The organism is Streptomyces sp. NPDC028314, from assembly GCF_055565795.1.
In genome coordinates, this window is sequence record NZ_JBVHTP010000021.1 from 1 (window position 1) to 112274 (window position 112274).

Sequence of the window (112274 nt, forward strand, 5' to 3'; positions counted from 1 at the left end):
GACACCCTCCACCACACCCCCATCGGCGTCTTCCGCAACGTGCAGCGCCCCGTCTACGACACCCTCATGGCCGACCAGCTCGACACCGCCGTCGACCGGAACGGCAAGGGCGATCTGACCACCCTGCTCGCGGGGAACGACACCTGGACCGTCATCGGCTGAGCCCGCGGGACGACCCGGCCGTACGCCGCCGCCCGGATCCCCCTACGGGGTCCGGGCTTCGTCGTACGCGGCGCGGGCGGCCTGCACGTCGCCCGTCCGCCGCTCGGTCCAGCGCGCGAGCGCCCACACCTGCTCGGCGGCCTCCCGGCCCAGCCCGGTGAGCGAGTAGTCCACGCGAGGCGGGATCACCGCATGGGCCTCGCGGAGCAGGAACCCGTCGCGCTCCAGCGTCTGGAGGGTCTGGGCCAGCATCTTCTCGCTGACGCCGCCCACCTCCCGGCGGAGCTCGCTGAACCGGTACGAGCGCTCGACCAGGGCGGCGAGGACCAGCACTCCCCACCGGCTGGTGACGTGTTCCAGGATCCCCCGGGAGGGGCACATCGGGGCCTTCACACTTACGTCCATGCCAGTAGCTTACTTATAAGTGGGTACTTCCGAATAGTTAGCGCTCTCCGTACGGTAGTGACATCACCCCGAAACGCCGAACCAACCCCGAGGAGCGCACCATGAGCAGCATCGTCGTCACCGGAGCCACCGGAGCCCTGGGCCGCCTCGTCGTCGAGGACCTGCTGGACCGGGTCCCCGCCGGCCGCGTCGCCGTCGTCGTCCGCAACGAGGAGAAGGCCGCCGACCTGGCCGCGCGCGGCGTCGAGGTACGGGTCGCGGACTACGACGACCCGGCGAGCCTGGCCGGTGCCTTCGGGGCCGGCGACCGGGTCCTGCTGATCTCCGGCAGCGAGGTCGGACGCCGCGTCCCGCAGCACACCGCCGTGATCAAGGCGGCGGAGGCGGCGGGCGTGGCCCAGCTCGCCTACACCGGGATCCTCGGCGGCCCCGAGGCCGACTTCGACCTGGCGGCCGAGCACAAGGTCACCGAGCAGGCGATCCTCGACTCCGGGCTGCCGTACACCTTCCTGCGCAACGGCTGGTACCACGAGAACTACACCGCCCAGCTCCCCGTCGTCCTGGAGCACGGGGCGGTCGTGGGCAGCGCCGGCGAGGGCCGGATCGCCTCCGCCTCGCGGGCCGACTACGCCGCCGCCGCGGCCGCCGTCCTGACCGGGGAGGGCCACCTGAACCGGGTCTACGAGCTCTCCGGCGACACCGCCTGGAGCCTGGCGGAGTACGCCGCCGAGGTGGCGGGCCAGTCCGGCCGCGAGGTCGCGTACGCCGAGGTGGCGGCCGACGCGCACCTGGGGATCCTGACCGGCGCCGGGGTGCCCGAGGGGTTCGCGGCGATCCTCGTCGACGTGGACGCGGCGATCTCGCGCGGCCGGCTGGCGGGCACGAGCGGGGACCTGTCCCGGCTGATCGGGCGGCCGACGACCCCGGTCGCCTCGGCCATCTCGGCAGCCCTGACCTGAGCCCTGGCCTAGCCGTGGCCTAGCCCTGGCCTGAGCCCTGGCCTAGCCGTGGCCTAGCCCTGGCCTGAGCCCTCGCCGGGCCCCGCAAGGGGCCGGGCGCCCCGGGCCGGCGCTGGAGGACCGACCCGGGGCCGCTCGACTTCCACCGCACCCGCTCCGCGATGTCATGAGTATTTCGCAAGAACGGGCATGACATCCCGGCCGTACGGCGATACCGTCGTGAGGTTGTGAAATTGGCCGGAAGTCGCACTGGAGGACCCGTGAGGGCAGAGAACGAGCAGCGCGCGGGTTTGCTCTACGGGTTCGGCGCGTACGGAATGTGGGGGCTGGTCCCCCTCTTCTGGCCCCTCCTCATGCCTTCGGGGGCGATCGAGATCCTCGCCCACCGCATGGTGTGGTCGCTGGCCGTGGTCGGGATCGCCCTCCTCGCGCTGCGCCGCTGGGCCTGGATAGCCGAGCTGGTGCGCCAGCCCCGCAAGCTCGGCCTGACGGCCCTGGCCGCCTCGGTGATCAGCGTGAACTGGGGCCTGTACATCTGGGCCGTCAACAACGGCCAGGTGGTCGAGGCCAGCCTCGGCTACTTCATCAACCCCCTGGTCACCATCGCGATCGGCGTCCTGGTGCTCGGCGAGCGGCTGCGCCGCGCCCAGTGGGTGGCGGTCGGCATCGGCTTCGCCGCCGTACTGGTACTGGCCATCGGGTACGGCCGGCCGCCGTGGATCTCGCTGACGCTGGCCTTCTCCTTCGCCACGTACGGGCTGATCAAGAAAAAGCTCAACATGGGCGGCCTGGAGTCGCTGACCGCCGAGACCGCGCTGCTGTTCCTGCCCGCCCTCGGCTACCTGCTGTGGCTGGCCGCGCAGGGCCGGTCCACGTTCGCCTCGGAGGGCCTCGGGCACTCGGCCCTGCTCGCCGCGACCGGGCTGGTCACCGCGATTCCGCTGGTGTGCTTCGGAGCGGCCGCGATCCGGGTGCCGCTGTCCACGCTCGGTCTGCTCCAGTACCTGGCCCCGGTGTTCCAGTTCGGGCTCGGGGTGCTGTACTTCCACGAGTCCATGCCGCCCGAGCGCTGGGCCGGCTTCTCCCTGGTGTGGGCCGCGCTGGCCCTCCTGACCTGGGACGCGCTGCGGACCTCGCGCCGCTCGCGGGCCCGCCTCGCGGCGGCCGCAAACCTCCCGGCCGCGGAGTCGGCCCCGGCCCCGGCCCCGGCAGATCCGTCCCCGGCAGATCCCTCCCCGGCCCGCGAGCCCGCGTAAACGGCGCACCCTTTACACCCACGATCCCCGGTACGGCACCCCCGTACCGGGGATCGTCCGTTTTCCGAACCACCCTGACCGAATTGTGGTCTTGACGCACAGTCATACCGTCGCTGAACATCAGGCTCGCACTGACGCACTAACGCTCACCTGCTCTATCCCCGCACGTTCCGTCTCATCCCCATACGGAATCCCGGAGCCCCCACATGAGCCTGTCCGTCTCCCGGCGTCTTGCCGCCGTGACCGCGATCGCGGTCGCCGGCCTGTTCGCCGCCACCTCCCCCGCCGCGCTCGCCGCGCCGACGGCGGCCGCCGCGGCGCCCACCCCACCGGACATCCCGCTGGCCAACGTCAAGGCGCACCTGACGCAGCTTCAGACCATCGCGGGCAACAACGGCGGCAACCGCGCCCACGGCAAGGCCGGCTACAAGGCCTCGATCGACTACGTGAAGGCGAAGCTGGACGCTGCCGGGTTCACCACGACCCTGCAGACCTTCACCTCCAGCGGTGCCACCGGCTACAACCTGATCGCCGACTGGCCGGGCGGTGACCCGAATTCGGTCCTGATGTCCGGTTCGCACCTGGACTCGGTGAACGCGGGTCCCGGGATCAACGACAACGGCTCCGGTTCGGCGGCCGTCCTGGAGACCGCGCTGGCCGTCTCCCGCGCCCAGCTCCAACCCACGAAGCACCTGCGCTTCGGCTGGTGGGGCGCCGAGGAGCTGGGCCTGGTCGGCTCGAAGTACTACGTCAACAGCCTGTCGAGCACCGAGAAGGCGAAGTTCTCCGGCTACCTGAACTTCGACATGATCGGCTCCCCGAACCCGGGCTACTTCGTCTACGACGACGACCCGACGATCGAGCAGACCTTCAAGAACTACTACGCGGGCCTCGGCATACCCACCGAGATCGAGACCGAGGGCGACGGACGCTCCGACCACGCCCCCTTCAAGAACGCCGGCATCCCGGTCGGCGGCCTGTTCTCGGGCGCCGACTACACCAAGACGGCGGCCCAGGCGCAGAAGTGGGGCGGCACCTCCGGTCAGGCGTTCGACCGCTGCTACCACTCCTCCTGCGACACCACGGCGAACATCAACGACACCGCCCTGGACCGCAACGCGGACGCCATCGCCTACGCGATCTGGAACCTGGGCGCCGGCACTCCGGTGCCGCCCGGCCAGTCCTTCGAGAACACCGCGGACGTGAACATCCCGGACTCCCCCGGCGCCGCGGCGAGCTCGCCGGTCACCGTCTCGGGTGTCGCGGGCAACGCCCCGGCGACCACGAAGGTCGACGTGAACATCGTCCACACCTACCGCGGTGACCTCCAGATCGACCTGGTCGCCCCGGACGGCACGGCGTACCGGCTGAAGAACTCCTCCGGTTCGGACTCGGCCGACAACGTCGTCGCCTCGTACACGGTCAACGCGTCGAGCGAGGTGGCCAACGGGGTCTGGAAGCTCCAGGTCAAGGACGTGGCGGCGCAGGACGTCGGCTACATCAACAGCTGGAAGATCACCTTCTAGGGCGAAGGCGGCGGCTTCGCTACGCGTCCTCGGTGCGGGCGCGCAGCGAAGCCGGCAGGGGCTCCTGTATGAGGGCGCGCAGTTCCTCGGCGACCGCGGCGATGTCCGCGCGGCCCAGCTTCGCCGCCTCGACCAGGTCGCCCAGATCCTCCGGCGAGGGAAGTTGCTTCGCCCCCGCCACCCGCAGGTACGAGCGGGTGGCGGCCGCCGCGTAGAACTCGTTCATCGGGGATTCCAGCGCCGGGCACACCGCGAGGGTGTGCAGAAACGCGGCGGCCCGCCACGCGGTGTCCGGGGCGGGCTGTTCGGGCACCAGGACGAGGTCGTTCTGGTGCCGGGCGACCGCGGCGGCCACCCCGGAGGGATCCCACACGGCGGGATCCGACGGCAGGTGGTGGGCCAGGGCAGTCCAGGCCCACTCCATGGTGATCTTCAATTGCCGAACCGCTCCTGGAAGTAGCTCCAGTGGTCGGCGAACTCCTCGATGCCGGACAGGAACGACTTCCGGTCCTCGTCGAGCTCGCGTTCCGTGACCTCGGTGATCAACGCGGTGACCGTCGTGCCCAATGCCGCCGCGCGCGCTTTGAGGCGCTCGTGGAACTCTTCGTCCAGGCGGATGGTGACGTGTCTCGACATGGTTTTCACGGTACAGCGGCCGCGCTGTACGCAGGAGTGGAACGACGCAAGGGTGGCCGGGGACACAGCTCCCCGGCCACCCTCCGCGTGGCGGTGCCTACTTGGCGGTGCCCGCTCGGCTGAGCCGTCCGGCCTACTTCGCCGAGTCGGCCGTCTTCACCAGGGCGTCCTTGGTGACCGCGCCGACGTAGACCTTGCCGTCGTCGGTGATCAGGGCGTTGACCAGCCGGGTCGAGAAGACGCGACCGGAGCCGAACGTGCCCGTGACCTTGTCACCGAGGGAGTCGAGGAACTGCTTGGCCTCCTTCGGGGCGCCCTTGCCGTTCGCCGCGGCCTCGGCGTCCTTGAGCCCCTTGCCGCCCGGTACGGAGATCTGTGCGACGGTGGCCCAGCCCTCGCCGAGCACCTTGACGTCGCCCTTGTCCGCGCCGCCGGTCAGGCCGTCCAGGCCCGGGAAGGCGTCCAGGGCCTTCCACTCCTTGCCGCGGTCGCCGCCCTTGCCGGCCTCGGCCGCGCCCTCGGTCACCTTGGCGCCCTTGGGCGGGGTGAAGTCGAAGGTGTTGGCGGCGGGCTTGGCGAAGTCCACCTTGGTGAAGCCCGCGTCCACGATCGGCTTGCCGCCCTGGCTGGACAGCAGCTGCACGCGCAGCGGCACGCCGTTCTTGGCGTCGACCGCGATCTGGACCGAGCCGACCGTGGAGCCGGCCTGCTTGGGCTTGAGCACCAGCTGGTAGGCGTCCCGGCCGGCCACCTGCGCGGTGTCGCCCACGCTGACGTCGGTGGTCGGGCCGGCGGCCTTCAGGACCTCCTGGGCCAGCTCCTGGGGCGAGGCCCCGAGCCGGTCGGCCGTCTTGCGGCCGTCCTTCCCCGCGGCGTCCTCGTGCTTCTCGTGCCAGGCCTCGTTGGACTTGCTGTCGTAGCCCCAGACGTCCTTGCCGTTGTGGACGAGGCTGTACTCGTCCTTGCCGTCGACGAACGTGAGCTTCTGCCGGTCCGGGCCGTCGGCCGCGACGCGGAAGGTGTGCGTGCCGTTCGCCAGCTGCGCGACCTTGTCCTCGGGGTTGGCCGAGCCGCCGGCGACGCCTGCGCCACCGCCGAGCAGGCCGCTCGCCAGGGACGGCAGGCCCAGGTCGGTGCTGATCTTCGCGCTGCCGGACAGCTGCTCGACGTCCGAGGCGGCGATCTTCTCGATCAGCTGCTGGGCCGTCACCTTCGGCAGGTCCGGACCGCCCGCGTTCGCGAAGGCCGGGACCATCGCGATCGTCGCCGCGGCCACGCCGAACACCGCGACCGGTACGGCGTACCGAGCGGCCTTGCGGGTCTTCGTGTTCGTTGCCATCTGTCTGCCCTACCTCTGTGTGTACGGCGGCGACCTACCCGTCATTCATGTACACGTCCACCCCGCGCCGCCACTCTCACCCGATCTGGTGGGGATGTGCCTCTATCTGACCAAAGGAGAGGGGGGCAGGGCGTCACCCCCCGGACTCAACTCCACGTACCTCCCAGGGATGACACGAGAGGGGCCCGGTATCCCCTACCCGTAGGGGACACCGGGCCCGGGCCTCGGTCAAGCGGGGGACCCGCGCGGGATTCAGCCCGCGCGGTGGACCACCGCGTCGCACAGTTCTTCCAGCGCCGACTTCGCGAAGCACTCGGGCAGCGGTGCGAGCGTGGCCCGCGCCTCCTGCGCGTACCGGATGGTGTCGCGGCGGGCCTGCTCCAGGGCCGGGTGGACCCGCAGCCGGGACAGCACCTCGGCGTGGCGGGCGTCGTCCGTCAGATCGCCGTCCAGGAGCTCCACGAGCTCCCGGTCGGCCGGGTCCCCGCCCCGCTCCGCCATCTCGCGCAGCCGCAGCACGGGCAGCGTGGGAATGCCCTCGCGCAGGTCGGTGCCGGGGGTCTTGCCGGACTCGTGCGAGTCGGAGGCGATGTCGAGGACGTCGTCCGCGAGCTGGAAGGCGGTGCCGAGGCGCTCGCCGTACTGGGTCAGGATGTCGACCACCGACTCGTCGGCGCCGGACATCAGCGCGCCGAACCGGCCGGAGACGGCGATCAGCGAGCCGGTCTTGCCGGCGATGACGTCGAGGTAGTGCGCGACCGGGTCGCGGCCGTCGCGGGGACCGGCCGTCTCCAGGATCTGACCCGTCACCAGCCGCTCGAAGGCCTCGGCCTGGATGCGTACGGCCTCCGGCCCGAGGTCGGCCAGGATGTGCGAGGCGCGGGCGAACAGGAAGTCACCCGTCAGAACGGCCACGGAGTTGCCCCAGCGGGTGTTGGCGCTGTCCACCCCACGGCGTACGTCCGCCTCGTCCATGACGTCGTCGTGGTAGAGCGTGGCCAGGTGGGTGAGCTCCACCACCACGGCGGACGGCACGATTCCGGGGGCGTACGGATCCCCGAAACGGGAGGCCAGCATCACCAGCAGCGGCCGGAACCGCTTGCCTCCGGCGCGCACCAGATGCTGCGCGGCCTCGGTGATGAAGGGGACTTCGCTCTTGGTGGCTTCCAGCAGACCCGCCTCGACGGCGGCCAGTCCGGCCTGGACATCGGTCTCAAGAGCCTGGTCCCGCACGCTCAGTCCGAACGGCCCGACGACGGTCACGAGGGGTACTCCTGTCTGCTGACGATCACGCTGACGATCACATGGATTGTCGATGTGTCGCTGCCATCACTCAAGCCAGCGTATCCGGTCTGTTTTCGATCACCCAGAGCGCCTGCCCGGTCGCCACGCGCGCAGCGCCCGATGCGCACCGGTATGTTCTTGAGGAGCCGAAAAAACCGGAGAATGCGTTTTGTCCAGATCTACGACCGATATAGACGAGCCGAGGGACCCGGAGGCGGACCAGCCGCCTCCCGGCGACGACCACGCCTTCCTGGGTCACCCCAGGGGTCTTGCCACGCTGTCCGGACTGGAGGTCTGGGAGCGCTTCTCGTTCCTCGGCATGCAGGCCATCCTCGTCCTCTACTTCGCGGACGCGGTGGCCCACGGCGGCCTGGGGATGAACCCGGGCACCGCGGCCTCCGTCTCGGCGGCCTACGGGACCATGGTCTACCTCGTCTCCGTCGCCGGGGGATGGCTCGCCGACCGGATCCTCGGTTCCTACCGCGCCGTGCTCTTCGGCGGCATCCTGATCGCCTGCGGCCACTACGCCATGGCCGTGCCGACCGCCGCCATGACCTGGGTGGGCCTCGGCCTGATCAGCGCGGGCACCGGCCTGCTCAAGCCGAACGTGGCCAGCATGGTCGGCAAGCTCTACCGGACGGACGACCAGCGGCGCGACGCCGGCTTCGCCCTCTACTACATGGCCATCAACATCGGCGCGTTCGCCGGCCCCCTGATCACCGGCTGGCTCGGCGAGCACCAGGGCTGGCACTGGGGCTTTTCGGCCGCCGCCGTCGGGATGACCGCGGGTCTCGTCCAGTACGTCCTCGGACGCCGCCATCTGGCCGGACGAAAGCACTCCGCCGAGTTCGCGCTCGCCCCCGCCGCGATGCGCACCGCGGTGCTCCGGATCGTCGGCGGACTCCTCGCCTTGGCCGCCGCGGCCACCCTGCTCGCGCTCCTGGGCTGGCTCACCATGGGCCGGTTCGTGGACCTGCTCACCCTGATCTCCGTGGCCGCACCGGTCGTCTACTTCGCGGTCATGTTCCGCAGCCCCCGGGTGACGGCCGAGGAGCGCGGGCGACTGCGCCCGTACGTGGTCCTCTTCCTGGCCTCGGTCGCCTTCAACTTCATCCTCTTCCAGGCGTACTCGACGATGATGCTGCTCGCGTCGACGAACGCCCGGACCGAGATCCTCGGCTTCCACTTCCCCGCCGGCTGGTACGCCTCGGCCCTCGGCGCCTTCGAGGTGGCGCTGGCCCCGGTCGTGGCCGCGCTGTGGGCCAGGATGGGCCCGCGCCAGCCGCACGCCTCCAACAAGATCGCCTTCGGGGTGATCCTGGGCGGCCTGTCGTTCCTGCTGATGGTGATCCCGACCTCCGGGCACGGTGGTGACGACACCTACAAGATGGCCGCCTGGTGGATCGTCGGCTCGTACCTGCTGCTGGGGCTCGGCGACGTCCTCCTGGAGACCTCCGGCATGTCGGCCACCACCAAACTCGCCCCGAAGGCGTACGCCAGCCAGACGATGGCCCTGTGGTTCCTCTCGCTGGCGCTGGCCAACGGCATCCAGGCCCAGGTGGTCAAGCTCTACGGCGAGGTGTCCAACCCCGTGTACTTCGGCGTGAACGGCGCCGTCGCGGTGGCGGCCGGCCTGGCCGTGATCGCGCTGGCTCCCTGGCTCAAGCGCACCATGCACCCCGTCCACTGAGGCCGACCGGCGACTGGCGATTGGTTTCCGCATGATCATCCGTACCGATTTCCCGTACGAGACCACCCGCGAGGATGTCCGGATCCCGCTGCCCGGGTCCGGGGGCGGCGTGGAGCTGTACGCCCGGATCTGGCGCCCGGTCACGGACGAGCCCGTCCCCGCCCTGCTGGAGTACCTCCCCTACCGGCTGACCGACTGGACCGCGCCCCGCGACTGGCAGCGCCACCCCTGGTACGCGGGCCACGGCTACGCCTCGGTACGGGTGGACGTCCGCGGCCACGGCTGCAGCGGGGGCGTGCCCGGCGACGAGTACGACGCGCGCGAGCTCGCCGACGGGGTCGCGGTGGTGCGGTGGCTGGCGGCCCAGCCCTGGTGCTCGGGCGCGGTGGGCATGTTCGGGATCTCCTGGGGCGGCTTCAACAGCCTCCAGATCGCCGCGCTCGCCCCCGAGGCCCTCAAGGCGGTCGTCACCGTCTGTTCCACCGACGACCGGTACGACAACGACGTGCACTACATGGGCGGCTCGGTACTGGCCGTGGACATGCACGCCTGGGCCGCGACGATGCTGGCCTTCGCCGCCCGCCCGCCGGACCCGCTGTACGCGGGCGACGGCTGGCGGCAGCAGTGGCTGACCCGGCTGGACGCCCTGGAACCGCTGATCCACACCTGGCTCGCGCACCAGACCCGGGACGACTACTGGAAGCACGGCAGCGTCTGCGAGGACTACGGGGCGATCGGCGCGGCCGTGCTGGCCGTCGGCGGCTGGCACGACCCGTACCGGGACACCGTCCTGCGGCTCGTCGAGCACCTCCCTGCGGACCGGGTCCGGGGGCTGATCGGCCCCTGGTCGCACCAGTACCCGGACCGGGGCCTGCCGCCGGGGCCGGCCATCGGCTTCCTCCAGGAGACCCTGCGCTGGTGGGACCACTGGCTCAAGGGCGAGGACAACGGCGTCATGGACGAACCGCTGCTGCGCTCCTGGATCAGCGAGTCGCACCCGCCGGCCACCGTGTACGAGCGGATGGAGGGCCGCTGGGTCGGGGACGCCGCCTGGCCCTCGCCCTCGGTCGTACCCGTCTCGTACGGGCTCCAGGGGGCGCCCGTGGCCGTCGCCTCGCCGCAGCACACCGGGCTGGACGCCGGGCGGTTCTTCCCCTTCGGCAACGACGCCGACCTGCCGCCGGACCAGCGGGAGGAGGACGCGAAGTCGGCGTGCTTCGAGTTCCCCGTGGCGCCGGGCGAGCCGGTGGTGGTCCTGGGCCGGCCCTCGGTCACCCTGCGGCTGCGGATGGACGTGCCGTACGGGCAGGTCGTGGCCCGGCTGTGCGACGTCGCTCCGGACGGCTCCTCGACGCTGGTCACACGCGGCGCGCTGAACCTGTCCGCGCGGCGGGGGCGGGACCGGGCGGTGCCGTGGCCGGCGGGCGCGTCCGAGGACGTCACCTTCGAGCTGAACGGCATCGGCCACTCCTTCCCGCCGGGCCACCGCATCCGGCTGGCGCTGTCCTCCGCGTACTGGCCGTGGATCTGGCCGCGGGCCGGCTCCGAGGCGGGCTGGACCCTCGACCCGGCGGGCAGCACGCTCGAACTCCCCCTGCGCACCCCCGGCCCGGCCGACCACGGGATCGTCTTCGAGGCGCCGGAGCAGGCGGAGCCGCTGGGGGTGGTCCACCCCGAGACGCTGGACGCTCCGCGGCCCGAGCGGCTCGTCGTACGGGACGTCGCGGCCGGGACCTGGCGGCTGGAGGTGGACCCCCGGTACGGGGGGACGCGGGTGTACCCGGACGGGCTGGAGTTCAGCGAGGACGCGCGGGAGGTGTACGAGATCCGCTCGTCCGACGCCCTGTCCGCGCGGACGTGGTCGCGGTGGCGGATCCGGCTGCACCGGCCGGAACTGGGCTGGGACGCCCGGGTGGAGACCCGGTCGGAGATCTCCTGCGACGAGGGCGGGTTCCTGACGTCGAACGAGGTGGTGTGCCGGGAGGGGGACGAGGTGGTCTTCCACCGCACGTGGGAGCGCCGACTCCCCCGGGCGGCGGGCTAGCCCGTCCCCCCTCGGCTGCCCCCGGCCGCTACAGGTGGGGCAGGACGAAGTCGTAGCCCTGCATGGAGTGCGCGTTCCCGGCCGGGCAGCGGCCGTTGGTCGGGTAGCCGTAGTAGTAGAGGCCGTAGCACTTCGGGCAGAACCGCCAGTTGCGCTGCGTGCCGGCCGTCTCCGGGATGTTGTGCGGCAGGACGAAGTCGTACCCCTGGGCGGCGTGCGCGTTCCCGGCGGGGCAGCGGCCGTTGTCCGGGTAGCCCCAGAAGAACATGCCGTAGCACTTCGTACAGAACCGCCAGTTGTGCTGCGCCGTCGGGGTCTCGGGCACGTTGTAGGGAAGGTTGAAGTCGTAGCCCGCCGCGTCGTGACCACCGCCCGCCGGGCAGGCGCCGTCGGTGGGGTAGCCGCGGAAGAACATGCCGTAGCACTTCGTGCAGAACCGCCAGTTCGTCTGGTTCGCCCGCACCGCCGCGCCCGCCGGGGCGGCCGCCGCGCCCGCCGCCACCGCGGCGCCCACCAGTCCGGCCGTCGCCACGCCCAGCGCGCGGGTCAGGACCGCCCTGCGGTCCGGCTCGTGCCCGGCCTCGCCCTTCGCCAGGAAGCCCATGCGTCCACCTCTCCACCGGTGAAACCGTTTGCGAAGCCCGGCCGGGCGTTCGCCACGCTGAGTATCCGGTCCTGCGGTTTGCGTGGTCAACGGTGACTGGGTGTGAGGGAGAGCGGGTCCGGAGGCCGCCCGCGCGCCGACGGCGCGGACCGCCCGCCCGCGCCCCCGCCGCACTCCGGCACGCCCCTACCGACCGGCCTTGACCCCGTCCACGAACGCGGCGAACGCGGCGGCGGAGAACCCGAGCTCGGTGCCGTCGGCCTGCTTGGAGTCGCGGACGGGCACGACACCGCGCGAGGCGACGAGGTTGGTGGCGACCTCGACGCACGCGCCACCGTTGTCGCTGTACGAGGACTTGAACCAGCGAGGGGATTCGGTCGTCACGAGGTGCCCTTTCGTAGCTGATCGATCATGGCCACGGATGCCGCCTGGGTGCATGCCTCGGCCTGGAGCTGATGGTAGGCCGTCAGCATGGGCACCACGGAGTTGTTGTCCCGCTCCAGATGGCCCCGTTGGGCGGATTCCGCGTAGGACATGATCGAGCGGTCTGCCAGCGTCAGGACGTAAAGCGGCAGGTTGAACGGGCGTCGCTCCCCCATGTCGAACGGGGCTACCTGGAGCACGGTGTTCGGCAGTTCGGCGAATTCGAGCAGTCGCGTGAACTGGTCCCGCATGAGGGCGGGTCCGCCGAGCGGGCGACGGATGCAGCTCTCGTCGAGCACTGCGAGGATCAGCGGCGGCGGGGTGCGCAGCAGCACGGCCTGCCGCTCCGCGACGACGGCGATCCGCTCGGCCGCATGATCGGCGGTGATGGCGCCCCGCTTGACGGCGCTCTCGGCGAGCACGGTCGCGTATTCCGGGGTCTGGAGCAGTCCGGGTATGACGCCGACCTCGTACAGCCGGATCTCCACCGCGCGGCTCTCGTACCCGAGGAACTCCGGGAAGCCCTCCAGCAGGACGCCGTGCCGGATCTCGCGCCATTCGCGCTCGAACGACTTCTCGCTCTGGCCGGTGCCGAAGACCTCGTCGGCACTGCGCGAAAAACGTAGAGTCGGCACCTTGCGTCCGGTTTCGACCGCCGAGACGTGCGTGCTGGAGTACCCCAGCCGTCCGCCGAGGGCTTCCTGCGTCCAGCCCTGCTCTTCCCGCGAGCTGCGCAGACGCGCCCCGTAAGCCTCTTGGGGGCCGCGCTCGGGGTTCAACTCCTTGCGGTTCAAAGGCTCCTGACCAATCTTCCGTTCCGTTCCGACAGGTTGAAGCATCCCCAGCCGGGGGCCACCCTGAACCCGATCGGTAGTCGAGCAGCTACGGAGAGGCACGGCCATGTGCAAAGCCAACCACCCGCAGGCACCGCCACCCCCCGGCACGGTCGTGGTGGATACGGGACGGGACGGTCGGGTCGGGGAGTTCCGGGGGGTGGCCGGGCCGTACTGGGCCCTGCGGCCCCTGCGCGGCGGGCCGGAGTGGGAGGCGGAGCCGTGTGACGTGCGGCCCGCGGACCCCATGGAGCGGCTGCGTGCGGAGATCGCCCGGCGTAACGCCCGCAGCGCGGAGGGGTTGCTGTGAAGGACTGCCCGCTCGCCGAGCTGCGACGGATCGAGTCGGACCCCGCCTACCGGGCGCGGTTCCGCGCACTGCTGGACGCGGCGCTCGTCCGGCGGGCGGCGGCGCTCCGGCTGCGCGGGCTCCTCGAACGCCGCGTGGCGGACGACGCCCGGCGCGGGGCCGTGACGGTGACCCTCGGGGCGGTCGCCTGGACCTGCTGCGTGGCGCTCGCCGTCGCCCGGGGCGGCGGGGGCACGTGACCGGCCCCGCGTGCGGGGCGGCCGGCGCCCTGTCGCCCGCGCACCTGGACGCGCTGGCCAGGCTGCTGTCCGGGCGGCCCGGCGCGCTCCGGGAGGTGCTCGGGGCCGGCCCGGAGCTGCGGTGTCACCTCGACCGGCACGCCGGGCCCCACCTGGACGTGGTCCACGACGACGGGGCCGGGACCGCCCTGTGGGCCCGCTGGGCCGACGGGCCCGACGCGGTCCTCGCGCTCCCCGACTGCCCGGCGGGCGGGGGCTGCGGCCTGTACCTGGACCACCCCGGCGGCCATACCGGCTAGGGGTAGAGGCGTTCCAGGACCGCCGCCACGCCGTCCGCCTCGTTCGACAGGGCCAGTTCGTCGGCGACGGCCAGGAGTTCGGGGTGGGAGTTGGCCATGGCCACGCCGTGGGCGGCCCAGCCGAACATCGGGATGTCGTTCGGCATGTCGCCGAAGGCGATCGTCGATCCCGCCGCCACCCCCAGCACGGCCGCCGCGAGCGCCAGGCCCGACGCCTTGTCGATGCCCTGCGGCTGGAGTTCCACCGTGTGCTCCCCCGCCATGGTGACGTTCACCAGGTCCCCGACCACCGCCCGCGCCACCCGCGTCAGCTCGTCGTCGCCCAGCCGCGGGTGCTGGAGGAGCACCTTGTTGATGGGGGCCGACCACAGGTCCCCCCGCCGCGGGACGCGGACCGTCGGCAGGTGCGGGTGCCACATCCGGTAGCCGGGCCCTATCAGCATCTCCGCGTCCAGGCCCTCCTGGTTCACGGCCGCGTAGACCTCGCCGATCTCGGCCTCGATCTTGCCGAGGGCCACCTCGGCCAGCCCCCGGTCCATGGAGACGGAGTGCAGCAGGAGCCCGCGCGCCGCGTCGTACACCTGCGCGCCCTGCCCGCACACCGCGAGCCCCGTGTAGCCGAGGCAGTCGAGTACGTGGCGGACCTGCGGGACCGGCCTGCCGGTCACGATGATGTGGTGGGCGCCGGCGGCGCGCGCCGTCGCGAGCGCCGTGCGCGAGCGGGCGGAGACGGTGTCCCCGGCGCGCAGCAGAGTCCCGTCCAGGTCGGTGGCGATCAAGGCATAGGGGAGGGCGGAAGTCACGGCGCCAAGGATACGGACCCCTTTGGACAAGTCCTACAAATAGCGCAGGAATCCGGCCTCCCACAGACCCCACCTGGCACGTAACGTGTCAACCAGCTCCCGGGACACCCCCGGACCGCGTCGAAAGCGAGGCAGCATCCCATGCCCCAGCAGAGCCCCCTCGATCTCCCCGAGGGCGACCCGTTCGGGCCGCACAACCTCCCCTACGGCGTCTTCTCCACTCCCCAGGAGCCGGAGCGGCGCCGCGTCGGCGTGCGGATCGGCGGGTACGTGCTCGACGCGGGCGCGGTGGCCGTCGCGCTCGGGTCCCCGTACGCCGGGCTGCTCGCCCAGGGCTCGCTGAACCCGCTGCTCGCCGCCGGCCGCACCGCCTGGCGCGACGTCCGCCGCGCGCTGACCGCCTGGGTCACCGACCCCGGCCACCGGCCCGCCGTGGAGCCGCACCTGCTGCCGCTGGACGAGGTCGCGCTGCACCTGCCGTACGAGGTGGCCGACTACGTCGACTTCTACGCGAGCGAGCACCACGCCACCAACGTCGGGCAGATGTTCCGGCCGGACGGCGACGCCCTCACGCCCAACTGGAAGCACCTGCCCATCGGCTACCACGGCCGCGCCGGCACCCTGGTGGTCTCCGGCACCGACGTCGTACGCCCGTCCGGCCAGCGCAAGACGCCCGCCGACCCGGCGCCCGTCTTCGGGCCGAGCGTCAAGCTCGACATCGAGGCCGAGGTCGGCTTCGTCGTCGGCACCCCCTCCGAGCTGGGCCGGCCCGTGCCGCTGGCCGACTTCGAGGACCACGTCTTCGGACTGTTCCTGCTCAACGACTGGTCCGCGCGCGACATCCAGGCCTGGGAGTACGTGCCGCTGGGCCCCTTCCTCGGCAAGTCCTTCGCCACCTCCGTCTCCGCCTGGGTCACCCCGCTGGAGGCCCTGGACGCGGCCCGGGTCGCCCCGCCCGCCCGGGACTTCCCGCTGCTGCCCTACCTGGACGACGCCGACGGCGACCGGCCCGGCGGCTTCGACCTGCACATCTCCGTCGCGATCAACGGGCAGGAGGTGGCCCGGCCGCCGTTCTCCTCGATGTACTGGACCGCCGCCCAGCAGCTGGCCCACATGACCGTCAACGGCGCGTCCCTGCGCACGGGCGACGTGTACGGCTCCGGCACCGTCAGCGGCCCCGAGGTGGACCAGCGCGGCTCGCTGCTGGAGCTCACCTGGAACGGCCGCGACGCCATCGAGCTCGCCGACGGCAAGCGCACCTTCCTGGAGGACGGGGACACCGTCACCCTGACCGCGTGGGCCCCCGGAGCCGACGGCACCCGCGTCGGCCTCGGCGAGGTCACCGGCCGCATCGTGGGATCCCGCTAGTCCGCCCCTTGGGACACGCGGGGCCGCCGGGGTGGCGGATCTTTCCCTCACCCCGGTGAACCCGCAGGTCCAAGCGGTGTCCGCGGCCCGCGCGGTGGCGCAACACTGCGGCAACACCACTGCCCGCCGACCGTCGGTATGTTCCGTGCCATGCCAGCCGAACGCACCGCCACGCACACCGTCCCGGTCGCCGCCGCGCGCCGGCGCCGGGCACGCGCGGACCAGGCGCGGCAGCTGGCGGACCTGCTGCGCCACCAGATCCTGACGGGCGGCTACCCCGACGGGGTCCTCCCCCTGGAGGACACCCTGGCCGCCGACTACGGAGCCGGCCGCAACACCGTCCGCCAGGCCCTCGACCTGCTGCGCGGCGAACGGCTCGTCGAGCGCCGGCCGGGCGTGGGCACGGTCGTCGTCTGCGAGAAGTACCCGCACGGCCTGGACCGCCTCCAGGGCCTGGCCGAGACCCTGCACGAGCACGGCCGGGTGACCAACGAGGTCCGCACCGTCGGCCCCGTCCGCGCCCCCGCCCCCGTCGCCGGCCGCCTCGGCCTGCCCGAGCACGCCGACGTGCTCTACATCGAGCGGCTGCGGCGGCTGAACGGGCTCCCGCTCTCGCTCGACCTCACGTACGTCCCCCTGGACATCGGCGCCGGACTGCTCGGCTGCGACCTGGAGAACACCGACGTCTTCCGGCTGCTGGAGGACCTGACCGGGCAGCCGCTCGGCCACGCCGAGATCACCCTGGAAGCCGTCAACGCCGACGCGCACTCCGCCGCCGTCCTCCAGGCCCCGCGCGGGGCCGCCGTCCTGATGCTGGAGCGGCTCACCCACCTGGGCGACGGACGCCCCGTCGACCTGGAGTTCATCCGCTTCCGCGGCGACCGGATCACCATGAGCGGCCTGCTGCGCCGCGCCCTGTAACTCCCCCTCCCACGCCTTTTTCTGGAGACAGCCATGCCCGTGGTCCCCCAGCGCGCCGACGTGCCCGTGACCATCGACGAGTCCCTGTGCATCGACGGCTGCACCCTCTGCGTCGACATGTGTCCGCTCGACTCGCTCGCGATCCGCGAGGACAACGGCAAGGCGTACATGCACGTCGACGAGTGCTGGTACTGCGGCCCGTGCGCCGCCCGCTGCCCCACCGGCGCGGTGACCGTCAACATGCCCTACCTGCTCCGGTGAAAGGCACCCCATGCGTACGAGAGCGCTCGCACCCGCCTGCCTCCTGCTGCTCGCCCCGCTGGCCACCGCGTGCGGCGGCGCCGCCGGGGCCGAAGGCGGCCCGAAAACCGTCACCGTGACCGTCGGCTACCAGTCCAAGACCATCAACACCGTCACCGCCGGCACCCTGCTGCGCTCCCTCGGCTACTTCGAACAGGAGCTGGCGGCGCGCGGCAAGCAGGACGGCGTCACGTACAAGGTCGACTGGCAGGACTACGCCACCGGCGCGCCCATCACCGCCCAGATGACCGCCGGGAAGATCGACATCGGCTCGATGGGCGACTTCCCGCTCCTCATCAACGCCGCGCGCGGCAAGGAGCTCAAGCAGCCCACCCACCTCGTCTCCGTGACCGGCTACAACCTGCGAGGCGGCCTCAACACCGTGGTCACCGCCCCCGACTCGAAGCTGGAGTCCCTGGCCGACCTGCGCGGCAAGAAGGTGTCGACCAGCGTCGGGTCCGCCGCCGACGGGACCCTCGTACGGGCCCTGCAGCGCGCCGGGATCGACCCCGAGAAGGGCGTCCAGAAGCTCAACCAGCAGCCCAGCGTGGGCGCTTCGGCCCTCCAGGCGGGCAGCGCCGACGCACTGTCGCAGTTCGTGGCCTGGCCGGGGCAGCTGGCCTTCGAGGGGAAGGCGAAGGCCCTGTACGACGGCGCCGATCTGAACCTCCCGACCTTCCACGGCGTCACCGTCCGGGAGAAGTTCGCCGCCGGGCAGCCGGGCGTGCTCGACGACTTCCTGCGGGCGCAGCGCCGGGCCACCGCGTACCTGCGCACGGAACCGGTCGCCGCCGCCGAGTCGGTGGCGAAGGAGACCGGGCTGCCGCCGGAGGTGGTGTACCTGTACAACGGTGCCAACGGCATCGCCACCTTCGACCCGGCCCTGCGCCCGGAGCTGATCGAGGCGCTGAAGCAGGACGTGCCGGTGCTGAAGGACGCGAAGCTGGTGGGCGACGTGGACGTGGACTCCTTCGTCGACCCGGCCCCCCTGCGGCGCGTCGCGGCGGCGGCGCCGGGCCAGGACTACCCGGTGGCCGCCCCGGCCCGGCCCGAGCTGTGGCTGAAGGGACAGCCGCGCGCCCAGTCGTACGACTCACCGCGCGAGCTCCTCAAGGCCGCGCGCGGGGCGGACGTCCGGGCGGCGTACGTACCGGACGCGGTGACGGGCACGCTCTGGTTCGCGGACAAGGCCGTCTGGGTGGCCGAGGGCTCCGAACTGCGGGCGTTCGTCACCCCGTCGGGCGCCAGGTCGTACGTCGACCGGCACAAGGAGTCCGGTGCGCGGATCGTGAGCTTCGCCGAGGCCGGAGGTCTCGCGTCGTGACCGCGGGCCGCCGGCTGCTGCGGATGGCTTCGCTCGGGGCGGCTCTGCTCCTGTGGCAGCTGCTGACCTCGCTGGACGTGGAACTGTGGCTGCGGTTCGAGCAGTTCCCGACGGTCGGGGAGGTGGCGTCGAAGTTCGCGGAGCGGGCGCAGGCCGGCCCGTACTGGCAGGACCTCGCGGACAGCCTCCGGCGGATCGTGAGCGGGTTCGCGCTCGCGGCGGTCCTGGGGGTGGCGGCGGGCACGGCCATCGCCCGGTCGCGGCTGGTCTCGGACCTGCTGGGGCCGCTGGTCGAGGTGTTGCGGCCGATCCCGGCGATCGCCCTGGTGCCCGTGGCGATCCTGCTCTTCCCCTCCAACGAGCAGGGGATCGTCTTCATCACCTGCGCGGCGGCGTTCTTCCCCGTGCTGGTCTCCACCCGGCACGCGGTGGCGGCGCTGTCCCCGGTGTGGGAGGAGGCGGTCCTCACGATGGGCGGCGGGCGGGGCCGGGTCCTGTTCTCGGTGGTCCTGCCGGGGGCCCTGCCGGGCATCTTCGGGGGGCTGTCGGTCGGGATCGGGGTGTCCTGGATCTGCGTGATCTCGGCCGAGATGATCTCCGGGGAGTACGGGGTGGGGTACCGGACCTGGCAGGACTACACGGTGGTGGACTACCCCGGGGTCTTCGTCGGCATGGCCACCATCGGGGCGCTGGGGTGGCTCACGTCGACGGCGGTCGAGCGGGCGGGCCGCCGCCTGACGCGCTGGCTCCCGGCGCGGGCCGACGCGGCCGCGCGCCGCCCGCGGCCCGCCGCCCGGCCCCAACCGGCCGGCTCCGCCCCGGTGCCCGCCCCGGTGCCCGCCCCGACCCGGCCCGCCGACTCCGTCCCGGGCGAGGCCCCGACCCTGCCCGCCGGTTCCGGCCGGGGGGACGCTCGAACCCAGCCCGCCGCTTCCGGCCCGGGCGATACCCGAGGCCCGTCCGGCGGGTCCGGGCCCCAGGGCGTGCCCGGGGCCGCGCCCGCGCGCAGCGACCCGGAGGACGCGGCCCCGGCCCAGGGCCCGTCTGCCGATGCCGACCCGGGCCGGGGCGCCCGCACCGGAGTCCGCTCGCCGTGACCCTGCGGCGGCGGGAGGGGCCGCTGCGCGGGGCTGGTCCCCTACCCGCCCTTCCACCGTTCCCCGGGCTCCGCCCGGACCCGGTCCTCAAGCGCCGGACGGGCTGAAAGGACACCCGGGCCCGCCCGGACCCCGTCCTGGAACGCCGGACGGCTGAAAGGCACCCCGGACAGCCAAACGGCGCCCCGGACACGCCCCAACCCGGACCTCACACCCCGGGCGAGCCCAAAGGCCCCCTGGCCCGGGCCGGGCCGGGCCGAGAAGGGGTCCGGGGGCCGGGCATCGGTATCGACCCAGAGGAAGTGACCATGTCCGCATCCGCATCCACCGGCGCCGCCCTGCTCCTCGACGGTGTCCGGCTCGGCCGGGCCGGTGGGGCCGCCGTGCTCGACCGGCTCGACCTCGACATCCGGCCCGGCGAGGTGCTCGCCGTCGTCGGGCCCTCCGGCTGCGGCAAGTCCACGCTGCTGCGCACCCTCGCCGGGCTGCTGCCCCCGCTCGGCGGGACCGTCGCGCAGGACGGGCGGGCCGTCGCCGGGCCGGACGCCGACCGGGCGCTGGTGTTCCAGGACGACGCCCTGCTGCCCTGGCGGACCGTGCGCGCCAACGTGGAACTGCCGCTCGGGATCCGCCGCGTCCCCCGGGCGGAGCGCCGCGCCACCGCGGAGGCCTGGCTGGACCGGGTCGGGCTCGCCGCGCACGCCCACAAGCTCCCGTACCAGCTCTCCGGCGGCCAGCGCCAGCGCGTCCAGCTGGCCCGCGCCCTCGCCGCGCGCCCCCGCGCCGTCCTGATGGACGAGCCCTTCGGCGCCCTCGACGCCCAGACCCGCGCCGAGATGCAGGACCTCCTGGTCGGCGTCCTGGCCGGTACCGGCGCCACCGTCGTCTTCGTCACCCACGACGTGGACGAGGCCCTGTTCCTGGGCGACCGGGTCGCCCTCCTCGGCACCGGCGCGGTGATCGACGTACCGCACCCGCGCTCGCGCACCGCCGACCACTCCGCGCTCCGCCAGCGCATCGTCAACTCCCTCTGAAACCCGTACCGAAGGGCCGCACCATGGACATCCCCGCGATCGGCGACGCCGAGGAACTCTCCTGCGACGTGCTCGTCATCGGCGGCGGCACCGCCGGCACGATGGCCGCCCTGACGGCCGCCGAGCGCGGCGCGCGGGTGCTGCTCCTGGAGAAGGCCCACGTACGCCACTCCGGCGCGCTCGCCATGGGCATGGACGGGGTCAACAACGCCGTCATCCCCGGCCGCGCCGAACCGGACGACTACGTCGCGGAGATCACCCGCGCCAACGACGGCGTCGTCGACCAGTCCACGGTCCGCCAGACCGCGACCCGCGGCTTCGGGATGGTGCAGCGGCTGGAGTCGTACGGGGTGAAGTTCGAGAAGGACGAGCACGGCGAGTACGCGGTGCGCCAGGTCCACCGCTCGGGCTCGTACGTCCTGCCCATGCCCGAGGGCAAGGACGTCAAGAAGGTCCTCTACCGGCAGCTGCGGCGGCGCGAGATGCGCGAGCGCATCCGGATCGAGAACCGGGTGATGCCGGTCCGCGTGCTGACCTCGCCGGAGGACGGGCGGGCGATCGGCGCGGCCGCGTTCAACACCCGTACGGGTGCCTTCGTGACGGTCCGGGCGGGGGCGGTCATCCTGGCGACCGGCCCCTGCGGGCGGCTCGGCCTGCCGGCCTCCGGCTACCTCTACGGCACGTACGAGAACCCCACCAACGCGGGCGACGGCTACGCCATGGCCTACCACGCGGGCGCCGCGCTGACCGGGATCGAGTGCTTCCAGATCAACCCGCTGATCAAGGACTACAACGGCCCGGCGTGCGCGTACGTCGCCAACCCCTTCGGCGGCTACCAGGTCAACCGGCACGGCGAGCGGTTCGTGGACTCCGACTACTGGTCGGGCCAGATGATGTCCGAGTTCGCGGCCGAACTCGCCTCCGACCGGGGCCCGGTGTACCTCAAGCTCAGCCACCTCCCGGAGGAGTCGGTCGCGGCCCTCGAATCGATCCTGCACACCACCGAGCGGCCGACGCGCGGCACCTTCCACGCGGGCCGCGGCCACGACTACCGCACCCACGACATCGAGATGCACATCTCGGAGATCGGCCTGTGCGGCGGCCACTCCGCCTCCGGGGTACGGGTCGACGCGCACGCCCGCACCACCGTGCCCCGGCTGTACGCGGCCGGGGACCTGGCCTCCGTACCGCACAACTACATGATCGGGGCGTTCGTCTTCGGCGACCTGGCGGGCGAGGACGCCTCCCGCTACACCGCGTACGAGGGCGAGCTGCCGGCCGACCAGCTGGCGGCCGCGCACGAGCTGGTCTACCGGCCGCTGCGCAACCCGCAGGGCCCGCCGCAGCCCCAGGTCGAGTACAAGCTGCGGCGGTTCGTGAACGACTACGTGGCCCCGCCCAAGACCGGCGCGAAGCTGTCCCTCGCGGTGGAGGCCTTCACCCGGATGACCGGTGAGATCGCGGAGATGGGCGCGAGCACCGCCCACGAGCTGATGCGCTGCGCCGAGGTCTCCTTCATCCGGGACTGCGCCGAGATGGCGGCCCGCTCCTCACTGGCCCGTACCGAGTCCCGCTGGGGGCTCTACCACGAGCGGCTCGACCATCCGAAGCGCGACGACGCGGGCTGGCTGCACCACCTGGACCTGCGCAAATCGGCTTCGGGGGCGATGGAGTTCACCGCCCGGCCCGTGGAGCCGTACGTGGTCCCGGTCGACGAGTTCACCCCGACGGGCGGTCCGTCGCGCCACCTGGGGGAGGTCGAACTGGTCGGCGTGGCCCTGGCGGGGCCCGCCGCCGCCCCGCCGGCGTTCGGGGAGCCGAGCCCGGGGAACGACGCCTCCGCGACCGGGAACGACGGCTCCGCGGCGGGAAACCCCGCGAGCGGGACCTCGCCCCGGATCCTGGAACTCCTCGCCCTGGCCGAGGAGTCCCCCGACCTGGCGGCCCTGCGGCCCTACCTGACCGACCCCGATCCGGCCGTCCGGGCCGCCGCGGTCGCCGCCCTGAGCGAGACCGTGCCGCCCGGCGCAGGGCCCGCGCTGGCCGCCCGGCTCACCGACGGGGCCCCCGCCGTACGGGCGGTCGCCGCCGCCTCGCTGCGGGAGCTGCTGGAGGTGCTGCCGGGCGGCCCGGACCTGGGGGCCGGGCTGCGGGCCGCCCTGGCGGTGACGGACCCGGCGGTGGCCGATCCGGCCGTGCGCTCCGCCGCGCTGGAGGCGCTGCGCGCCCTGCGGCTCGGGGACGCCGGGCTGTACGCGGCCGCGCTCGCCGACCCCGACGTCGAGGTCCGCATCCACGCCGTGCGCGCCCTGGTCTCCGTCGACGCGGTGCCGGAGCTGTGCGCGGCCGCCGCCGACGCGGCCCGTGAGGTGCGGGTCGCGGTGGCCAAGGGGCTCGCCGCGGTGCGCGCGCCGGCCCCGGAGCCGCTGGATCCGCTGCTCGCGGACGCCGACCCGCTGGTCCGGGGCGCCGCGCTGGCCGCCCTCGCCGCGACCGGCTGCCCCGCCGGGTACGCGGAGCGGGCCGCGGCCGCGCTGGCCGATCCGGCCTGGCAGGTCCGGGCCGGGGCGGCGGCCGCCCTCGGCGCGGCCCCGGCCGGTTCCGCGGTCCCGGCACTCGCGAGGGTGCTCGGCACCCACCCCGGCGGCACCCTGCCCAACGCCGCCGACCCCAACGCCGACGTCCGCAAGGCCGCGGTGCTGGCCCTGCTCCGCCACCGGGACGCGGAGGAGGCCCGAACGGCGCTGGCCGGGGCGACCGGTGACTCCGACGCGGACGTCCGCGCGTACGCCGGACGGGCGACGGCCCGGCCGGCCTGACCCCGCGGGCCGCTCCCCCATTGGGCGCGGCCCGCGTGCGGCGCGCGGCGCGGCCGGACAGGGTGGACGGACGGGACCGGGAGGCCCGTAGCACCGCACCACCCCCACCGCGAGGAGTCCCCATGACCGCCCGTCACCTGAAGGCCGCCCTGACCTGCGCGGCCGCCGTGTCCCTCGCCCTGGCGGCCGTGCCCGTGTCCCAGGCGGTGGAAGGGCCGGCGCCCGACCCCCGCAACAAGCAGGCGATGCGCGACATGGCCACGGCGATCGCGGTGACCGCCAAGTACGCGGACGAGCGGCAGGCGATCAAGGACGGGTACGTCCCGCACGGCGAGGAGTGCATGACCAACCCCTTCGGGGTGGGCTCCATGGGCTACCACTACGTCAAGGAGGCCTACTGGGGTTCGAAGGACCCCAGTAGGCCGACCGCGCTCCTCTACAGCACCGAGAAGGACCGCCACGGCCGTCGCAGGCTCGAAACCGTGGAGTGGATGTCGACCGACCGGGACCAGGACCTGAAGACCACCGACGACCGGCCGAGCATGTTCGGGCTGCCCTTCGACGGCCCCATGCCCGGCCACTGGGCGGGCATGCCCAAGCACTACGACCTCCACATGTGGGCGTACCGGGATAACCCGGCAGGCCGCTTCCACAACTGGAACCCGGCCCTGACCTGCCCCAAGAAGACCCCCTCCGCAGCGGACGCCTCCCACACGCACGGCCACTAGCCCCCGCCCCGCAGGGCCGTCAAGTGCTTCCCGCATATGACTCACCCGTAAGGAGGGCATCCCCGCGAATCCCCGGCGATACGCTGGGCGCACTCGCGAGACTCCGGCTCATGGGAGCACTGATGAACCCGGAACACAGCTGGCCGATCCCCCCGCCGGGCGGCTGGACCGCGGACGACCTGGACACGCTTCCGAATCTGCCTCCGCACACGGAGCTGATCGACGGGAGCCTGGTCTTCGTGAGTCCGCAGACTCATTTCCACATGCGCGCGGTCAACTTCTTCACCTGGCAGCTCATGGATCAGCTTCCGCCGGGATTGGAGGTCTTCCGCGAGTTCACGATCGACATCGACCGTCACAACCGCCCCGAACCCGATGTCATCGTCGTGGACGAGAGTGCCGTGGGCGATGTGGACCAGACCCGGCTCCCAGCGGAGTCCGTCCGGCTCGCGATCGAAGTGGTGTCACCGGAATCGGTCACGCGCGACCGTGAGACCAAACCCATGAAGTACGCCCGCGCCAAAATCCCGCACTTCTGGCGTGTTGAGAACCAGGACGGCCGCGCGGTGGTCTACGTCTTCGAGCGCGAACCGGTCACCGGCGCCTATACGAGCACCGGTATCTTCCACGACCGCCTGAAGGTCTCTGTCCCCTTCCCCATCGACCTGGACCTCACCGAGATCATGCCGAGGCGGCGGCCGGAGTGACCCGCACACGCCACTGGGCCCGGCCCCATCGGGGAGCCGGGCCCAGTCGTGTCGCAGGCGTCAGCGGACGAACGTGCTCGCCTGCCCCGCCAGGTCCAGGAAGTACTGCGGGGCCACGCCCAGGACCACGGTGACCGCGACGCCGATGGCGATCGTGGTCATCGTCAGCGGCGAGGGCACCGCCACCGTCGGGCCGTCGGCCTTCGGCTCGCTGAAGAACATCAGCACGATCACCCGGATGTAGAAGAACGCGGCGATCGCGGACGAGATCACACCGACCACGACCAGCATCCCGGCGCCGCCCTCGGCCGCCGCCTTGAAGACGGCGAACTTGCCCGCGAACCCGGAGGTCAGCGGGATGCCGGCGAAGGCCAGCAGGAACACCGCGAAGACGGCCGCGGTGAGCGGCGAACGGCGGCCCAGGCCCGCCCACTTCGACAGGTGCGTCGCCTCGCCGCCCGCGTCGCGGACCAGCGTGACCACGGCGAAGGCGCCGATCGTCACGAAGGAGTACGCGCCCAGGTAGAACAGGACGGACTTGACGCCCTCCGCCGAGGTGGCGATCACACCGGCCAGGATGAAGCCCGCGTGCGCGATGGACGAGTACGCCAGCAGGCGCTTGACGTCGGTCTGGGTCACGGCGATGACCGCACCGGCGAGCATCGTGACGATCGCGACGCCCCACATCACCGGCCGCCAGTCCCAGCGCAGGCCCGGCAGCACCACGTAGAGCAGGCGCAGGAGGGCGCCGAAGGCGGCCACCTTCGTCGCGGCCGCCATGAACCCGGTGACCGGGGTCGGGGCGCCCTGGTAGACGTCCGGGGTCCACATGTGGAAGGGGACCGCGCCGACCTTGAACAGCAGGCCCATCAGGATCAGCGCGCCGCCGATCAGCAGCAGCGCGTCGTTGCCCATGGTGGAGGCCAGCGCCGGGTCGATCTTCTGGACGGTGCCGTCGACCACGTCCGCGATGACGGCGTACGACACGGAGCCGGCGTATCCGTAGAGCAGCGCGATGCCGAAGAGCAGGAACGCCGAGGAGAACGCGCCGAGCAGGAAGTACTTGACCGCGGCCTCCTGCGACATCAGCCGCTGGCGGCGGGCGAGGGCGCAGAGCAGGTACAGCGGGAGGGAGAAGACCTCCAGGGCGACGAAGAGCGTCAGCAGGTCGTCGGCCGCCGGGAAGATCAGCATCCCGGAGACCGCGAACATCGCCAGCGGGAAGACCTCGGTGGTGGTGAAGCCCGCCTTGACGGCGGCCTTCTCGCTCTCGCTGCCCGGTACGGACGCCGCCTGCGCGGCGAAGGAGTCCACCCGGTTGCCGTGGGCGGCCGGGTCCAGCCGGCGCTCCGCGAAGGTGAACATGGCCACGATCGAGGCCAGCAGGATCGTGCCCTGGAGGAACAGCGCCGGGCCGTCGACGGCGATGGCGCCCATGGCCGCGATGTGCGCCTTGGTGCCGGCGAACCCGCCGGCCGCGAGGCCGACGACCGCCGCGAAGGCCGAGGCGAGCGCGGCCACGGCGAGGAACACCTGGACGTAGTAGCGGGACTTGCGCGGTACGAAGGCCTCGACGAGGACTCCGAGGATCGCCGCGCCCACCACGATCAGCGTGGGCGCGAGCTGCGCGTACTCGATCTGCGGGGCCGGGATCCTGGTGGCCGGGTCACCGGCCGCCAGCGTCAGCAGCCCCTGGGCAGCAGTCACGGTGCTCACTTCGCCGCCTCCCCGTTCTTGGCCTCGACGGCCACCTCTGGCTTCGGGTCCTTCTCCTGCACGTCCGACATGGTGTGCTTCACCGCCGGGTTGACGATCTCGGTCAGCGGCTTCGGGTACACGCCCAGGCCGATCAGCAGCACGATCAGCGGCGCGACCACCAGCGCCTCCCGCAGGCGCAGGTCCGGCATCGCGCGGACCTCCTCCTTCACGGGGCCGGTCATCGTGCGCTGGTAGAGCACCAGCGTGTACAGCGCGGCGAGCACGATGCCGATGGTGGCGACGATGCCGGCGACCGGGTACCGGGCGAACGTGCCGACCAGCACCAGGAACTCACTGACGAACGGGGCCAGTCCCGGCAGCGAGAGGGTGGCGAGGCCGCCGATCAGGAAGGTCCCGGCGAGGACCGGGGCCACCTTCTGCACGCCGCCGTAGTCGGCGATGAGCCTCGAACCCCGCCGCGAGATCAGGAAGCCGGCCACCAGCATCAGCGCCGCCGTCGAGATGCCGTGGTTGACCATGTACAGGGTCGCCCCGGACTGCCCCTGGGAGGTCATCGCGAAGATGCCCAGGATGATGAACCCGAAGTGGGAGATCGAGGCGTACGCGACCAGCCGCTTGATGTCCCGCTGTCCGACGGCGAGCAGCGCGCCGTAGACGATGCTGATCAGGGCCAGTACGAGGATCACCGGCGTGGCCCACTTGCTGGCCTCGGGGAACAGCCCGAGGCAGAAGCGCAGCATCGCGAAGGTGCCGACCTTGTCGACGACCGCGGTGATGAGCACCGCCACCGGCGCGGTGGCCTCGCCCATCGCGTTCGGCAGCCAGGTGTGCAGCGGCCACAGCGGGGCCTTCACCGCGAAGGCGAAGAAGAAGCCGAGGAACAGCAGCCGCTCGGTGTTGGTCGCCATGTCGAGCGTGCCCGCGGCGCGGGCGGCGGCGATCTCCTGGAGGGAGAAGTTCCCGGCGACCACGTACAGGCCGATGACGGCGGCGAGCATGATCAGGCCGCCGACCAGGTTGTAGAGGAGGAACTTGACCGCCGCGTAGGAGCGCTGCGCGGACGCGTTCTCCTCGGAGCCGCTGTGGGCCCGGTCCCCGAAGCCGCCGATGAGGAAGTACATCGGGATGAGCATGGCTTCGAAGAAGATGTAGAAGAGGAAGACGTCGGTGGCCTCGAAGGAGATGATCACCATCGCCTCGACCAGCAGGATCAGGGCGAAGAAGCCCTGCGTCGGCCGCCAGCGCGTCGAGCTGGTCTCCAGGGGGTCGGCGTCGTTCCAGCCGGCCCCGATGACGAAGGGGATCAGCAGTGCGGTGAGCGCGATCAGCGCCACCCCGATGCCGTCGACGCCCAGCTCGTAGCGGACCCCGAAGTCGGCGATCCACGCGTGGGACTCGGTGAGCTGGTAGCGGTCGCCACCGGGCTCGAAGCGGACCGCGACGAGCACGGCCAGGGCCAGCGTCGCGAGCGAGAACAGCAGCGCGAGCCACTTGGCGGCGGTCCTGCGGGCGGCCGGGACGGCCGCCGTCAGGATCGCGCCGACCGCGGGCAGGGCCGCCGTCACGGTCAGAAGCGGGAAACTCATCTCACACCGCCCTCATCAGCAGGGTCGCGGCGATCAGGATCGCCGTGCCCCCGAACATCGAGACCGCGTAGCTGCGGGCGTAGCCGTTCTGCAGCTTGCGCAGCCGGCCCGACAGGCCGCCGACCGAGGCGGCCGTACCGTTGACCACCCCGTCGACCAGGCTGTGGTCCACGTACACGAGGGAGCGGGTCAGGTGCTCCCCGCCGCGCACCAGCACGACGTGGTTGAAGTCGTCCTGGAGCAGGTCCCGTCGGGCCGCCCGGGTGAGGAGCGAGCCGCGCGGGGCGACCACCGGGACGGGCCTGCGGCCGTACATCGACCAGGCGATGCCGACGCCGACGACCAGGACAACCATGGTGGAGGCGGTCACCGCCATGGCGCTGACCGGCGGGTGGCCGTGCTCGTAACCGGTGACGGGCTCCAGCCACTTCAGGAAGCGCTCGCCGATCTCGAAGAAGCCGCCGGCGAAGACCGACCCGAAGGCCAGGATGATCATCGGGATGGTCATGGACTTCGGGGACTCGTGCGGGTGCGGCATCTGGCCCTCGCCCGCGGCGGAGCCGCCATCGGACACCGTGGGCTGCCAGCGCTTCTCGCCGAAGAAGGTGAGGAGCATGACGCGGGTCATGTAGAAGGCGGTGATGCCGGCGCCCAGCAGGGCGACCCCGCCGAGGATCCAGCCCTGGGTGCCGCCCTTGGCGAAGGCCGCCTCGATGATCATGTCCTTGGAGAAGAAGCCGGACAGGCCGGGGAAGCCGATGATCGCGAGGTAGCCGAGGCCGAAGGTCACGAAGGTGACCGGCATGTACTTCCTCAAGGCCCCGTACTTGCGCATGTCGACCTCGTCGTTCATGCCGTGCATGACCGAACCGGCCCCGAGGAAGAGGCCCGCCTTGAAGAAGCCGTGCGTGACCAGGTGCATGATCGCGAAGACGTAGCCGATCGGGCCGAGGCCGGCGGCGAGGATCATGTAGCCGATCTGCGACATCGTCGACCCGGCGAGGGCCTTCTTGATGTCGTCCTTCGCGCAACCGACGATCGCACCGAAGAGGAGCGTGACCGCGCCCACGATGGTGACCACCAGCTGGGCGTCCGGCGCCCCGTTGAAGATGGCGCCCGAGCGGACGATCAGGTACACGCCGGCCGTCACCATCGTCGCCGCGTGGATCAGGGCCGAGACCGGGGTCGGGCCCTCCATCGCGTCGCCGAGCCAGGACTGGAGCGGTACCTGGGCGGACTTGCCGCAGGCGGCCAGCAGCAGCATCAGGCCGATGGCCGTCAGCGTGCCCTCGGAGGTCTCACCGACGGCGCCGAGCACCGGCCCGAAGGCGAAGGTGCCGAACGTGGTGAACATCAGCATGATCGCGATCGAGAGGCCGATGTCGCCGACGCGGTTGACCAGGAAGGCCTTCTTCGCGGCGGTGGCCGCGCTGGGCTTGTGCTGCCAGAAGCCGATCAGGAGGTAGGAGGCGAGGCCCACGCCCTCCCAGCCGAAGTACAGCAGCAGGTAGTTGTCGGCGATGACGAGCAGCAGCATCGCCGCGACGAACAGGTTGAGGTAGCCGAAGAAGCGGCGGCGGCGCTCGTCGTGCTCCATGTACCCGATCGAGTACACGTGGATGAGCGTGCCCACCCCGGAGATCAGCAGGACGAACGTCATCGACAGCTGGTCCAGCTGGAAGGCCATGTCCGCCTGGAAGCCCTCGACGGGGATCCAGGTGAACAGGCGCTGGTGCAGGGCGCGGTCCTCGGCGCCGCGGCCCAGCATGTCGACGAAGAGGGCTACGCCGATGCCGAAGGAGGCGGCGGCGAGCAGGGTGCCGAGCCAGTGGCCGGCCTTGTCGAGGCGCCGGCCGCCGCACAGCAGCACCACCGCTCCGAGCAGGGGCGCCGCTACCAGCAGCGCAATCAGATTCTCCACTGTGAACGCCCCTTACAGCTTCATCAGGCTGGCGTCGTCGACCGAGGCCGAGTGGCGGGTACGGAACAGCGACACGATGATCGCGAGGCCCACCACGACCTCCGCGGCGGCGACGACCATCGTGAAGAAGGCGATGATCTGGCCGTCGAGGTTGCCGTGCATCCGGGAAAAGGCGACGAAGGCGAGGTTGCAGGCGTTGAGCATCAGCTCCACGCACATGAACAGCACGATCGCGTTCTTGCGGATCAGTACGCCGGCCGCGCCGATGGTGAACAGCAGGGCGGCCAGGTACAGGTAGTTGACCGGATTCACTTGGAGGCCTCCTCACGGCCGAGGCGCTCCGAGGACGCCTGCTCCAGTGCCTTGAGGTCGTCGAGCGCCTCGCTGGAGACGTCCCGGATCTGGCCGCGGGCGCGCAGGGTCTTGTTGACGGTCAGCTCGGACGGGGTGCCGTCCGGCAGCAGGCCGGCGACGTCCACCGCGTTGTGGCGGGCGTAGACACCGGGGGCCGGCAGCGGCGGGAGCTGGACGCCCTCGCGTACGCGCCGCTCGGCGAGCTCGCGCTGGGTCGCGGCCCGCTCGGTGCGCTCGCGGTGCGTGAGCACCATCGCGCCGACGGCCGCGGTGATCAGCAGGGCGCCGGTGATCTCGAAGGCGAAGATGTACCGGGTGAAGATCAGCTCGGCCAGGCCTTCGACGTGCCCGGCGGAGTTGACCCGGCCGAGCCCGTTGAAGTGGGTGAGCCCCGCGTTGGCGATGCCGGCGATCAGCAGGATGCCGAAGCCGAGCCCGCACAGGGCGGCGAGCCAGCGCTGGCCCTTGATGGTCTCGGTGAGCGAGTCCGCGGCGGTGACGCCGACGAGCATGACCACGAAGAGGAACAGCATCATGATGGCGCCGGTGTAGACGACGACCTGGACGATGCCCAGGAAGTACGCCCCGTTGGCGAGGTAGAAGACCGCCAGGATGATCATCGTCCCGGCCAGGCACAGCGCACTGTGCACGGCCTTCTTCATCAGGATCGTGCACAGCGCGCCGATCACGGCGACGGTGCCCAGGACCCAGAACTGCACGGCCTCACCGGTCGAGGTGACCGAACCGGCCGCGGCGGCGATGGCGTTCACGCCTCCACCCCCTCGTGCGCGTCGCTCTCCTCGGCCACTTCGCCCTTGGAGACCGCGACCTGCCGGACCGTGCCGGGAGCCGCCCCGGTCACCAGGCCCCGGTAGTAGTCCTGCTCGTCCGTGCCGGGGAAGATCGAGTGCGGGGACTCGACCATGCCCTCGGTCAGGCCCGCCAGCAGCTGCTCCTTGGTGTAGATCAGCGATTCGCGGCTGGAGTCGGCCAGTTCGAACTCGTTCGTCATCGTCAGCGCGCGGGTGGGGCACGCCTCGATGCAGAGCCCGCACAGGATGCAGCGGGCGTAGTTGATCTGGTAGACGCGGCCGTACCGCTCGCCCGGGGAGTAGCGCTCCTCCTCGGTGTTGTCCGCACCCTCCACGTAGATCGCGTCGGCGGGACAGGCCCAGGCGCACAGCTCGCACCCGATGCACTTCTCCAGACCGTCGGGGTGGCGGTTGAGCTGGTGCCGGCCGTGGAAGCGCGGAGCGGTGGTCTTCTGCTGCTCCGGGTACTGCTCGGTGAGGCGCTTCTTGAACATGGCCTTGAAGGTCACGCCGAAGCCGGCCACCGGGTTCTGCCACTTCTCGTTCTGATCGGCGTCAGACATCTCTCAAGCCTCCTCTCGGTCACTGTCAGTATTCGTCCCGCCACTGACAATCAGCTCCCGCTCGCCGCGGGGGCGCCTGCGCGGTACGGGTGCCAGGTGCTGGCCGGGCTTGGGCGGTACGGGGAAACCGCCCGCGAGCGGATCGAAGGGCTCGGCCGCGGCCGCCTTGCCGGCCGCCTCCGCCGCCGACTTCTCCTTCTTGTCGCGGAACAGGTCCGCCACGAAGGACAGGAGCAGGACCGCGATGACCCCGCCGCCGACGTACAGCACGATCTGCTGGAAGTCGTAGTTCTCGTTCCGCAGTGCCCGGACGGTGGCGACCAGCATCAGCCAGACCACCGAGACCGGGATGAGGACCTTCCAGCCGAGCTTCATCAGCTGGTCGTAGCGCACGCGCGGCAGCGTGCCGCGCAGCCAGATAAAGAAGAACAGCAGCAGCTGGACCTTGATGACGAACCAGAGCATCGGCCACCAGCCGTGGTTCGCGCCCTCCCAGTACGTGGAGATCGGCGCCGGCGCCCGCCAGCCGCCCAGGAAGAGGGTGACCGAGACCGCCGAGACGGTGACCATGTTGACGTACTCGGCCAGCATGAACAGCGCGAACTTGATGGACGAGTACTCGGTGTTGAAGCCGCCGACCAGGTCGCCCTCGGACTCCGGCATGTCGAAGGGGGCGCGGTTCGTCTCGCCGACCATCGTGATGACGTAGATGATGAAGGAGACCGGGAGCAGGATGATGTACCAGCGGTCCGCCTGCGCCTCCACGATCGCCGAGGTCGACATGGACCCGGAGTAGAGGAAGACCGAGGCGAAGGCCGCGCCCATCGCGATCTCGTACGAGATCATCTGCGCACAGGAGCGCAGGCCGCCGAGCAGCGGGTACGTGGAGCCCGAGGACCAGCCCGCGAGGACGATGCCGTAGATGCCGACCGAGGCCACCGCGAGGATGTACAGCATCGCGATGGGCAGGTCGGTCAGCTGCATCGTGGTGCGCTGGCCGAAGATCGAGACCTCGTTGCCCGAGGGGCCGAAGGGGATCACCGCGATGGCCATGAAGGCCGGGATCGCCGCGATGATCGGGGCCAGGACGTAGACGACCTTGTCGGCCCGCTTGACGATGATGTCTTCCTTGAGCATCAGCTTCACGCCGTCGGCGAGCGACTGGAGCATGCCCCAGGGGCCGTGCCGGTTGGGGCCGATGCGCAGCTGCATCCAGGCGACGACCTTGCGCTCCCACACGATGGAGAAGAGCACCGTCACCATCAGGAAGGCGAAGCAGAAGACCGCCTTGATCAGGACGAGCCACCAGACGTCCCTGCCGAAGAGGGACAGGTCCTCGGCCGCGATGTGCAGGGTGCTCACGCTCCCACCTCCGCAGTGGTGTCGCCTGCGCCGGCCGGGGTCGCCGGGCCGATGCGCACGAGGGTGCCCGGGCGGGCGCCGGTGTCGGCGAGGACGCCGGAGCCGGTGGAGTTCATCGGGAGCCAGACCACCCGGTCGGGCATCTCGGTGATCCGCAGCGGCAGTTCCACGGAGCCGGCCGGGCCGGTCACCGCGAGGACGTCGCCGTCCTTGATGCCGGTCTCGGCGGCCGTGGCGGCCGACAGGCGGGCACTGGCCTCGTGCCGGGTGCCGGCCAGGGCCTCGTCGCCGTCCTGCAGGCGGCCCTGGTCGAGCAGGAGCCGGTGGCCCGCGAGGACCGCCTCGCCCGCGCCGGGGCGGGGCAGCGGTGCCGGGTCGGTGGACTGCTCGGTCGCGAGCGCGCCCTCCCACGGTCCGAGCCGCTCCAGCTCCCGTCGTACGGCGTGTACGTCGGGCAGTGCGATCGGCCGGTCGGCCGCGTCGGCCAGCATGTGCAGCACGCGGGCGTCGGCGGGGGCGAGCCGGCGGGTCATCTGGTCGGGCTTCAGCGCGGCCTCGAACGGGCGCACCCTGCCCTCCCAGTTGATGAACGCACCCGCCTTCTCGGCCACCGCGGCGACCGGGAAGACCACGTCCGCGTGGTCGGTGACCTCGCCGGGCCGCAGTTCCAGCGAGACCACGAAGGCCTCCTGGAGGGCGATCCGGGCGCGGACCGGGTCCGGCAGGTCGGTGACCTCCACGCCCGCGACCAGCAGCGCGGACAGCTCGCGCCCGGCGGCGGCCTCGACGATCTGGCCGGTGTCGCGGCCGTAGCGGTGCGGGAGTTCGTCCAGCCCCCAGGCGGTGGCGACCTCGTCGCGGGCCCGCGGGTCGGTGGCCGGGCGGCCGCCCGGCAGCAGGGACGGCAGCGCGCCCGCCTCGACGGCGGCCCGCTCCCCGGCCCGGCGCGGGATCCACACCAGCTTCGCCCCGGTCGCGGCGGCCGCCCGTACGGCGGCGGTCAGCGCGCCGGGAACCGCCGCGAGGCGCTCGCCGACGACGATGACCGCGCCCTTCTCGCGCAGCGCGTCCGCGGCCGCGTGGCCGCCCTGTTCCAGACCGGCGCGGGAGGCCAGGGCGTCCAGCCAGTCGGGCTCGGTGCCGGGGGCGGCGGCCAGCAGCGTGCCGCCCGCCTTCTCCAGTCCGCGGGTGGCGAACGGGGCCAGGGCGAAGGTCCGCTGCTTGTGCTTGCGGTGGGCCTTGCGCAGCCGCAGGAAGACCCCGGGGGCCTCCTCCTCGGACTCGATGCCGGCCAGCAGCACGGCGGGCGCCGCCTCCAGGGAGGCGTTCGTGACGCCCGTGCCGTCGAGGTCCTTCCCGGTGCCGGCCACCGAGGCGGCCAGGAACTCGGCCTCCTCCGCGCTGTGCACCCGGGCCCGGAAGTCGATGTCGTTGGTGTCCAGCACGACCCGGGCGAACTTGGCGTACGCGTAGGCGTCCTCGACGGTGAGCCGCCCGCCCGTGAGCACCCCGGTCCGGCCGCGCGCGGCGGCCAGCCCGTTCGCCGCCGCCTCCAGCGCCTCGGGCCAGCTGGCCGGGGCGAGCACCCCGTCCGTGCCCCGCACCAGCGGGGTGGTGAGCCGGTCGGGGCGCTGCGCGTAGCGGAAGCCGAAACGGCCCTTGTCGCAGATCCACTCCTCGTTGACCTCGGGGTCCTCGGCGGCCATCCGGCGCAGCACCTTGCCGCGGCGGTGGTCGGTCCGGGTCGCGCAGCCGCCCGCGCAGTGCTCGCACACGCTCGGGGAGGAGACGAGGTCGAAGGGGCGGGAGCGGAACCGGTAGGCGGCCGAGGTGAGCGCGCCGACCGGGCAGATCTGGATGGTGTTGCCGGAGAAGTACGACTCGAACGGGTCGCCCTCGCCGATGCCGACCTGCTGGAGGGCGCCGCGCTCCAGCAGCTCGATCATCGGGTCGCCGGCCACCTGGTTGGAGAAGCGGGTGCAGCGCGCGCACAGCACGCACCGCTCGCGGTCCAGCAGCACCTGCGTAGAGATCGGGACCGGCTTCTCGTACGTGCGCTTCCTGCCCTCGAAACGCGAGTCGCTCTGCCCGTGGGACATCGCCTGGTTCTGCAGCGGGCACTCGCCGCCCTTGTCGCAGACCGGGCAGTCCAGCGGGTGGTTGATGAGCAGCAGCTCCATCACCCCGCGCTGGGACTTCTCGGCGACCGGCGACGTCAGCTGCGTCTTGACGACCATGCCGTCGGTGCAGGTGATGGTGCAGGAGGCCATCGGCTTGCGCTGGCCCTCGACCTCGACGATGCACTGGCGGCAGGCACCGACCGGGTCGAGGAGGGGGTGGTCGCAGAACCGGGGGATCTCGATGCCGATCTGCTCGGCGGCCCGGATGACCAGGGTGCCCTTGGGCACCGACAGTTCGATGCCGTCGATGGTCAGGGAGACGAGGTCCTCGGGCGGTACGGCGGCCTCTCCGCCACCGGTCGGAGCATTAGTGGTGACGGTCATGCGTTCACCTCCGTGTCAGCCCAGAGGGTCGACTTCTTGGGGTCGAAGGGGCAGCCCTTGCCCGTGATGTGCTGCTCGTACTCCTCGCGGAAGTACTTGAGCGAGGAGAAGATCGGGCTGGCGGCGCCGTCGCCGAGGGCGCAGAACGACTTGCCGTTGATGTTGTCGGCGATGTCGTTGAGCTTGTCGAGGTCGGACATCACGCCCTTGCCCGCCTCGATGTCGCGCAGCAGCTGGACCAGCCAGTACGTGCCCTCGCGGCAGGGGGTGCACTTGCCGCAGGACTCGTGGGCGTAGAACTCGGTCCAGCGGGTGACGGCCCGCACCACGCAGGTCGTCTCGTCGAAGCACTGGAGGGCTTTGGTGCCGAGCATGGAGCCGGCCGCGCCGACGCCCTCGTAGTCGAGCGGTACGTCCAGGTGCTCGTCCGTGAACATCGGGGTGGAGGAGCCGCCCGGGGTCCAGAACTTCAGCCGGTGCCCGGGCCGCATCCCGCCGCTCATGTCGAGGAGCTGGCGCAGGGTGATGCCGAGGGGAGCCTCGTACTGGCCGGGGCCCGAGACGTGCCCGGAGAGCGAGTACAGCGTGAAGCCGGGGGACTTCTCGGTCCCCATCGCCTTGAACCAGTCCTTGCCCTTGTTCAGGATCGCGGGAACCGAGGCGATGGACTCGACGTTGTTGACGACAGTGGGGCAGGCGTAGAGCCCCTCGACGGCAGGGAAGGGAGGACGCAGCCGGGGCTGACCGCGCCGGCCTTCGAGGGAGTCGAGCAGTGCCGTCTCCTCGCCGCAGATGTACGCGCCCGCTCCCGCGTGCACCGTGATGTCGAGCTTCAGCCCGCTCCCGAGGATGTCTTCCCCGAGGTAGCCGGCCTCGTACGCCTCGCGCACCGCCTCGTGCAGGCGCCGCAGCACCGGCACGACCTCGCCGCGCAGGTAGATGAAGGCGTGCTCCGACCGGATCGCGTAACAGGCGATGATCATTCCCTCGATGAGGGAGTGCGGGTTGGCGAAGAGGAGGGGGATGTCCTTGCAGGTTCCCGGCTCCGACTCGTCCGCGTTCACGACGAGGTAGTGCGGCTTTCCGTCGCCCTGCGGGATGAACTGCCACTTCATCCCGGTGGGGAAGCCGGCGCCGCCGCGGCCGCGCAGACCCGAGTCCTTCACGTAGGCGATGAGGTCGTCCGGGGTCATCGCGAGCGCCTTGCGCAGGCCCTCGTACCCCTCGTGGCGCCGGTAGGTCTCCAGCGTCCACGACTGCGGTTCGTCCCAGAACGCCGACAGCACGGGTGCCAGCAGCTTCTCGGGGCTGGTGCCTCCCCCGGCGTCCGGCTGGGAGGTGCCCCCGTCGTTGCCCTCGGTGGTCACGGTCATCACTCCCCCTCCTCGGCGGCAGCCTCACCACGCGGGTGCACGACCTTGCCGTGCTGCGGGGACTCCCCTCGGGCGATGCGCAGGCCGATCAGTGAGGCCGGCCCCGCTCCGCCGCTGGCCTCGACCGCGCCCTCCCGCTCGTCCGGGAAGCCGGCCAGGATGCGGGCGGTCTCCTTGTAGGTGCACAGCGGCGCGCCCCGGGTCGGCTCGACCGGGCGGCCGGCCAGCAGGTCGTCGACCAGCTCCTTGGCGGACTCGGGCGTCTGGTTGTCGAAGAACTCCCAGTTGACCATCACCACGGGGGCGAAGTCGCAGGCCGCGTTGCACTCGATGTGCTCCAGCGTGACCTTGCCGTCGGCGGTGGTCTCGTTGTTGCCGACGCCCAGGTGCTGCTTGAGCTCGTCGAAGATGGCGTCTCCGCCCATCACGGCGCACAGCGTGTTCGTGCAGACGCCCACCTGGTAGTCCCCGGAGGGCTTGCGCCGGTACATCGTGTAGAAGGTGGCCACCGCCGTGACCTCGGCGGTGGTCAGGCCCAGGACCTCGGCGCAGAAGCGGATGCCGGTGCGCGAGACGTGGCCCTCCTGCGACTGGCACAGGTGCAGCAGCGGCAGCAGTGCGGAGCGGCTGTCGGGGTAGCGTGCGATGACTTCCCGGGCGTCCGCCTCCAGCCGTGCGCGTACGTCGGCCGGGAAGTCGGGGGCGGGAAGCTGCGGCATCCCCAGTTGGACGTCGGTCATCGGTCGACGCCTCCCATCACGGGGTCGATGGAGGCGACGGCGACGATGACGTCGGCGACCTGGCCGCCCTCGCACATCGCCGCCATGGCCTGCAGGTTGGTGAAGGACGGATCGCGGAAGTGGACCCGGTAGGGGCGGGTGCCGCCGTCGGAGACGACGTGCACGCCGAGTTCGCCCTTGGGTGACTCGACGGCCGCGTAGGCCTGCCCGGCCGGGACCCGGAAGCCCTCCGTCACCAGCTTGAAGTGGTGGATGAGGGCCTCCATGGAGGTGCCCATGATGTTGCGGATGTGGTCGAGCGAGTTGCCGAGGCCGTCCGGGCCCATCGCGAGCTGCGCCGGCCAGGCGATCTTCTTGTCGGCGACCATCACCGGGCCCGGCTCCAGCCGCTCCAGGCACTGCTCGACGATCCGCAGCGACTGGCGCATCTCCTCCAGGCGGATCAGGAACCGCCCGTAGGAGTCGCAGGACTCGGTGGTCGGCACGTCGAACTCGTAGTCCTCGTAGCCGCAGTACGGGTCCGTCTTGCGCAGGTCGTGCGGCAGGCCGGCGGAGCGCAGGATCGGGCCGGTGGCGCCCAGTGCCATGCAGCCGGTGAGGTCGAGGTAGCCGACGTCCTGCATGCGGGCCTTGAAGATGGGGTTGCCGGTGGCGAGCTTGTCGTACTCCGGCAGGTTCTTCTTCAGGGTCTTGACCAGGTCGCGCAGCTGGTCGACGGCGCCCGGGGGCAGGTCCTGGGCGAGTCCGCCGGGGCGGACGAACGCGTGGTTCATGCGCAGGCCCGTGATCAGCTCGAAGACGTCGAGGATCAGCTCGCGGTCGCGGAAGCCGTAGATCATGATCGTGGTCGCGCCCAGCTCCATGCCGCCGGTGGCGATGCACACCAGGTGGGAGGAGAGCCGGTTGAGCTCCATCAGCAGGACGCGGATGACGGTGGCGCGGTCCGGGACCTGGTCGGTGATGCCGAGCAGCTTCTCGACGCCCAGGCAGTACGCCGTCTCGTTGAAGAACGGCGTCAGGTAGTCCATGCGCGTCACGAAGGTGGTGCCCTGCGTCCAGTTCCGGAATTCGAGGTTCTTCTCGATGCCGGTGTGCAGGTATCCGATGCCGCAGCGGGCTTCGGTGACCGTCTCGCCGTCGATCTCCAGGATCAGGCGGAGCACTCCGTGGGTGGACGGGTGCTGCGGACCCATGTTGACGACGATCCGCTCGTCGTCGGCGCGGACCGCGGACTGGACGATCTCGTCCCAGTCGCCGCCGGTGACGGTGTAGACGGTGCCTTCGGTGGTCTCGCGCGCGGAGGCGTGGTGGTTGGTGGACATCAGCTGTACGACCTCCGCTGGTCGGGAGCCGGGATCTGGGCGCCCTTGTACTCGACGGCGATGCCGCCGAGCGGGTAGTCCTTGCGCTGCGGGAAGCCCTGCCAGTCGTCCGGCATCATGATCCGGGTGAGGGCCGGGTGCCCGTCGAAGATCAGGCCGAAGAAGTCGTACGCCTCGCGCTCGTGCCAGTCGTTGGTCGGGTAGACGGCCACGAGCGAGGGGATGTGCGGGTCGGTGTCCGGTACGGACACCTCCAGCCGCAGGATCCGGCCGTGGGTGAGCGAGCGCAGGTGGTAGACGGCGTGCAGCTCGCGGCCCTTGTCCGCCGGGAAGTGCACGCCGCTGACGCCGGTGCAGAGCTCGAAGCGCAGGGCCGGGTCGTCGCGCAGGGTCCCTGCGACGCGTACGAGGTGCTCGCGGGCGATGTGGAAGGTGAGCTCGCCCCGGTCGACCACCGTCTTCTCGATGGCGTTGCCGGGCACCAGGTCCTGCTCCTCCAGGGCGCCTTCGAGTTCGTCGGCCACCTCGTCGAAGTAGGAGCCGTACGGCCGGCTCGTCGCTCCGGGCAGGGCCACGGTGCGGACCAGCCCGCCGTAGCCGCTGGTGTCGCCGCCGCCCGCGGCGCCGAACATGCCCTTGCGGACACCGATCACCTCGGGGCCGGTGCCGCCCCTGGGGGCAGGAACGTTGTTCCCGTTCCCGTTGGCGTTGCCGTTCTGCACGGCCGGGTCGTCGCTCACCGGAGGAGCCCCTTCATCTCGATGGTGGGGAGGGCCTTGAGGGCCGCCTCCTCCGCCTCGCGCGCCGCCTCTTCCCGGTTCACGCCGAGCTTCGAGCCCTGGATCTTCTGGTGGAGCTTGAGGATCGCGTCCATCAGCATCTCGGGGCGGGGCGGGCAGCCGGGCAGGTAGATGTCCACGGGGACGATGTGGTCGACGCCCTGGACGATCGCGTAGTTATTGAACATTCCGCCTGAAGATGCACAAACACCCATAGAGATGACCCACTTGGGAGCGGGCATCTGGTCGTACACCTGCCGCAGCACCGGCGCCATCTTCTGGCTGACCCGGCCGGCCACGATCATCAGGTCGGCCTGGCGCGGAGAGCCGCGGAAGACCTCCATGCCGAAGCGGGCCAGGTCGTACCGGCCCGCTCCGGTGGTCATCATCTCGATGGCGCAGCACGCCAGGCCGAACGTGGCCGGGAAGACGGATGACTTGCGCACCCAGCCCGCGGCCTGTTCGACGGTGGTCAGCAGAAAGCCGCTCGGCAGCTTCTCTTCCAGTCCCATGGAAAATTCAGCCCCTCAGTCCCATTCCAGGCCGCCGCGGCGCCAGACGTAGGCGTAGGCGACGAAGACGGTGAGCACGAAGAGCAGCATCTCGACGAGCCCGAAGATCCCCAGGGAGTCGAAGGTGACGGCCCAGGGGTAGAGGAAGACGATCTCGATGTCGAAGACGATGAAGAGCATCGCCGTCAGGTAGTACTTGATGGGGAAGCGACCGCCGCCGGCCGGCATCGGAGTCGGCTCGATGCCGCACTCGTACGCTTCGAGCTTTGCCCGGTTGTACCGTTTTGGACCGATCAGCGTGGCCATGACCACGGAGAAGATCGCAAACCCTGCGCCGAGGGCGCCGAGCACGAGGATGGGCGCGTACGCATTCACGCTCCTCGCTCCTTCCAGTCGTCCTTGACCGTTGGACCGCTGTGCCGGCGCCGTGCGCCCCGCCCCCGCGAAGATCGCGCGCTTTGATCGAGCGCTTGCATGTGAGGCAGTTCACAAGCCGGACTGGTGCGCATCTTATGCCTGCCGGTCTGTGATCTGCGACACGGGTAACAACACCGAGTTTGTGATCTCCACCACCTGACGAACGATCATGAAGTCCGATGAGTGGTGATCTTCATACGCAAGGCATCCACATGATCACCAAAGGTGACATCCAACCCCTCCGTCGCAGGTGGAAGAGGGGTCCGCACTATCAAGAGTGCCCCTTGCAGGCAAATTGGCAGAACGGGTCGTGGCGATGGTATGGGGATCCGCGTCGCCCGGTCGGGGGGTCCGCAGGTACTCAGGTGGACGCCGGACCGGCAGAGATGGCCGGGAGTGAATGGCCGAAAGAAGGGCATGCGGATGTGTGCATCCGTTCACGAACGCCGCGGGAAGCTCACAGCCGGATCACGGACCGGCCACAGCGCCCGCACAGCGGTAGGTCACTGTGACCTGCGCCACACGGAATCCCTGCCACCGAAAGCGGGCTTGGCCATCTGTCGAGCGGGATGGTAGGCAGTGGATCAATACGGACTTATTGCTGAAACCCCATGATCACAGCCTTGTGAAGGCGTGTCCGTTTCGCCCGTTACGGCGTCAATAAGAGGTGCGGCGCGCCCGGTTAGCGGCCTTCGCGCACAACTGTGGCGCAGACCACGTTTCTTGAAGCGAGCGGCCGCGCCCTGATAGCGGTTAGTCCCATGTCCCACACCGCTCACATACCCAGCCACCGGAAGCCCCGCCGCAGCGCCTCGAAGCTCGCGGTCCGCGCCGGAGTTGCCGGTGGCGTCCTCAGCACCCTGGCCATGGCCGGCACCGCGAGCGCGTCCCCGTCCGCAGAGCCCGTGGCCGAGACGACGCTCGAAATGCCGGTCCTCAACCTGGACCTGAGCGCCGACGTCGCGTCGGCCGTCACCACGGCCGCCGAGAACACCCGCGCCGCAGCCGTCGAAGGCGAGCTGAACGCCCAGGAGGAGAGCGCCCGTACCGGCGCCGCCGCCGAGGCGAAGAAGGCGAAGGAAGACGCCCAGCAGAAGGCCGACGCCGAGAAGAAGCAGAAGGAGGAGGCGGACCGCAAGGCCGCGGCCGAGCGCGCCAACCGCAGCTCCGCCCGCTCCTCGCTGACGAACGTCTCCGCCTCGGACGACGGTTCCTTCTCGAAGAGCACCGGCAGCAGCGCCGGCACCACCGCCTCCAAGCCGGCCACCGGCTCCGCCGCGGCCATCGTGAGCTTCGCCCGCGCGCAGGTCGGCAAGGCGTACGTCATGGGCGCCACCGGCTCCTCGGCGTACGACTGCTCGGGCCTCGTGCAGGCCGCGTACCGCCAGGCCGGCATCAGCCTGGCCCGCACCTCGCAGTCGCAGTCCCTCGCCGGCACCTCGGTGTCGCTGAGCAACCTCCAGGCGGGCGACATCCTGTACTGGGGCTCCAAGGGCAGCGCCTACCACGTCGCCATCTACGTCGGCGGCGGCAAGTTCGTCGGCGCGCAGAACCCCAGCACCGGCATCGTCGAGCGCAACATGAGCTACGACATGCCGACGGGCGCCGTCCGCGTCCTCTGAGCCGTCCGAGCCTCCTGAGGCGCCTGAGGGTGCCGCGGGAGCCCTGCCGGGTCGTCCGAGCCGCTCTCGGAGGGCCTGAGGGGCTCTCAGCCGCCCTCGTGCGCCCGGCGGCCGACCGCGCACGCGAAAGGGCCGGTACTCCCCCGCTCGGGGGTGGAGTACCGGCCCTTCGGCATGCCCGCGCGCCTCAGGCGAGGCTCGCCGCCAGCTTCAAGCGGGCGTCGCGCTGCTTCCCGTACAGCGCGAGCGTCTCGGCGTGCTCCTCGACGAGCCGCTCCTGGTACGCCTTCTCCACCGCGGCCCAGACGCCCACCAGGTTCACCTCGCGCTTGCACGCGACGTCCGCCTTGGCCGCCGTGACGGCTCTGGGGCCGCCCTTGTCGTTCGACAGGCCGAGCTTCTCGACGACCTCGTAGGGCGTACTGATCCCGCCATAACCGGACTTGTCCATGCAGGCCGACCACTTCTTCAGCACGTCGGCGACCCGGGAGTCCTGCTTGGCCCGGTCGTGCGCCTCCGAGGACAGCCCGAAGGCGAAGAGCAGGTCGACGCTGTCCTTCGCCGGGGCGTACAGCTTGCGGAACGACTCCCGCCCGCAGCCGCCCGGCGGAACCTTCAGGCCGCCGGACGTCAGACCGCTGTCCACCGCCGCGGCCTCCTCCTCGTTCCCGGCGTCCGGGGCCCGGCCGCCCTGCGCGCCGCGCTGTTCGCCGTACATGACGACGTACGCGCTGTCGCTCAGCTGCGGGGCGGCAGGCTTGACCGGAGCGCCCTCCCCCGCCTCCTTGTCGTACCCGTGCGCCGCCGCGTACACCGGATCCGCCAGGCCGAAGAGGTACCGGTGGCGGTCCTCGGGAGCCCCGGCGGCGGCCGGCGCGGACTTCGGCGCCTCGTACGTGAACCCGTACCGGGCCATGCACTGGGCGGTCAGCTTGCTCTGGACCTGGCCCATCCGCCGCGACTCGGCCTCGGTGTCCGTGTACGCGTCCAGCGGCAGGGCCAGCCCGGCGGTGGCCGGGTCGGTCTCGACCGGACCGAGCGCGGGCTCACCGCCCGCGGCGCCCCCGCCCCCGCCACCGCCGGAGCAGCCGGCCAGGAGCGTGACCGCCAGGAGGACGCCGGCGGCTGCCGGGGCAGGGCGGTGAGTGGTGCGCATCGCGAGGAACTCCTTGGGCAGCGTCAGTCGAGGAAGGTGGCCGAGGTGATGGTGTTCTTGAAGTTGGCGCTGGCGTTGCCGATGTAGCCGGGGGGAATCTGTCCGACGATTCCGCCCAGGCTCATGTCGGTGCCCACCTTCCAGGTGTAGGTGTCCCGGTTCCAGTACGACTCGGTGTTGTCGTCGGTGGTGCCGTCATGGCCCTGGCACGAGCCCTTGAAGTAGTCGTTGGCGAAATTCCAGTCCGAGGCCCATAGGTCGAAGACACAGCCGGCGCGGTTCGTCTCATAGAAAAGACCGAACTCGCTGTTGTCCAGGTAGCCGTTCTTCTCCTCGGCTGCCGAAGTTCCGGCCGTTCCCAGCAGAAAGGCGCCGGCGGAAACGGCGGCGACACAGCCGACCGCCAGTTTGTGAACCGTCCTGTTCATCGCACTCTCCTTGCGTTTCGGGTGAATCCAGGCACGCCGAAGCAGTATCTGACCGGGGCATTCCGCCCGGCCGGATTCAACAGTCTCCGGCCAGTCGAGACAAGCGGTTTCAAGCCTGACGCAAAGTCACCCCTCGTGTCTCATACGCCACTTGTTGTGGCAGGTTCCGGTCGCCTAGCATCGCCCGGCGCACCCCTCCCCTCATCCACCGTGGGAGCGCCAATTCCACTTCTACGGCCGCAAGGGATTCCTTCGTGCGCGCACGCCATTTCGCCCCGCTGCTGCTCCTCTCGATTGCGCTGACCGGATGCGGGGGCGGCAATGACACCGGGGCCGCCGCCGGAAAGCCGGCTCCCCGCGCGAGCGACAGCCCTCCGCCCACGGCGGCGGAAATCGCCTACTACGACTGCCTGGAGCAGAACGGCGCGGCGATCGTTCACACCGCTGACGGAACTCCTCGCGTGGACAAGGACAAACCGATGAACGAAGCCGCGCACAAAGCCTGTGAACCACTGCTTCCGCCGCCCCCCTCGCCCGTCCAGGCGGCCCCCGGGGTACTGGCCGCGGGAAAGAGGGCGACCGACTGCATGCGGGCCGAGGGCGTCGCCTGGTATCCCGACCCGGATCCGGTGACCGGAGAGTTCACCGACGCGGGGCTCACCCCCGAACAGCGGACCAGCCTCAAGCGGGACCACCGGGAGGCCATGCGCAAATGCCTCCCCCGCAGCTGACCGGGCAGGGGAGAACATGCGCGACGGAATCCGCACGGCGGAACAGGACACGGTCCGGGAGGAACGCCCGGAGCCGGCGGAGCGCTCGGGCCGAGAGGAGGGCGCGGCCGCCGGGCGGTACCCGGACCCGGAGAGGCCCGGCGGGCTCGCACGGGGGCGCCGGGTCGTGCTCGGGGTGGTCGGCGGGGCCGCGCTGATGGCGGTCGGCGGACTGCTGGCGACCGCGCTGGTGAAATCCCCGGCGCAGGTCGCGGCGGAGGCCGGACCCCCCGCGCAGGGCGCGCTGACCGCGGAGGTCGAGCGGCGGGTGCTCGCCGACACGGTGGTGATGCGCGGGACCGTCGTAGCGGGTCAGAGCGTCGCGGTGGCCCCGCAGGGGGTCCGGGCCGAGGGCGCGGCCGCGGCCGTGGTGACCAAGCTGCCGCTGAAGGCCGGGGACGAGGTCACCGCGGGCCGGCTGCTCGCCGAGGTCTCCGGCCGGCCGGTGTTCGCCCTGCACGGCTCCCTGCCGATGTACCGCGACCTCAGGCCGGGCGCCACCGGCGACGACGTCGCACAGCTCCAGCAGGCCCTGCGCGAGCTCGGCCACGGCACCGGCGCCGACCCGAAGGGCGTGTTCGGTCCCGGTACGAAGGCCGCGCTCGGCGCGCGCTACCGGGCCCTCGGCTACGACCCGCTGCCGGCCGTGGCCGACGGGGGCGCCGCGCTCAAGTCCGCCCGGGACGCGCTGCGCTCGGCGCAGTGGGCGGTCGAGGACGCCGAGGCCCTGCCGGGCGGGCCGGGCGGGCCGGGCGCGGGCGGCGCCGCGGCCGAGGGGGGCGCCGCGGGTGTGCCCGCATCCGGGGGCGCCGCCGCGGCGGCCGCTTCCGGCGCGGCGAAGCCGGGCGGACCGGGGGCTGCCGGGGGCGCGGGGGGTGCCGCGAGTGCGCCCGTACCCGGGGGTGCCGCCTCGGCGGGCGCTTCCGCCGGGGGCACGAAGCCGGGCGGACCCGGGGCGGCCGGGGGCGCGAAGCCCGGCAAGGGCTCCGGCACGGGCACCGGGCGGGAGCTGGCGCGGGCCCGGCAGGCGCTTGGCGAGGCGAAGGCCGCCCTGGCCGCCGCCGAGGCCGCCGACGGGCCGATGCTGCCCGCCGCCGAGACGGTGTTCCTCGGTGCCTTTCCGGCCCGGGTCGGCGGGGTCGCCGTACAGGTCGGGGCCCCGGTGTCCGGGCCGCTGCTGACGCTGTCCGCCGGGGAACTCGTCGTGGAGGCCTACCTCAAGGACGACAAGAAGCAGCTGCTGCGCCCCGGGATGGCGGTGGTGGTGTCCTCCGAGGTCACCGGCGGCGACGTCCGGGGCAAGGTGGCCCTGGTCGCCGCCGAGCGGTCCACCGGCCGGCCTCCGGGGCAGCAACAGCAGCCGGGCCAGGGAGGCCAGGCCCAGGGGAGCCAGGACCAGAGCGGCGGCGGCGCCGACCTCGGGTTCCGGATGGTGGTCCGGCCGGACCAGCCGCTGCCCGCCGGGTTCGCCGGCCAGGACGTCCGGCTGACCATCGAGTCCGCCGCCACCGACGGCGAGGCGCTGGTGGTCCCGGTGACGGCCGTCTCCGCCGGCGCGGACGGGCGTACGGTCGTCACCGCGGTCGGTGCCGACGGGACGCAGCGGCGCATCGAGATCCGTACCGGAACCAGCGGCGACGGCTTCGTGGCCGTGTCCCCGGTCCAGGCGGACGCCCTCACGGCGGGGACGCGCGTGGTGACCGGGATCGCGCCGAAGGGCCCGGCCGGCGGAACGCCCGAGCGCACCGCGAAGGGTACGACGAAGGGGCCGGGCACATGAGGCTCCGCCGGACCCGCGACACCGGACCCGCCGCCCGGACGGCCGCCACCACGCCGACCCCCACCACGCCCGGCGGACCGGCCGAAGGCACCCCGGTGATCGAGTTCCGCGGGGTCGCCCTCACCTACCCCGGACCACCGCCCGTCCAGGCCCTCCACCCGTGCGAACTCACCATCGACCAAGGCGAGTTCATCACGGTGACCGGCCCCTCCGGATCCGGGAAGTCCACCTTCCTCAACGTCGCCGGGCTGCTCGACTCCCCCACCGCCGGCCACTATCTCCTGGACGGCATCGACACCGGCGCCCTGCCCGACCGCGAACGCACCGCCCTGCGCGGACGCCGGATCGGCTTCGTCTTCCAGTCCTTCCACCTGCTGCCCCACCGCTCCGCCCTGGAGAACGTCTCCCTCGCCATGCTCTACACCGCGGTCCCGCGCGCGCAGCGCCTCGTACGGGCCCGCGAGGCCCTGGACCAGGTCGGGCTCGCGCACCGGGCCGGCGCCGTTCCCGGGCGGCTCTCCGGCGGCGAGCGCCAGCGCGTGGCCATCGCCCGCGCCCTCGTCGGCCGGCCCTCGCTGCTGCTCTGCGACGAACCGACCGGCAACCTCGACTCCGCGAACGCCGCCTCCGTACTCGGCCTGCTCGACGAGCTGCACGGCGCCGGCATGACCGTCCTTGTGATCACCCACGACCCCGAGGTCGCCGCGCGCGGCCGGCGGACCGTCGCCATCCGGGACGGGCGGCTGCAGGTATGAGCGTCCCGCCGACCCGGCTCTCCGTACGCGACGCCCTGTCCGAGGCCCTCGCCGGGATGCTCCGCCGCCCCGGCCGGGCCGCGCTCACCGCGCTCGGCACGGTCCTCGGCGTGGGCAGCTTCGTCGCCGTGCTCGGGCTCACCGCCACCCTCTCCTCCCGGATCGACGGCCGCTTCAACGCCCTCACCGCCACCGAGGTGACCATCGAGGACGTCGCCGCCCAGCACGACGAGTTCGCGGGTCCGGCCCTGCCCGCGGACGCGGAGCGGCGGCTCGGCGCGGTCGCGGGCATCAGGCACGCCGGGGTGCTGTGGGCCGTACGGCTCGACCCGGCGACCCCGATCGGCGCCCTGCCCCCGTCCGCCGGGAACCGTCCCGCCGCGGCCGGCGCCGCGGCCGGCACCGCCGCCGGGGGCACCTCCGTCGTGGCCGCCTCCCCGGGAGCCGTCGCCGCGCTCGCCCCGACCCTCCAGCAGGGCCGCCTCTACGACGAGTTCGCGGAGCGCGGCCGCGCCCGGGTCGCCGTCATCGGCAGCGGGCTCGCCGAACGCCTCGGCATCACCACCCTCGCCACCCTGCCCGTCGTCCACGTCGGCCAGGAGCCGTTCACCGTGGCGGGCATCATCTCCGACGTGGAGCGCAGGCCCGAGTACCTGCTGTCGGTCCTCGTGCCCCGCGCCACCGCCGAGGAACTGTGGGGGCCGCCCGCCCCGGCCGGCGCGAGCATGCTGATCGACACCGAGCTCGGCGCCGCCCGCCAGGTGGCCGGCCTCGCCCCGCTCGCGCTGCGCCCCGACCACCCCGAGTACCTCAAGGCGGTGCCGCCGCCCGACCCGCGTCTGCTGCGCTCCGGGGTCGGCTCCGACCTCAGCGCGCTGTTCCTGCTGCTCGCCGGGATCTGCCTGGTCATCGGCGCCGTCGGGATCGCCAACACCACCCTGGTCGCCGTGCTGGAGCGCACCGGCGAGATCGGCCTGCGGCGTGCGCTCGGCGCCCGCGGCCGGCACGTGTCGGCACAGTTCCTCACCGAGTCGGCCGCCCTGGGCGCGCTCGGCGGGCTGGTCGGCACCTCCCTCGGCGAGCTCACCGTGGTCGCCGTGTCCCTGGCCCGCGGCTGGACTCCGGTGATCCACCCGGTCACCGTCGCGGCGGCGCCGCTCGCCGGCCTGCTCACGGGGCTGCTGGCCGGGCTGTATCCCGCCTGGCGGGCTGCCCGAGTCGAACCGGCCGAGGCCCTGCGAAGATAGCCGGGGCGCTCGCCCGACCGAACTGACCTGGAGGTGGTGGTCCCGTGCCCACCAGACGTTCCGCCGAGGACGGCGGCCACGGCGCCGCGGACCCCACCCCCGTGCCCGCCGCCACCGGGCTCGCGCTGCTCGCGGTAGGCGGCTGGCTGCTGTCCACCGCCCGCCCCTGGGCCAAGCCGGGGCACCCCGTCACGCTCGGCCTCGGCTGGACGGTCTCGCTGGCGCTGCTGGTGGGCGGGGTGGCGCTGCTGGCCCGCTCCATACGGGCGGTGCACGCGGCCCCGTACGAGCACCAGGGCGAGGCCCCGGACGAAGGAACGGGCCGGAACGGGGAGCACCCCGCCCGGCCCGCCGACTAGGCCGTCAGGCCCGGGGGGCCACCTTCGAGAGGCCGTTGATGATGCGGTCCATCGCGTCGCCGCCCGTGGGGTCGGTCAGGTTGGCCAGCATCTTCAGGGTGAACCGCATCAGCACCGGGTGGCTCAGGCCGCGCTGCGTGGCGACCTTCATGACCTTCGGGTTGCCGATCAGCTTCACGAAGGCGCGGCCCAGCGTGTAGTAGCCGCCGTACGTCTCCTTGAGGACCTTCGGGTAGCTGTGCAGCGCCAGCTCGCGCAGCGTCGGCGTGGACCGGGCGTGCGCCTGGACGATGACCTCGGCCGCGATCTGCCCGGACTCCATCGCGTAGGCGATGCCCTCGCCGTTGAACGGGTTGACGAGACCGCCCGCGTCACCGACCAGCAGCAGGCCCTTGGTGTAGTGGGGCTGCCGGTTGAAGGCCATCGGCAGGGCCGCGCCGCGGATCGGCTGCGTCATGTTCTCGGGCGTGTAGCCCCAGTCCTCCGGCATGGACGCGCACCAGGCCTTGAGGACCTCGCGCCAGTCCAGCTCCTTGAAGGCGGAGGAGGAGTTGAGGATGCCGAGGCCGACGTTGGACGTACCGTCGCCCATGCCGAAGATCCAGCCGTAGCCGGGCAGCAGCCGGTCCTGGGCGCCGCGCCGGTCCCACAGCTCCAGCCAGGACTCCAGGTAGTCGTCGTCGTGGCGGGGCGAGGTGAAGTACGTACGGACCGCGACGCCCATCGGGCGGTCCTCGCGCCGGTGCAGGCCCATCGCCAGGGACAGCCGGGAGGAGTTGCCGTCGGCCGCGACGACCAGCGGGGCGTGGAAGGTGACCGGGGTCTTCTCCTCGCCCAGCTTCGCCTGGACACCGGTGATGTGGCCGGTGCGCGGGTCGCGGACGGGCTCACCGACGTTGCAGCGCTCGTACAGCCGGGCGCCGGCCTTCTGCGCCTGGCGGGCCAGGGTCTCGTCGAAGTCGTCGCGCTTGCGGACGAGTCCGTAGTCCGGGAAAGAGGCGAGTTCCGGCCAGTCCAGCTGGAGCCGCTGCCCGCCGCCGATGATCCGCAGGCCCTTGTTCCGGAGCCAGCCGGCCTCCTCGGAGATGTCGATGCCCATGGACACCAGCTGCTTGGTGGCGCGCGGGGTCAGGCCGTCGCCGCAGACCTTCTCGCGGGGGAACGCCGTCTTCTCCAGGAGCAGGACGTCCAGCCCGGCCTTGGCGAGGTGGTAGGCGGTGGTGGAGCCGGCGGGCCCGGCCCCGACGACGATCACATCCGCGGAGTGTTCGGACAGGGGCTCGGTCACTGCGGGGTCTCCCGAAGGCTCGATAAAGGGTGCCCAACGGCACAGGACACGTGCAGTCTATGCAGCGAGAGAGATCACGATCAGAAGGGCTACTGCGTTGACCGGCTCGACCACCTCGCCGTCCCGGCCGCTCCCCGCCGTGCGGCTCCGCGTGCCCACCCACGAGGACGCCCACGCCTGGCACGGCGTCTTCGACGACCCCCGGGTCATGGAGTTCCTCGGCGGCCCCGCCGAACTGTCCTCGTACATGGAGATCACCGCGCGCCAGCGGATGCACGACGCACAGCTCGGCTACTGCCTGTGGACGCTGCTGGACGGGCAGGGGGCGGTCATCGGGTTCACCGGGGCGCAGCCGTGGCCCGCCGCCAAGGCCTGGGGGCCCGTCGGGGAGATCGAGATCGGCTGGCGGCTGGGGCGCGAGCACTGGGGCAAGGGGTACGCGTACGCCGCCGCGCTGGCCGCGGTGGAACGGGTCCGGGAGGCGGGCGTCGCGCGGGTGGTGGCGGTGATCGACGCCCGGAACTCCCGTTCGGTGGCGGTCGCGGAGCGGCTGGGGATGGACCTGGCGCAGGAGTTCACGACGCCGGGCGGCAACCCGGGCCGCCGCTACGCGCTTTCCCTGTAGGAGCGGTCCCGCGGGCGGCGGCTCAGAAGACCGACAGGCCGGTCAGCGTCGTGAAGCGGTCGAGGGCCGCCACACCGGCGACCGAGTTGCCCTGGGCGTCCAGCCCGGGGCTCCACACCGCGAGCGAGCACCGGCCGGGGACGACGGCGACGATGCCGCCGCCCACTCCGCTCTTGCCGGGCAGTCCGACGCGGTAGGCGAACTCGCCCGCCGCGTCGTACGTACCGCAGGTCAGCATCACCGCGTTGATCTGCTTGGCCTCGCTGCGCGTCAGCAGCCGCGAGCCGTCCGCGCGCAGCCCGTGCCGGGCCAGGAGGCGTCCGGCGCGGGCCAGGTCGGCGCAGGACATCTCGATGGAGCACTGCCAGAAGTAGTGCTCCAGCAGGGCCGGTACGGGGTTGTCGATGTTCCCGTACGAGGCCATGAAGTGGGCGACGGCCGCGTTGCGGTCGCCGTGGTCCTGCTCGGAGGCGGCCACCTCGGCGTCGAAGCCTATGGCCGGGTTCCCGCTCTCCTCCCGCAGGAACTTCAGGAGTTCGCTGCTCGCGTCGCCCGTCAGGGTCTGGAGCCGGTCGGTGACGACGAGCGCGCCCGCGTTGATGAACGGGTTGCGGGGGATGCCGTTCTCGTACTCCAGCTGCACGAGGGAGTTGAACGGGTTGCCGGAGGGCTCCCGGCCCACCCGCTCCCACAGGCTGTCGCCGCCCTCCGCCAGCGCCAGGGCGAGCGCGAAGACCTTGGTGACGGACTGGGCGGAGAAGGGGACCTGCCAGTCCCCCGCCCCGTACACGTTGCCGTCGAGGTCGACGAGCGCCATCCCGAACTGCGCGGGGTCGACGGAGGCCAGCGCCGGGATGTACTCGGCGGGCGTGCCGAGGCCGACCATCGGGGCGACGTCGGCCGCGATCTGCTCCAGCAGGCCTTGGTAGTCCACCGTGCCGCTGCGCTACTTGGTGCCGCGGTGCAGCGCCACGATGCCGCCGCTGAGGTTGCGCCAGGCGACCTTGCCCCAGCCTGCCTTCTGGAGCAGTCCGGCCAGCTCGGGCTGGTCGGGCCACTCGCGGACGGACTCGGCGAGGTACACGTACGCGTCGGGGTTGGAGGACACCACGCGGGCCACCGGCGGCAGCGCGCGCATCAGGTACTCCATGTAGACCGTGCGGAAGGGCGCCCAGGTGGGCTGCGAGAACTCGCAGATCACGACCTGGCCGCCGGGCTTCGTCACCCGGTACAGCTCGCGCAGTGCGGCGTCGGTGTCCTGGACGTTGCGCAGGCCGAAGGAGATCGTCACGGTGTCGAAGACGTCGTCCTTGAACGGCAGCTTCGTCGCGTCGCCGGCGGTCAGCGGCAGCCAGGAGTGCTTCTTCTTGCCCTCGCGGAGCATGCCGAGGGAGAAGTCGCAGGGGACGACGTACGCCCCGGTCGCCGCGAAGGGCAGCGAGGAGGTCGCGGTTCCGGCGGCCAGGTCGAGGACCTTGTGGCCGGGGCGGGCGGCGACCGCCTTGGCGACCTCCTTGCGCCACAGGCGCGCCTGACCCAGGGAGATCACGTCGTTGGTGAGGTCGTAGTTGGCCGCCACACCGTCGAACATGGAGGCGACTTCGTGCGGCTGCTTGTCCAGGGAAGCGCGGGTCACTGGCGTAGGCCCCTCGGGTGCGGTGCGGGTCGGGTCTTCGCCGCCATTCTCGCAGGCGGCGCCCTGCCCGGTCGCCGGGGGCACAACTGGCCCGAATGAGAGTTGCGCGGGACGGGTCGCTCGGCTTTGACTGGAGCGCGTGTGGCCCGAAACAGGCCAGACAAACAGCTACTTTCGGGCACGAACCGCATGAAACGCCTGCGCGTGCGCGTCGGTAGACCGAGCGAACAGAAGGCTCCTTCATGCCGGAAGGCCATCCGACCAGAGGGTCCCGCAGTGGCGCGCGCGCCGAGCGCCGGGCCGCCGAACGGCGCCGACGGCTACGTCGTACCCTCCTCGGCTCCGCGGTAATCGCCGTCCTCGCTGTGACGGCGTACACACTGCGCCCCCAGGACGAGGCGGCCCCGGTCGCGGACGGCCGGCCGGCCGGCTCCGGTGCCGGATCCGGCGCCGGTACGGGGCAGCCGGATCCCCAGCAGCCCTCGCCCGACGGCGGCGCCTCCCCCCTCCCCGGCGGGGCGGGCGCCAAGCCGGCGCCCTCCGCCCCCGCGGGCTCGCAGCCTCCGAAGCCGAACGCCTCCGGCGGCACCTCGACGCCGGCCCCGCCCGTCCCGGCGGCCGGCCCCGGGGTCTTCGCCGCCTCCACCGCCTCGGGCGCGCCGCAGGGCAAGGGCCGCACGCTGAAGTGGCGGATCGAGGTCGAGCAGGGCAGCGGGGTCGACCCCGAGGCCGCGGCCAGGTCCGTCGAGGCGATCCTCGGCGACCCGCGCGGCTGGACCCGCGACCCGGCGTACGGGTTCCAGCTCGCCGGTCCCGGCAAGCCGGTGGACTTCACCGTGAAGATAGCCACCCCCACCACCACCGACCGGCTGTGCGAGGTGGTCACCCCCGAACTGATCGGCGAGACCAACTGCCGGGCCGGCCACACCGTCGTGGTGAACCTCAAGCGCTGGCAGGAGGGATCACCCCAGTTCAACGGCGCCGTCGAGGAGTACCGGGCGCTGATCGTCAACCACGAGGTGGGCCACGAACTCGGCCGCGACCACGAGACCTGCCCCGGCCCCGGCCGGCCCGCGCCCGCGATGATGCAGCAGATCAAGGGACTGCTCGGCTGCACGGCGAACGCCTGGCCCTTCGACTCCAGCGGCAGCTACCTGTCGGGCCCGAGCGTCCCCTAGCTCCAGGCGAGGCCGCGCCCGGGACCGTCAGCGCCGCAGGGCCTCCGCAGGCTCGATCCGGGAGGCCCGCCACGCCGGGTAGAGCCCCGCGAGCACCCCGGTCACCAGCCCGATCGCGGGCGCGGCGAGGACCGTCATCGGGTGGACCACCGGCGTCCACTCGCGGAAGACGGCGACGAGCACCACCGTCAGCGTGCCCAGCGAGGTGCCGACGAGACCGCCGAGGGCGCCGAGGGCCCCCGATTCGATGAGGAACTGGCCGCTGATGTGCCGCCCGCGCGCCCCGAGGGCGCGGCGCAGCCCGATCTCCCCGGTCCGTTCCAGCACGGCGACCAGCGTCGTGTTGGCGATGCCCACGGCGCCGATGATCAGGCAGATGCCGGCGAGGACGAGGAAGAGCCGGCTCAGATCGGAGGAGACGGTGGTGCGCAGCATCCGCGGGTCCGGCGGGGCCACCGCCTTGAGGTACTCCGGGTGGTCGGGGCGCAGGGCCGTCGGGGCCAGCCGGGCCACCTGCTGGGCCGCGCCGAGGTCGGTGGCGATCAGCATGCGGGCGTCGCCGCCGCCCGGGGGCCCCCAGATCTCCTCGGCGGTGGTCCGCGGCACCACCACCGACAGCAGCAGGTCCGCCTTGCGCTGCACGTCGCCGATGATCCCGATCACGGTGAACGGCTCGTCGCCGATGAACACCGCGGGGGACGTGTCGAGGGTGGTGATCCCGAGCCGGGCGGCGGTGCCCGCCCCCAGCACGGCGACCCGCTGCCGGGTGCCGGAGTGGTACGCGTCGTAGAGCCGCCCCCGGTCCAGGCGCGGTACGGCCGCCCGCAGGGCCCCCGGTGAGGCGGCGACCACGTCGATCCGCTCCCCGCGCGCCGACCCGCCGACGGGCGCCGAGCGTACGGTCTGGTCCGCGCCGAGCCGGACCGGGTAGTAGACGCCCGCGCTCTGCACTCCGCCGAGCCGCTGGGTGCGCTCGTCGGCGTCGGCGGGAAAGCCCTGGCCGGCGAACTCGTTCCGGCTCTGGGCCACGTCCTCGACGCTGACCTCGGTGGCGCTCAGCACGCTGAAGCGGGCGTCGATCTGCGAGGAGGTGGTGGCGGTGAGGCCGAGGATGGCGACGAACGACCCGACGCCCAGCACCGTCCCCAGCGCGGTCAGCGCCGAGCGCGCCGGGCGCTGGACCAGCCCGGCGAAGGACTCGGAGAGCGCGTCGCGCAGCGCGAACCGGCTGGCCCGGTACGGCGGCCGGGCCCTCTCGGCGCTCCCGCGGCGCGGGAAGGGGCTCACGCGGCTGCCCCCGGGGCGGACCGCGGCGAACGCCCGGGCCGCGGCCGGTCCGGCTCGGGCTGTGACTGCTGCGGCTGCTCCGGCTCCTCGGGCCGCGGCCGGTCCGGCCCCGGCTGCGGCTGCTCCGGGCCCGGCTGTGGCCGCCCCGGCTGCGGCTGCTCCGCGAGGAGGCCGTCGCGGATGCTGACCGTACGGCCGCCCCGGCTCGCCACCTCCGGGTCATGGGTGATCACCAGGACGGTCATGCCGTCCGCGTGCAGCTCGTCCAGGAGTTCCAGCACGGTGCGGGCGTTCTCGGTGTCCAGGTTGCCGGTCGGCTCGTCGCAGAGCAGCAGCGAGGGCCGGGCCACCAGGGCCCGGGCGATGGCGACCCGCTGGCGCTCGCCGCCGGAGAGCCGGGTGGGCAGCGAGTCGACGCGGTGCCCCAGCCCGACCCTGATCAGGGCCTCGCGGGCGCGGGGCTCGCGTTCCTTGCGGGGGACGCCGTTGTAGAGCATGGCGAGCATGACGTTCTCCAGGGCGGAGCGGTGGGCGAGCAGGTGGAAGGACTGGAAGACGAAGCCGATCCGGCTGCCCCGCAGTGCCGTACGGCCGGCGTCGCCCAGCGCCCCCGTGTCCACCCCGTCCAGCAGGTACGTGCCGGACGTGGGCGCGTCGAGCAGGCCGGCGATGTTCAGGAAGGTGGACTTCCCCGATCCGGAGGGGCCGACGACGGTGACGAACTCACCGCGGCGCACCACCAGGTCGCAGGACCGCAGCGCGGCGACGGGAGGCGGCCCCGGGTATTCGAGCCCGACTCCGCGGAAGTCGATGACGGGTGCCCCCTCGGTCACCGCTTGGTCCCCTTGCCGCCCTTGTTCCCCGCGGTGCCGTTCCCCGCGGTGCCGTTCCCGGCCCGCTTGGGGTCGACGCCGGTGATCACGCTGTCGCCCTCGGCCAGTTGGCCCGAGCCGACCGGCTTGACCTCGACGAAGCCGTCGCCGGTCGTACCCGCCCGGACCTCCACCTGGCGCCGCTGCCCGCCGGGGCCCACCACCGTCACGCCGGTCCGCCCGTCGGCGCCCGCCGACACCGCGCTGACCGGCACCACCAGGGCGGCTCCGGACGTGGCGGCCGCCTCCACGGTCAGCCTTACGTCCTGTCCCGCGAGCGCGGGATCGAGCGGGCCGTCCGGCTTGATGACCAGGGCGTAGCCCGGCACCCCCGGCGGTGCGGGGGCCTTGCCGTCGGCGCCGCCGCCGCTCTGCGGCGGGGCCGGCGGTACGGCGGGCGTGTCGGCCACCGACTGCACCTGCCCGCCGGCCGTGACCCCGCTGACCTCGGACAGGATCTCCACCCGCTGACCGGCCCGGACCAGGCCCTTCTGGTGTTCCTGGAGCTGCCCGCGGATGACGGGCGCGCCGGCCGACAGGGTCATCGCCGGCCCGGTGGCGGCCGCGCCGACCTGGGTGTTCACCGCGGCGACCCGGGCGGGGAAGGCCTCCAGGAACACCACTTCGCCGGCCGGCAGCATCGGCCCGGCCGAAGCCTGCGCCTCGGTCAGCTTGCGGCGTGCCCGGTCCAGGTCCTCCTGGGCCCGGCTCACCGCGAGCTGTCCGCCGGAACTCTCCCCGGCGGGCAGCACCTTGTCGCCCTTGCCCGCCTTGTCCCCCTTGCCGGCGGGAGCGGCGGGGGGACCGCTCTCGGCGGCGGCCCGGCCGGCCTTGGCGTCCTGGAGGGCGCGCTCCGCGGAGGTCACCGCCTCCTGGGCGGATTCGACGGCCTTCCCGCCCTCGGCGAGCGCGGGCAGCGGGTCGTACCCGATCGACCGGTAGAACGCGCTGAGCGCGGCCTTGGTGCCCGCGCCGAAGTACCCGGCCCGGTCGCCGTCGGTGCGGTGGCCCCGGTCGGCGAGCGCCTTCTGGAGCTGGTTCACGTCCTCGCCGGTGGCCCCGGGCTTGAGGTCGCGGTACACGGGCAGCTTGCCCGGGAGGGCGAACACCGGCCGCCCGGAGACCTCCAGCAGCACCCGCCCGGCCTGTACCGAGTCCCCGTCGGCGACGGGGACCTTGGTGACGACCGGGGCCGCGCCGCCGGCCGCGGGCTGCACGGCCGGGGTGACCTGCACGGTCTGGGCGGCGGTCGCGGTGGCGCGCAGGATGACGGTGTCGCGCAGCACCCGCTTCTCGACCTTGGCCAGCAGTACGTCCATCGCGGGCGGTCCGGCCTCCGCCGCGGCCTGCGCGGGCGACTTGATCACGAACGAGGACCCCACCCCGACCGCGGTGAGCAGTACGGCCCCGCCCGCCACGGCCGCGATCCAGCGCCGCCGACCCGCCCGGCCCGGCCGCTCCGAGCCGGCCGCCTTCGCCCCTTCCGGGCTCATCCGGCCACACCTGCGAACGCGGCGGCCGCCGCCTGGGAAAACACGAGTTCGACTCCTTGATCCTGCCGCCCCGCGGTCCGGCAGCAGTCCGATGCCGGCAGGGGCCGCCCGAGCACGCTAAGCGCCTGGTCAAAGCCGTCACAACTGGCCCGAAGGCCAGTTGTGACGGCCAACCAAGATCGAATTGACTGGAGCCGAAGCAGGACCGGGAGAACTCCGTCCACGGCCTCGAGTACGTCGACAGGGGCTTCAACGGCCAGTACCTCAAGGGCCAGTACCTCAAGGGCAAGAAGAGCTGCGCACCGCGGCCACGCCTCGGAGACCTTAAGGAACCGGATCTCCTCCGCCGGCCAGTACTGCTGACGGCCCTGGCTCGCCGCCTCCGCGACCCGCTGACACCTCTCCCTTCCCACAGACAAAGGACTCCACCATGCGTACCAGCACCCAGACCGCCCTGCGCACCGCCGCCGCCTTCGCCCTCGCCCTCACCGCGGTCGGTGGCCTGAGCGTCGGCACCGCGAGCGCCGCCGACAAGGACGGCTACCTCACGAGCTACGAGTTCGGCCTCTTCTGCAAGCAGAACCAGCAGAACTCCGTCTTCGACCTCGAACACGGCGACGAAGACTTCAACGGCGACTTCTTCAAGGGCAAGCAGAGCTGCGCCCACGAGATGGTCAACGAGAACACCGAGTCGTACCTGAACCTGTCGCCCAGCTGCGGCCAGTACGTCTTCGTCAACCCCCAGATGACCGGCACCCAGGGCTGGGTCCCGGGCGGATACCGCGGCAACCAGACGGACACCTTCAAGCACCGCATCTCCTCCACCGTCGAGGGCTGCTGACACCCCGGGCGCGTCCCGCACCCCGGGCACGTCCCGCACCCCGGCCGCCGGCGCACCGGTGACCGGCCGCCGCGCACCCCGCCCGCAGACCTCCGGGCGGGGTGCGCGGCCCGCCCCCTCCTCCCGCTCCCGGAGCCCCCCATGCCTTCCCCCCACCGCACCGCCCGCCGCCTCGGAGCCGCCGGGCTGCTCCTCGCGCTCGCCCTCACCGGCTGCTCCTCCGCGGACTCCGCGTCCGGCGAGGACGGCGCCGAGCCGTCGATCGGCGACGTGCCCAAGCTGCTCGTCACCGACGAGCTGTCCCTCCCGCTCGACACGTACGTCCCCGGCCCCGACCAGATCGCCCTGCTGACCCGGGCCCAGAACGCCCTGGTCGGCCAGTGCATGAAGCGGTACGGATTCGGATTCCAGCCGGACGGCGACGGCAGCGGCTTCCCGGACCGCCGCCTGCACATCTACGGGTTGACGGATCCCGCCGTCGCGGCCCGCTACGGCTACGCCGACCCCAAGCCCCCGCGCACGGGCGCCGCCGCGAAGCCGGCGGGGAGGGAACTCGGCGCCAACGAAAAGCTGTTCCTCAACGGCGAGGAAGTCTTCGACCCGTCCAAGCCCGTGCCGATGAGCCAGGAGGAGGCGGAGGAGACGGGCCTGGGGGCGATCACCGTCGACGGACAGAAGGTCCAGGCCGGCGGATGCGGTCGCGAGGGATTCCTGAAGCTGTACGCACCGACCAAGGATTCCGTCGACATCATGTTCGCCCAGAACATGCAGACCGACGCGTACCTGCGGGCCGAAAAGGACAGCCGGGTGGTCGGCGCCATCAAGGAATGGTCCGCCTGCATGGCCGAGAGCGGATATCAGAGCGACGAGCCGGCCAGCCCGCACAAGGACCTCGGACTAACCGCCGCCGACCTCGGTTCGGCGAAGGGGATCGCCGCCGCCCAGCGCGATGTCGCCTGCAAGGAGCGGGTCAACCTGGTCGGCACCTGGCACACCGTCGAGGCCGCGCACGAACGGAAGTTGATCGACAAGCACGCGGAGAAGCTCACCCTGGCGAAGGAGCAGATGGACGAGCGGATGCGGCTCGCCGCACGCCTCACCTCCGGCGGCTGAAACTCGTTACTGGCTGGTATGATCACCCTCTGAGTTTTCTTGGGGGGTCAATGAAAACCGACCAGGTCATCCACCTGTCCGTACCCGACCACTTCCGGATCGACGACTGGATGAGCGAGCCGGCCGTCGCACCGACGGATTTCCATCTGACCACGCAGGAAACCGCGGTATTCCTCCGGCTGGCCACCGGGGCGTCGAATGCGGAGCTCGCCCGCCAGCTCAACCTGACGGTCAGCACCGTCAAATTCCACGTCTCCAACATCCGGGAGAAGTTCGGCGGGATCAGCCGGCTGCGCGTCTGCCTCATCGCCGCCCTCGCCCGCGAGACACCCACACTCCCGGCCGGCGCCCCGGCCGTCAGCGGCGGCGGTGCAGCAGCCGTCCGCCGATGACGGTCGCCACACAGGTACCCGCGCCCCGCTCCAGCAGTTCGGCCGGATCCGCCGCCGCGAACGCCGCGAACCGGGCCGGGGCACCCGGCTCCAGCACCCCGTAGAAGGCTTGTTCCGCCGCGTCCCGCCCGGCGAACGGGTCCAGGGAGGGCGCCCGCCCCGTCCGCGCCGCCGGGGGCAGCAGCGCCAGCCCCGAGCGGACCACCGCCGTGCGCACCGCCGGGACCTCGAAGCGGCCGGTCACCGCCACCACACCGCGCGCCAGCAGCTTCTGCGTCCCGCGCCGGGCGCTGTTGCCCCACCTGGCCTCGGTCATCCCGAGGCCGGCCAGCGCGGCCTCCCCGCTGATCGGGTCCGCGCCGAGCTCGGCGATCTCGTACGGATCGTCCGGGTAGTACGTCCGCTCCAGCAGCTCGTCCGCCCCGCACACCAGCAGCCCGGGCGTCAGCACCCCGGGCCAGCGGCGGACCCGGGCGTGCGGACGGGCCGCGCCGAGCTCCTCGTACGGACCCACCGCGGCGATCCGGTCGCCCTCGACCAGGACCGCGCCGCCGGGCAGCGGCGCGGATCCCGCTCCGGGGACGAGGAGTTCGGCGGTGTGCAGCGTCAGCATCGGTGCGCGGGCGTCAGTTCGAGGAGATGAGCTTCAGCTCGGGGTGCGCCGTACCGCCCTCGATGGCGGTGGAGGAGATGTGCGAGACCACGCGGTCGTCGACCGGGTCGTTCGCCGGGTCGTCGTGCACCAGGAGGTGCTCGTAGGTCGTCGCGCGCTGCGCCGGCGTACGGCCCGCCTTGCGGATCAGGTCGATGATCTCCTGGCGGTTCGAGCGGTGCTTGGCACCGGCCGAGGAGACCACGTTCTCCTCCAGCATGATCGAGCCGAGGTCGTCCGCGCCGTAGTGCAGCGACAGCTGGCCCGCCTCCTTGCCGACGGTGAGCCAGGAGCCCTGGATGTGGGCGATGTTGTCCAGGAACAGGCGCGCGATCGCGATCATCCGCAGGTACTCGAAGATGGTCGCCTGGGTGCGGCCCTTGAGGTGGTTGTTCTCGGGCTGGTACGTGTACGGGATGAACGCGCGGAAGCCGCCCGTGCGGTCCTGGGTGTCCCGGATCATCGCGATGTGCTCGATGCGCTCGGCGTTCGTCTCGCCCGTGCCCATCAGCATGGTGGAAGTGGACTCCACACCCAGCTCGTGGGCGATCTCCATGATCTCCAGCCAGCGCTCGCCGGACTCCTTGAGCGGGGCGATCGCCTTGCGCGGCCGCGCCGGCAGCAGTTCGGCGCCGGCGCCCGCGAAGGAGTCCAGACCGGCGGCGTGGATGCGCTTGATGGCCTCCTCCGCCGAGACGCCCGAGATGCGGGCCATGTGCTCGACCTCGGACGCGCCGAGGGAGTGGATGACCAGCTGCGGGAAGTCCTTCTTGATGGCCGAGAAGTGGTGCTCGTAGTACTCGACGCCGTAGTCGGGGTGGTGCCCGCCCTGGAACATGATCTGCGTGCCGCCCAGCTCCACGGTCTCCGCGCAGCGGCGCAGGATGTCGTCGAGGTCGCGCGACCAGCCCTTCTTGGTGTCCTTCGGGGCCGCGTAGAAGGCACAGAACTTGCACGCCGTGACGCACACGTTGGTGTAGTTGATGTTGCGCTCGATGATGTACGTCGCGATGTGCTCCGTGCCGGCGTAGCGGCGGCGGCGCACCGCGTCGGCCGCCTGGCCGAGCGCGTGCAGAGGGGCGTGCCGGTAGAGGTCGAGGGCCTCTTCCTTGGTGATCCGGCCCCCTTCGGCGGCACGGTCGAGGACAGACTGGAGAGCGGCCTGGTCGGTCACCGGTGCGTCACCTTTCGGCGGTGTGTCAAGGGTCCGGACCGATCCAGCGTACGCCAGGGGTTGCCGCGGCCGTTCAGGGGCTGCGGGTCAGATCGCCCTCGGGGTTTCCGGCCGGTCCGTCGCCGGACTTGTAATGGAGCGTTCCGTTCGCGTTCAGCGTGAAGCGCTCGTCGGCGGAGCCGTTGGAGCAGACGCCCGGCGCGGGGTTGGACCCGCCCGAGGTGTCGAGGACCAGGGAACGGTCGGTGGCCGAGGCCAGCTTCCAGTCACCGCTGCAGTCGGTGCCCAGGAGGGGCAGGACCGACTTGTCCCGGCCGACGACCTCGCCCACCTTCCCGCCCTTGATCGTGATCTCGAACTCGCTGGCCACCCCCATGCGTGCGGTGGTGACCGTCCCCTTCCACGTGCCGGTGAGCTCCTTGGGGACGTCGGTACGGGTCCCCTTGGGCGGCTGCGAAGCACCGCCGCTCGCGGTGGGCCCGCTCGCCGTGGGCCCGGTCGCATCCGCCGAGCCGGACGGACGCGTCGAGGCGGGCGGGGGGCTGCTCGCCACGTCCCGGCCCTTCCCCTGACCCGGCAGCAGGTCCAGGCCGTACAGCCCGCCGGAGAGCACCGCCAGCACGGCGGCCGCCGCGAGGACCACGGTGCAGCTGAACCGCCGCCCCGCCGCACGGACCGTCACCCGGTGCCCGTCGGACTCCGGCGCCGTCCGGGGGCCGGGCACGGCGCCCGAGCCCTCCTCGGGGGAACCGTAGGGGCCGTACGGGGACACCACCGGGCTCCCGTACGAGGGGTCGGGCGCCCCGAAGCCCCCGGCCGCGGACCGGCCTCCGTACGAGGGAGTCGTGAACGGCACCGGCCCCGACGGGCTCTCCGGAGCCGCCCCCTCCAGGTCCAGCAGGGCCACCGCCGCGCGGCTGGCCTCCTCCACCAGCGGCGCCGGCAGCCACCCCCGCACGCGCAGGGACCCCTCCAGCGCCGCCGCGACCGCCTCCGGAGCCGGCCGGCCGGCGGCCGACTTGGCCAGGCAGGCCTCGATCAGGTCCCGCAGGGCCCCGGGCGGGACCGCGTCGAGCTCCGGCGGCTCGTGGACCACCTTGTAGAGGAGCGTCGCGGAGTTGTCACCGGTGAACGGAGGCCGCCCCGTCGCCGCGAAGGCCAGCACCGCGCCGAGGGAGAACACGTCCGCGGCCCCGGTGATCCCCTTGCCCAGGATCTGCTCCGGCGACATGTAACCCGGAGAACCCACGGACACCCCGGTGGAGGTCAGCGAGGCCGTGCCGTCCGTGGCCCGCGCGATCCCAAAGTCGATCAGCCGCGGCGAGTCCAGCGTCAGCATCACGTTCGACGGCTTCACGTCCCGGTGTACGAGCCCCAGCCCGTGCACCGCCACCAGCGCCCGGGCCAGCCCCTCCCCGACCCCCCGCACCGAAGCCTCGGGCAGCGGCCCGTACGAGGCCACCGCCCGGTCCAGCGAGGGACCCGCCACGTACCCGGTCGCCACCCACGGCACCGGCGCCTCCGGATCCGCGTCCAGCACCGGCGCGGTCCACTCCCCGCCCACCCGCCGCGCGGCCGCGACCTCACGCCGGAACCGGGCCCGGAACTCCTCGTCGGCGGCGAAATGCGGGTGCACGATCTTCACGGCGACGGTCCGGCCGCCCGCGCTGCGCCCCAGGTAGACCCGGCCCATGCCGCCCGCGCCGAGACGGCCGAGCAGCCGGTACGCGCCGATGGTCCGCGGTTCGCCCGCTTCGAGCGGCTGCATCGCGCCCCCTCCCCCGAGTTCCTCGATCGTTTCAGGTCAACCAGCACCTTAGGGGTGTCACCGACCGGCCGGGGCCGTTCCGGCGGGCTCGAAACCGGCGAGCATCCGCTCCAGGGCCTCCTGGTCCGGCCCGGTGAAGGGGTCGATCCCCGCCGCGAGGCTCACCGTGTCGGCCATCCGGCCGGTGATCCCGGTGGCCGGCGGCAGGTGGGTGGAGACCACGGTCCGCGGCTCCATCTCCCGGATCGGCCGCACCGTGGCGAGGTACCTGTCCCGGTCCACGACGTGCACCCACGGGCTGTCCACCGAGGCCCACAGCAGCTGGGCTGCCCGCAGCTCCTCGGCGTCCACCGCCCCGGCCTCGCCGCCGGCCGCGAGCTCGAAGCCCGGCATGGGCGCACCGAAGCAGTCGGAAGTGAAACAGGCCCCCGAGCGGTCGTCGTAGAAGCCCACGGTCGCCGGGTTGTCGAAGAGCGGCGGCCGGAACGCGGCGAGGGTCCGGTCCCCGACGTCCAGGGACTGCCCCGGGTTGAGCAGGAAGACCCGGTCCAGGGGCAGCGGACGCTCGGTGGACATGATCCCGACGGCCAGGAACGTCGTCACGAGCCGCGCCTTCGGGGCGGCCTCCAGCAGGGCGAACAGCCCTCCGGTGTGGTCCCGGTCGGGGTGGGTCAGCCAGATCCACCGCACGTCGACCGGATCGATCGCGGCGCCCAGCACCTCCAGGAAGTCCCGGTCGGGCAGCCCGAGACCGGTGTCCACGACGACCGGCTCCTGGGCGTGCAGGACGTAGGCGTTGACGGGGAGGAAACCGACCCCGGGCACTTCGAGGGCGTCTCCCAGGACGGTGATGTCAGGGCCGACCTTGCGCGTGGTCATGGCGAAGCTCCGATGGCCCCCTGGCATGGAGAACGATCGCGGCCGCCGGGGAGAGCCGTCCCCCTCCGGGCTCCCTCCCCCTCCCCTTCCTCTTCCTCTTCCTTCATCGTGTGCCCCGCCCGCATTCCCGTCCAGTGGGACGGGAATGCGAAAGGGGAACGAATTCCCGGGAAACGGAAGATTCCCCTTTCCGGGATGCGGAACTCGCGGGGGATCCCCGGGCCCTCTCGGGAGCCCGAGTTCTCTCAGGGCATAAACCGCGTCAATGGTCCGCCACGGCCGCCGCGAGGAGCTCCACCGTGACATCCGCCGCGTACCCCGATGCCGAACCGGTACGGCGCGCGAATTCCCGTACGCCGGCCAGTTGCTCCGCACCGAAGCGGAAGTCGAGCGTGGTGAAGTACCGCTCCAGCAGCCCGGCGTCGAAGGCCTCCCAGCGGGCCGCCTGCTCGGCGACCTTGGCGACCTCCTCCAGGGAGACGTCCCGGGAGGCGAGGAAGGCCTCGTGGACCTCCCGGACGAGGCCGGGCTCACGGGCCAGGTAGTCCTTGCGGGCGGCCCAGACGGCGAAGACGAACGGCAGTCCGGTCCACTCCTTCCACATCGCCCCGAGGTCGTGCACGGCCAGGCCGAGCCGGGGGGCGTCGTGGAGCGAGGCGCGCAGCGCGGCGTCTCCGATCAGCACCGCAGCTTCCGCCTCCTGCATCATCAGCCCCAGGTCAGGGGGGCAGGTGTAGTAGTCGGGCCGCACTCCGTACTGCTCGGCGAGCAGCAGCTGGGCGAGGCGTACGGACGTACGGGAGGTCGATCCGAGGGCGACGCGGGCGCCGTCCAGCTGCTCCAGCGGCACCTGGGAGACGATCACGCAGGACATCACGGGGCCGTCGCAGCCGACCGCGAGGTCGGGGAACGCGACGAGTTGATCGGCGTTGCGGAGGAACTCGACGAGGGTGATCGGGGCGATGTCCAGGTCTCCCTGGACGAGGCGTTCACTGAGCTTCTCCGGGGTGTCCTTGGTCAGCTCCAGGTCCAGCAGCGTGCCGGTTCTGGCCAGCCCCCAGTAGAGCGGCAGGCAGTTCAGGAACTGGATGTGGCCGACGCGGGGCCGGCTGCGATAGACGTCCACATCGCGAGACTAGCCCCCGGTACTTCGTCAGCCATCGGGCGGGTCTCAAACGTCCGAGTGACGTGATCTTTCCCTCTGGTCTCGCCCCGAGGGTGCGTGCTAGGCTCGTCCGCAAGTTGCAGTTTGGTTTCCCTTGCAGTACGAGGCCTGCGGAGCATGTGACCCGCAGGCTTTTGTAGTTTTCAGACTTCTTAGCAGGTTCTGGAGCAGGGCGACCCTTTGGCCCATAGGAGGGCTCATGGCTACCGGAACCGTGAAGTGGTTCAACGCTGAAAAGGGCTTCGGCTTCATCGCCCAGGACGGCGGCGGCCCGGATGTCTTCGTCCACTACTCCGCGATCAACGCCTCTGGCTTCCGCTCCCTGGAGGAGAACCAGCAGGTGAACTTCGACGTCACGCAGGGTCCGAAGGGCCCGCAGGCGGAGAACGTTACCCCGGCCTAGTCGCCTGGCCGACCGGATCGCGGTTGGATTAGCAGTACCCAAGGAGCCCTGCCTCCTCCGTGCGAGCGGAGGTGGCGGGGCTCCTGCCTTTTGTGCCCTTCATGGTTTTCACGCCTTACGTACGCTTCGCGCCCTTCATGCCGTGCGTTCCGCCGCTGAAACCGCGCGTTCCGCCGCTGAAATGCCGCTGCCGCGGCCACCGTGAGGACGGTGACCGCGGCAGCGGCGTGTACGGCCGGGGAGCCGCTACGGCTTGGCCGCCGAGGCGGGCTTCGGAGCCGGGGACGTCGGCGTGGTGGGCGTCGTCGGCGTCGTGGGCGTGGTGGGCGTCGTGGGCGTCGTCTGGGCCGCGGTGATCTTGAGGGTGAGGATCAGTTCGACCTTCTCCGCCGTGATCACGCGCAGGCTGTACGTACCCGCGGGAGCGTCCGCGGTGAACAGCTCCGGCAGGACGATCTTGCCGTCGGCGCCGGTCGGGGCCAGGTCCAGGGTGGTCAGCTTCTCGCCGTCCTTGCCCTTGAAGTACGGGCCCTTCGCCGCCGCCGGGTCCACCGGGACCCACTTGCCGGTGGCCTCGTCCTTCACGACCAGGCCGGCGGTGGCCTTCGTACCGGCGACCGGCTTGCCCTCGGCGGTGGCCAGCAGCGTCACGGCCTTGAAGCTCTCCCCGGCGACGGCCTCCAGCGGCTTGTCACTGCCGTCCGTACGGGCCAGCAGGTCCGCCACCGGCTTCGCCGTGACCGTGCCCTTGAGCATCACGGTGAGCTCGCTCTTGACGTCGTACGCCGTGGCCCGGAAGGAGAAGGTGCCCGCCTTCGGGCCGGCGGTGAGCTCGGGGACGGTCGCGATGCCCTTTGCGTCCGTCACGGCCACCGCGGACGACTCCTTGCCGCCCTGGAAGCCCGTGCCTCCGGTGGTGTCGTCCGACTCGACCGCGAACACCACGCGCCGGCCGGCCGCCGGACTGCCGTCGCTGAGCAGCGCCTTGACCTGGGTGGTCTGCGCGAACGGCGTCCCGGCCTCGGCCTTGAGCTCCGCGCCGCCGACCAGCTCAAGCCGCGCCAGGCGGGGCGCCGGCTGCTCCGGCTCCGTCGGCGGCTTCGTGGGCGGGGTCGTCGGCGGGGTGGTGGGAGGAGTGGTGGGCGGGGTCGTCGGCGGCTTCGTGGGAGGCGTCGTCGGCGGCTTGGCGGCCGGCGGCTTCGCTGCCGGAGGCTGCGGGGTCGGCAGGACCCCCGACCCGGGCGGGGTCGGGTAGTTCCCGACGGGCGGGTTCGGCACCTCGGCCACGCCGCCGTCCTGGTACTGGCGCATGTACCCGAGCACGGTGTTCACGTACTCGCGGGAGTCGTTGTAGCTGAGGATCGCCCGGTCCAGCTTGGCCGGGTCCGAGAGGTCCTTGTCGCCCGCGCACAGGTAGAGGCCCGTGCCCAGCGCCGCGTCGTAGATGTTGTTCGGGTCGCGCTTGCCGTCGCCGTTGCCGTCGGCGCCCCACGTGGCCCAGGTGGAGGGGATGAACTGCATCGGGCCGATCGCGCGGTCGTACTCGGTGTCCGCGTCCCAGACGCCCTTGTCGGTGTCCTTGATCTCCGCGAAGCCGTTGCCGTCGAGGCGCGGGCCGCGGATCGGCCGGTCGGTGTAGCCGTCGGCCTTGAGGCCGTAGCCGGAGGCGTGCACCGACTCGACCCGGCCTATCGCGGCCACCAGCTGCCAGGGCAGTTTGCAGTTGGGGAGCGCGGCGGCCACCGCCGCCTCGGAACGCTTGTAGGCGTCGAGGGCGGTACCGGGTATCCCGCTGGCCCCTTCCGGGGCCCCGGCCGCCGCGGGCGGCTGGGGGTCGGCGATGTCCTCCGGCAGGTCCAGCCGGGCGTCGCCGCGGTCGGTGGCCTGCGGGCTGTCCGGTGTGGGCTCGGACTCCCCCGCACCGGCGGTCGTTGTGTTGGTCACGACCGCGGCGGTGGTCAGGCTGGCCGCGAGCGCGGCCGTGCACAGGACCTTGCGCGAGGTGTTGACTACATGACGGTGAAGCGGCTTCACAGTGCGGCGATCCCCCCAAGGCGGCCGGCAGGACGTGTGGCTGGTCGAGCCGTGAATCTTCTGTCTATCAGGTATTCGGACGCGACTCGCCGCCGCCCTGGCAGATATGACGCACCATTCGTCTCGGCTTCGCCGCCCGTTCGGACGGGACGTCCAGCAGGAGGGACGCGGGACCTAAGCCCCTGCCCGGAACAACCCAATGGCCCGGTGTTGTAAGCGTCTTCGCTGTTTAGCCTGTTTTGTATGGCAGCCAGTACGAAGAACACGCGGCGCCGGGCGGGCGGCGAGACCCGGGCGGGCCGGGAGCGGCTCCGCGCGGAACGCGAGGCGGCGGCCCGCCGCGCGAAGCTGCGCGGCCGCCTCCTCATCGGCGGCGCGCTGACCGCCGTGCTGGGCGTGGCGGTGGGCGCGGGCATCTACACGGCGCGGGCGGCGGGGTCGGGGTCGGGGGGCGGCGAGGCCGCTGGGGGTCGGCCGTTCGTCCGGCCGGGCAACACCGCGGGGAAGGACGGCGCGGTGGTCCCGTACGGCAAGGCCGACGCGAAGGACGTCGTCTCGGTCTGGCTGGACCCGCGCTGCCCGTACTGCGCGGGCGTGGAGACGGGCCTGGGCAGGACCCTCAAGGAGCAGGCGGAGACGGGGACCTACCGGGTCGAGTACCACTTCGCGACGTTCCTGGACGGCTCCCTGGGCGGCAAGGGCTCCAAGCGCACCCTGAACGCGCTGGGCGCGGCGGTGAACGAGAGCCCCGAGAAGTTCATGGACTACCTCCGGGTGCTCTACGAGAACCACCCGCAGAAGGAGTCGGACGACAAGTTCGGCTCGACGACCACCCTCTTGGCCCTAGCGGACCAGGTACCGGGGCTACGGACCCCGGAGTTCAACAAGGCGGTCAAGGAGCTGACGTACATGCCTTGGGTGGACAGGGTCTCGCAGGCGTTCTACGAGAGCGGCAAGAAGGGCACCCCGGTGGTGGAGATCAACGGCAAGGAGCTGAACGTCCTCTCGGGCAGCGGCATCGAGTCCATCCCCCCGGAAACCTTCAGGGAACTGGTCGCGGCAAACCGGGCCGTGTGACGGGGGCCGACCCCCGCCGGGGGGGGCGGGGGTCGGGGCGGGGGGGGTTCGGGCCGCCGGGCGGAGACGGAGAGCCGGGGCGGGGCGGGAGCCGGCAGGCCGACCCTCCCGGCGAGAACGCAAAGCCGGACGGCGGGGAGGGTGGCCGACCTCCCAGCGAGAACAGAAACCCGGACGGCGGGGAGGGCAGGCCGACCCTCCCAGCGAGAACAGAAAGCCGGACGGCGGGGAGGGCAGGCCGACCCTCCCAGCGAGAACGGAGAGCCGGACGGCGGCGGTGTCAGGTGGGGTTTCCCAGCCGGGTCGAGCAACCAGTCGGCGGCGGCGGTGGGCCGGCCCTCCCCGGCGGAGACGTTTAGCCGGACGGCCGCGTCGCCGGGTGGGTCTCCCCACCGGGGACGGAAAGCCAGGCGGCGGCGGGCGGGTTGCCGGGATCCGAGTACCCGGTGTCGGAGAGCGGCTGGGGGCGTCCCGTCAGTCCACTGTCCTTCCGGTTCGGTCCGGTCCCTCAAGGGCGCTCGCTGCGCTCGCGTCGCTTCGCGATGGCCTTCGGCCACCCTTGACCGACCGGCCCGCCCCGGAATGCCATAAGACTGCCGGGAAGCCCCCAGAGGAATGGCCGGGAGGTTCACATCCGGTCCCAGCTCCCTCAGCGATGCGCGGCCAGCCCCCCGTTTCCCCCGAAGACGCCCCGAGATCCCCTCCGGCCGGGGCGGTAGCCCCGCGCATCAGATCGCTACGCGCTCCTCTCCGCTTAGCGTCCGCGCCCCGCCTTGGGCTGGACATAAGCCGCCCCCGGCCTGTCAGTCGTTTCTCGTCATCTGGCGTCGATCAGCTCGCCATGGGCTGGACATAAGCCGCGAGAGACAGGCAAGGACCCTTCTTGGCTCAGCGTCTGCGGCCTGTCTCTGCTTGAACATAAGCCGCCCCGGCCTGTCCGTCCTCCTCCCCATCTGGCGTCGATCAGGCCGGCATGGGCTGGACATAAGCCGCCCGAGATCGCTACGCGCTCCTCATCTCTCAGCGTCTGCGACCCGTCTTGGGCTGGACATAAGCCGCCTCAGATCGCGTCTGCGGCCCGCCTGTGCTTGGACATAAGCCGCCCCCGGCCCTGTCCGTCCTTCTCCTCATCTGGCGTCGATCAGCCCGCCTTGGGCCGCACACAGACCGCCACAAATCGCCATGCGCTTCTCGACGGCGGCCGGGATGGGGAGCGGCCATGACCTCTGGCCCTTGAGGTGATCTGGCGGGGAGCTGGGCAGCATTCGCGGCCCACAGACCGCCCAAGAAGAGCTGACAGGAGGCGATTTCGGCGTCTGCGGGCCCAAGAGGAGCCAAATGATGAATCCATCACCCGCAGACTCCGACAGACCCCCGCCAACCACCAACCAGCTCCCTCAAGGGCCAGAAACGGCCGGTGGAAGCAGTCAAGGAGCAAAGTCTGACCGTCATGGACGGCTAGGGCCCCATAGCTGCGGGCTTGAAGAGTCACACTTGGCGAGGAACACCTGGGCTGGCTTGTCGTGGCTGATGCCCAGGCACGAACAGGCCGCAGACGCCGAACCAAAACGAACCCGCACCCGCCTCTCGCGGCCTACGCCCAACCCATGACGAGCTGATCGACGCCAGATGAGGAGAAGCACCCACAGGCCGGGGGCGGCTTATGTCCAAGCACAGACGGGCCGCAGACGCTGGACCAAGACGGGCCCTCGCCCGTCTCTCGCGGCCTATGTCCAACCCATGGCGGGCTGATCGACGCCAGATGAGGAGAAGGACGGACAGACCGCTGGCGGCTTATGTCCAGGCACAGACAGGCCGCAGACGCTGAGGGATGAGAAGCGCGTAGCGATCTGAGGCGTGGGCCGTGATCGGGCCGGGGCTGCGAAGGCACCGGGAAGCTGGCTGCGGGGAACGGGGAATCTGCCCGTCTATCGCTGAGGGAGCTGGGACCGGATGTGAACCTCCCGGCCATTCCTCTGGGGGCTTCCCGGCAGTCTTATGGCATTCCGGGGCGGGCCGGTCGGTCAAGGGTGGCCGAAGGCCATCGCGAAGCGACGCGAGCGCAGCGAGCGCCCTTGAGGGACCGGACCGAACCGGAAGGACAGTGGACTGACGGGACGCCCCCAGACCCTCCCCGACACCGGGCACTCGGACCCCGCCAACCCGCCCGCCGCCGCCCGGCTTTCCGTCCCCGGTGGGGAGACCCACCCAGCGACGCCGCCGTCCGGCTGACCGTCCAAGCTGGGAAGGCCTTCCCGCTCCGCCGCTGTCCGGCCTTCCGCTGCCGGCTGGGGAAACCCGCTCAAGGTTGCCCCCCTCCGTCTTCCGTCCCCGGCAGGACAACCCCACCCCACACCGCCACCGTCCGGCTACCCGCCCCGGGCCAGGAGCCCGCCCGCCAACTGAACCGCCCAGCCACCCACCCCCAGCCAGGAGCCCGCCCGCCAACTCCACCGCACCGCCATCCCACCCCCACCGGGGAACCCCACCCGCATCGCCACCGCCCCGCCACCCCACCCCCGCCGCCCCCGCCACCCCACCCCCCGCCGGGGGTGCCGGCCCGCCCGCGCCGCCGGCCGGCCTTCCGCCCCCGCCCCGCCGAGACCGCCCCGCCCCCGCCCCCACCCCCCTTCCCATCCCCGCCCCCACCCCCTACCCTGACGCACCGTCAGATCTGCCGATCTGGAGCACCCGGCCGGGAGGGCGTGCCATGTTGTTGCGAGGGAAGACCGTCATCGTCTCCGGGGTCGGGGCCGGGCTGGGGCATCAGGTGGCCGCCGCCGTGGTGCGCGACGGGGGGAATGCCGTGCTCGGGGCGCGGACCGAGGCGAATCTGGCCAAGTCCGCCGCGGAGATCGACCCCGACGGCGCGCACACCGCGTACCTGCCGACCGACATCACCGACGAGGCCCAGTGCGGGGCCCTCGCCGACCTGGCGGTGGAGCGGTTCGGCGGGGTGGACGCCGTGGTGCACGTGGCCGCCTGGGACTCGTACTTCGGCGGGCTGGAGGACGCCGACTTCGGGACCTGGCAGCAGATCATCGACGTCAACCTGCTGGGCACCCTGCGCATGACCCGGGCCTGCCTCCCCGCGCTGAAGCGGGCCGGCGGGTCCGGCGCGGCCGGCGGGTCCGTGGTGATCATCGGGACCCAGTCCGCCGTGGCGAGCCCCTCCCAGGTGCAGCAGGCCGCGTACGCCGCGTCCAAGGGGGCGCTGACCTCCGCCATGTACTCGATGGCCCGCGAGCTGGGCCCGCACCGGATCCGGGTCAACACCGTGCTGCCGGGCTGGATGTGGGGGCCGCCGGTGCAGGCCTTCGTGACCTTCAGCGCCCACTCCGAGGGCGTTCCGGAAGCCGAGGTGCGCGCCCGCCTCACCGAGCGGATGGCGCTGCCCGACCTCGCCACGGACGGGGACGTCGCCGACGCCGCCGTGTTCTTCGCCTCCGACCGGGCGCGGGCGATAACCGGCCAGTCGCTGCTGGTCAACGCCGGTGAGCTGATGCGGTGACCCTCCCCGTCACAGGATCCTCGGATCGTATGCTCGGGCCATGACCACTCCGAGTGACGCTCCGACCGACAACGCGATGCGCCGCGCGCTCCGGCGGGCCCGCGACGGCGTCGCGCTCGACGCGACCGAGGCTGCCGTGCTCCTCCAGGCGCGCGGCGAGGCCCTCAGGGACCTCGCCGCCTCCGCCGCACGGGTGCGGGACTCCGGGCTCGCCGCCGCCGGGAGGCCCGGTGTCATCACGTACTCGCGCAAGGTGTTCATCCCCCTCACCCGGCTCTGCCGCGACAAGTGCCACTACTGCACCTTCGTCACCGTCCCCGGGAAGCTGCGCCGTGACGGCCACGGCATGTACCTCTCCCCCGACGAGGTCCTCGACATCGCCCGCAAGGGTGCTGCGATGGGCTGCAAGGAAGCCCTGTTCACCCTCGGCGACCGCCCCGAGGACCGCTGGCCCGAGGCCCGCGAGTGGCTCGACGCGCACGGCTACGACGACACGCTGGCCTACGTGCGCGCCATGGCGATCCGGGTCCTGGAGGAGACGGGTCTGCTCCCGCACCTCAACCCGGGCGTCCTGTCCTGGTCCGAGCTCCAGCGGCTGAAGCCGGTCGCGCCGTCGATGGGGATGATGCTGGAGACCACCGCCACCCGCCTGTGGTCCGAGCCCGGCGGCCCGCACCACGGTTCCCCGGACAAGGAGCCGGCCGTCCGGCTGCGGGTCCTGGAGGACGCGGGGCGCTCCAACGTCCCCTTCACGACCGGGGTGCTCATCGGCATCGGGGAGTCCTACGAGGAGCGCGCGGACGCCTTCTTCGAGCTGCGCCGGATCCAGCGCAGCTACCACGGCATCCAGGAAGTCATCGTCCAGAACTTCCGGGCCAAGCCGGACACCGCGATGCGCGGCATGCCCGATGCGGAGCTGGAGGAGCTGGCCGCCGCCATCGCGGTGGCCCGTCACATCCTCGGCCCGAGTGCCCGGATCCAGGCTCCGCCGAATCTGGTCGACGAGGAGTACGCGCTGCTCATCGGCGCCGGGATCGACGACTGGGGCGGGGTCTCGCCGCTGACTCCCGACCACGTGAATCCCGAGCGCCCCTGGCCGCACATCGAGGAGCTGGCCGCGCGGACGGCCGCCGCCGGGTTCGAGCTGCGCGAACGGCTCACGATCTACCCGGAGTTCCTGGAGCGCGGCGAGCCCTGGCTGGATCCCCGGCTGCTTCCGCACGTGCGCGCTCTGGCCGACGCGGCGACGGGGCTGGCGGACGAGGCCGCGGCGGTGGAGGGCCGGCCCTGGCAGGAGCCCGACGAGGGCTTCGCCGCGTACGGGCGCACGGACCTGCACGCCACGATCGACTCCGAGGGGCGTACGGGCGACCGGCGCGAGGACTTCGACCACGTCTACGGCGACTGGGAGGCCCTGAGGGAGGCGGCGGCGCCCGGGATGGTGCCGGAGCGGATCGACACGGACGTGCGCGCCGCCCTGGCGCAGGCGGCGGACGATCCGACGAAGCTCACCGACGACCAGGCCCTGGCCCTGCTGCACGCGGACGGACCGGCGCTGGACGCGCTCTGCCGGGTCGCGGACGACCTGCGGAAATCGGTGGTGGGTGACGAGGTCACGTACATCGTCACGCGGAACATCAACTTCACCAACGTCTGCTACACCGGCTGCCGCTTCTGCGCCTTCGCGCAGCGCCGTACGGACGCGGACGCGTACACGCTCTCGCTGGACCAGGTCGCGGACCGGGCGGTGCAGGCGTGGGACGTGGGCGCGGTCGAGGTCTGCATGCAGGGCGGGATCCACCCGGACCTGCCCGGGACGGCGTACTTCGACATCGCGCGGGCGGTGAAGGAGCGGGTGCCCGGCATGCACGTGCACGCCTTCTCCCCGATGGAGGTCGTCAACGGGGCCACGCGCACGGGGATGTCCGTACGGGACTGGCTCGCGGCGGCCAAGGAGGCCGGGCTGGACTCGATCCCGGGCACGGCGGCGGAGATCCTGGACGACGAGGTCCGCTGGGTGCTCACCAAGGGCAAGCTGCCGACGGCCGACTGGATCGACGTGGTCACGACGGCGCACGAGCTGGGCATCCGGTCCTCCTCGACCATGATGTACGGGCACGTGGACCAGCCGAGGCACTGGCTCGGGCACTTCCGCACGCTGGCCCGGATCCAGCAGACGGCGCTGTCCAAGGGCGTGGCCGGCTTCACGGAGTTCGTGACGCTCCCGTTCATCCACACCAACGCCCCGGTGTACCTGGCGGGCATCGCCCGGCCGGGGCCGACGGTCCGCGACAACCGGGCGGTGACGGCGATGGCCCGGATCCTGCTGCACCCGCACATCACCAACATCCAGACGAGCTGGGTGAAGCTGGGCGCGGAGGGCGCGGCGGAGATGCTCCGGTCGGGGGCGAACGACCTGGGCGGGACGCTGATGGAGGAGACCATCTCGCGTATGGCGGGGTCGGGTTACGGCTCCTACAAGTCGGTGCGGGACCTCGTCGCGGTCGCGGAGGCGGCCGGGCGGCCGGCGAAGGCCCGTACGACGCTGTACGGGGAGGTTCCGCCGGAGCGCCTGCGGGCGGCGGCGGCCTCGGACGGGCACCTGCCGGAGCTGCTGCCGGTCCTGGACTGAGGCGGCGGGCGCCCGGGGGGCGCGGCGGGGCCGGCCAGGGGCAGTCCGGCCGGGCCCTGTTCCTCGCCGGGGCCGCGCCCAGCGGTGCCGTGCCCGGGCGCATCGTGCCAGGGCGTGGCACAGCGCTGCTCGGCACGGCACGGCCCCGCTCGGCGCGGCTCGGCGCGGCTCGGTGGGGCTCGGTGCGGCGTCAGCCGACGAGGAGGTCCTTCTTGAGCTGCTTCAGCTCGCGGGCGTCGATGCCGAGCCCCTTGTCGAGGTAGCGGTCGAAGGTGCCGTACGCGGCCTTGACCTCGTCGTAGCCGGCGTTGAGGTATTCGGGGCGCACGTCGAGCATCGGCTTGTAGACGGCGGCCTGCTGGGCGGGCAGGTGGGACAGGATCGCGTCGTTGGCGGCCTTGCGGTAGTCGTTGCTGGCCAGGTAGTCGGCCGTGACGGTCTCGCGCGGGACGCCGAGGGCGGTCAGCAGGGCGGCGTTCGACCAGCCGGTGCGGTCCTTGCCCGCGGTGCAGTGGAAGAGGACGGCGCGGTCGCGGTCGCGCTGGACGCCCGCGAAGACCTGGCCGTACGCCTTCTTGCCTCCCTCGCCGCCGACCATGGCCTTCTCGGCGTCGGTCATGGCCTTGACGGCCTCGTCGGGGGTCTTCGGCATGGCCTGGAAGGAGCCGGAGCCGGCGAAGACGTCGGCGACGGTGTACGTGGCGCCGGCCGGGACGCGGTCGGGGCTCTGGGAGCGCTCGCTCTCCATGCGGAGGTCGAAGACGGTCTTGACGCGCAGCCGCTGGAGCTTGGCGAGGTCGTTGTCCGTGAGCTTGTCGAGGGCGTCGGAGCGGTAGACCTCGCCCATCTTGACCCAGTGGCCGTCGGCGGTGCGGTAGCCGCCGGCGTCGCGGAAGTTGACCGCGCCCTCCAGCTTGACGAGGCGGTCGGCGAGGCGCAGGCCCTGGCCGCGCTCCGGCTTGAAGTCGAACCACTGGCGGTCGGCGGCGGGCAGCCCCTTGACCACGGCCTGGCCCTGGGCGCCGCCCTTGGCGACGGTCTTGCCGTTCGCCCTGATCTCGACGCGCTGGGTGCCGCGGGCGTCCCACTTGAGGGTGTACGAGCCGTCGGCGCCGGCGGTGACGGTGGCCTCGGTGAAGGGTATGGCGGTCTGGCTGTGGTGCTGGTTGCCCCAGGGGAGGTCCCGGCCCGCGGCGGTGGCGGCGGGGGCCGCGAGCAGGGACGCGGTGAGCGTGGAGGCGACGACGGTCGCGGCGAGCAGTGCCTTCTTCATGCCCCTGAGGCTGTTGGCCTCCGGATAACTCCGCATGAACGAGGCGTGGCCGAAAACAACCGGCTCCGAGGCCAATGGCAAAACGTGCCACCCGTGTCTCATTCAGCGGGACCGCGTCCGGAACCGTTCGTATTCCGGCCGTTCTCCGGCCACTTATGGGCGGGGTGACTCGGTCCTTCCGAATTCGACCGAACGTGTCCACTACAGTGCGCGCCAGAGCTTGGGGGGAACAACATGGACACGATGAGGACCGCGACCGCGGCCGGTACGGGCACCGCGGAAGCGGCCACGCACCCGCCCGCACCCACGCCCGCGGCGGAGGCGCCCGTGACCGGCAGCGTGCGCACCGCCCTCTGGGGCCGGATCGAGCAGCAGGACTTCCGCAGCCGGGTGCGCGGCACCCTGCTCGGCTCCGCCATCGGGGACGCCCTGGGCGCGCCCGTCGCCGGTCTCTCCCTCGACGGCATCCGCGAGACCCACGGCCTGGCGGGGCTGACCGAGCTCGCCCCCGCGTACGGCCGCCGGGGCTCGGTCACCGCGTCCACCCAGCTGACGCTGTTCACCGTGGACGGCCTGATACGGGCCCACGTGCGCCGGGACACCGGCGGCTGGCACCCGCCGACCGACGTGCACCTGGCCTACCTCCGCTGGGCCGCGACCCAGCACGACTGGGGCCCCGACGAGCGCCGCAAGGACAACGGCTGGCTCGCGCAGGAGGAGTGGCTCTACGCCCGCCGCGGCCCCGACCGCGCCTGCATGACGGGCTTCGCCGACGAGACCCTCGGCACCCTGGACCAGCCGAAGAACCCCACCGCCCGGGACGCCGCGGCCACCGTCCGCTCGGCCCCCTTCGGCCTGCTGGTCGGCTGGGAACCGGCCCTGGTCCTCCAGCTCGCCGTGGAGTGCGCCACCCAGAGCCACGGACACCCCACCGCGTACCTGTCCTCCGGGGCCCTCGCGGTGATCGTCCACGGGCTCACCCGGGGGGAGTCCCTGGACGCCGCCGTCCAGCGCGCCCTGGGCCTGCTCGGCGCCCGCCCGGCCCACCAGCCGGTCACGGACGCCCTCCAGCGGGCCGTCTCCGCCGTCACCCAGGGCGAACCCAGCCCGAAGATGGTCGAGTCCCTGTCCCCGGGCGACGGCCGCGACGCGGAGGACGCGCTGGCCGTCGCCGTGTACTGCGCCCTGGTCGCCGAGGACGTCCCGCACGGGCTGCGCCTGGCCGTCAACCACGGCGGCGACTCCACCGCCACCGGCGCACTCTGCGGGGCCCTGCTCGGCGCCCTGCACGGCGAGACGGCCCTGCCCGCGGCCTGGCTGGCCGACCTGGAAGGCCGGGCCACGATCCTGGAACTCTCCGACGACTTCGCCCTGGAGATGACCCAGGGCCCCGCCCTCCACGGCCCCTCCGTCTCCGCCCCCGGCTGGCTCGCCCGCTACCCCCGGCGGTGACGGCGGGCGGTCCCGCCGCACCACCGCGCTCAGGAGCGTGGCTGGATCCACAAGGCCTCGGCCAGCGCGCACAGTTCGCCGTCCGCCGTGGCGAGGGCCGTGCCCACCGTGTACTTGCGGCCCTCCCCGCCGAGCAGCCAGGCGTACGAGACCAGGCCGCGGCCCCCGGCCACCGCCACCGGGCGCAGCAGCCGCGCCGTCAGGGCGGCCGTGACCGCGCCCGCCGGGCGGCCCCCGAGCAGCCGGCCCGCCGCGTTGCCGGGGCAGTCCAGCGCCCCCCACACCAGCTCGGGCGGCAACAGCCCGTCCGCCCCGACGAGTTCCGGCCCCGGCGTCCAGGCCGCGGCGACCATCTCCCGCCCCGGCACCTGCCCGCAGTGCAGGCGGAGCCCGGTGTCGGGGGTGCGGTCCAGGCCGCAGCCGAAGCAGTCGGCCTGCCCGTCCGGCGGCGCCGCCCGGAAGGCGTCGGCGGCCTGCCGCGCCTCCTCCCACGAAGGGGCCCGGGGCACGTCCGCGGACGGGGCCGCCCCGGCGGCCCGCGAGGCGGCGGCCAGCACCGCGCCGTCGGCGCCGAGCAGCGCGACACCCCCCTCGGGGTCCCGCACCGGACGGACCTCCGCGCCCGTCGGTACGGGCCTGCGGAAGTCCACGCGTACGGCCCCGGCGGCGTCCACCGCCATCCGGCCGGCCAGCAGCCCCGCCACGTACCCGCCGAACGCCACGCCCGGATAGCCGTGCAGCCGCTCCGGAACCGTGATCGTCTCCATGCCGCCCATGCCGTCCATGCCGCCCGCCCCACCTGTCGTCGAACCTCTGCCGCCTTCGTACGGAAGGCCGTACCTTGGCCGCCCCACATCTCGGAGGTGCCTCACCCATGCGGATCGCCACCACCATCTTCCTCACCGACCGCACCGTCTCCCCCACCCGCCTCGCACGCAGCCTGGAGGAGCGCGGCTTCTCCGGCCTCTACCTGCCCGAGCACACCCACATCCCGGCCGGCCGGGCCACGCCCGCGCCCATGGGCGGCGAGCTCCCGCAGGAGTACGGGCGCACCCTCGACCCCTTCGTGGCCCTCGGCCAGGCCTCCGCCGTGACGGAACGGCTCCACCTCGGCACCGGCATCACCCTGGTCGCCCAGCACGACCCCATCGACCTCGCGAAGCAGATCGCGACGCTGGACCACCTCTCCGGCGGCCGCTTCACCCTCGGGATCGGCTACGGGTGGAACGTCGAGGAGGCCGCCGACCACGGCGTCGAGTGGCGCACCCGGCGCGAACTGGTCCGGGACCGGATGGCGTTGATGCGGGCCCTGTGGTCCCCGGAGCCCACCGCGTACGAGGGCCCCTACGGCTCCGTCCAGGCCAGCCACGCCCACCCCAAGCCGGCCCGGCCGGCCCGTGAACTCCGCCCGGGCCAGGCCCTGTACGGCCCGCGCACCCTGATCGGCGGCGCGGCCGGCCCGAAGCTGTTCGCGGCCATCGCCGACCACGCCGACGGCTGGCTGCCCATCGGCGGCGGCGGGCTGAGCGAATCGCTGCCGGTGCTGCGGCAGACCTGGGAGGACGCGGGGCGCGACCCGAAGTCCCTCCGGGTGGTCCCGTACGCGGTCCGGCCGAACCCGGGGAAGCTCGCGCACTACGCCGGGCTCGGGATCGAGGAGGTGGTGCTGCAACTGCCGTCGGCGCAGGAGGCGGAGGTGCTGCGGACCCTGGACGGGTTCGCCCAATACCTCTGAGCACAGCACCTCTGAGCACAGCACCTCTGACCACCGCACCCCTGACCACCGCATCCCTCCGCCGTGGGCCGGCCCCTGGTACTTTGACGCGCTCCACTGATCGACTCGCCGCCCACCGGGGGACCACTCGTGCACACCCGCCTGCGCCTCTCCGTCGCCGCCGCCGGTCTCGCGGCCGCGCTCGTACTCACCGGCTGCGGCAGCGGCGGCGACGACAAGGCGGACCACAAGGCGGACGCCAAGCCGGGCACACCGGCGCCGGCGCCGGCGTCCGCCACCGCGAACGCGGGTGCGGCCCGCGACAGCGGCAAGGACTCGAAGGCCGGCAGCCTGGAGGGCGGCTGGCTCTCGGCGACGGCCACCGGCGGCATGGGCGTCGTCCTCAGCTTCGCGGGCAGGTCGGCCTTCATCGCCGAGTCCGCGACCGGCGTCGTCTGCGAGGGCGCCACCGACGGCGTGACCACCATCGACCTGAAGTGCCCGGCGGGCGCGACGCGCACCAAGGCCCGGGTGGAGTCCGTCGACGCCAAGACCCTCAAGGTCGTCTGGGACGGCGCCGCCGGTGCGGAAACCTTCACGAAGTACGAGTCGGACCGCTTCCCCACCCAGCAGCTGCCGACCATCCCGCCGAAGCCCTAGGGGGACGGGGCCGGCATCCTGAGTTCCGCCCAGACCGTCTTGCCGACGACCCTCGGCATGACCCCCCAGGCATCGGCCACGGCATCGACGATCCGCATCCCGTAGCCGCTCTCCGCCTGGTACGCGTGCGGCTGTACGGCGGGCCTGCGGTCGGCCCGCGCATCGGACACCTCGATCCGGAGCACGCCGTCCAGCAGGACCATCCGCAGCTCGAAGTCCCGCCCCGGGACCCGGCCGTGGGTGACGGCGTTCGCGGTGAGCTCGGCGACGAGCAGCCCGGCGTCCGCGGACGGGCCGCAACGGTCGGGGATGCCCCAGTGGTGCAGTTCCACGAGGGCGAGCTGACGGGCGAGGCGGGCGCCGCGCCGGGTACAGCTGAAACGCTGAGTGAACACGCGTACGAGGGGCCGGGCGGGCCCGGTGGGTGCGGTCATGGGGATCAACGTGCCGTGGGGACAAGGGGGTTCCCCAGCAAGCGGACCGCTACTTTTCAACTGTACGAGTCCACTCTCTGGACAGGCGTGGTCACGGTCGGTGAGCCTGAATGCCAGGGAGGTGACCTCCATGGCGAGTGTCGACGACAACGGTGGCGGCGAACCGGACAGCGACCTGCGGAACTTCGGCGAGACGATCAAGGCGTTCCGCAAACGCGCCGGCCTGACCCAGGAACAGCTGCATCCCCTGATCCGCTACTCGGTCCAGTACATCGGGTCGGTGGAACAAGGCCGCCGCCACCCGTCCGCGAGGTTCGTGGAGCAGGCGGAGGAGGTGCTGGACGCCTTCGGCGTGATCCGCCTGGCGGCGAAGCAGCTGACGCGCAGGCGGGGACTGGCGTCGTGGTTCCGGCGGTGGGCGGAGCTGGAGGACAGCGCCATCGCCCTGAACACGTACGAGTGCCGGTCCGTCCCGGGGCTGTTACAGCCCGAGTCGTACGCGCGGGCGCTGATCGACAACGTGCCGCCGCTGGCGACCCGGGCACAGGTGGACGCGCGACTCGCGTCGCGAGCGGCACGCCAGGAGCTCCTGCACCGGACGCCGTACATCTCGTTCAGTTTCATCATCGAACAGGCCTTGATCGAACGGCAGACGGGTGGACCGGAGGTCACCCGGGAGCTGATCGACCGCCTGCTGGAGTGCGGGGAGCTGCCGAACGTCGACGTCCAGATCATGCCGCTGGTCCAGCCGGTCCACGCGGGCACCGATGGACCCTTCCAGGTCTTGGAAACCGATGAGCACGAGTGGTACGGCTACGCGGAAGGGCAGAAGACGGGGCACGTCATCACAGACCGGAAAGACATCAGTGTCCTCCACCAGCGGTATGCCAAACTTCGCATTCAGGCCCTCAATCCTGCGGACAGCGCGGGCCTGTTGATGCGAAGGCGAGGATCCCTGTGAACAGCTCCCCGTTGCGATGGTTCAAGAGCAGCTACAGCGGCAGCGAGGGCGACGACTGCGTCGAAGTAGCCCTCTCCTGGCACAAGTCCACCTACAGCGGCAGCGAGGGCGACAGCTGCGTCGAGGTCGCCGCTTGCGCCGATACCGTCCACGTCCGGGACTCCAAGCTCACCGACGGGCCCGAGCTCGCCGTCGCCCCCGCCACCTGGACGGCGTTCCTCGGCGGCGTCACCGTCTGAGCGGCACTGGACGCTACGGCGGCGGTATCGGCCCCGGTGCGGCCACGCCCACCGCCGGACGCCAAAAACGCCCGTCAGGCAGGGCCTGACGGGCGCCGAGGAAGTAGTCGACATCGCGCTGGAAGCCGAGGCCCGGAACGGCCCGGCGCAGGTGGGGCCAGATGCTCGGGGCCACGCGGTACTCACCCGCCACCATCCACGGATCGTCTCCCAGCACGAACAGGTGCCGGACCTCCAGGAACTGGTCCCGCGAGAGCGAGACGGACTCGACCATCTCCTCGTCCGGGCCGAAGCCGGTCAGGTCCCAGACGAGGTTGTACCCGTCGGTGAATGGATAGTGGCTGCTCACCGCCTCAAGCTAGGCCGGGCCCCCGCCCACCCGCACCTGCTTTTAGCACCCGCCGAAAAGCGTGTGCAGTCAGCACGTATCTGCACGTATCGTCCCCGGTATGGACCCGCTCACCGAGAAACAGATCCGTGGCTCCTTCGTGAACTGCACGAAGGGCGAGGCCTCGCGGCTCCGGCTCCCGCTGGACTTCGCCGAGCTCCCCTGGCCCGACCTGGACTTCCTCGGCTGGGTCGACCCGGGCGCGCCGCTGCGCGCCCACATCGTGCGCACGGGCCCGGACGGCAAGCCGGTCGGCATCACCCTGCGCGTGCCCGCCTCGAACAGCACGAGCGCCCTGAAGTCCAGCATCTGCATGGTCTGCCTGACGGGACACGCCTCGTCCGACGTCGCGCTGCTGTCCGCTCCGCTCGCCGGGGCGCGCGGCCGGGAGGGCAACACCGTCGGCATCTACCTGTGCGCCGACCTGGCCTGCTCGCTGTACCTGCGGGGCAGGCGGAAGTCGAAGCGGGCGACCGGGGGCTACGTGGAGACGCTGAGCCTGGACGAGCGGATCGAGCGCGCGCTCGGCAACCTCGACGGCTTCACGGCGAAGGTCACCGGCGTCGCGGTCGGCTCGCGCTGATCCTCCCGGGCGGATCTGACGGATCCCGTTCCGCGGCGCGCCCCCGTGGCGGCCCGCGGCGTACCCTCCCCCGCATGATCGATTCACGCACCCACATCCGAGTCGCCCGCCCGTCCCGCGACCTGAAGGCCGTCGAGCGGTTCTACGTGGAAGGGCTCGGGCTGGACGTCCTGTGGCGGACCACCGGGCACGTGTCCGGGGAGCACGACCTGGTGATGGTCGGGCCGGCCGCGGGCGGGTGGCACTTCGAGCTGACCCACGACCCGGAGAACCCGGTCGAACCCACTCCCACCGTCGACGACCTGTTCGTCGTCTACCTCGGCCGGGAGCCCGACCCCGCCTTCGTCCGGCACCTGGTCGAGCACGGTGGGACCCGTGTCTCCTCCCACAACCCCTACTGGGACGACTACGGCGTCACGGTCGCCGACCCGGACGGCTACCGCCTGGTGCTCTGCTCCCGCACCTGGGGCTGAGCGACCGCCAGGGCTGCCGGGGTCGCCGGGGCTGCCGGGGTCGCCGGGGCCGCCATGGCCGCCTCCTGGGCGTCGAGCAGTTCGTCCCAGTGCTCCCGCGTCCAGTCGCACGCCGCGTCCAGCGGGCCCAGCAGGCCGCGGCCGAGCGGGGTCAGGGCGTACTCGACCCGGCGCTCGGGGCTCTCGTGTTCGGCGCGGGTGACGAAGCCGTCGCGTTCGAGGCCGCGCAGGGACTGGGTCAGGGACTTCGAGGTGATGCCGCGCAGCGGCACCTTGAGTTCGGAGAAGCGGCGCGGGCCGCCTTCGAGGCAGCGCAGGATCAGGGAGGCCCACTTGTCGCCGATCCGGAAGGGGACCAGCGGGCTCGGGCAGACGGGGTCGAACATCTCCGGATCCAGGGGCTCGCTCATGCGGCACACGCTAGGCCCGGTATCCGATCGGTGACCAGCCCCCTCCCTAAGGTCCGTCACATGACGAACCACAGCGACACCAACAACACGCAAGCGGTCCGGAACACGGGCCGGATCATCGTCTTCGGGGGCGGCGGCCGGGTCGGCCGGGCCGCCGTCGCCGAGGCCCGGGAGCGCGGGTACGAGGTCACGGTGGCGGGCCGCTCCGACGGGGACCTCACCTCGGCGGCGGACGTGGCCCGGCTCGCCGCCGGCCACGACGGGGCCGTCGTCGCGGCGTACGACATGGGGGCCGTCCCGGGCGAGTTCTTCCCCGCCGTCGCCCGCGCCCTGGCGGCCGGCCTCCCGCGGGCGGGGGTGGGGCGGCTGGTGTCGGTCGGGCTGGCCTCGGTACTGCCCACGGCGGCGGGGACGCCCCTGATGGACACCCCGGGGTATCCGCAGGAGTGGCGGGAGTTCTACGTGGGCCACGGCGCCGGCACCGAGGAGCTCCGGGCGGCCGCGCCCGGGGCGCTGGACTGGGTGGTGCTGAGCCCTGCGGGTGACTTCGCGGAGGCCGGGGCGCCTTCCACGGGCGGCTACGCCTTCGCGTCCGCGGACGCCGCGAGCCGGATCACGCACGCGGACTTCGCGCGGGCCCTGCTGGACCAGATCGAGGCGCCGGTTCCGCTGCGCCGTGCGCACGTGGGGGTGGCGGGCGCATGAGCGGGACGGGGATCGCCGGCGGCCGCCCGCCCGGCGACCCTGCCGGGGCGGAGCGGCTGTGGCCGGTGGTGGTGGCCGCGATGCCCTCGTACGCGGCGTACCGGGAGGCGGCGGACCGGGAGGTCCCGCTGGTCCTGGTCACGCCCGCGGGCCCCTGAGCCCTGCCGCCGTCGCGCGGTACGGCCCCGGGCCCGGCGGTCTCAGCGGACCTGGGGCGGCTTCGGCAGTCCGGACGACAGGGCGCTGCCCGCGCCGGTGAGGGAGGCGTCGGTGGCCTTGGTGGCGCTGCCGGCGGCGGAGGCGGTCACGGCGACCGCGGTCTTGGCGTCGGTGACGGTCTGCGCGGGGTGGTCCGCGATGTCCACGACGCGCTTGGCGAGCGGCGGGGCCTGGGGGGCGGGCTCGGCGGCCTGCGCGGCGGCCGGGGTGAGTGCGAGGGCTGCGCCGCCGGAAAGAACCAGGGCGGCGAGGCTGCGCTTCATGGTCTTCTTCATGGCCGGATCAACGACGCCGGTCGGCCCTGGTCACCGGCGCCGGGCGGGCGGCGACCGCGGCCGGGCGGGGCCCGGGCGGGGCCCGGCCGGGGCCCGGGCGTGCCCGCGGCCCCGGATCGGGGGGATCGATCCGGGGCCGCGGGGCTGACACAGCGGTTGGCGGGGCGGGCCCGCGGGGCCCGCCGGGGGTCAGTCCTCGACCACCAGGGCGGGGGTGGACTTCGTGAGGACCTGGCCGCGGAAGAAGGCGGGGCTGCGGCGTTCGGTGACGACCATGATGACCAGGCCGAGGGCGAGCAGGCCGACGCCGATGACGAAGACGCTGCCGACGCCGAGGACGGTGGAGCCGGATCCGTAGGACGGGTTCCACATGTCGATCAGGGTCTTGAAGAAGACGGTGGCGAGCAGCAGGCCGCCCAGGACCGGGAAGACGCCCTTGAAGAGCAGGTCGCGGGCGGAGTCGCGCAGTTCGTTGCGGAAGTACCAGGCGCAGGCGAAGGCCGTCAGCGAGTAGTAGAAGCAGATCATCAGGCCGAGGGCGAAGATCGTGTCGGTCAGGACGTTCTCGCTGACCAGGGTCATCACGGTGTAGAACACGCCGGTCGCGACGCCCGCCATGACGGTGGCGCGGCCGGGGGTCTTGAACCGGGGGTGGACCTTGGCGTAGGAGGGCGGCAGCGCCTCGTACGTGGACATGGCCAGGACCGTGCGGGCGACCGGGATGAAGGTGGTCTGCAGGGACGCGGTGGCGGAGGCCAGGACGGCGACGAAGAGCAGGATGCCGAGCATCGGGCCCATGACCGGGCCGGCGAGGGCGGCGAAGACGTTGTCGGAGGTCTCGGGGTTGCCGAGGCCGAGGCCCGCGGTGCCGGAGCCGACGGCCATCTGGGCGGCTATGCCGGTGGCCAGGTAGGAGCCGACCAGGACGACCATCGCGATGAGGGAGGCGCGGCCGGGGGTCTTGGCGGAGCCGGTGGTCTCCTCGTTGGTGGCCAGACAGGCGTCCCAGCCCCAGTACATGAAGATCGAGAGCGAGAGTCCGGCGGTGAAGGCCGCCATGGACTCGACCGCGAAGGGGTTCATCCACTGCCAGGAGAAGTCCAGGCCGGTGTCGAAGGAGCCGGCCGAGGCCTTCTGGAAGGCCATGGCGACGAAGATCGCGAGGACTGCGAGCTGGAGGCCGACCAGTGCGTACTGGACGCCCTTGGTGGCGGTCATGCCGCGGTAGCTGATGGCGGTGGCGGCGGCGATCAGGGTGAGGCAGGTGGCGATGTGGACGAGTTTGTTGTCGTCCAGGGCGGAGATCGACGGGTTGTTCGTGATCTCGCCGGCCAGCAGCCAGAAGTAGGAGGTGGCGACGCCGGCCAGGTTGGAGAGCACGATGATCGTGGCGATCACCAGGCCCCAGCCGCACATCCAGCCGATCCGCGGGCCGAAGGCCTTCACGGTCCAGGTGAACGAGGTGCCGCAGTCGGGCATGGCCTTGTTGAGCTCGCGGTACGCGAAGGCGACCAGGAGCATCGGGAGGAAGCCGGCCAGGAAGACCGCCGGCATCTGGACGCCGACTTCCCCGGCGGTGGAGCCGAGGGTCGAGGTCAGGCAGTAGACGGGGGCGACGGTGGAGATGCCGATGACGGCGCTTCCCACCAGTCCGACGGACCCCTTGCCGAGGCCCTTGCCGCGGACATCGCCCTCGGCGACGCCGCTTACCGTGTCTCCGACCTGAGGCCGGACGTCCAGCTGTGTCATGGGAAGGGACGTTAGATGCTGCGGTTTCCTCATCCGGAAGATCTAAGTCCGCTACTCCACAGGACTAATTTCCTTTGAATCTTGAGGTCGAGATGGTTAACGAGCTCGCAATACAAGGTTCACTCAGGCATCCATTCATGGTTCGACAGGCGCGAGCCCGGATCTTCCGGAATGCGGAAACCGCAGGCGTGTCCGTTTTGCCCCATTCAAAACTTTCCCGAGGTAATTTTCGAGCCCCCGAAACCCGGGGCGCGGTCCGCCAGACTGGTCCCATGCCCACAGCCGACGAGCTCATCAGCGCGGATACCGTCAGTAACCTGGCCCGTCTGCTCGCCCGAGCGGCCCGCAAGCGCCGCTCCCCCGCCCTGCTCGACCGCGCCGCGGCCCTCGACGGACTCGGCTACAGCGGGCGCGTCGCCGCCGTACGCGACGCCGTCCTCGCCGACCTGCCGCAGGACTGGCCCGCCTTCGAAACCGTCCTGCGCACCGCCCTCGAAGACCCGGAGTTCGCGGGCTGGATGACCTTCCCCGTCAACGAGGCCGTCGCCGTCCGCGGGCTGGAGGCGTTCGAGCCCGGCCTGGCGCTGCTGCGCGACCTCACCCCCCGGCTGACCGCCGAATCCGCCGTACGCCCCTTCCTGCGCGCGGATCCCGGCCGGGCCCTGGCCGTGATCCAGGGCTGGACCGCCGACCCCGACCCGCACGTCCGGCGCCTGGCCAGCGAGGGCACCCGGCCCCGGCTGCCGTGGGCGCCGCAGCTGCCGGCCTTCGTCGCCGACCCCCGGCCCGCCGTGCCCGTGCTCGACGCCCTCTACCGCGACGAGTCCGAGTACGTACGCCGCTCCGTCGCCAACCACCTCAACGACATCAGCCGCGACCACCCCGGGCTCGCGGTGGAGACCGCCGCGCGGTGGCGGGCCGCCCCCGCCGCCACGACGGATCGCGTCGTCCGGCACGGTCTGCGCACCCTGATCAAGGCAGGCCGGCCCGAGGCGCTGCACCTGCTGGGGCACTCCCCCGACGTCCCGGTCACCGTGAGCGGCCCGCTGGTGGCCACCCCCCACGTCACCGTCGGCGAGCACCTGGTCTTCTCGTACGAGGTCACGCACACCGGCGAGCTGCCGGCCGAGCTGGTCGTCGACTACGTCGTCCACCACGTCAAGGCCAACGGCACCCGCACCCCCAAGGTCTTCAAGCTCACCACCCGCAGCCTGGCCCCCGGCGAAACCCTCACCGGCACCAAACGGCACTCCTTCAAGCCGATCACCACCCGCCGCTACCACCCCGGGGAGCACCTGGTGCAGCTCCAGGTCAACGGCCGGGTCCGCGGCGAGGCCGTATTTTCGCTGGACGTGCCCGGAGCCGGGCTGGCAGGCTCCGGCTCATGACCCACGGAATCGAGCACACCCCCGCCCGTTGAGCGCCCCCGAGGAGCGCACGGCGCCCACCTCCCGGACCGCTGCCCGGCAGACCTCCCTCTACGACTACGCCCTCTTCCGCCACGGGATCGAGCCGGACGGCCGGGTCCCCCGGCGCGGCTACCCGCTGCCCGACGGACCGGAGCCGCCCCGGCGCGGCCACCCCCTGCCCGCCGGACCGCCGGAGCCCAGCCGCCCGCCCCTGACCGGGCAGCAGGCGCGCGAGGAGGTGGGCGCCGCCCTCGCCCCCGTGCTTGCCGACCCGGACCCGGTCCGGGCCGCCGGCGCCGTCGAACGCGCCGTCTCCGCACTCGGCCTGCCCCACCGCACCGTGCGGGCCCACGCCGCCCGGCTGCCGCTGGCGGACGCGACGACCGCCCGGCGCACCGCGCGCCGGCTGGTGCGCACCGGTACCGACCCGGCGGCCGTCGGCTTCGGCCTGGCCCTGCTGATCCGCCTCGCGGAGCCCGAGGACGTGCCCTGGCTCAAGGCCCTCGGCCTGCTCAGGGGCTTCGGTGACACCGCCGCGGCCGCCCTCGACCCGCTGGACCGGCGGGCCGCCGCCCTCGTACTGCTGCGCACGCGGATCAGGGGCGCGGAGCTGCTGCCGCTGATCGACGCCGTGGAGGCGGGTGAGGAGGAGGCCGTGCGGGCAGCCCTGCTCACGGTGGAGCCCGACCCCCTGCTGATCGGGCTCCCCCGCCGGATCGCGGAGGCCGCCGGGCTCGACGCACTGCTCCGAGCCCACCCGGAGGACCCCGCACTGCTCGCCCGGGCGGCCCGGCTGCTGCACGCGATGGCCGACCAGCGCGGCTCCCGAGCGGCGATCCTCGACTACGGCCCCGCCAAGGCCGTGTACGAGGCCGTGATCTCCCGTTCCGCCCTGCTGCCGCCGACCCTGGACCACGACGCCCTGCTCCTGTCGGTCGCCCTCGACCTGCACAGCGGTCCCGCCGCACTGCTCGGCTGGGAGCCGGGACGCCGCGAGGCCCTGCTGAACGCCCTGGCCCACCGCCCGCCCACCCCGCCGCGCCGCGCCCCGGCCACCCCCGCCGAACGCCGCCGGGCCCAGTGGGTCCGGCGCGTCGGGCGGCGGCCGTTCCGGCGCCGGCCGGACGGGGAGCGCCTGCGGATCGAGGTGGTCGTCCCCGACCCCGGCGACCAGAGCCGCGCCGAGACGCGGATCCTGCGCGACGGCCTCCCGCTGGTCCCCGCGGTGTTCGGGAAGGGCCCGGGCCTGCCCCCGGAGTTCCTGCTGGACCCCGGCCTGCTCCGGGCCCGCGCCGAACCCCGCGAGGTGCGGCTCGCCGTGGCGTACTGCACCGAGGGCTGCTGCGGCGCGCTCTACGTGACCGTACGGCGCGACGGCGGCCAGGTGGTGTGGGGCGACTGGCGCGGGGCGGTCGGTCCGCCCCCGCCGGAGTACCGCTTCGAAGCCGCCGCCTACGACGCCGAGGTGGAGCGCGCCGAGCAGGACCGCTGCCGGGCCTGACCTACCGCGCCCGCATGAGCAGCAGAGCGGCCAGGCCCTCATGGGACCTGGCCGCCTCGCTCACGGGCCGACAAGTTCGGCTGTTACGCCCATGCGGTGCAAGAACTGCCGAGCACCGCGCAGTTGTGGTGCGCAGACCCCGCTGGGTCGCCCGGCTGCGTCGACCTCGCCCCGGCCACCGCGGCAGATCGCTTGGGCCAGAGGGGCGGCCGGGCGCTCACCCCAGGCCTGATCGATCTCCTGACAAGGTGCTACGTCTGAGGCTGCCAGACGTAGCGGACGTCCGGCTCGCGCTCATCGTTGCGCAGACCGTTCGTCCGCTCGACCGCGATGAAGCCGTGCCGTTCGTAGAACCGCCGCGCCGCTTCGTTGACCTGGAACGTCCACAGCATCAATCCGTCTGGCTGCTGCCGCTTGGCCAGGGAGATGAACCGGTCTCCGAGGCCACGCCCACGCCACGCGGGGTCGAGGTAGAGCTGTTTCATCTCCCCGCCATTGAGCACCAGGAGCCCCACCACGTTGCTCCCGGTAACCGCCACCCAAGTCTCGTACTGCGGCACGAGTACGCGTGAGAACCAGTCGCGGACCTCTGCTTCGTCGTGGGCGCAGCGCACGGTCGGCAGCGCGGCGGCAAAAGAACGCAGCCACACATCGGCCGCGGCGCGTGCGTCGGTGTCGCTGGCACGACGGAGAACAACGTCGTCACTGGTCACAGCACGGTACCTCCGGCGATCCAAGGGCTAATGACGTGGTGCGAGGCTTGCGCGCGGGCCCGGTACTACTCCCCGGGACGTCCGAGCTGGTGAACGGTCCAGCCAGCCGCGCGCCAGGACTCCGGGTCGAGGGTGGTGCGGCAATCGACGATCAGGGCGTTGGCCAGGCGAACCGCCAGGTCCTGGGGGTCCGCCTGCTGGTACTCCGGCCATTCGGTGGCCAGGACAACGAGGTCGGCTCCGTCGACGGAGACGGCCAGATCGTCGGTGTATTCCAGCTCCGGGTTGCGGGTCATAGCGGTCGTCACGGCCTGCGGGTCGTGAACGGTGACGTTGCCGCCGGCCTGCTGGAGGGCATGGGCGAGCGCGAGCGCCGGGCTCTCCCTGACGTCGTTGGTGCCGGGCTTGAACGCGGCGCCCCACACGGTGATCTTGGCGTTCTTGACGGGGCGGTCGCCCAGGGCGTTTCGGATGAGGTCCATGGCGACGTCCGTGCGGCTCTCGTTGATCTTCTCGGCGGCGCGCAGGAGGGTGGCGGCCTGTTCGGCGCCGAGCTGGCGGGCGGAGGCGGTGAAGGCGCGGACGTCCTTGGGGAGGCAGCCGCCGCCGTAGCCGATGCCGGGCCTCATGCCGCCGCTGCCGATCCGGGGGTCGATGCCGAGAATCTCTACGATCTGGGAGATGTCCCCGCCCGCTGCGTCGCACATGTCGGCGACGGCGTTGATGTAGGAGATCTTCAGGCCGAGGAAGGTGTTCGCCGCGCCTTTGGCGAGTTCGGCGGTCTGCGGGTCGGTGACGAACAGGGGGACGCCGGCGTCCAGGATGGGGGCGTAGACGGCGCGGATCGCTTTCTCGGCCTCGGCGGTGGTGAGGCCGGCGATGAGGCGGTCGGGCCGCAGCGTGTCCTCCACCGCGTGCCCCTCCCGGAGGAACTCCGGGTTCCACACGACGTCGACACGTTCGCCGGCGGGAGCCAGGCGCTGGGCGAGGGCGGTGACCTGAACGGTGGTGCCTACGGTGACAGTGGATTTCCCGACGATCGTGCAGGCCCGGTCGAGGTGGGGGGCCAGCTGACGGATGGCGCCGTAGACCTGTCCGGTGTCGTAGGAGCGGCCGTCGGCGTCGATGGGGGTGCCGACGCCGATGAAGTGCATGTCGGCGAAGGCGGCGGCCTCGCGGATGTCGGCGGTGAACCGCAGGCGCCCGCTCTCGGTGTGGCGGGCGAGCAGCTCGGGAAGGCCGATCTCGTAGATGGGGCACTGGCCGGAGTTCAGGTTGTCGACCTTGGCCTGGTCGACGTCCACACCAATGACTTCGTGACCCAGTTCGGCCATCGCCGCCGCGTGCGGGATGCCGAGGTGCCCGCAGCCGATCACTGAAATGCGCATTCCTTGACTCTCATCCTGGGAGGGACCCTCGTGTGGGACCGGGGAACGAGCCCAGAGGCTAGCGCCGTTCCCCGGTCCCACAGTTCACTCGCTGATCGCGCCGAGGTTCAGCAGCCGCTCCAGCTCGCTGATCGCGTCGGCCGCCGCCTGACGTACGACGACGTCACCGGTCTGCGGCGCCTCCAGCGGGTACTCGAACCAGGTGCCGTCCGGACGGGGGAATCCCTCCGGGTCGACGATGAACACCTTGAGTCCGGCCTGGCGGGCCCGCTTGGCCACCCACCGCCGGTCGGCGTGCAGCCCGACCACGACCAGGGCCTTCGCGTCGGGGTGGAAGGTGACCGGCGGGATCCGCTGGTCGTAGCGGCGCATGAACTCCTCCTCGAACCCGGCGCGGGCGCCGAGCGCGTCGAAGTTGTTCGTGATGAACGGGCCGACCATCGCGCCGGCCTCCTCCATGCGTTTGAGCGCGTGCAGGGCCGGAGTGACCTCGGCGTTGAAGCACGCCCGGTACATTTCCGACAGCTCGTCGACCTTGCCCTCAGTGTCGAGGAACATCTGCGCGAGCAGCGGGTCCCGGCCCGGCGCGAGAACGAACGTGAAACCCTTGCCGAGCAGCTCGTCCTCGATCTCGTTGACGTGATACATCTCGTGGAGCCGGTGCAGCGGGGGGATCCCGGCCTCGTAGGAGACGCCGCAGCCGACCTCGACCTGGAACGGCAGGAAGTCGGCGAGCTGGGCCAGGTTGTCGGCGTAGACCGGCTGTCCAGGGGTGTCCTTGACCCGGACGCCGTGGGTCAGGACCTCCCACGGCCGACGGCGGATCGCCCTCGGGGGGAAGCAGTTGACGGACGTGAAGACGGTATCGATGACCTCGTAGCTCTCCGGGAGCTTGCGGCCGGCCCGCAGGTCCTCCGGGTGCTCCTCGACGCGGATCAGGTGGACGCGCAGGTCACCCAGCTCGAACCGGCCCGCCCCGACCTGCTTCCAGCCGCCTTCGGCCAGCATGGCGTGGTTCTGCTCCCACGCCTCGGCGATCTCAGCCTGCGGCGCCGCCACCGAGTGGTAGAGGTACATCTGCGTCATGGCGAGCGACGGCGCCGCGGTGGTGTCCACCAGCCCGTATCGGTGCCAGTAGTGGACGATGCGGCGGCGCGCGTCGCCTTCGCCCGACCAGCCGGAGTTGGAGGCGGTCTCCTCCTGCTGGGTACGCCGCCAGATGCCCTCTTCCTCGAAGCGGGGCCGGTCCGCGGTCACCCCGTAGAAGTCGTGCCACTTCCGGAGCTGGGCCTCATCGAGCTGGTCGATGACCGTGACGGGAAACTGCATGTCGTGTCCTCGATCTCTGAGTCGAAAACAGTCCGCCCCCTTGAAGAAGGGGCGGCGGATGGGCTAGTTGAGGGCTGCCACCGCGTCGGTGAGCGCGGCGGTCAGGAAGTCGATGTCCGCGCCGCTGGAGTTCAGCGGGGGCGCGACGACCAGGCCTTCGCTGCGCGGGTCACCGGCTCCGGTGAACGGGTAGAAGAAGACGCCTCGCCGCTCGCACTCCTCCATCAAGGGCCAGAGCAGGCCGGGAGTGACCTCAACCCCGTACAGGTGGCCGACGCCACGGACATCCCGCACCGGCGCCCAGCCTGTCAGGGACCGCAAAGACGTTCCCAGATGCTCTCCGAGAGCCGTGAACGAGCCGAAGTCCAGGGACTCCAGCTCGTCCAGCACCCCAAGGCAGACCGCCGCCATGAGCGGGTGGGTGGCCATGGTCCCCATCGCGGGCAGCGGGTCCACGTCCTTGTGTCGCAGCAGCGGCGCGATCTCCGGCGACACCAGCACTGCGCCCGCACCGACGTAGCCGGCACCCAATCCCTTGGACAGGATGACCAGGTCGGGGTCGCAGCCGTCCCAGTGATGACTCGCCAGAGGCGTGCCGGTGCGCCACAGCCCGGTGAGGACCTCGTCGTGGATGATCAGGACGTTCCGCGCCCGGCAGACCTCCGACACCCGCCGCAGGTAGCCATCCGGGGGTACGAAGGCGCCGCCTGTGGTCCCGTTGATGGGCTCGATCAGGACTGCGGCGACGTTCTCCGCGCCCCTGTTGTCGATCGCCCGCGCCACCTCGTCGGCACACGAGGCATCGCAGCCGCGTCCATCGTGGGCGTGGCCGTGCGTCGGCGGGTAGGGCGCCGCGAAGGCGGGGCCTAGACCGTACCGGTCTTCCGGACGGGGGTTGCGGATCTGGTTTCCTGCGACCCCGAGGGTGAACATGCTGTTGCCGTGGTACGACAGGTTGGACGTCAGGATGTCCCCGCGCAGCTTCCCGTCGCGGACCCGCACGAGGTTCCGCGCCAGACCCACCGCGACCTCCACGCCGAGTGTCCCGCACGTGGTCAGCGCGACGGAGTCCTCCGGGCGGCCGACCGCGCGGCACAGCCGGTCCATCAGCTCCATCTGGATGTGGGGTTGGACGACGGCGGCGCCACCGAAGGAATAGCGGGAGAACTGCTTCTCGATGCGGGAGAGGACCGCGGGACTGCCCTGCCCGACGTTCACGCAGAGGAGGCCGCTCGATCCGTCGAGCATCCGGCGGCCGTCGGCGCGGTGCAGCCAGGGTCCGTTCGATCCCACGGCTTCGAAGTCCGGCAGGGGCCTGTACGACGTCAGCAGACGTTCGCGTTGGCGCAAGTACCGATCCACGGAGAAGTCCCTTCCTGGGAGTGCTCACTGGGAGAGTGGAAGTGCGCGGCAGGGGTGGACCGCGGCAACTCCAAGACCACCGCACCAGAACGCGGTACAACAGTCCGTAGCCGCATGGCTGCAAGGAGTTTGCATCTCGTGCAAGTACGGACGGCCGCGTGCGCGCCTCCTCCGAGAGGGGCCACGCGGCCTCGGCCACACCAGGACGGGGATATGGATGCAGTGCGCAAGGCGCAGGTGACCGTCACAGCGACGGCCGCACCCGGCGAGGTGGTCCGCCGGACGCGCAGAACCCGCGGCATGACCCTGGCCACGCTCGGGTCGCTGACCGGCTACTCGGCCGCCCAGGTATCGCGGTTAGAGCGCGGAAAGTCCGCCATGACGGACGTCTCCGTGCTCCAGAGGTTCGCCCGGGCGCTCGATATCCCACCGCAGGCCCTCGGTCTCGCCCCGACCACGGGCGCCCATCCGGAGCCGCTCAGTCAGCGAACCGGGCCGTATCCCGGCCTGCCCGCCCCTACTCTGGGAATCCCAGGGCGCGTTGACGGAGAGGACCCGGTGCTGCGGCGAAGGCAACTACTCGCGAACCTGGCGGTCACCGCGGCGGCCGCCATGGGGGCTCCTGTCGCCGGCGCCGCCCCGGCCAAGGCCGAGGAGGCGCAGCTCGGCGAGACGCTCGTCGCGGGGCTGCGCGATGCGATGCTGGGGCTCGGCCCCACAGCCTCCGACACGCCCCTGGACCTCCTTGCGGCGGAACTGCACCGCGCCTTGACCGACTTCAATGACTGCGCGTACTCCAGCCTCGCCCTCCGGCTCCCGCGCCTGCTCTCCACCGGGCACCGGTCCACCAGCGACAGCGACAACTTCCCCGTGCTCGCGCAGGCTTACCTCCTGGCGACGCGGATCCTCGTCAAGCTCGACGAACCGCAGCTCGGCTGGATGGCAGCCGACCGCGCCCGGCAGTTCGCAGCCGCCGCCGGGGCGCCCCTGGCGGTCGCGGAGGCAGCCCGCCAGCAGGCCGTCCTCGCCCGCAAGGCGGGGTGGCACGACCAGGCCCTCACCCTCGCTCTGAACGCCGCTGACGACTCGGCCCTGCGTGAGCTCGGGAACGCCGGGAGCGCCCAGCGAGGTCTGCTGGTCCAGTGCGCTGCCTACACCGTCGCCCATCAACGCGATCAAGCCGGCATGCGTGAGCTGACCGGCGAGGCTACCGCCATCGCCAACAGCCTGGGCGCCGTCACCCACCTTCGGGATACCAACGGCGGGTTCAGCCGAGCCACCGTGCAGCTGCACCTGATCTCGGCGGAGAACACCGCCGGTGATCCTTCGGCCGCCATCGCTGCCGCGGATGCCCTTGCCCCCCAGGCACTCCCCACCAAGGAGCGGCGCGCTCTCTACTTCACCGACCGCGCGAAGGCGTTCGCCCAATGGGGCCGGAGAGACGAATGCATCCGCGCTCTCCTCCAGGCTGAGTACTGGGCACCTCAGGAGACCCACGCCCGGCCAGCTGTGAAGTCCCTCGTCTCAGGCCTGCTGCTCTCCGGACGCACCACACCCGAGCTCCGAGGCATCGCCGCCCGTACCGGCGTCCTGCACAGCTAGCCCGCGACGCCGTGCCCCGGGTTCGGCCCCCGGGCACGGCGTCCGGGGTCAGCCCGGCCAGACGATCGACTGGATCTCGCTGTACGCGTGCAGGGCGTACGAGCCGACGTCGCGACCGACGCCCGACCGCTTGAAGCCGCCGAACGGGGCCTCCATGTTCCGGCCGATCGTGTTGATGCCGACCCCGCCCGCGCGCAGGCGCCGCGCCACGCGGAAGGCCCGCGCCGAGTCCCCGGACCACACGTAGCTGAGCAGCCCGAAGTCGCTGTCGTTGGCCAGGGCGACGGCCTCGTCCTCCCCGCCGTCGGGTCCGTCGAAGGGGACGACCACGACGACCGGTCCGAAGATCTCCTCGCGGACCACCCGCATGTCGTTCGTGCAGTCCACCAGCAGGGTCGGCGCCACGTAGAAGCCGCGGCCCGCCCCGACGACCGGGCGCTCGCCGCCGTACGCGATCCGCGCGCCCTCCTTCCTCCCCAGCTCGACGTACGACTCGACGCGGTCGCGGTGCGCCGCCGAGATCACCGGGCCGACCACGGTTCCCCGTACGCCCGGGTCCCCGACCTTCATGAAGGCCAGGTAGCCGGTCAGCTTCTCCACCAGCTGTCCGTACACGGACCGGTGCACGATCACCCGGGTCGGGGCGGTGCAGATCTGGCCGGAGTAGAAGGAGAAGGTGGTGCCGATCCCCATCACCGCCGCGTCCAGGTCGGCGTCCTCGAACACGACCGCCGCGCCCTTGCCGCCGAGCTCCATCAGCTGCCGCTTCATGCTCCGGCCGCACACCTCGGCGATGCGCTGCCCGACGCCCGTGGAGCCGGTGAACGACACCATGTCCACGTCCGGGGAGTCCACCGCGGCCTCGCCCACCTCCACCGAGGTGCCGCAGACCACGTTGACCACGCCCGCCGGGACACCCGCCTCGTGGAGGGCGTCCGCCATCTTGAACACCGACAGCGGGTCCTGCGGGGCCGGCTTGACGACCACCGTGTTGCCCATGGCCAGGGCCGGGGCCACCTTGCCCGCCGGGTTCGCCCACGGGTTGTTGTACGAGGTGATGCAGGTGACCACGCCGACCGGCTGGCGCACCTCCAGCGCGCCCAGGATGCTCGCCTTCCCCATCGGGCCGGCTTCGGTGACCTGCGGCGCAAGGCCCCGCTCCACCGGTTCCAGGGCGCCCTTCGCGTACCGCCGGAAGCGGGCCACCCCGACGCCGACCTGCATGCCGCGCGCGATGCCGGTCGGTGCGCCGGTCTCCGCCTGCGCCAGCGCCGCCCACGGCTCGTACTCGCGCTGCATGATGTCCGCCGCCCGGTCGAGGATCGCGGCCCGCGCCTCGGGAGTCGTACGGGACCAGCCCTCGAAGGCCTGCGCCGCGGCGCGGGCGGCCTCCTCGACCTGGCCGCGGGTGGCTTCGGGGGCGAGGCCGACGACCGACTCGTCCGCCGGGTTGACCACCTCGTAGTGGCCGGCGGCGGGTTCCACCCACTCGCCGCCGATGTACAGCCGCTGGGGCCGCGCCGGGCTCATCGGGTGCTCACCGTCCTCGTGTCCCGGCCGGACCGGAGCACGATCCCGGGGATCGCTCCGGTCACCTCGTCGTCGCGGATGGTCTCCACGCCGTTGACGCGTACGGACACGATGCCGATCGCCCGCGCGTCCAGCCGCGGGCTGTCCCCGGGCAGGTCGTGGACGAGCGTCGCGGGCCCGGCCTCGATCCGCTCCGGGTCGAAGAGCACCAGGTCCGCGTGGAACCCCTCGCTGATCCGGCCGCGTTCGCGCAGGCCGAACAGCTGGGCCGGGTCGTCCGTGAGCATCCGTACCGCCTGCTCCAGCGGAAGCAGCTTGCGGCCGCGCAGGCAGTCGCCGAGGAAGCGGGTCGTGTACGGGGCTCCGCACATCCGGTCCAGGTGCGCGCCGGCGTCCGAGCCGCCCAGCATGACGTCCTCGTGCTGCCAGGTCTCCTGGCGCAGGGCCCAGCTGGCGGGGTCGTTGTCGGTGGGCATCGGCCACAGGACCGTGCGCAGGTCGTCGTTGGCGCAGATCTCCACCAGGCAGTGGAAGGCGTCCTGCCCGCGCTCGGCGGCGATGTCGTTGACGACGCGGCCGGACAGGCCCTCGTTCTCCTTGCTGTACGTGTCGCCGATGACGTAGCGCCCGAAGTTGGCGAGGCGCCGGAAGACCCCGGCCTCCTTGCTGTCGGCGCGGCGCAGCATCTCGGCCCGTACGCCGGCGTCGCGCAGTTTCGCGATCCGCTCGGGGACGGGCAGGCCGAGTATCTCGCCCCAGCCGGGGATGAGGTTGAGCGCGCAGAACGTGCCGAGCGACATGTTCATGGGGGTCAGGATCGGCATCGTCAGCGCGACGATCCGCCCGCCGGCCTTGCGGGCGCGCTCGCTCGGGATCAGCTGGCGCGGGACGCGTTCGGGGACGGCGGCGTCGATGGTGAGGACGTTCCAGTTCAGGGGCCGGCCGGCGGCGGCGCTCATCTCGACGAAGAGGTCGATCTCCTCGTCGGCGAACTGGTCGAGGCAGCCCGCGACGATCGCCTCCAGCTGGGTGCCCTCGTGTTCGGCGACCGCGCGGGAGAGGGCGAGGAGTTCGGCGGGTTCGGCGTGCCGGGAGGCGACCGGGGCGCCGGAGCCGTCGGAGTGGGTGGAGGACTGGGTGGTGGACAGGCCCCAGGCGCCGGCGTTCATGGCGTCGTGGAAGAGGGCCAGCATCTGTTCCATCTGCTGTTCGGTGGGCCGGCCGCCGACGGCGTCCTCGCCCATCACGTGGCGGCGCAGCGCGCAGTGGCCCACCATGAAGCCGGCGTTGACGGCGATCCGCCCCTCCAGGGCGTCGAGGTACTCGCCGAAGGTGGACCAGGTCCAGTCGACGCCCTCCTCCAGGGCGGCCAGTGCCATGCCCTCGACCTTGCTCATCATGCGGCGGGTGTAGTCGGCGTCCTCGGGGCGGTCGGGGTTGAGGGGGGCCAGGGTGAAGCCGCAGTTGCCGCCGGCGACGGTGGTGACGCCGTGGTTCATGGAGGGCGTGGCGTACGGGTCCCAGAACAGCTGGGCGTCGTAGTGCGTGTGGGGGTCGATGAACCCGGGGGTCAGGACCAGGCCGGTGGCGTCCTCGGCGGTCCGCGCCTCTTCCGTGACCGTGCCGGGGTCGCCGATGGCGACGATCCGGCCGTCCCGGATGCCGACGTCCGCGACGAACGCGGGGGCGCCGGTCCCGTCCACGACGGTGGCTCCCTTGATCAGGTGGTCGAGCATGACGTCCCTTCTTCGGTCACGCGAGCGGGGCCCGTGCGAGGCGGGCGCGGCCGGGCATGGGTCCGGCCGGAGCGCGCACGGCAGGCCGCGGCCCGTGCGCACTCCGGCCGTCTCCGTACGGGACGGCGGTCCGGGAAGACGCCGCCCCGGGTTCCTCCGCCGGTCAGGCGCTCTGGCGGAAGCGGGTGGTGCGGTGGACCGGGTCCGTGTCGATCTTCGGGATCACGTGCTCGCCGATGAGCTTGACGGTGGTCATCGTGTCCTCGTACGACACGCCGGTCGGCAGGCCGAAGGAGAGCTGGTCGGCGCCGGCCTGCTCCCAGCGCTTGCACTGCTGGAGCACCTCGGAGGGGTCACCGCAGATCAGCAGCTCCTCGGCGATCAGCAGCTCGATGATCTCCGCGTTGTACTCGGGGAGGGTCTCGGGCCACTGCGGGATCGCCTCGGGCCGCGGGAAGGTGTCGTGGTAGCGGAAGACCAGCGACTGGAAGCGGTTCATGTTGGCGTTGACGGCGATCTCGACGGCCTTGTCGTGGGTCTCGGCGCAGATCGCGGTCGAGGTGACCATGACGTTGTCGTTGACGAAGGCGCCGATGGCCTTCGCCTCCTGGATGGCGGTCTTGTACTGCTCCAGCACCCACTCCATGTCGGAGACCTTCTGGACGCTGAAGCCGAGGACGCCGAGGCCCTTCTTGGCGGCCATGGCGTACGAGGACGGCGACCCGGCGGCGTACCACATGGCCGGATGGGCCTTGCCGTACGGCTTGGGGAAGATCTTCCGCGGCGGCAGCGACCAGTGCTTGCCGTTGAACCCCTCGTACTCCTCTTGGAGGAACATCTTGGGGAACTCGGCGATGGTCTCCTCCCAGATCTCCTTGGTCCCGTTCATGTCCTCGATGCCCGGGAGGAAGCCGAGGATCTCGTGGCTGCCCGCGCCGCGGCCGGTGCCGAACTCGAAGCGGCCCTTGGAGAGGTGGTCGAGCATGGCGACCTTCTCGGCCACCTTGACCGGGTGGTTCACCGGGGCGAGGGGGTTGAAGATGCCGGAACCGAGGTGGATGCGCTCGGTGGCGTGGGCGAGGTAGCCGAGGAACACCTCGTTCGCCGAGAGGTGCGAGTACTCCTCCAGGAAGTGGTGCTCGGAGGCCCAGGCGTACTTGAAGCCGGACTTGTCGGCCTGGATGACGTACTCGGTCTCCTCGATCAGCGCCTTGTGCTCTGCCTCGGGGTCGACCTTGGACCGCGCCTCAGGCACGTATCCCTGCACGAAGAGCCCGAATTCCAAGGGGGTTCACCGTCCTTTGGTTTCTGACGTTGCGTCAGATTCGATGACCCGACTGTTCCACCGCCGGGGCGGAAGCGTCAATACCTGACGCTCCATCAGATATGTGGTGCCGGTGCCGGTGGCTAGAGGATGCTGACGCCCGCCATCCAGCCGCCGTCGATGACGAACGGCTGCCCCGTGATGTACGAGGAGTCCTCGCCGGTCAGGAAGAGGGCCAGCTTCGCGATCTCCTCCGGCTGCCCGACCCGGCCCATCGGGACCACCCGCTTGTAGAGCTCCGCCATCGCGTCCCGGGCCTCGTCCGTCATGCCCGCCGGATCCAGCAGCCCCGGATTGGCCATCGGCGTGTCCACCGCCCCCGGGCACATGGCGTTGACCCGGATGTTCTTCGCCGCCAGCTCCAGCGCCGCCACCCGCGTCAGGCCCAGGATCGCGGCCTTGGTCGCCGCGTACGTGCCGACGTACGCCATGCCCGTCAGACCGGTGTACGAGGAGGTGTTGACGATCGTCCCGCCGCCGGCCGCCTCGATCTCGGGCGCCACGGACTTGATGCCGAGGAAGGCGCCGACCTGGTTGACCTGGACGACCTGCTGGAACTCCTCCAGCGGGGTCGCGGTCAGCTCGTTGAAGCGCAGGATGCCCGCGTTGTTGACCAGGCCGCTGACCGGACCGAAGGCCTCCTTGGCCGCCGCGATCGCCGCCGCCCAGTCCTCCTCCCGGCTCACGTCCAGGCGCACGTAGCGGGCCCGGTCCTCGCCGATCTCCTTGGCGACCGCCGCGCCCTGCTCGTCCAGTACGTCACCGAGGAGCACCTTGGCGCCCTCCGCGGCGAAGAGACGGGCCTCCTGCTCGCCCTGGCCGCGCGCCGCACCGGTGATGATGACGACGCGCCCGTCCAGCTTGCCCGTGCCCGTGCCAGTGCCCAAGCCCATGTCGCGGTCTCCTAGTCGTCCGGTCGTTCCGTCGTCCGGTCAGTCGTTCAGTCGTTCAGTCGTTGAGGAGGGGCGCCACTTCGGCGCCGAAAGCGGCCATCTGGTCCGTCAGTTCGGCGCGGTCCCGGCTGCGGAAGCGGACCTGGATCTGGTCCACGCCCAGCGCCGCGTACTCCCGCAGGGACTCCGCGAGCGCCTCCGCCTTGCCGGTCAGTGCGCGGCGCCCGGTGTCCCAGCCGGGCTCGCCCACGTACAGCGCCTCGGTGATGGCCCCGATCTCGACGGGGCCGGTGACCCCGGCCGCCTCGCGGAGCTCCCTGATCCGGGCGATCTGCGCCGGGAGCTTCTCGCGCGGGTCCCCCTGAGGGAGCCAGCCGTCCCCGCGCACGGCCGCCCGCCGTACGGCCGCGGGCGAGGAACCGCCGACCCAGACGGGGATCCGCGCCTGGGCGGGGCGGGGCAGCTGCCCGAGGTCCTTGAAGGAGAACAGCTCGCCCTCGAACTCCGGGTACTCCTCGGGCCCGAGGGCTGCGCGCAGCGCGTCCAGCGTCTCGTCCAGCACGGCCCCCCGGCGCTCGAAGTCCACGCCCAGCGCCTCGAACTCCTCCTGGACGTGCCCGGCACCCACCCCGAGGATCAGGCGGCCCCCGGAGAGGTGGTCGAGGGTCGCGTACTGCTTGGCGGTGACCAGCGGGTGGCGCAGGCCGACGATCGCCACGTGGCTCAGCAGCCGCACCCGCTCGGTGATACCGGCCAGGAAGGCCAGGGTGGCCACCGGGTCGTACCAGACGGTGCTCATGGGCCCGGCCATGCGCCGCGGAACGGCCACGTGGTCGCAGGTGGCCACGTACCCGAAGCCGGCCCGGTCCGCGGCCCTCGCCACCTCGGCGAGATCGGCGGCGGTGGCCGCGGCCTCCCAGGGCTCGGCATAGATGGTGCTCTGCGACTGGATCGGGAGCTGCATCCCGTACACCAGCCGGCCTTCCGGAAACACGCGCGCCATGACCGTCCCCGCCTCGCCTTCGCCTGACCGCCCTGCCGGTTCGCCGTGTGGGCGCCGGTGGCCATCGTCATAGCTGACGGTCCGTCAGGCAAGGGGTGCGCGCCGCCGACCGTTCCGGCGGCCGGGGGAGCGACGGGGCCCCGCGGCCGCCCGGGGGCGGGCCGGGGGCCGCCCGGGGGGCCCCGGGTCCGGCCGCTGGTGTCCGGGGGCGGGCCGGGTCTAAGGTGCGGGCGCCCGGGATGGCTGCGAGCGCGGGAGACGTGCGTGGAACTGTTTCTGACCCTGGTGAGCGGGGTGGCGTGGACCGTCGTGTACGCGGAGGCGATCCGCGTCGGGCTGCGGGACCGGACGTACGCGATGCCGGTCGCCGCGCTCGCCCTGAACTTCGCGTGGGAGTCGACCTACGCGGTGAACGAGTTCCTCGGCGGGGTGTCCGCCCAGGGCGTGGTCAACGTCGTCTGGGCCGTCGCGGACATCGCCATCATCGGCACGTACCTGCGCTTCGGGCGGGCGGAACTGCCGGAGTTCGTCACCCGGCCGCTGTTCGCGGTGTGGAGCGCCCTCGTCTTCGCGAGCGCCTTCGCCGTGCAGTGGCTGTTCCTCGCGCACTTCGGGACGCACGACGCGAGCCGGTACTCGGCGTTCCTCCAGAACCTCCTGATGTCCGGCCTGTTCATCGCGCTCTACGCCGGCCGGCGCGGGCCGCGCGGGCAGTCGCTCCTCATCGCCGTCGCGAAGTGGCTCGGGACGCTGGCGCCGACCTTCCTGTTCGGGCTGATCGAAGGGGCGCCGTTCATCCTCGGGCTGGGGGTGCTGTGCGCCGTGTTCGACCTGGCGTACATCGGGCTGCTGGGGCGGGGGCGCCGGGCCGGGGCGGGGGCGGGTTCTGGGGCCGGGCCTGGGGCGGGGCCTGGGGCGGGGCCTGGGGCGGGGGCCGCCGCGGTCAGAAGCCCTGCGGGCCCATGACGATGACCGGATGCGCCGCCGGGTCCAGGGTGACGAGGAGCTTCCTCATCGCCTCCTTGGGAATGCCGACGCAGCCCTGGGAGGGGCCGTCGTGGTCCACGTGCAGCCAGATGTTGCCGCCCCGGGCCTCCCCGTCCGGCATGGCCGGGTCCAGCGGGGACACCCCCTGGCGGCGGTTGAAGTCGATCGCCACGACGTAGTCGAAGGAACCCTCCAGGGACTCTCCGTTCACACCGGCGCCCGAGGCGACGAAGCCGCCGTCCATGTCGTACGGGAACCTCGTGCCGGGCGGCTCCGGCAGCAGGCCGCCCGCGTCCGTGAGGGAGAAGACCCCCTGCGGGGAGGTCAGGTCCCCGTACGTCCGCCGGTCGGCCGGGGACCAGCCCCTGGCGCCGTTGCGGGCCGGCCAGCTCTCGGCCCGGATCCACTCGCCGCCCGGCGCCGGGCGGGTCCACAGGGTGGCGGTGGACTCCGAGGAGTCCACCGCCTTGCCGGAGACCACGACCAGCTGCCGGGACTCGTCGGGGATCCGGGCGCGGGTGGTCCCGCTGAGGCCCGGCAGGGCCGCGGAGCCGCTGAGCGCACCCCGGTGGTCACCGCGCTCGCCGCGCTCGGCCCGCTCACCGCGGTACGAGGCGGCCGGCGGGCGGGCGTCCGAGGCGGCCTGCGCGGCGGCGGCCCCCGGGGCGTCGCCGGGGGCGTGGAGCCACCCGATCGAGAAGGCCAGCAGCCCCAGGCCCGCCACGAGGACGAGCCCCCGGGTATTGCGGGGCCGGGCGGGCTTGCGGACGAGGACGGACCGGAAGGAGCGGGCTCGCACGTGCTTGCTCATTCAACCGACCGTACACAGCCGGTCTTCGAATCCGTTGAACGGCGGAACGCGTTGGCACGGTTGGCCCGGACGGCGGAGCCGGCGTTACGGAGGGGGCGTTACGGAGCCGGCCTCACGGCGTCGGCGTTACGGCGTCGGCCTTACGCGGTCGGCGGACGGAGCGGGCGCACGGAGCCGGCTCACCGCGTCGGCGCACGGAGCGGGCTCACCGCTCCGGCCCACCGAGCCGGCCCACCGCGCCGGCCCACGGGGCCGGCCCGCCCCGTCGGCTACGCAGTCGGCGGCACCGCGGCCGGTGCGCTCCGGGCGGGCGTGATCACCGGGAAGCCCACGCGGATCGTCAGCCCGCCCTCCGGGCCCGGATTGGCCCGCGCCGACAGCTCCGCGCCGTGCGCCCGCGCGATCGAGGCCACGATCGACAGCCCCAGACCCGCGCCCTCACCGGCCGTGTGCTGCCGTTCCGCGCGCCGCCGGAACGGCTCCAGGAGGCGCGGCACGTCGGCCGGCTCTATCACCGGCCCGGTGTTCGACACCGTCAGCAGCCCGTCGGCGGAGGTCGCGACGCGCAGTTCACCGCCCGCGCGGTTGTGGCGTACGGCATTGGCCAGCAGGTTCCGGACCAGGTGCCCCAGCAGGGTCCGGTCCCCCGGCACCGTCAGCGGCGCGAGGTCCCGTACGACCCTCAGCCCGCCGGCCGCCGCCGCCGTGATCTCCGGAGCCGCCAGCTCCGCCTCCGTGAGGGCCGCCAGGTCCACCGGAGCGGTCGCCTCCAGGCCCTCCTCCGAGACCGCGAGCAGCAGCAGCGACTCGATGAGGTGCTCGCTGGACTCCGCGACGCCGATCAGCTTGCTGCGGATGCGGGCCACCTTCTCCGGCGTCGGCTCCCCGGCCAGCCCGATCTCGGCGGCGGCCCGCTGGACGGCGAGCGGGGTGCGCAGCTCGTGGGCGGCGTTCGCGGCGAACCGGCGCTGGGCGCCGACCAGGTCCTCCATCCGGTCGAGCATCCCGTCGAAGGTGTCGGCCAGCCGCTTGAGCTCGCCGGGCGGGGCCTGGAGGCCGATCCGCTCGTGCAGGTTCGCGCCGGACAGCCGCCGGGCCGTCTCGGTGATCACTCCGACGGGGCGCAGCACCCGCCCGGCCATCCACCAGGCCAGCCACATCGAGGCCGCCGCGAAGACGGCGAGCGCGACGAGGGAGACGACGAGGAGCTCGTGGAGGGTGGCCTGTTCGACGGCGTCGGAGACGTTGCGGGTGACGCGGTACGACTCCATCTGCTCCGGCGTCGGCATGCTGCCGGGCGGGAGCCGCTCGGCCGGCACCCACACCTTCTCGCCCGGCACCGGGGGCTGCTCGCCCTGGCGGAAGGCGGGCATGACGGTGGTGACGGCGCCGTTGATGCGCGAGTAGAGGCCCTTGCGGACCAGTACGTTGACCAGCGCGACCAGGCCGCCGCCGGCGAGCAGGAGCAGCGCGCCGTAGAGGGCGGTGAGGCGGGCGCGCTCGGAACGGAGCACTGCTCTCATCGCGGACCACTGATCCGGTAGCCGGCGCCGGGAACGGTCTCGATCAGCGGCGGCTCGCCCAGCTTGGCGCGCAGCTTGCTCAGGGTCACCCGTACCGCATTGGTGCTGTACGAGGTGTCCTCCTCCCACACCTGCTCGATCAGGTCGTCACTGCTGAGGACCACACCGTCGGCCCGCAGCAGCGCCTCCAGCACGGCGAACTCCTTGCGGGAGAGCGCGAGCCGGTGCCCGTCGCGGGTCGCGGAGCGGCGCGCCGTGTCCAGCGCCAGGCCGGAACGCTCCAGTACCGGCGGCAGGGCGGGACGGGCGCGCCGGCCCAGCGCCAGGACGCGGGCGAGCAGCTCGTCGTAGGCGAAGGGCTTGGTGAGGTAGTCGTCGGCGCCCAGGCCCAGGCCCTCCACGCGGTCCCGTACGGTCCCGGACGCGGTCAGCATCAGCACCCGGGTCAGCAGCTGCTCGCGCACCACCTGGCGGCAGACCTCGTCACCGTGCAGGCCGGGCAGATCGCGGTCGAGCACGAGGACGTCGTACTCCCCCAGGCGCAGACGGCGCAGGGCCTCCAGGCCGTCGCCCGCCTCGTCGACGGCGAGCGCGTCCCCGCGCAGACCCTCGGCGATCATCTCCCGGAGGAACTCCTCGTCCTCCACCACCAGAACTCGCATGGCGTCCTCTTTACCGGAGAAGGACATTTCCTCGTCGTAAGCCCGGTGGGAGAGGGAAGCGAAATCCCGGTGTGCCGCAGGGTCGGGCCCATGAAGCGACCCACACAGCGATCCATGACCATGAGCACGGCCGCGGTCCTCACCGGCCTGACCCTCTTCGTGACCGCGTGCACGGGCGGGGGCGGCTCCTCGGACGGCAAGAAGGACGACGCCTCCGGCAACAACGCGTCGAGCGGGAGCAGCGGCGGCAGCAGCGGCGGCGACAGCGGGAAGATCGCCGACGACGCGCTCAAGATGCGCAAGTGCCTGCGCGAGCAGGGCATCGACGCCCCCGACCCGGAGCCCGGCCAGGACCCGCGCGGGATGACGCTGGGCGGCGGGGCCGACCCGGAGAAGATGCAGAAGGCGATGGAGACCTGCGGGCTGAAGGCGCCCGGCTCCGGCGGCGGCCCCACGCAGGAGGAGAAGGACAAGGAACTCAAGTGGATCCAGTGCATGCGCGAGCACGGCGTGAACCTCAAGGACCCCGAGTACAACGGCGGCATGAAGAGCGCCACCGAGATACCCAAGGGGCAGGAGAAGGCCTTCGAGGAGGCCCAGAAGAAGTGTGAAGCGGCGTGAGGAAGCGGGGCGGGTGGCTGCTGGCCTCGCTGGCCGTACTGCTCGCCGCGTCCGGCGGCGGCTACGTGGTCATGGCCGACCCGCAGAAGGACTCCGGCCGCTCCGGTGACCAGCGCACCGACGGCCTCCCGCCCGGCACCTCGCCGGTCAGGCGCGGCGACCTCAGCTCCGGGCTCCAGGTCGAGGGCACCCTCGGGTACGCGAAGGAGCGCAAGCTGAACGCGGCCGGACCCGGGGTGCTGACCTGGGCGGCGGCCGAGGGCTCCGCCGTCGAACGGGACGGGAAGCTGTACGAGGTCAACGGCAGGGCGGTGCGGCTGATGTACGGGACCATGCCCATGTACCGGCCGCTGAAGGCCGGGGACAAGGGCGAGGACGTCAAGCAGCTCAAGCGGAACCTGGTCGCGCTCGGCTACGGAACCGGCCTGGACGCGCAGGACGGCACCTTCACGGCGGGCACGGCCTCGGCCGTCAAACGGTGGCAGAAGGCGCACGCGGTGAAGGAGACCGGCGAGGTCGCCAAGGAGGACGTCGCCTTCGCCTCCGGGCCCCAGCGGGTGCAGAAGAACGACGCGGCGGTGGGCGACGAGCCCGCCCCCGGCAAACCGGTGATGACCCTGACCGGGACGCAGCGCTCGGTCCGCTTCCAGCTGGACGTGGCGAAGGCGGCGGCGGCGAAGACCGGGGACCCGGTCACGATCGTCCTGCCGGGCGGCGCAGCGGCCACCGGGAAGATCGAGTCGGTGGGCAGCACGGCGAACCCGGACGACCCGTCCTCGGGGGGCGGGGGCGGTGGCGGCGGCGACAAGAAGCCGAAGGTCGAGGTGAACGTGGCCCTCGACAACGCCTCGGAGGTCAAGGCCCCCGACCAGGCACCCGTGACCGTACGGCTGACCGGGGAGACCCGCACGGGCGTGCTCTCCGTACCGGTCAACGCGCTGCTCGCCCTCACCGGCGGCGGCTTCGGCGTGCAGGTGGTCGAGAACGGCACGGTGCGCGAGGTCCGGGTCGAGCTGGGCATGTTCGGCCAGGGGCGGGTCGAGGTGAAGGGGGACTCCCTCAAGGAGGGCATGCAGGTAGGGGTCCCGAAGACATGACACTCCACGAGAACCAGCCCCTCGAGGGTGACGCGGGCGGGCACGGCGGGCGCCGGCTCGCGCGGGCGGTCGTGGAGCTGGCCGGGGTCACCAAGGAGTACCCGGGCGGGGTCTCGGCCCTGCGCGGGGTCGACCTGACCGTGATGAGCGGCGAACTCCTCGCCATCGTCGGCCCGTCGGGCTCCGGCAAGTCCACCCTGCTGCACATCGTCGGCACGCTGGACCGGCCGACCGCCGGCCAGGTGTCCATCGCCGGGCACGACATCGCGACCCTGTCCGACCGGGCCCTGTCCGCGCTGCGCTCGCGCCACGTCGGCTTCGTCTTCCAGTCGTTCCACCTGGTGCCCGGCATCAGCGCCCTGGCGAACGTCGCCGAGGGGCTGCTGTACTCCGGCCTCTCGCGCGCCGAGCGCGGCCGCCGGGCCGCCCGGGCGCTGGAGCGGGTCGGCCTCGGCGACCGGACGGACCACCGGCCGCACGAGCTGTCCGGCGGCCAGAAGCAGCGCGTCGCCATCGCCCGGGCGGTGGCCGGCGAACCGGACCTGCTGCTGGCCGACGAGCCGACGGGTGCCCTCGACACGGCGTCCGGCGAGTCGGTGATGGAGCTGCTGCACGAGCTGAACCGGGACGGGGCCACCATCGCCGTGATCACCCACGACAACGAGATCGCGGCGAGCCTCCCCCGGCAGGTGCGGATCCGGGACGGCGAGATCGTCGCGGACGTCTGGAACGCGGCGGCGGGGCTGGGGGTGGGTGCGTGATGGGCGCCGATACGAAGGACCCCGCCGGGGCCCGGGCGCGTACCCGTACCCGTACCCGCCGGCTCACGCCGCCGAGGCTGTCCCCGCGCGACGTGTTCCACGTCGGATCGGCGGGACTGCGGTCCCGGCCCATGCGGGTGTTCCTCTCGGCACTCGGCATCGCGATCGGCATCGCCACGATGATCGCGGTGGTCGGGATCTCCTCGTCCAGCCAGGCGAAACTGCTCCAGGAGCTCGACAAGCTGGGTACGAACATGCTGGTCGCGACCCCGGGGCAGTCCATGTTCACGGGGCAGGACACGAAGCTGCCCAAGGACGCCCCGGGCATGATCTCCCGTATCGAGGGGGTCGAGTCGGTCGGTACGACCGGCGACGTGCGGGAGTCCGTACGCCGCTCGGAGAACATCCCGAAGGAGGAGACGGGCGCGATCGCGGTGAAGGCGGCCAAGGACGACCTGCTCACCACCCTCCGCGCGCGGATGGGGCGGGGCACCTGGCTGAACGCCGCCACCGGCCGCTACCCCTCCGTCGTGCTCGGCCACGTCTCGGCGCAGCGGCTGGGCATCACCGAGCCGGGGCAGCAGGTCTTCATCGGCGGCCGCTACTTCACCGTGATCGGCATCCTGGAGCCGGTTCCGCTGGCCCCGGAGATCGAACGCTCCGCGCTGGTCGGATGGGAGGCGGCCGAGCAGCTGCTGGGCTTCGACGGCCACCCGACGGCCGTGTACGAACGCTCGGCGGACGACCGGGTCACCGCCGTCAGGGACCTCATCGGCCGGACGGCCAACCCCCAGACCCCGAGCGCGGTGTCCGTCACCGACCCCTCGGCGGCCCTGCAGGCCAAGGCCGCCACGGAAGGGGCCTTCAGCACCCTGCTGCTCGGCCTCGGCGGGATCGCCCTCCTGGTGGGCGGGGTCGGCGTGGCCAACACCATGATCATCTCGGTCCTGGAGAGGCGCCACGAGATCGGCCTGCGCCGGTCACTGGGCGCGACCAAGGGGCAGATCCGGATCCAGTTCGTCACGGAATCCCTGCTCCTGTCCGGCCTCGGCGGCCTGGCCGGCATCGTCCTGGGCGGCGCGGCCACGGCCGTCTACGCCCGAGCCGGCGACCTCCCCTGGGTGGTCCCCCTCTGGGCGGTCACGGGCGGCTTCGCCTCCACCCTCGCCATAGGCACGGTGGCAGGCCTCTACCCCGCAGTCCGCGCAGCCCGCCTGTCCCCGACGCTGGCGCTCTCGGCGGGGTAGGGGGCCCGCCAGGGCCGGAAAGCCGGGCGCGGGCGTTGGTGTTTGGCGGGGTCCAAGTATCCGGTGTCGGGGAGGCCAGAGCCCCCCCAAAAAAAAAGGCACGACGCCTGGCGTACCGCCACCACCAGCGTCCTCGCAACAGTGCGCAGCTTGTCACCCGAGCGGTGGGAGGCGAGGACGTCCGCACTGGTCAACCGGCGGCGACTGTGAAAATCGCTGTCCGATTCCCGGAGCACGGTGATAGACATCCGGCGGGGAAAAAGTCTTGAGTTCCCTGACCTGTTGCGACTGATCGATGAACGGTCGACCGATTCTGATCAGCCGTTCGGACGCTGAAGGGGATCATGATCGGCATCGATGGGTATCTGGCCGTGCTGGGGGTGGAGCGGCCGGCCACCCCGACCGCCGATACGTTGTGGGAACTGCATCGGGCACAGGTAGAACGGGTCGCCTACGAGACCCTCGACAACCAACTGGGCCGACCGGCGGGCATCAGTGCCGCGGAGTCCGTGGCCCGGATCCTGCGCGGGCGCGGCGGCTACTGCTTCCACCTCAACGGGGCCTTCGCCGTATTGCTGACGGCGCTCGGCTACGACGTGACCCTGCACCGGGCCGGGATACAGGATGAGGTCGAGGACCCGGAGGGCCCCGGTGGTGACCATCTCGCGCTCACCGTGCTGCTGGACGGCGAGCGGTGGCTGGTCGATACCGGGCTCGCCGGCGGCATGTACGAGCCGTTGCCTCTGCGCGAAGGCAGATATACCCAGGGGCCGTTCACCTACGGGATGGCTCCGTCGGCCGTGGTGCCCGGGGGCTGGCGGTTCACCCACGATCCCCGCGGCGCGTTCGCGGCGATGGTCTTCACGCCGGAGCCCGTGGAGCTGTCCTCGTTCGCCGCGAAGCACGCTCACCTGTCAGCGTCCCCCGAGTCCGGCTTCGTGCGGGTCCTCCAGGCCCAGCTGCGCGACGCCAAGGGCGTGGACATGCTGCGCGGCTGTGTGCTGCACCGGATTGACGCCGAAGGCACAGACCAGCGGATCATTGAGTCGGCCGACGACTGGTATGACGTCCTGGCCGACGTGTTCCACCTGAAACTGACCGACGTCGACACCGTCGCTCGGGCGGAGCTGTGGCACCGCGTCCGCACCGCGCATCAGGAGTGGGAGGCCGCAGGGCAGCAGTGAGCGGTGCCCTGCGGGAAAAGGCAGCCCGCCCCGTACACAACTCACACCCACGTATGTTCGCGAACCGCATCGGGTGCAGCGCCTTGTCGGCGATGAAAATCGCTGCCCGGTTGCTGGATCATGGTGATAGACATCCGGAGTGCAAAACACTCTTGAGTTCCCTGACCTGTTGCGACTGGTCGATGAACGGTCTGCCGCCTTCCGATCCGTGGTCGCCGCCGCGCCCAGACTCGATGTGCAGGTGCCCAGCTGCCCCGGGTGGACGCTGTTCGATCTGGTGAAGCACCTGGGTGGGGGAGACCGTTTCTGGGCCGCCATCGTCGGCGCGGGGTCTGCCGACGCTCCCCCGGCCGAGGCCGTCGCCGCGCGCGCCGCGCTGGAAGTGCCGCAGGAGCGTGAGGCCCTGCTGGCCTGGCTGGACGCGTCGACACAGCTTCTGCTGGGCGCCCTGCGCGCGGCGGGGCCGGAGAGCGGTTGCTGGACGTGGTGGCCCGCGTCGCAGTCACCGCAGACCGCCGGCGGCACCGCCCGGCACCGGGTCCAGGAGACCGCGGTGCACACCTACGACGCCCAGCTCGCCGGGGGCGCCCCGCAGCCGCTGCCGGTCGAGCTGGCACTCGACGGTGTGGAGGAGTTCCTGTTCACCGTCTGCGGAACGCCGAGTGCCTGGCCGCACAAGCCCACGGCCTTCGACTTCCACTCCGCCGAAGGCCGCTCCTGGCGCCTCACCGTCGACGGCGACGGCGCACGCACCACCCGCATCCCCGCGCCCGCCGCCGCGACCGGCGAAGACCCGGACGCAGCCGGCGCCTCCGTCCACGGCACGGCCAGCGAGCTGGTCCTCT

The 112274-nt window shown here is 72.2% G+C and carries 106 protein-coding genes and 2 pseudogenes (1 of these 108 running past the window's edge); 52 read left to right on the forward strand and 56 right to left on the reverse strand.

All coding sequences use genetic code 11. The features are described from left to right. A pseudogene (locus tag ACZ4TG_RS34605) lies at positions 1-162 on the forward strand (2-oxoacid:ferredoxin oxidoreductase subunit beta); the annotation flags it as partial. Between the two features lie 42 nt (positions 163-204). Here ACZ4TG_RS34605 and ACZ4TG_RS34610 read toward each other — a convergent pair. Then, a complete protein-coding gene (locus tag ACZ4TG_RS34610) occupies positions 205-567 on the reverse strand; it encodes a winged helix-turn-helix transcriptional regulator (RefSeq protein WP_468171101.1) in 363 nt (120 codons plus the stop codon). Positions 568-668: 101 nt separating this feature from the next. Between ACZ4TG_RS34610 and ACZ4TG_RS34615 the strand changes: the two genes are divergently transcribed. The 3 genes from ACZ4TG_RS34615 (at position 669) to ACZ4TG_RS34625 (ending at position 4308) form a co-directional block, all read left to right on the forward strand. After that, on the forward strand, positions 669-1526 hold the full coding sequence (locus ACZ4TG_RS34615; protein ID WP_468171104.1) for an SDR family oxidoreductase: 858 nt from the start codon (positions 669-671) through the stop codon (positions 1524-1526). 260 nt (positions 1527-1786) lie between these two features. Next, complete coding sequence (rarD, locus tag ACZ4TG_RS34620; RefSeq protein ID WP_468171107.1) at positions 1787-2782, forward strand: EamA family transporter RarD; 996 nt, start codon at positions 1787-1789, stop codon at positions 2780-2782. A gap of 206 nt (positions 2783-2988) precedes the next feature. After that, complete coding sequence (locus ACZ4TG_RS34625; RefSeq protein ID WP_468171110.1) at positions 2989-4308, forward strand: M28 family metallopeptidase; 1320 nt, start codon at positions 2989-2991, stop codon at positions 4306-4308. A gap of 19 nt (positions 4309-4327) precedes the next feature. Here ACZ4TG_RS34625 and ACZ4TG_RS34630 read toward each other — a convergent pair whose 3' ends face one another. The 4 genes from ACZ4TG_RS34630 to ACZ4TG_RS34645 form a co-directional block, all read right to left on the reverse strand. Next, a complete protein-coding gene (locus ACZ4TG_RS34630; RefSeq protein ID WP_468171113.1) occupies positions 4328-4744 on the reverse strand; it encodes a hypothetical protein in 417 nt (138 codons plus the stop codon). Further along, a complete protein-coding gene (locus ACZ4TG_RS34635; protein ID WP_229886015.1) occupies positions 4741-4944 on the reverse strand; it encodes a hypothetical protein in 204 nt (67 codons plus the stop codon). The genes ACZ4TG_RS34630 and ACZ4TG_RS34635 overlap by 4 nt, the downstream gene beginning before the upstream one ends. Before the next feature lie 133 nt (positions 4945-5077). Continuing rightward, positions 5078-6283 carry a LolA family protein gene (locus ACZ4TG_RS34640; protein WP_468171116.1) on the reverse strand — a complete coding sequence of 402 codons (1206 nt, stop codon included), beginning with the start codon at positions 6281-6283 and terminating at the stop codon, positions 5078-5080. Between the two features lie 252 nt (positions 6284-6535). Beyond that, positions 6536-7546 (reverse strand): polyprenyl synthetase family protein, encoded by a 1011-nt coding sequence (locus ACZ4TG_RS34645; protein ID WP_468171119.1) that lies wholly within the window; start codon positions 7544-7546, stop codon positions 6536-6538. A gap of 190 nt (positions 7547-7736) precedes the next feature. Between ACZ4TG_RS34645 and ACZ4TG_RS34650 the strand changes: the two genes are divergently transcribed. Both ACZ4TG_RS34650 and ACZ4TG_RS34655 read left to right on the forward strand, forming a co-directional pair. Continuing rightward, complete coding sequence (locus ACZ4TG_RS34650; protein ID WP_468171122.1) at positions 7737-9257, forward strand: peptide MFS transporter; 1521 nt, start codon at positions 7737-7739, stop codon at positions 9255-9257. A gap of 31 nt (positions 9258-9288) precedes the next feature. Beyond that, on the forward strand, positions 9289-11301 hold the full coding sequence (locus ACZ4TG_RS34655) for a CocE/NonD family hydrolase (protein ID WP_468171125.1): 2013 nt from the start codon (positions 9289-9291) through the stop codon (positions 11299-11301). Between the two features lie 28 nt (positions 11302-11329). Here the strand turns inward: ACZ4TG_RS34655 and ACZ4TG_RS34660 are convergent, their stop codons facing one another. From ACZ4TG_RS34660 to ACZ4TG_RS34670, 3 genes are all read right to left on the reverse strand, one after another. Further along, positions 11330-11905: a hypothetical protein gene (locus ACZ4TG_RS34660; protein ID WP_468171128.1), complete on the reverse strand. Its 576-nt coding sequence runs from the start codon at positions 11903-11905 to the stop codon at positions 11330-11332. A 186-nt stretch (positions 11906-12091) separates the two neighbouring features. Next, the gene (locus tag ACZ4TG_RS34665) at positions 12092-12289 is read right to left on the reverse strand and encodes a DUF397 domain-containing protein (RefSeq protein WP_468171131.1); all 198 of its coding nucleotides are present in this window, start codon (positions 12287-12289) and stop codon (positions 12092-12094) included. Continuing rightward, on the reverse strand, positions 12286-13122 hold the full coding sequence (locus ACZ4TG_RS34670) for a helix-turn-helix domain-containing protein (protein WP_468171133.1): 837 nt from the start codon (positions 13120-13122) through the stop codon (positions 12286-12288). The genes ACZ4TG_RS34665 and ACZ4TG_RS34670 overlap by 4 nt, the downstream gene beginning before the upstream one ends. Before the next feature lie 106 nt (positions 13123-13228). Here ACZ4TG_RS34670 and ACZ4TG_RS34675 point away from each other — a divergent pair, with 106 nt between their 5' ends. From ACZ4TG_RS34675 to ACZ4TG_RS34685, 3 genes are read left to right on the forward strand one after another with little or no spacing between them, the layout of a single operon-like run. Next, a complete protein-coding gene (locus tag ACZ4TG_RS34675) occupies positions 13229-13471 on the forward strand; it encodes a hypothetical protein (protein ID WP_468171136.1) in 243 nt (80 codons plus the stop codon). Next, the gene (locus ACZ4TG_RS34680) at positions 13468-13710 is read left to right on the forward strand and encodes a hypothetical protein (protein WP_468171139.1); all 243 of its coding nucleotides are present in this window, start codon (positions 13468-13470) and stop codon (positions 13708-13710) included. Before ACZ4TG_RS34675 ends, ACZ4TG_RS34680 begins: the two co-directional genes overlap by 4 nt. Continuing rightward, complete coding sequence (locus ACZ4TG_RS34685; RefSeq protein ID WP_468171142.1) at positions 13707-14009, forward strand: hypothetical protein; 303 nt, start codon at positions 13707-13709, stop codon at positions 14007-14009. Before ACZ4TG_RS34680 ends, ACZ4TG_RS34685 begins: the two co-directional genes overlap by 4 nt. On the opposite strand, the gene ACZ4TG_RS34690 is transcribed toward ACZ4TG_RS34685, so the two are convergent. Then, the gene (locus ACZ4TG_RS34690) at positions 14006-14812 is read right to left on the reverse strand and encodes an HAD family hydrolase (RefSeq protein ID WP_468171145.1); all 807 of its coding nucleotides are present in this window, start codon (positions 14810-14812) and stop codon (positions 14006-14008) included. The genes ACZ4TG_RS34685 and ACZ4TG_RS34690 overlap by 4 nt on opposite strands. 141 nt (positions 14813-14953) lie before the next feature. Between ACZ4TG_RS34690 and fahA the strand changes: the two genes are divergently transcribed. The 9 genes and pseudogenes from fahA (at position 14954) to ACZ4TG_RS34735 (ending at position 25110) form a co-directional block, all read left to right on the forward strand. Further along, positions 14954-16180: a fumarylacetoacetase gene (gene fahA / locus ACZ4TG_RS34695; protein WP_468171148.1), complete on the forward strand. Its 1227-nt coding sequence runs from the start codon at positions 14954-14956 to the stop codon at positions 16178-16180. Between the two features lie 150 nt (positions 16181-16330). Further along, positions 16331-17101: a GntR family transcriptional regulator gene (locus tag ACZ4TG_RS34700; RefSeq protein ID WP_468171151.1), complete on the forward strand. Its 771-nt coding sequence runs from the start codon at positions 16331-16333 to the stop codon at positions 17099-17101. Positions 17102-17134: 33 nt separating this feature from the next. Beyond that, on the forward strand, positions 17135-17362 hold the full coding sequence (locus ACZ4TG_RS34705; RefSeq protein WP_468171154.1) for a 4Fe-4S dicluster domain-containing protein: 228 nt from the start codon (positions 17135-17137) through the stop codon (positions 17360-17362). Between the two features lie 10 nt (positions 17363-17372). Continuing rightward, on the forward strand, positions 17373-18725 hold the full coding sequence (locus ACZ4TG_RS34710) for an ABC transporter substrate-binding protein (RefSeq protein WP_468171157.1): 1353 nt from the start codon (positions 17373-17375) through the stop codon (positions 18723-18725). A 23-nt stretch (positions 18726-18748) separates the two neighbouring features. Then, a pseudogene (locus ACZ4TG_RS34715) lies at positions 18749-19534 on the forward strand (ABC transporter permease); the annotation flags it as partial. A 596-nt stretch (positions 19535-20130) separates the two neighbouring features. Beyond that, the gene (locus ACZ4TG_RS34720; RefSeq protein ID WP_468171160.1) at positions 20131-20856 is read left to right on the forward strand and encodes an ABC transporter ATP-binding protein; all 726 of its coding nucleotides are present in this window, start codon (positions 20131-20133) and stop codon (positions 20854-20856) included. A 23-nt stretch (positions 20857-20879) separates the two neighbouring features. Continuing rightward, positions 20880-23675, forward strand: coding sequence for a fumarate reductase/succinate dehydrogenase flavoprotein subunit (locus ACZ4TG_RS34725; RefSeq protein ID WP_468171163.1), 2796 nt, complete (start codon positions 20880-20882; stop codon positions 23673-23675). A 122-nt stretch (positions 23676-23797) separates the two neighbouring features. Then, positions 23798-24403 carry a hypothetical protein gene (locus tag ACZ4TG_RS34730; RefSeq protein WP_468171166.1) on the forward strand — a complete coding sequence of 202 codons (606 nt, stop codon included), beginning with the start codon at positions 23798-23800 and terminating at the stop codon, positions 24401-24403. A gap of 110 nt (positions 24404-24513) precedes the next feature. Next, the gene (locus tag ACZ4TG_RS34735) at positions 24514-25110 is read left to right on the forward strand and encodes a Uma2 family endonuclease (RefSeq protein WP_468171169.1); all 597 of its coding nucleotides are present in this window, start codon (positions 24514-24516) and stop codon (positions 25108-25110) included. 60 nt (positions 25111-25170) lie between these two features. Here ACZ4TG_RS34735 and nuoN read toward each other — a convergent pair whose 3' ends face one another. From nuoN to ACZ4TG_RS34805, 14 genes are read right to left on the reverse strand one after another with little or no spacing between them, the layout of a single operon-like run. Then, positions 25171-26817: an NADH-quinone oxidoreductase subunit NuoN gene (gene nuoN / locus ACZ4TG_RS34740; protein WP_468171482.1), complete on the reverse strand. Its 1647-nt coding sequence runs from the start codon at positions 26815-26817 to the stop codon at positions 25171-25173. Between the two features lie 5 nt (positions 26818-26822). Next, positions 26823-28415 (reverse strand): NADH-quinone oxidoreductase subunit M, encoded by a 1593-nt coding sequence (locus ACZ4TG_RS34745; RefSeq protein WP_468171172.1) that lies wholly within the window; start codon positions 28413-28415, stop codon positions 26823-26825. Position 28416: 1 nt separating this feature from the next. After that, a complete protein-coding gene (gene nuoL / locus ACZ4TG_RS34750) occupies positions 28417-30336 on the reverse strand; it encodes an NADH-quinone oxidoreductase subunit L (protein ID WP_468171175.1) in 1920 nt (639 codons plus the stop codon). 12 nt (positions 30337-30348) lie between these two features. After that, complete coding sequence (nuoK, locus tag ACZ4TG_RS34755; RefSeq protein WP_030864698.1) at positions 30349-30648, reverse strand: NADH-quinone oxidoreductase subunit NuoK; 300 nt, start codon at positions 30646-30648, stop codon at positions 30349-30351. Further along, entirely contained in the window at positions 30645-31460 is an 816-nt protein-coding gene (locus ACZ4TG_RS34760; protein ID WP_468171178.1) for an NADH-quinone oxidoreductase subunit J, read from the reverse strand. The genes nuoK and ACZ4TG_RS34760 overlap by 4 nt, the downstream gene beginning before the upstream one ends. Then, positions 31457-32065 carry an NADH-quinone oxidoreductase subunit NuoI gene (gene nuoI, locus ACZ4TG_RS34765; protein ID WP_468171181.1) on the reverse strand — a complete coding sequence of 203 codons (609 nt, stop codon included), beginning with the start codon at positions 32063-32065 and terminating at the stop codon, positions 31457-31459. Before nuoI ends, ACZ4TG_RS34760 begins: the two co-directional genes overlap by 4 nt. A 3-nt stretch (positions 32066-32068) precedes the next feature. Beyond that, positions 32069-33427 carry an NADH-quinone oxidoreductase subunit NuoH gene (gene nuoH, locus ACZ4TG_RS34770; protein WP_468171184.1) on the reverse strand — a complete coding sequence of 453 codons (1359 nt, stop codon included), beginning with the start codon at positions 33425-33427 and terminating at the stop codon, positions 32069-32071. Then, positions 33424-35931, reverse strand: coding sequence for an NADH-quinone oxidoreductase subunit G (locus tag ACZ4TG_RS34775; RefSeq protein ID WP_468171187.1), 2508 nt, complete (start codon positions 35929-35931; stop codon positions 33424-33426). Before ACZ4TG_RS34775 ends, nuoH begins: the two co-directional genes overlap by 4 nt. Further along, positions 35928-37304, reverse strand: a complete 1377-nt coding sequence (gene nuoF, locus ACZ4TG_RS34780; RefSeq protein WP_468171190.1) for an NADH-quinone oxidoreductase subunit NuoF — start codon at positions 37302-37304, stop codon at positions 35928-35930. Before nuoF ends, ACZ4TG_RS34775 begins: the two co-directional genes overlap by 4 nt. Further along, the gene (gene nuoE / locus ACZ4TG_RS34785) at positions 37304-38044 is read right to left on the reverse strand and encodes an NADH-quinone oxidoreductase subunit NuoE (protein ID WP_468171193.1); all 741 of its coding nucleotides are present in this window, start codon (positions 38042-38044) and stop codon (positions 37304-37306) included. The genes nuoF and nuoE overlap by 1 nt, the downstream gene beginning before the upstream one ends. Further along, positions 38041-39366: an NADH-quinone oxidoreductase subunit D gene (locus ACZ4TG_RS34790; protein WP_468171196.1), complete on the reverse strand. Its 1326-nt coding sequence runs from the start codon at positions 39364-39366 to the stop codon at positions 38041-38043. The genes nuoE and ACZ4TG_RS34790 overlap by 4 nt, the downstream gene beginning before the upstream one ends. After that, positions 39366-40106 carry an NADH-quinone oxidoreductase subunit C gene (locus ACZ4TG_RS34795; protein ID WP_468171199.1) on the reverse strand — a complete coding sequence of 247 codons (741 nt, stop codon included), beginning with the start codon at positions 40104-40106 and terminating at the stop codon, positions 39366-39368. The genes ACZ4TG_RS34790 and ACZ4TG_RS34795 overlap by 1 nt, the downstream gene beginning before the upstream one ends. Continuing rightward, positions 40103-40657 carry a NuoB/complex I 20 kDa subunit family protein gene (locus tag ACZ4TG_RS34800; RefSeq protein WP_007265818.1) on the reverse strand — a complete coding sequence of 185 codons (555 nt, stop codon included), beginning with the start codon at positions 40655-40657 and terminating at the stop codon, positions 40103-40105. The genes ACZ4TG_RS34795 and ACZ4TG_RS34800 overlap by 4 nt, the downstream gene beginning before the upstream one ends. Before the next feature lie 15 nt (positions 40658-40672). Next, positions 40673-41032, reverse strand: coding sequence for an NADH-quinone oxidoreductase subunit A (locus ACZ4TG_RS34805; RefSeq protein WP_190182942.1), 360 nt, complete (start codon positions 41030-41032; stop codon positions 40673-40675). Between the two features lie 803 nt (positions 41033-41835). On the opposite strand from ACZ4TG_RS34805, the gene ACZ4TG_RS34810 reads away from it, so the two are divergent. Beyond that, positions 41836-42696 carry a C40 family peptidase gene (locus tag ACZ4TG_RS34810; protein ID WP_468171203.1) on the forward strand — a complete coding sequence of 287 codons (861 nt, stop codon included), beginning with the start codon at positions 41836-41838 and terminating at the stop codon, positions 42694-42696. A gap of 187 nt (positions 42697-42883) precedes the next feature. On the opposite strand, the gene ACZ4TG_RS34815 is transcribed toward ACZ4TG_RS34810, so the two are convergent. Beyond that, positions 42884-43852, reverse strand: coding sequence for a hypothetical protein (locus ACZ4TG_RS34815; protein WP_468171206.1), 969 nt, complete (start codon positions 43850-43852; stop codon positions 42884-42886). 23 nt (positions 43853-43875) lie between these two features. After that, positions 43876-44280 (reverse strand): hypothetical protein, encoded by a 405-nt coding sequence (locus tag ACZ4TG_RS34820; protein WP_468171209.1) that lies wholly within the window; start codon positions 44278-44280, stop codon positions 43876-43878. Between the two features lie 254 nt (positions 44281-44534). On the opposite strand from ACZ4TG_RS34820, the gene ACZ4TG_RS34825 reads away from it, so the two are divergent. From ACZ4TG_RS34825 to ACZ4TG_RS34845, 5 genes are read left to right on the forward strand one after another with little or no spacing between them, the layout of a single operon-like run. Next, the gene (locus ACZ4TG_RS34825; protein WP_468171212.1) at positions 44535-45011 is read left to right on the forward strand and encodes a hypothetical protein; all 477 of its coding nucleotides are present in this window, start codon (positions 44535-44537) and stop codon (positions 45009-45011) included. Between the two features lie 16 nt (positions 45012-45027). Continuing rightward, a complete protein-coding gene (locus ACZ4TG_RS34830) occupies positions 45028-46830 on the forward strand; it encodes a peptidoglycan-binding protein (RefSeq protein WP_468171215.1) in 1803 nt (600 codons plus the stop codon). After that, a complete protein-coding gene (locus tag ACZ4TG_RS34835) occupies positions 46827-47585 on the forward strand; it encodes an ABC transporter ATP-binding protein (RefSeq protein ID WP_468171218.1) in 759 nt (252 codons plus the stop codon). Before ACZ4TG_RS34830 ends, ACZ4TG_RS34835 begins: the two co-directional genes overlap by 4 nt. Next, positions 47582-48832 carry an ABC transporter permease gene (locus tag ACZ4TG_RS34840; protein ID WP_468171221.1) on the forward strand — a complete coding sequence of 417 codons (1251 nt, stop codon included), beginning with the start codon at positions 47582-47584 and terminating at the stop codon, positions 48830-48832. The genes ACZ4TG_RS34835 and ACZ4TG_RS34840 overlap by 4 nt, the downstream gene beginning before the upstream one ends. A gap of 44 nt (positions 48833-48876) precedes the next feature. Then, the gene (locus ACZ4TG_RS34845) at positions 48877-49191 is read left to right on the forward strand and encodes a hypothetical protein (protein WP_468171224.1); all 315 of its coding nucleotides are present in this window, start codon (positions 48877-48879) and stop codon (positions 49189-49191) included. Positions 49192-49195: 4 nt separating this feature from the next. On the opposite strand, the gene ACZ4TG_RS34850 is transcribed toward ACZ4TG_RS34845, so the two are convergent. Further along, complete coding sequence (locus ACZ4TG_RS34850; RefSeq protein WP_468171227.1) at positions 49196-50479, reverse strand: geranylgeranyl reductase family protein; 1284 nt, start codon at positions 50477-50479, stop codon at positions 49196-49198. 97 nt (positions 50480-50576) lie between these two features. On the opposite strand from ACZ4TG_RS34850, the gene ACZ4TG_RS34855 reads away from it, so the two are divergent. Next, the gene (locus ACZ4TG_RS34855) at positions 50577-51104 is read left to right on the forward strand and encodes a GNAT family N-acetyltransferase (protein ID WP_468171230.1); all 528 of its coding nucleotides are present in this window, start codon (positions 50577-50579) and stop codon (positions 51102-51104) included. Between the two features lie 22 nt (positions 51105-51126). On the opposite strand, the gene ACZ4TG_RS34860 is transcribed toward ACZ4TG_RS34855, so the two are convergent. Then, the gene (locus ACZ4TG_RS34860) at positions 51127-52038 is read right to left on the reverse strand and encodes a glutaminase (protein WP_468171233.1); all 912 of its coding nucleotides are present in this window, start codon (positions 52036-52038) and stop codon (positions 51127-51129) included. 12 nt (positions 52039-52050) lie between these two features. Further along, positions 52051-52740: a demethylmenaquinone methyltransferase gene (locus tag ACZ4TG_RS34865; RefSeq protein ID WP_468171236.1), complete on the reverse strand. Its 690-nt coding sequence runs from the start codon at positions 52738-52740 to the stop codon at positions 52051-52053. A 365-nt stretch (positions 52741-53105) separates the two neighbouring features. Between ACZ4TG_RS34865 and ACZ4TG_RS34870 the strand changes: the two genes are divergently transcribed. Then, positions 53106-53918 carry a DUF3152 domain-containing protein gene (locus ACZ4TG_RS34870; RefSeq protein WP_468171239.1) on the forward strand — a complete coding sequence of 271 codons (813 nt, stop codon included), beginning with the start codon at positions 53106-53108 and terminating at the stop codon, positions 53916-53918. A 27-nt stretch (positions 53919-53945) separates the two neighbouring features. Here ACZ4TG_RS34870 and ACZ4TG_RS34875 read toward each other — a convergent pair whose 3' ends face one another. From ACZ4TG_RS34875 to ACZ4TG_RS34885, 3 genes are read right to left on the reverse strand one after another with little or no spacing between them, the layout of a single operon-like run. Then, the gene (locus ACZ4TG_RS34875; RefSeq protein WP_468171242.1) at positions 53946-55205 is read right to left on the reverse strand and encodes an ABC transporter permease; all 1260 of its coding nucleotides are present in this window, start codon (positions 55203-55205) and stop codon (positions 53946-53948) included. After that, positions 55202-56038 carry an ABC transporter ATP-binding protein gene (locus ACZ4TG_RS34880; protein WP_468171245.1) on the reverse strand — a complete coding sequence of 279 codons (837 nt, stop codon included), beginning with the start codon at positions 56036-56038 and terminating at the stop codon, positions 55202-55204. The genes ACZ4TG_RS34875 and ACZ4TG_RS34880 overlap by 4 nt, the downstream gene beginning before the upstream one ends. Continuing rightward, the gene (locus tag ACZ4TG_RS34885; protein ID WP_468171248.1) at positions 56035-57570 is read right to left on the reverse strand and encodes a peptidoglycan-binding protein; all 1536 of its coding nucleotides are present in this window, start codon (positions 57568-57570) and stop codon (positions 56035-56037) included. Before ACZ4TG_RS34885 ends, ACZ4TG_RS34880 begins: the two co-directional genes overlap by 4 nt. 430 nt (positions 57571-58000) lie before the next feature. On the opposite strand from ACZ4TG_RS34885, the gene ACZ4TG_RS34890 reads away from it, so the two are divergent. From ACZ4TG_RS34890 to ACZ4TG_RS34900, 3 genes are all read left to right on the forward strand, one after another. Next, a complete protein-coding gene (locus ACZ4TG_RS34890) occupies positions 58001-58411 on the forward strand; it encodes a hypothetical protein (RefSeq protein WP_468171251.1) in 411 nt (136 codons plus the stop codon). Between the two features lie 141 nt (positions 58412-58552). After that, positions 58553-59524: a hypothetical protein gene (locus tag ACZ4TG_RS34895; RefSeq protein WP_468171254.1), complete on the forward strand. Its 972-nt coding sequence runs from the start codon at positions 58553-58555 to the stop codon at positions 59522-59524. 50 nt (positions 59525-59574) lie between these two features. Next, the gene (locus ACZ4TG_RS34900) at positions 59575-59916 is read left to right on the forward strand and encodes a response regulator transcription factor (RefSeq protein ID WP_468171257.1); all 342 of its coding nucleotides are present in this window, start codon (positions 59575-59577) and stop codon (positions 59914-59916) included. On the opposite strand, the gene ACZ4TG_RS34905 is transcribed toward ACZ4TG_RS34900, so the two are convergent. From ACZ4TG_RS34905 to ACZ4TG_RS34925, 5 genes are all read right to left on the reverse strand, one after another. Then, positions 59882-60529 (reverse strand): imidazolonepropionase-like domain-containing protein, encoded by a 648-nt coding sequence (locus ACZ4TG_RS34905; RefSeq protein WP_468171260.1) that lies wholly within the window; start codon positions 60527-60529, stop codon positions 59882-59884. The two genes, ACZ4TG_RS34900 and ACZ4TG_RS34905, sit on opposite strands and share 35 nt — an antisense overlap. A gap of 13 nt (positions 60530-60542) precedes the next feature. Beyond that, positions 60543-61742 carry a cyclic dehypoxanthinyl futalosine synthase gene (mqnC, locus tag ACZ4TG_RS34910; RefSeq protein WP_468171262.1) on the reverse strand — a complete coding sequence of 400 codons (1200 nt, stop codon included), beginning with the start codon at positions 61740-61742 and terminating at the stop codon, positions 60543-60545. 73 nt (positions 61743-61815) lie between these two features. Next, on the reverse strand, positions 61816-63510 hold the full coding sequence (locus tag ACZ4TG_RS34915; protein ID WP_468171265.1) for a serine/threonine-protein kinase: 1695 nt from the start codon (positions 63508-63510) through the stop codon (positions 61816-61818). 57 nt (positions 63511-63567) lie between these two features. Further along, entirely contained in the window at positions 63568-64389 is an 822-nt protein-coding gene (locus tag ACZ4TG_RS34920) for an MBL fold metallo-hydrolase (RefSeq protein WP_468171268.1), read from the reverse strand. A 262-nt stretch (positions 64390-64651) separates the two neighbouring features. Further along, the gene (locus ACZ4TG_RS34925; protein WP_468171271.1) at positions 64652-65515 is read right to left on the reverse strand and encodes a menaquinone biosynthetic enzyme MqnA/MqnD family protein; all 864 of its coding nucleotides are present in this window, start codon (positions 65513-65515) and stop codon (positions 64652-64654) included. A gap of 238 nt (positions 65516-65753) precedes the next feature. Here ACZ4TG_RS34925 and ACZ4TG_RS34930 point away from each other — a divergent pair, with 238 nt between their 5' ends. Then, positions 65754-65957: a cold-shock protein gene (locus ACZ4TG_RS34930; RefSeq protein WP_007265804.1), complete on the forward strand. Its 204-nt coding sequence runs from the start codon at positions 65754-65756 to the stop codon at positions 65955-65957. 246 nt (positions 65958-66203) lie between these two features. Here the strand turns inward: ACZ4TG_RS34930 and ACZ4TG_RS34935 are convergent, their stop codons facing one another. Beyond that, positions 66204-67991: a lytic transglycosylase domain-containing protein gene (locus ACZ4TG_RS34935; RefSeq protein WP_468171274.1), complete on the reverse strand. Its 1788-nt coding sequence runs from the start codon at positions 67989-67991 to the stop codon at positions 66204-66206. A 243-nt stretch (positions 67992-68234) separates the two neighbouring features. Here ACZ4TG_RS34935 and ACZ4TG_RS34940 point away from each other — a divergent pair, with 243 nt between their 5' ends. The 3 genes from ACZ4TG_RS34940 to ACZ4TG_RS34950 all read left to right on the forward strand — a co-directional run bounded on the left by ACZ4TG_RS34940 (position 68235) and on the right by ACZ4TG_RS34950 (position 75211). After that, positions 68235-69068 carry a thioredoxin domain-containing protein gene (locus ACZ4TG_RS34940; protein ID WP_468171277.1) on the forward strand — a complete coding sequence of 278 codons (834 nt, stop codon included), beginning with the start codon at positions 68235-68237 and terminating at the stop codon, positions 69066-69068. 2710 nt (positions 69069-71778) lie between these two features. Continuing rightward, positions 71779-72579 carry an SDR family oxidoreductase gene (locus tag ACZ4TG_RS34945; RefSeq protein WP_468171280.1) on the forward strand — a complete coding sequence of 267 codons (801 nt, stop codon included), beginning with the start codon at positions 71779-71781 and terminating at the stop codon, positions 72577-72579. 40 nt (positions 72580-72619) lie between these two features. After that, a complete protein-coding gene (locus tag ACZ4TG_RS34950; protein WP_468171283.1) occupies positions 72620-75211 on the forward strand; it encodes a bifunctional FO biosynthesis protein CofGH in 2592 nt (863 codons plus the stop codon). A 190-nt stretch (positions 75212-75401) separates the two neighbouring features. Here the strand turns inward: ACZ4TG_RS34950 and ACZ4TG_RS34955 are convergent, their stop codons facing one another. Continuing rightward, complete coding sequence (locus ACZ4TG_RS34955) at positions 75402-76484, reverse strand: tyrosine-protein phosphatase (protein WP_468171286.1); 1083 nt, start codon at positions 76482-76484, stop codon at positions 75402-75404. A 243-nt stretch (positions 76485-76727) separates the two neighbouring features. Here ACZ4TG_RS34955 and ACZ4TG_RS34960 point away from each other — a divergent pair, with 243 nt between their 5' ends. Beyond that, a complete protein-coding gene (locus tag ACZ4TG_RS34960) occupies positions 76728-77936 on the forward strand; it encodes an ADP-ribosylglycohydrolase family protein (RefSeq protein WP_468171289.1) in 1209 nt (402 codons plus the stop codon). Between the two features lie 29 nt (positions 77937-77965). Here the strand turns inward: ACZ4TG_RS34960 and ACZ4TG_RS34965 are convergent, their stop codons facing one another. Next, positions 77966-78721: a hypothetical protein gene (locus tag ACZ4TG_RS34965; protein WP_468171292.1), complete on the reverse strand. Its 756-nt coding sequence runs from the start codon at positions 78719-78721 to the stop codon at positions 77966-77968. A gap of 89 nt (positions 78722-78810) precedes the next feature. Here ACZ4TG_RS34965 and ACZ4TG_RS34970 point away from each other — a divergent pair, with 89 nt between their 5' ends. Together ACZ4TG_RS34970 and ACZ4TG_RS34975 are read left to right on the forward strand one after the other, a co-directional pair. Beyond that, complete coding sequence (locus tag ACZ4TG_RS34970; protein ID WP_468171295.1) at positions 78811-79671, forward strand: TIGR03619 family F420-dependent LLM class oxidoreductase; 861 nt, start codon at positions 78811-78813, stop codon at positions 79669-79671. 129 nt (positions 79672-79800) lie between these two features. After that, a complete protein-coding gene (locus tag ACZ4TG_RS34975; RefSeq protein WP_468171298.1) occupies positions 79801-80310 on the forward strand; it encodes a hypothetical protein in 510 nt (169 codons plus the stop codon). Here ACZ4TG_RS34975 and ACZ4TG_RS34980 read toward each other — a convergent pair. Next, positions 80307-80744: an ATP-binding protein gene (locus ACZ4TG_RS34980; RefSeq protein WP_468171301.1), complete on the reverse strand. Its 438-nt coding sequence runs from the start codon at positions 80742-80744 to the stop codon at positions 80307-80309. The genes ACZ4TG_RS34975 and ACZ4TG_RS34980 overlap by 4 nt on opposite strands. 130 nt (positions 80745-80874) lie before the next feature. Between ACZ4TG_RS34980 and ACZ4TG_RS34985 the strand changes: the two genes are divergently transcribed. Together ACZ4TG_RS34985 and ACZ4TG_RS34990 are read left to right on the forward strand one after the other, a co-directional pair. Continuing rightward, positions 80875-81705 (forward strand): helix-turn-helix domain-containing protein, encoded by an 831-nt coding sequence (locus ACZ4TG_RS34985; protein ID WP_468171304.1) that lies wholly within the window; start codon positions 80875-80877, stop codon positions 81703-81705. Continuing rightward, the gene (locus ACZ4TG_RS34990) at positions 81702-81944 is read left to right on the forward strand and encodes a DUF397 domain-containing protein (protein WP_468171307.1); all 243 of its coding nucleotides are present in this window, start codon (positions 81702-81704) and stop codon (positions 81942-81944) included. The genes ACZ4TG_RS34985 and ACZ4TG_RS34990 overlap by 4 nt, the downstream gene beginning before the upstream one ends. Positions 81945-81957: 13 nt before the next feature. Here the strand turns inward: ACZ4TG_RS34990 and ACZ4TG_RS34995 are convergent, their stop codons facing one another. Beyond that, positions 81958-82293: a hypothetical protein gene (locus ACZ4TG_RS34995; RefSeq protein WP_468171310.1), complete on the reverse strand. Its 336-nt coding sequence runs from the start codon at positions 82291-82293 to the stop codon at positions 81958-81960. A 100-nt stretch (positions 82294-82393) separates the two neighbouring features. Between ACZ4TG_RS34995 and ACZ4TG_RS35000 the strand changes: the two genes are divergently transcribed. Together ACZ4TG_RS35000 and ACZ4TG_RS35005 are read left to right on the forward strand one after the other, a co-directional pair. Then, positions 82394-82915, forward strand: a complete 522-nt coding sequence (locus ACZ4TG_RS35000) for an FBP domain-containing protein (protein WP_468171313.1) — start codon at positions 82394-82396, stop codon at positions 82913-82915. A 74-nt stretch (positions 82916-82989) separates the two neighbouring features. Continuing rightward, on the forward strand, positions 82990-83388 hold the full coding sequence (locus ACZ4TG_RS35005; RefSeq protein ID WP_468171316.1) for a VOC family protein: 399 nt from the start codon (positions 82990-82992) through the stop codon (positions 83386-83388). Here the strand turns inward: ACZ4TG_RS35005 and ACZ4TG_RS35010 are convergent. Continuing rightward, entirely contained in the window at positions 83352-83798 is a 447-nt protein-coding gene (locus ACZ4TG_RS35010; RefSeq protein ID WP_468171319.1) for a winged helix-turn-helix transcriptional regulator, read from the reverse strand. The genes ACZ4TG_RS35005 and ACZ4TG_RS35010 overlap by 37 nt on opposite strands. A 60-nt stretch (positions 83799-83858) precedes the next feature. Here ACZ4TG_RS35010 and ACZ4TG_RS35015 point away from each other — a divergent pair, with 60 nt between their 5' ends. Then, a complete protein-coding gene (locus ACZ4TG_RS35015) occupies positions 83859-84503 on the forward strand; it encodes an NAD(P)-dependent oxidoreductase (RefSeq protein WP_468171322.1) in 645 nt (214 codons plus the stop codon). Beyond that, entirely contained in the window at positions 84500-84661 is a 162-nt protein-coding gene (locus ACZ4TG_RS35020; RefSeq protein WP_468171325.1) for a hypothetical protein, read from the forward strand. The genes ACZ4TG_RS35015 and ACZ4TG_RS35020 overlap by 4 nt, the downstream gene beginning before the upstream one ends. 42 nt (positions 84662-84703) lie before the next feature. Here ACZ4TG_RS35020 and ACZ4TG_RS35025 read toward each other — a convergent pair whose 3' ends face one another. Then, entirely contained in the window at positions 84704-84997 is a 294-nt protein-coding gene (locus ACZ4TG_RS35025) for a hypothetical protein (protein WP_468171328.1), read from the reverse strand. A 189-nt stretch (positions 84998-85186) separates the two neighbouring features. Then, complete coding sequence (locus ACZ4TG_RS35030) at positions 85187-86746, reverse strand: APC family permease (protein ID WP_468171331.1); 1560 nt, start codon at positions 86744-86746, stop codon at positions 85187-85189. A gap of 272 nt (positions 86747-87018) precedes the next feature. On the opposite strand from ACZ4TG_RS35030, the gene ACZ4TG_RS35035 reads away from it, so the two are divergent. Further along, positions 87019-88134 carry a DNA alkylation repair protein gene (locus tag ACZ4TG_RS35035; RefSeq protein ID WP_468171334.1) on the forward strand — a complete coding sequence of 372 codons (1116 nt, stop codon included), beginning with the start codon at positions 87019-87021 and terminating at the stop codon, positions 88132-88134. Between the two features lie 28 nt (positions 88135-88162). Then, positions 88163-89656 carry a hypothetical protein gene (locus tag ACZ4TG_RS35040; protein WP_468171337.1) on the forward strand — a complete coding sequence of 498 codons (1494 nt, stop codon included), beginning with the start codon at positions 88163-88165 and terminating at the stop codon, positions 89654-89656. A gap of 251 nt (positions 89657-89907) precedes the next feature. Here the strand turns inward: ACZ4TG_RS35040 and ACZ4TG_RS35045 are convergent, their stop codons facing one another. The 4 genes from ACZ4TG_RS35045 to ACZ4TG_RS35060 form a co-directional block, all read right to left on the reverse strand. Next, on the reverse strand, positions 89908-90369 hold the full coding sequence (locus ACZ4TG_RS35045; protein WP_468171340.1) for a GNAT family N-acetyltransferase: 462 nt from the start codon (positions 90367-90369) through the stop codon (positions 89908-89910). A gap of 65 nt (positions 90370-90434) precedes the next feature. Then, positions 90435-91757, reverse strand: a complete 1323-nt coding sequence (locus ACZ4TG_RS35050; protein ID WP_468171343.1) for a UDP-glucose dehydrogenase family protein — start codon at positions 91755-91757, stop codon at positions 90435-90437. A gap of 84 nt (positions 91758-91841) precedes the next feature. Beyond that, positions 91842-93086: an SIR2 family protein gene (locus ACZ4TG_RS35055; RefSeq protein WP_468171346.1), complete on the reverse strand. Its 1245-nt coding sequence runs from the start codon at positions 93084-93086 to the stop codon at positions 91842-91844. Positions 93087-93149: 63 nt separating this feature from the next. After that, the gene (locus ACZ4TG_RS35060; protein ID WP_468171349.1) at positions 93150-94436 is read right to left on the reverse strand and encodes an aminotransferase class III-fold pyridoxal phosphate-dependent enzyme; all 1287 of its coding nucleotides are present in this window, start codon (positions 94434-94436) and stop codon (positions 93150-93152) included. 225 nt (positions 94437-94661) lie between these two features. Here ACZ4TG_RS35060 and ACZ4TG_RS35065 point away from each other — a divergent pair, with 225 nt between their 5' ends. Continuing rightward, a complete protein-coding gene (locus ACZ4TG_RS35065) occupies positions 94662-96050 on the forward strand; it encodes a helix-turn-helix domain-containing protein (RefSeq protein WP_468171352.1) in 1389 nt (462 codons plus the stop codon). Positions 96051-96098: 48 nt separating this feature from the next. On the opposite strand, the gene ACZ4TG_RS35070 is transcribed toward ACZ4TG_RS35065, so the two are convergent. The 5 genes from ACZ4TG_RS35070 to ACZ4TG_RS35090 all read right to left on the reverse strand — a co-directional run bounded on the left by ACZ4TG_RS35070 (position 96099) and on the right by ACZ4TG_RS35090 (position 102536). Next, the gene (locus tag ACZ4TG_RS35070; protein WP_468171355.1) at positions 96099-97580 is read right to left on the reverse strand and encodes an aldehyde dehydrogenase family protein; all 1482 of its coding nucleotides are present in this window, start codon (positions 97578-97580) and stop codon (positions 96099-96101) included. Further along, positions 97577-99418 carry an N-acyl-D-amino-acid deacylase family protein gene (locus ACZ4TG_RS35075; RefSeq protein WP_468171358.1) on the reverse strand — a complete coding sequence of 614 codons (1842 nt, stop codon included), beginning with the start codon at positions 99416-99418 and terminating at the stop codon, positions 97577-97579. The genes ACZ4TG_RS35070 and ACZ4TG_RS35075 overlap by 4 nt, the downstream gene beginning before the upstream one ends. Positions 99419-99479: 61 nt before the next feature. Further along, complete coding sequence (locus ACZ4TG_RS35080) at positions 99480-100601, reverse strand: LLM class flavin-dependent oxidoreductase (RefSeq protein ID WP_468171361.1); 1122 nt, start codon at positions 100599-100601, stop codon at positions 99480-99482. A gap of 122 nt (positions 100602-100723) precedes the next feature. After that, entirely contained in the window at positions 100724-101533 is an 810-nt protein-coding gene (locus tag ACZ4TG_RS35085) for an SDR family NAD(P)-dependent oxidoreductase (protein WP_468171364.1), read from the reverse strand. Between the two features lie 55 nt (positions 101534-101588). Then, a complete protein-coding gene (locus ACZ4TG_RS35090; protein WP_468171367.1) occupies positions 101589-102536 on the reverse strand; it encodes an LLM class F420-dependent oxidoreductase in 948 nt (315 codons plus the stop codon). A gap of 264 nt (positions 102537-102800) precedes the next feature. Between ACZ4TG_RS35090 and ACZ4TG_RS35095 the strand changes: the two genes are divergently transcribed. Beyond that, positions 102801-103502, forward strand: a complete 702-nt coding sequence (locus ACZ4TG_RS35095) for a transmembrane-type terpene cyclase (RefSeq protein WP_468171370.1) — start codon at positions 102801-102803, stop codon at positions 103500-103502. Here the strand turns inward: ACZ4TG_RS35095 and ACZ4TG_RS35100 are convergent. The 3 genes from ACZ4TG_RS35100 to ACZ4TG_RS35110 all read right to left on the reverse strand — a co-directional run bounded on the left by ACZ4TG_RS35100 (position 103480) and on the right by ACZ4TG_RS35110 (position 106519). Beyond that, positions 103480-104334 carry a L,D-transpeptidase family protein gene (locus ACZ4TG_RS35100; protein WP_468171373.1) on the reverse strand — a complete coding sequence of 285 codons (855 nt, stop codon included), beginning with the start codon at positions 104332-104334 and terminating at the stop codon, positions 103480-103482. The genes ACZ4TG_RS35095 and ACZ4TG_RS35100 overlap by 23 nt on opposite strands. Positions 104335-104603: 269 nt before the next feature. Beyond that, the gene (locus ACZ4TG_RS35105) at positions 104604-105857 is read right to left on the reverse strand and encodes a sensor histidine kinase (RefSeq protein WP_468171376.1); all 1254 of its coding nucleotides are present in this window, start codon (positions 105855-105857) and stop codon (positions 104604-104606) included. Next, on the reverse strand, positions 105854-106519 hold the full coding sequence (locus ACZ4TG_RS35110) for a response regulator transcription factor (protein WP_468171379.1): 666 nt from the start codon (positions 106517-106519) through the stop codon (positions 105854-105856). The genes ACZ4TG_RS35105 and ACZ4TG_RS35110 overlap by 4 nt, the downstream gene beginning before the upstream one ends. 114 nt (positions 106520-106633) lie before the next feature. On the opposite strand from ACZ4TG_RS35110, the gene ACZ4TG_RS35115 reads away from it, so the two are divergent. The 6 genes from ACZ4TG_RS35115 to ACZ4TG_RS35140 all read left to right on the forward strand — a co-directional run. Next, positions 106634-107140: a hypothetical protein gene (locus ACZ4TG_RS35115; RefSeq protein ID WP_468171382.1), complete on the forward strand. Its 507-nt coding sequence runs from the start codon at positions 106634-106636 to the stop codon at positions 107138-107140. Next, complete coding sequence (locus ACZ4TG_RS35120; RefSeq protein ID WP_468171385.1) at positions 107137-108237, forward strand: peptidoglycan-binding protein; 1101 nt, start codon at positions 107137-107139, stop codon at positions 108235-108237. Before ACZ4TG_RS35115 ends, ACZ4TG_RS35120 begins: the two co-directional genes overlap by 4 nt. Next, positions 108234-108998, forward strand: coding sequence for an ABC transporter ATP-binding protein (locus ACZ4TG_RS35125; RefSeq protein WP_468171388.1), 765 nt, complete (start codon positions 108234-108236; stop codon positions 108996-108998). The genes ACZ4TG_RS35120 and ACZ4TG_RS35125 overlap by 4 nt, the downstream gene beginning before the upstream one ends. After that, positions 108998-110245 (forward strand): ABC transporter permease, encoded by a 1248-nt coding sequence (locus ACZ4TG_RS35130; RefSeq protein WP_468171391.1) that lies wholly within the window; start codon positions 108998-109000, stop codon positions 110243-110245. The genes ACZ4TG_RS35125 and ACZ4TG_RS35130 overlap by 1 nt, the downstream gene beginning before the upstream one ends. A gap of 344 nt (positions 110246-110589) precedes the next feature. After that, positions 110590-111429 (forward strand): arylamine N-acetyltransferase family protein, encoded by an 840-nt coding sequence (locus ACZ4TG_RS35135; RefSeq protein WP_468171394.1) that lies wholly within the window; start codon positions 110590-110592, stop codon positions 111427-111429. A gap of 139 nt (positions 111430-111568) precedes the next feature. Continuing rightward, a protein-coding gene (locus tag ACZ4TG_RS35140) for a maleylpyruvate isomerase family mycothiol-dependent enzyme (protein ID WP_468171397.1) crosses the window boundary here: on the forward strand, positions 111569-112274 show its 5' portion. It continues 95 nt past the right edge of the window; only the first 706 of its 801 coding nucleotides appear in the window; it begins with the start codon at positions 111569-111571; the stop codon falls past the right edge of the window.

Bases quoted from the DNA above. Each gene is read 5' to 3' on its own strand.
- ACZ4TG_RS34950 (WP_468171283.1), top strand. From the start codon at position 72,620: ATGACCACTCCGAGTGACGCTCCGACCGACAACGCGATGCGCCGCGCG.
- ACZ4TG_RS34895 (WP_468171254.1), top strand. From the start codon at position 58,553: ATGCCTTCCCCCCACCGCACCGCCCGCCGCCTCGGAGCCGCCGGGCTG.
- ACZ4TG_RS34815 (WP_468171206.1), bottom strand. From the start codon at position 43,852: ATGCGCACCACTCACCGCCCTGCCCCGGCAGCCGCCGGCGTCCTCCTG.
- ACZ4TG_RS34775 (WP_468171187.1), bottom strand. From the start codon at position 35,931: ATGACCGTCACCACTAATGCTCCGACCGGTGGCGGAGAGGCCGCCGTA.
- ACZ4TG_RS35070 (WP_468171355.1), bottom strand. From the start codon at position 97,580: ATGAGCCCGGCGCGGCCCCAGCGGCTGTACATCGGCGGCGAGTGGGTG.
- ACZ4TG_RS34790 (WP_468171196.1), bottom strand. From the start codon at position 39,366: ATGTCCACCAACCACCACGCCTCCGCGCGCGAGACCACCGAAGGCACC.
- ACZ4TG_RS34810 (WP_468171203.1), top strand. From the start codon at position 41,836: ATGTCCCACACCGCTCACATACCCAGCCACCGGAAGCCCCGCCGCAGC.
- ACZ4TG_RS34720 (WP_468171160.1), top strand. From the start codon at position 20,131: ATGTCCGCATCCGCATCCACCGGCGCCGCCCTGCTCCTCGACGGTGTC.
- ACZ4TG_RS34960 (WP_468171289.1), top strand. From the start codon at position 76,728: ATGAGGACCGCGACCGCGGCCGGTACGGGCACCGCGGAAGCGGCCACG.
- ACZ4TG_RS35030 (WP_468171331.1), bottom strand. From the start codon at position 86,746: ATGACACAGCTGGACGTCCGGCCTCAGGTCGGAGACACGGTAAGCGGC.
- nuoF (WP_468171190.1), bottom strand. From the start codon at position 37,304: ATGACCGTGACCACCGAGGGCAACGACGGGGGCACCTCCCAGCCGGAC.
- ACZ4TG_RS34735 (WP_468171169.1), top strand. From the start codon at position 24,514: ATGGGAGCACTGATGAACCCGGAACACAGCTGGCCGATCCCCCCGCCG.
- ACZ4TG_RS34885 (WP_468171248.1), bottom strand. From the start codon at position 57,570: ATGAGCCCGGAAGGGGCGAAGGCGGCCGGCTCGGAGCGGCCGGGCCGG.
- ACZ4TG_RS35025 (WP_468171328.1), bottom strand. From the start codon at position 84,997: ATGAAGAAGACCATGAAGCGCAGCCTCGCCGCCCTGGTTCTTTCCGGC.
- ACZ4TG_RS35135 (WP_468171394.1), top strand. From the start codon at position 110,590: ATGATCGGCATCGATGGGTATCTGGCCGTGCTGGGGGTGGAGCGGCCG.
- ACZ4TG_RS35110 (WP_468171379.1), bottom strand. From the start codon at position 106,519: ATGCGAGTTCTGGTGGTGGAGGACGAGGAGTTCCTCCGGGAGATGATC.
- ACZ4TG_RS34970 (WP_468171295.1), top strand. From the start codon at position 78,811: ATGCGGATCGCCACCACCATCTTCCTCACCGACCGCACCGTCTCCCCC.
- ACZ4TG_RS34700 (WP_468171151.1), top strand. From the start codon at position 16,331: ATGCCAGCCGAACGCACCGCCACGCACACCGTCCCGGTCGCCGCCGCG.
- ACZ4TG_RS34985 (WP_468171304.1), top strand. From the start codon at position 80,875: ATGGCGAGTGTCGACGACAACGGTGGCGGCGAACCGGACAGCGACCTG.
- ACZ4TG_RS35015 (WP_468171322.1), top strand. From the start codon at position 83,859: ATGACGAACCACAGCGACACCAACAACACGCAAGCGGTCCGGAACACG.
- ACZ4TG_RS34800 (WP_007265818.1), bottom strand. From the start codon at position 40,657: ATGGGACTGGAAGAGAAGCTGCCGAGCGGCTTTCTGCTGACCACCGTC.
- ACZ4TG_RS34965 (WP_468171292.1), bottom strand. From the start codon at position 78,721: ATGGACGGCATGGGCGGCATGGAGACGATCACGGTTCCGGAGCGGCTG.
- ACZ4TG_RS35090 (WP_468171367.1), bottom strand. From the start codon at position 102,536: ATGGCGCGCGTGTTTCCGGAAGGCCGGCTGGTGTACGGGATGCAGCTC.
- nuoE (WP_468171193.1), bottom strand. From the start codon at position 38,044: ATGACCGACGTCCAACTGGGGATGCCGCAGCTTCCCGCCCCCGACTTC.
- ACZ4TG_RS34730 (WP_468171166.1), top strand. From the start codon at position 23,798: ATGACCGCCCGTCACCTGAAGGCCGCCCTGACCTGCGCGGCCGCCGTG.
- ACZ4TG_RS34890 (WP_468171251.1), top strand. From the start codon at position 58,001: ATGCGTACCAGCACCCAGACCGCCCTGCGCACCGCCGCCGCCTTCGCC.
- ACZ4TG_RS35010 (WP_468171319.1), bottom strand. From the start codon at position 83,798: ATGAGCGAGCCCCTGGATCCGGAGATGTTCGACCCCGTCTGCCCGAGC.
- ACZ4TG_RS34625 (WP_468171110.1), top strand. From the start codon at position 2,989: ATGAGCCTGTCCGTCTCCCGGCGTCTTGCCGCCGTGACCGCGATCGCG.
- ACZ4TG_RS34915 (WP_468171265.1), bottom strand. From the start codon at position 63,510: ATGCAGCCGCTCGAAGCGGGCGAACCGCGGACCATCGGCGCGTACCGG.
- ACZ4TG_RS34725 (WP_468171163.1), top strand. From the start codon at position 20,880: ATGGACATCCCCGCGATCGGCGACGCCGAGGAACTCTCCTGCGACGTG.
- ACZ4TG_RS34940 (WP_468171277.1), top strand. From the start codon at position 68,235: ATGGCAGCCAGTACGAAGAACACGCGGCGCCGGGCGGGCGGCGAGACC.
- ACZ4TG_RS35055 (WP_468171346.1), bottom strand. From the start codon at position 93,086: ATGCAGTTTCCCGTCACGGTCATCGACCAGCTCGATGAGGCCCAGCTC.
- ACZ4TG_RS35050 (WP_468171343.1), bottom strand. From the start codon at position 91,757: ATGCGCATTTCAGTGATCGGCTGCGGGCACCTCGGCATCCCGCACGCG.
- ACZ4TG_RS34900 (WP_468171257.1), top strand. From the start codon at position 59,575: ATGAAAACCGACCAGGTCATCCACCTGTCCGTACCCGACCACTTCCGG.
- ACZ4TG_RS34835 (WP_468171218.1), top strand. From the start codon at position 46,827: ATGAGGCTCCGCCGGACCCGCGACACCGGACCCGCCGCCCGGACGGCC.
- ACZ4TG_RS35115 (WP_468171382.1), top strand. From the start codon at position 106,634: ATGACCATGAGCACGGCCGCGGTCCTCACCGGCCTGACCCTCTTCGTG.
- ACZ4TG_RS35005 (WP_468171316.1), top strand. From the start codon at position 82,990: ATGATCGATTCACGCACCCACATCCGAGTCGCCCGCCCGTCCCGCGAC.
- ACZ4TG_RS34610 (WP_468171101.1), bottom strand. From the start codon at position 567: ATGGACGTAAGTGTGAAGGCCCCGATGTGCCCCTCCCGGGGGATCCTG.
- ACZ4TG_RS34615 (WP_468171104.1), top strand. From the start codon at position 669: ATGAGCAGCATCGTCGTCACCGGAGCCACCGGAGCCCTGGGCCGCCTC.
- ACZ4TG_RS34840 (WP_468171221.1), top strand. From the start codon at position 47,582: ATGAGCGTCCCGCCGACCCGGCTCTCCGTACGCGACGCCCTGTCCGAG.
- ACZ4TG_RS35125 (WP_468171388.1), top strand. From the start codon at position 108,234: ATGACACTCCACGAGAACCAGCCCCTCGAGGGTGACGCGGGCGGGCAC.
- ACZ4TG_RS34980 (WP_468171301.1), bottom strand. From the start codon at position 80,744: ATGACCGCACCCACCGGGCCCGCCCGGCCCCTCGTACGCGTGTTCACT.
- ACZ4TG_RS34905 (WP_468171260.1), bottom strand. From the start codon at position 60,529: ATGCTGACGCTGCACACCGCCGAACTCCTCGTCCCCGGAGCGGGATCC.
- ACZ4TG_RS35035 (WP_468171334.1), top strand. From the start codon at position 87,019: ATGCCCACAGCCGACGAGCTCATCAGCGCGGATACCGTCAGTAACCTG.
- ACZ4TG_RS34820 (WP_468171209.1), bottom strand. From the start codon at position 44,280: ATGAACAGGACGGTTCACAAACTGGCGGTCGGCTGTGTCGCCGCCGTT.
- ACZ4TG_RS35130 (WP_468171391.1), top strand. From the start codon at position 108,998: ATGGGCGCCGATACGAAGGACCCCGCCGGGGCCCGGGCGCGTACCCGT.
- ACZ4TG_RS34830 (WP_468171215.1), top strand. From the start codon at position 45,028: ATGCGCGACGGAATCCGCACGGCGGAACAGGACACGGTCCGGGAGGAA.
- ACZ4TG_RS34705 (WP_468171154.1), top strand. From the start codon at position 17,135: ATGCCCGTGGTCCCCCAGCGCGCCGACGTGCCCGTGACCATCGACGAG.
- ACZ4TG_RS34660 (WP_468171128.1), bottom strand. From the start codon at position 11,905: ATGGGCTTCCTGGCGAAGGGCGAGGCCGGGCACGAGCCGGACCGCAGG.
- ACZ4TG_RS34945 (WP_468171280.1), top strand. From the start codon at position 71,779: ATGTTGTTGCGAGGGAAGACCGTCATCGTCTCCGGGGTCGGGGCCGGG.
- ACZ4TG_RS34675 (WP_468171136.1), top strand. From the start codon at position 13,229: ATGTGCAAAGCCAACCACCCGCAGGCACCGCCACCCCCCGGCACGGTC.
- ACZ4TG_RS35020 (WP_468171325.1), top strand. From the start codon at position 84,500: ATGAGCGGGACGGGGATCGCCGGCGGCCGCCCGCCCGGCGACCCTGCC.
- ACZ4TG_RS34640 (WP_468171116.1), bottom strand. From the start codon at position 6,283: ATGGCAACGAACACGAAGACCCGCAAGGCCGCTCGGTACGCCGTACCG.
- ACZ4TG_RS35085 (WP_468171364.1), bottom strand. From the start codon at position 101,533: ATGGGCTTGGGCACTGGCACGGGCACGGGCAAGCTGGACGGGCGCGTC.
- ACZ4TG_RS34710 (WP_468171157.1), top strand. From the start codon at position 17,373: ATGCGTACGAGAGCGCTCGCACCCGCCTGCCTCCTGCTGCTCGCCCCG.
- ACZ4TG_RS34635 (WP_229886015.1), bottom strand. From the start codon at position 4,944: ATGTCGAGACACGTCACCATCCGCCTGGACGAAGAGTTCCACGAGCGC.
- ACZ4TG_RS35100 (WP_468171373.1), bottom strand. From the start codon at position 104,334: ATGAGCAAGCACGTGCGAGCCCGCTCCTTCCGGTCCGTCCTCGTCCGC.
- ACZ4TG_RS35105 (WP_468171376.1), bottom strand. From the start codon at position 105,857: ATGAGAGCAGTGCTCCGTTCCGAGCGCGCCCGCCTCACCGCCCTCTAC.
- ACZ4TG_RS34655 (WP_468171125.1), top strand. From the start codon at position 9,289: ATGATCATCCGTACCGATTTCCCGTACGAGACCACCCGCGAGGATGTC.
- ACZ4TG_RS34955 (WP_468171286.1), bottom strand. From the start codon at position 76,484: ATGAAGAAGGCACTGCTCGCCGCGACCGTCGTCGCCTCCACGCTCACC.
- ACZ4TG_RS34745 (WP_468171172.1), bottom strand. From the start codon at position 28,415: ATGAGTTTCCCGCTTCTGACCGTGACGGCGGCCCTGCCCGCGGTCGGC.
- ACZ4TG_RS34920 (WP_468171268.1), bottom strand. From the start codon at position 64,389: ATGACCACGCGCAAGGTCGGCCCTGACATCACCGTCCTGGGAGACGCC.
- ACZ4TG_RS35065 (WP_468171352.1), top strand. From the start codon at position 94,662: ATGGATGCAGTGCGCAAGGCGCAGGTGACCGTCACAGCGACGGCCGCA.
- ACZ4TG_RS35000 (WP_468171313.1), top strand. From the start codon at position 82,394: ATGGACCCGCTCACCGAGAAACAGATCCGTGGCTCCTTCGTGAACTGC.
- ACZ4TG_RS34930 (WP_007265804.1), top strand. From the start codon at position 65,754: ATGGCTACCGGAACCGTGAAGTGGTTCAACGCTGAAAAGGGCTTCGGC.
- fahA (WP_468171148.1), top strand. From the start codon at position 14,954: ATGCCCCAGCAGAGCCCCCTCGATCTCCCCGAGGGCGACCCGTTCGGG.
- nuoI (WP_468171181.1), bottom strand. From the start codon at position 32,065: ATGTCTGACGCCGATCAGAACGAGAAGTGGCAGAACCCGGTGGCCGGC.